This window comes from Novosphingobium sp. KA1, assembly GCF_017309955.1.
Taxonomy (GTDB): domain Bacteria; phylum Pseudomonadota; class Alphaproteobacteria; order Sphingomonadales; family Sphingomonadaceae; genus Novosphingobium.
This window is the reverse complement of sequence record NZ_CP021249.1, coordinates 57,672-168,784: the sequence shown is the minus strand read 5'-3', so window position 1 is coordinate 168,784 and position 111,113 is coordinate 57,672. Positions and strand designations below refer to the sequence as shown.

The 111,113-nt window shown below is 63.8% G+C and carries 109 protein-coding genes and 9 pseudogenes (1 of these 118 only partly in view); 53 read left to right on the top strand and 65 right to left on the bottom strand.

Features of this window, described 5'->3' with window-relative positions:
• Positions 1–115 precede the first annotated feature (115 nt).
• The 3 genes from CA833_RS26375 to CA833_RS27115 all read left to right on the top strand — a co-directional run bounded on the left by CA833_RS26375 (position 116) and on the right by CA833_RS27115 (position 1,172).
• Positions 116–652: a DUF736 domain-containing protein gene (locus CA833_RS26375; protein WP_011608069.1), complete on the top strand. Its 537-nt coding sequence runs from the start codon at positions 116–118 to the stop codon at positions 650–652.
• Between the two features lie 163 nt (positions 653–815).
• A complete protein-coding gene (locus CA833_RS27120; protein WP_011608068.1) occupies positions 816–977 on the top strand; it encodes a hypothetical protein in 162 nt (53 codons plus the stop codon).
• A gap of 9 nt (positions 978–986) precedes the next feature.
• A complete protein-coding gene (locus tag CA833_RS27115) occupies positions 987–1,172 on the top strand; it encodes a hypothetical protein (protein ID WP_238828874.1) in 186 nt (61 codons plus the stop codon).
• Between the two features lie 11 nt (positions 1,173–1,183).
• Here CA833_RS27115 and CA833_RS26365 read toward each other — a convergent pair whose 3' ends face one another.
• The gene (locus CA833_RS26365; RefSeq protein WP_092960000.1) at positions 1,184–1,375 is read right to left on the bottom strand and encodes a DUF6771 family protein; all 192 of its coding nucleotides are present in this window, start codon (positions 1,373–1,375) and stop codon (positions 1,184–1,186) included.
• Positions 1,376–1,472: 97 nt separating this feature from the next.
• Between CA833_RS26365 and CA833_RS26360 the strand changes: the two genes are divergently transcribed.
• The 6 genes from CA833_RS26360 (at position 1,473) to CA833_RS26335 (ending at position 4,577) form a co-directional block, all read left to right on the top strand.
• A complete protein-coding gene (locus CA833_RS26360; protein ID WP_092960002.1) occupies positions 1,473–2,093 on the top strand; it encodes an SOS response-associated peptidase in 621 nt (206 codons plus the stop codon).
• Between the two features lie 53 nt (positions 2,094–2,146).
• The gene (locus tag CA833_RS26355) at positions 2,147–2,611 is read left to right on the top strand and encodes a hypothetical protein (protein ID WP_011608066.1); all 465 of its coding nucleotides are present in this window, start codon (positions 2,147–2,149) and stop codon (positions 2,609–2,611) included.
• A complete protein-coding gene (locus CA833_RS26350; RefSeq protein ID WP_011608065.1) occupies positions 2,598–2,939 on the top strand; it encodes a hypothetical protein in 342 nt (113 codons plus the stop codon). Before CA833_RS26355 ends, CA833_RS26350 begins: the two co-directional genes overlap by 14 nt.
• Positions 2,936–3,427, top strand: a complete 492-nt coding sequence (locus CA833_RS26345) for a hypothetical protein (protein ID WP_092960004.1) — start codon at positions 2,936–2,938, stop codon at positions 3,425–3,427. Before CA833_RS26350 ends, CA833_RS26345 begins: the two co-directional genes overlap by 4 nt.
• 46 nt (positions 3,428–3,473) lie before the next feature.
• The gene (locus CA833_RS26340) at positions 3,474–3,986 is read left to right on the top strand and encodes a hypothetical protein (RefSeq protein WP_011608064.1); all 513 of its coding nucleotides are present in this window, start codon (positions 3,474–3,476) and stop codon (positions 3,984–3,986) included.
• An 87-nt stretch (positions 3,987–4,073) separates the two neighbouring features.
• On the top strand, positions 4,074–4,577 hold the full coding sequence (locus CA833_RS26335) for a hypothetical protein (protein WP_011608063.1): 504 nt from the start codon (positions 4,074–4,076) through the stop codon (positions 4,575–4,577).
• 6 nt (positions 4,578–4,583) lie between these two features.
• On the opposite strand, the gene CA833_RS26330 is transcribed toward CA833_RS26335, so the two are convergent.
• Positions 4,584–5,657 (bottom strand): DUF1173 family protein, encoded by a 1,074-nt coding sequence (locus CA833_RS26330; protein WP_011608062.1) that lies wholly within the window; start codon positions 5,655–5,657, stop codon positions 4,584–4,586.
• Between the two features lie 376 nt (positions 5,658–6,033).
• Between CA833_RS26330 and CA833_RS26325 the strand changes: the two genes are divergently transcribed.
• Positions 6,034–6,723 carry a pentapeptide repeat-containing protein gene (locus CA833_RS26325; RefSeq protein ID WP_011608060.1) on the top strand — a complete coding sequence of 230 codons (690 nt, stop codon included), beginning with the start codon at positions 6,034–6,036 and terminating at the stop codon, positions 6,721–6,723.
• A gap of 18 nt (positions 6,724–6,741) precedes the next feature.
• Here the strand turns inward: CA833_RS26325 and CA833_RS26320 are convergent, their stop codons facing one another.
• On the bottom strand, positions 6,742–6,930 hold the full coding sequence (locus tag CA833_RS26320; RefSeq protein WP_011608059.1) for a hypothetical protein: 189 nt from the start codon (positions 6,928–6,930) through the stop codon (positions 6,742–6,744).
• Positions 6,931–7,241: 311 nt separating this feature from the next.
• Here CA833_RS26320 and CA833_RS26315 point away from each other — a divergent pair, with 311 nt between their 5' ends.
• The 7 genes from CA833_RS26315 (at position 7,242) to CA833_RS26285 (ending at position 11,939) form a co-directional block, all read left to right on the top strand.
• A complete protein-coding gene (locus CA833_RS26315) occupies positions 7,242–7,586 on the top strand; it encodes a thermonuclease family protein (RefSeq protein WP_011608058.1) in 345 nt (114 codons plus the stop codon).
• Between the two features lie 481 nt (positions 7,587–8,067).
• Positions 8,068–8,403, top strand: coding sequence for a single-stranded DNA-binding protein (locus CA833_RS26310; protein ID WP_006949404.1), 336 nt, complete (start codon positions 8,068–8,070; stop codon positions 8,401–8,403).
• Positions 8,404–8,904: 501 nt separating this feature from the next.
• Complete coding sequence (locus CA833_RS26305; RefSeq protein ID WP_011608057.1) at positions 8,905–9,462, top strand: hypothetical protein; 558 nt, start codon at positions 8,905–8,907, stop codon at positions 9,460–9,462.
• A gap of 117 nt (positions 9,463–9,579) precedes the next feature.
• The gene (locus tag CA833_RS26300) at positions 9,580–10,095 is read left to right on the top strand and encodes a MucR family transcriptional regulator (protein WP_011608056.1); all 516 of its coding nucleotides are present in this window, start codon (positions 9,580–9,582) and stop codon (positions 10,093–10,095) included.
• 332 nt (positions 10,096–10,427) lie between these two features.
• Entirely contained in the window at positions 10,428–11,018 is a 591-nt protein-coding gene (locus tag CA833_RS26295) for a hypothetical protein (protein ID WP_011608055.1), read from the top strand.
• Positions 10,996–11,220 carry a nucleotidyl transferase AbiEii/AbiGii toxin family protein gene (locus CA833_RS27225; RefSeq protein WP_147161196.1) on the top strand — a complete coding sequence of 75 codons (225 nt, stop codon included), beginning with the start codon at positions 10,996–10,998 and terminating at the stop codon, positions 11,218–11,220. The genes CA833_RS26295 and CA833_RS27225 overlap by 23 nt, the downstream gene beginning before the upstream one ends.
• Positions 11,217–11,939 carry a nucleotidyl transferase AbiEii/AbiGii toxin family protein gene (locus CA833_RS26285; RefSeq protein WP_147161197.1) on the top strand — a complete coding sequence of 241 codons (723 nt, stop codon included), beginning with the start codon at positions 11,217–11,219 and terminating at the stop codon, positions 11,937–11,939. The genes CA833_RS27225 and CA833_RS26285 overlap by 4 nt, the downstream gene beginning before the upstream one ends.
• Before the next feature lie 55 nt (positions 11,940–11,994).
• Here CA833_RS26285 and CA833_RS26280 read toward each other — a convergent pair.
• From CA833_RS26280 to CA833_RS26265, 4 genes and pseudogenes are all read right to left on the bottom strand, one after another.
• Positions 11,995–12,177: pseudogene (locus tag CA833_RS26280) on the bottom strand (hypothetical protein); the annotation flags it as partial.
• A 31-nt stretch (positions 12,178–12,208) separates the two neighbouring features.
• Positions 12,209–12,847 (bottom strand): annotated as a pseudogene (locus tag CA833_RS26275) (nucleotidyl transferase AbiEii/AbiGii toxin family protein); the annotation flags it as partial.
• Positions 12,848–12,968: 121 nt separating this feature from the next.
• A complete protein-coding gene (locus tag CA833_RS26270; protein ID WP_147161199.1) occupies positions 12,969–13,577 on the bottom strand; it encodes a DUF6088 family protein in 609 nt (202 codons plus the stop codon).
• Positions 13,578–13,617: 40 nt separating this feature from the next.
• Positions 13,618–13,944 carry a hypothetical protein gene (locus tag CA833_RS26265; protein WP_207081337.1) on the bottom strand — a complete coding sequence of 109 codons (327 nt, stop codon included), beginning with the start codon at positions 13,942–13,944 and terminating at the stop codon, positions 13,618–13,620.
• Between the two features lie 373 nt (positions 13,945–14,317).
• Here CA833_RS26265 and CA833_RS26260 point away from each other — a divergent pair, with 373 nt between their 5' ends.
• Both CA833_RS26260 and CA833_RS26255 read left to right on the top strand, forming a co-directional pair.
• Positions 14,318–15,373 carry a DUF2493 domain-containing protein gene (locus tag CA833_RS26260; RefSeq protein ID WP_011608047.1) on the top strand — a complete coding sequence of 352 codons (1,056 nt, stop codon included), beginning with the start codon at positions 14,318–14,320 and terminating at the stop codon, positions 15,371–15,373.
• A gap of 468 nt (positions 15,374–15,841) precedes the next feature.
• Complete coding sequence (locus CA833_RS26255) at positions 15,842–16,153, top strand: hypothetical protein (RefSeq protein WP_011608045.1); 312 nt, start codon at positions 15,842–15,844, stop codon at positions 16,151–16,153.
• A gap of 161 nt (positions 16,154–16,314) precedes the next feature.
• On the opposite strand, the gene CA833_RS26250 is transcribed toward CA833_RS26255, so the two are convergent.
• On the bottom strand, positions 16,315–16,593 hold the full coding sequence (locus CA833_RS26250; protein ID WP_011608044.1) for a hypothetical protein: 279 nt from the start codon (positions 16,591–16,593) through the stop codon (positions 16,315–16,317).
• A gap of 423 nt (positions 16,594–17,016) precedes the next feature.
• Here CA833_RS26250 and CA833_RS26245 point away from each other — a divergent pair, with 423 nt between their 5' ends.
• The 7 genes from CA833_RS26245 (at position 17,017) to CA833_RS26215 (ending at position 24,510) form a co-directional block, all read left to right on the top strand.
• Positions 17,017–17,307 (top strand): hypothetical protein, encoded by a 291-nt coding sequence (locus tag CA833_RS26245; protein WP_011608043.1) that lies wholly within the window; start codon positions 17,017–17,019, stop codon positions 17,305–17,307.
• Positions 17,294–19,636, top strand: a complete 2,343-nt coding sequence (locus CA833_RS26240; protein WP_011608042.1) for a type IV secretion system DNA-binding domain-containing protein — start codon at positions 17,294–17,296, stop codon at positions 19,634–19,636. Before CA833_RS26245 ends, CA833_RS26240 begins: the two co-directional genes overlap by 14 nt.
• Before the next feature lie 3 nt (positions 19,637–19,639).
• Positions 19,640–22,684: a MobF family relaxase gene (gene mobF / locus CA833_RS26235; RefSeq protein WP_011608041.1), complete on the top strand. Its 3,045-nt coding sequence runs from the start codon at positions 19,640–19,642 to the stop codon at positions 22,682–22,684.
• Complete coding sequence (locus CA833_RS26230) at positions 22,681–22,929, top strand: hypothetical protein (RefSeq protein ID WP_147161204.1); 249 nt, start codon at positions 22,681–22,683, stop codon at positions 22,927–22,929. The genes mobF and CA833_RS26230 overlap by 4 nt, the downstream gene beginning before the upstream one ends.
• Positions 22,919–23,122, top strand: coding sequence for a hypothetical protein (locus CA833_RS26225; RefSeq protein ID WP_011608040.1), 204 nt, complete (start codon positions 22,919–22,921; stop codon positions 23,120–23,122). Before CA833_RS26230 ends, CA833_RS26225 begins: the two co-directional genes overlap by 11 nt.
• 134 nt (positions 23,123–23,256) lie before the next feature.
• The gene (locus CA833_RS27355; RefSeq protein ID WP_370584626.1) at positions 23,257–24,228 is read left to right on the top strand and encodes a sigma factor-like helix-turn-helix DNA-binding protein; all 972 of its coding nucleotides are present in this window, start codon (positions 23,257–23,259) and stop codon (positions 24,226–24,228) included.
• Positions 24,229–24,288: 60 nt separating this feature from the next.
• A complete protein-coding gene (locus CA833_RS26215) occupies positions 24,289–24,510 on the top strand; it encodes a DUF5818 domain-containing protein (RefSeq protein WP_011608038.1) in 222 nt (73 codons plus the stop codon).
• Between the two features lie 10 nt (positions 24,511–24,520).
• Here CA833_RS26215 and CA833_RS26210 read toward each other — a convergent pair whose 3' ends face one another.
• From CA833_RS26210 to CA833_RS26105, 22 genes are all read right to left on the bottom strand, one after another.
• Positions 24,521–25,003: a type II toxin-antitoxin system YhaV family toxin gene (locus CA833_RS26210; protein ID WP_011608037.1), complete on the bottom strand. Its 483-nt coding sequence runs from the start codon at positions 25,001–25,003 to the stop codon at positions 24,521–24,523.
• The gene (locus CA833_RS26205; protein ID WP_147161205.1) at positions 25,000–25,323 is read right to left on the bottom strand and encodes a type II toxin-antitoxin system PrlF family antitoxin; all 324 of its coding nucleotides are present in this window, start codon (positions 25,321–25,323) and stop codon (positions 25,000–25,002) included. Before CA833_RS26205 ends, CA833_RS26210 begins: the two co-directional genes overlap by 4 nt.
• Positions 25,324–25,804: 481 nt before the next feature.
• Complete coding sequence (locus CA833_RS26200) at positions 25,805–28,846, bottom strand: conjugal transfer protein TraG N-terminal domain-containing protein (protein ID WP_011608034.1); 3,042 nt, start codon at positions 28,844–28,846, stop codon at positions 25,805–25,807.
• Between the two features lie 16 nt (positions 28,847–28,862).
• Positions 28,863–30,314 carry a conjugal transfer protein TraH gene (locus CA833_RS26195; RefSeq protein WP_011608033.1) on the bottom strand — a complete coding sequence of 484 codons (1,452 nt, stop codon included), beginning with the start codon at positions 30,312–30,314 and terminating at the stop codon, positions 28,863–28,865.
• Positions 30,314–31,132, bottom strand: coding sequence for a conjugal transfer protein TraF (gene traF, locus CA833_RS26190; protein WP_011608032.1), 819 nt, complete (start codon positions 31,130–31,132; stop codon positions 30,314–30,316). Before traF ends, CA833_RS26195 begins: the two co-directional genes overlap by 1 nt.
• A 2-nt stretch (positions 31,133–31,134) precedes the next feature.
• Positions 31,135–31,524, bottom strand: coding sequence for a hypothetical protein (locus CA833_RS26185; RefSeq protein ID WP_176705057.1), 390 nt, complete (start codon positions 31,522–31,524; stop codon positions 31,135–31,137).
• A gap of 10 nt (positions 31,525–31,534) precedes the next feature.
• Positions 31,535–33,661 (bottom strand): conjugal transfer protein TraN, encoded by a 2,127-nt coding sequence (locus CA833_RS26180; RefSeq protein ID WP_011608030.1) that lies wholly within the window; start codon positions 33,659–33,661, stop codon positions 31,535–31,537.
• Between the two features lie 22 nt (positions 33,662–33,683).
• A complete protein-coding gene (gene trbC / locus CA833_RS26175) occupies positions 33,684–34,454 on the bottom strand; it encodes a type-F conjugative transfer system pilin assembly protein TrbC (protein WP_011608029.1) in 771 nt (256 codons plus the stop codon).
• A 14-nt stretch (positions 34,455–34,468) separates the two neighbouring features.
• Complete coding sequence (traU, locus tag CA833_RS26170) at positions 34,469–35,488, bottom strand: conjugal transfer pilus assembly protein TraU (RefSeq protein ID WP_011608028.1); 1,020 nt, start codon at positions 35,486–35,488, stop codon at positions 34,469–34,471.
• On the bottom strand, positions 35,485–35,751 hold the full coding sequence (locus CA833_RS26165) for a hypothetical protein (RefSeq protein ID WP_176705056.1): 267 nt from the start codon (positions 35,749–35,751) through the stop codon (positions 35,485–35,487). Before CA833_RS26165 ends, traU begins: the two co-directional genes overlap by 4 nt.
• Positions 35,748–36,419 (bottom strand): type-F conjugative transfer system protein TraW, encoded by a 672-nt coding sequence (traW, locus tag CA833_RS26160; RefSeq protein ID WP_011608027.1) that lies wholly within the window; start codon positions 36,417–36,419, stop codon positions 35,748–35,750. The genes CA833_RS26165 and traW overlap by 4 nt, the downstream gene beginning before the upstream one ends.
• Positions 36,416–36,958 carry a S26 family signal peptidase gene (locus tag CA833_RS26155; RefSeq protein ID WP_176705055.1) on the bottom strand — a complete coding sequence of 181 codons (543 nt, stop codon included), beginning with the start codon at positions 36,956–36,958 and terminating at the stop codon, positions 36,416–36,418. The genes traW and CA833_RS26155 overlap by 4 nt, the downstream gene beginning before the upstream one ends.
• A complete protein-coding gene (locus CA833_RS26150; protein WP_011608025.1) occupies positions 36,942–37,511 on the bottom strand; it encodes a type-F conjugative transfer system protein TrbI in 570 nt (189 codons plus the stop codon). Before CA833_RS26150 ends, CA833_RS26155 begins: the two co-directional genes overlap by 17 nt.
• The gene (locus tag CA833_RS26145) at positions 37,498–37,848 is read right to left on the bottom strand and encodes a hypothetical protein (protein ID WP_011608024.1); all 351 of its coding nucleotides are present in this window, start codon (positions 37,846–37,848) and stop codon (positions 37,498–37,500) included. The genes CA833_RS26150 and CA833_RS26145 overlap by 14 nt, the downstream gene beginning before the upstream one ends.
• A complete protein-coding gene (traC, locus tag CA833_RS26140; RefSeq protein ID WP_011608023.1) occupies positions 37,845–40,451 on the bottom strand; it encodes a type IV secretion system protein TraC in 2,607 nt (868 codons plus the stop codon). Before traC ends, CA833_RS26145 begins: the two co-directional genes overlap by 4 nt.
• 4 nt (positions 40,452–40,455) lie before the next feature.
• A complete protein-coding gene (locus CA833_RS26135) occupies positions 40,456–41,679 on the bottom strand; it encodes a hypothetical protein (protein WP_011608022.1) in 1,224 nt (407 codons plus the stop codon).
• Positions 41,676–42,578 (bottom strand): DsbC family protein, encoded by a 903-nt coding sequence (locus CA833_RS26130; RefSeq protein WP_011608021.1) that lies wholly within the window; start codon positions 42,576–42,578, stop codon positions 41,676–41,678. Before CA833_RS26130 ends, CA833_RS26135 begins: the two co-directional genes overlap by 4 nt.
• Positions 42,579–42,590: 12 nt before the next feature.
• Positions 42,591–43,964, bottom strand: coding sequence for a TraB/VirB10 family protein (locus CA833_RS26125; protein ID WP_011608020.1), 1,374 nt, complete (start codon positions 43,962–43,964; stop codon positions 42,591–42,593).
• The gene (locus tag CA833_RS26120; protein WP_011608019.1) at positions 43,964–44,788 is read right to left on the bottom strand and encodes a type-F conjugative transfer system secretin TraK; all 825 of its coding nucleotides are present in this window, start codon (positions 44,786–44,788) and stop codon (positions 43,964–43,966) included. Before CA833_RS26120 ends, CA833_RS26125 begins: the two co-directional genes overlap by 1 nt.
• On the bottom strand, positions 44,785–45,390 hold the full coding sequence (locus CA833_RS26115; protein ID WP_011608018.1) for a type IV conjugative transfer system protein TraE: 606 nt from the start codon (positions 45,388–45,390) through the stop codon (positions 44,785–44,787). The genes CA833_RS26120 and CA833_RS26115 overlap by 4 nt, the downstream gene beginning before the upstream one ends.
• Before the next feature lies 1 nt (position 45,391).
• Positions 45,392–45,676, bottom strand: a complete 285-nt coding sequence (gene traL / locus CA833_RS26110; protein WP_011608017.1) for a type IV conjugative transfer system protein TraL — start codon at positions 45,674–45,676, stop codon at positions 45,392–45,394.
• Positions 45,677–45,738: 62 nt separating this feature from the next.
• Entirely contained in the window at positions 45,739–46,053 is a 315-nt protein-coding gene (locus CA833_RS26105; RefSeq protein WP_011608016.1) for a hypothetical protein, read from the bottom strand.
• A 413-nt stretch (positions 46,054–46,466) separates the two neighbouring features.
• Here CA833_RS26105 and CA833_RS26100 point away from each other — a divergent pair, with 413 nt between their 5' ends.
• The 3 genes from CA833_RS26100 to CA833_RS26090 all read left to right on the top strand — a co-directional run bounded on the left by CA833_RS26100 (position 46,467) and on the right by CA833_RS26090 (position 47,673).
• Positions 46,467–46,757: a hypothetical protein gene (locus CA833_RS26100; protein ID WP_242526636.1), complete on the top strand. Its 291-nt coding sequence runs from the start codon at positions 46,467–46,469 to the stop codon at positions 46,755–46,757.
• Positions 46,758–46,846: 89 nt separating this feature from the next.
• On the top strand, positions 46,847–47,368 hold the full coding sequence (locus tag CA833_RS26095) for a hypothetical protein (RefSeq protein WP_011608014.1): 522 nt from the start codon (positions 46,847–46,849) through the stop codon (positions 47,366–47,368).
• 29 nt (positions 47,369–47,397) lie between these two features.
• Complete coding sequence (locus tag CA833_RS26090) at positions 47,398–47,673, top strand: hypothetical protein (protein ID WP_011608013.1); 276 nt, start codon at positions 47,398–47,400, stop codon at positions 47,671–47,673.
• On the opposite strand, the gene CA833_RS26085 is transcribed toward CA833_RS26090, so the two are convergent.
• The 13 genes from CA833_RS26085 to CA833_RS26025 all read right to left on the bottom strand — a co-directional run bounded on the left by CA833_RS26085 (position 47,640) and on the right by CA833_RS26025 (position 60,951).
• Complete coding sequence (locus CA833_RS26085) at positions 47,640–48,332, bottom strand: lytic transglycosylase domain-containing protein (protein ID WP_238828896.1); 693 nt, start codon at positions 48,330–48,332, stop codon at positions 47,640–47,642. The genes CA833_RS26090 and CA833_RS26085 overlap by 34 nt on opposite strands.
• 270 nt (positions 48,333–48,602) lie before the next feature.
• Entirely contained in the window at positions 48,603–49,868 is a 1,266-nt protein-coding gene (locus CA833_RS26080; protein WP_370584629.1) for an NAD(P)/FAD-dependent oxidoreductase, read from the bottom strand.
• Positions 49,869–50,000: 132 nt separating this feature from the next.
• Entirely contained in the window at positions 50,001–51,368 is a 1,368-nt protein-coding gene (locus tag CA833_RS26075; RefSeq protein ID WP_011608010.1) for a pyruvate dehydrogenase complex E1 component subunit beta, read from the bottom strand.
• Complete coding sequence (gene pdhA / locus CA833_RS26070) at positions 51,368–52,390, bottom strand: pyruvate dehydrogenase (acetyl-transferring) E1 component subunit alpha (RefSeq protein ID WP_238828902.1); 1,023 nt, start codon at positions 52,388–52,390, stop codon at positions 51,368–51,370. Before pdhA ends, CA833_RS26075 begins: the two co-directional genes overlap by 1 nt.
• 66 nt (positions 52,391–52,456) lie before the next feature.
• Positions 52,457–53,869, bottom strand: a complete 1,413-nt coding sequence (gene lpdA / locus CA833_RS26065; protein ID WP_011608008.1) for a dihydrolipoyl dehydrogenase — start codon at positions 53,867–53,869, stop codon at positions 52,457–52,459.
• A gap of 1 nt (position 53,870) precedes the next feature.
• On the bottom strand, positions 53,871–55,127 hold the full coding sequence (locus CA833_RS26060; RefSeq protein WP_011608007.1) for a pyruvate dehydrogenase complex dihydrolipoamide acetyltransferase: 1,257 nt from the start codon (positions 55,125–55,127) through the stop codon (positions 53,871–53,873).
• Between the two features lie 61 nt (positions 55,128–55,188).
• A complete protein-coding gene (locus CA833_RS26055; protein WP_221442108.1) occupies positions 55,189–56,205 on the bottom strand; it encodes an aldo/keto reductase in 1,017 nt (338 codons plus the stop codon).
• Positions 56,196–57,266 carry a Gfo/Idh/MocA family oxidoreductase gene (locus tag CA833_RS26050; protein WP_255535898.1) on the bottom strand — a complete coding sequence of 357 codons (1,071 nt, stop codon included), beginning with the start codon at positions 57,264–57,266 and terminating at the stop codon, positions 56,196–56,198. The genes CA833_RS26055 and CA833_RS26050 overlap by 10 nt, the downstream gene beginning before the upstream one ends.
• The gene (locus tag CA833_RS26045) at positions 57,175–57,882 is read right to left on the bottom strand and encodes an alpha/beta fold hydrolase (RefSeq protein ID WP_011608004.1); all 708 of its coding nucleotides are present in this window, start codon (positions 57,880–57,882) and stop codon (positions 57,175–57,177) included. The genes CA833_RS26050 and CA833_RS26045 overlap by 92 nt, the downstream gene beginning before the upstream one ends.
• Positions 57,883–57,892: 10 nt before the next feature.
• Positions 57,893–58,738, bottom strand: coding sequence for a class III extradiol dioxygenase subunit beta (locus CA833_RS26040; protein WP_011608003.1), 846 nt, complete (start codon positions 58,736–58,738; stop codon positions 57,893–57,895).
• Between the two features lies 1 nt (position 58,739).
• Complete coding sequence (gene ligA / locus CA833_RS26035) at positions 58,740–59,138, bottom strand: protocatechuate 4,5-dioxygenase subunit alpha (RefSeq protein WP_011608002.1); 399 nt, start codon at positions 59,136–59,138, stop codon at positions 58,740–58,742.
• A complete protein-coding gene (locus CA833_RS26030; protein WP_011608001.1) occupies positions 59,135–60,157 on the bottom strand; it encodes an amidohydrolase family protein in 1,023 nt (340 codons plus the stop codon). The genes ligA and CA833_RS26030 overlap by 4 nt, the downstream gene beginning before the upstream one ends.
• Entirely contained in the window at positions 60,154–60,951 is a 798-nt protein-coding gene (locus tag CA833_RS26025) for an NAD(P)-dependent oxidoreductase (protein ID WP_011608000.1), read from the bottom strand. Before CA833_RS26025 ends, CA833_RS26030 begins: the two co-directional genes overlap by 4 nt.
• 199 nt (positions 60,952–61,150) lie before the next feature.
• On the opposite strand from CA833_RS26025, the gene CA833_RS26020 reads away from it, so the two are divergent.
• A complete protein-coding gene (locus CA833_RS26020) occupies positions 61,151–61,540 on the top strand; it encodes a protocatechuate 4,5-dioxygenase subunit alpha (protein ID WP_011607999.1) in 390 nt (129 codons plus the stop codon).
• Positions 61,533–62,372 (top strand): class III extradiol dioxygenase family protein, encoded by an 840-nt coding sequence (locus CA833_RS26015; protein WP_011607998.1) that lies wholly within the window; start codon positions 61,533–61,535, stop codon positions 62,370–62,372. Before CA833_RS26020 ends, CA833_RS26015 begins: the two co-directional genes overlap by 8 nt.
• Positions 62,373–62,374: 2 nt before the next feature.
• On the opposite strand, the gene CA833_RS26010 is transcribed toward CA833_RS26015, so the two are convergent.
• Positions 62,375–63,529: a LysR family transcriptional regulator gene (locus CA833_RS26010; RefSeq protein WP_011607997.1), complete on the bottom strand. Its 1,155-nt coding sequence runs from the start codon at positions 63,527–63,529 to the stop codon at positions 62,375–62,377.
• 99 nt (positions 63,530–63,628) lie between these two features.
• On the opposite strand from CA833_RS26010, the gene ligK reads away from it, so the two are divergent.
• The 5 genes and pseudogenes from ligK to CA833_RS25985 all read left to right on the top strand — a co-directional run.
• Entirely contained in the window at positions 63,629–64,303 is a 675-nt protein-coding gene (gene ligK / locus CA833_RS26005; RefSeq protein ID WP_092959650.1) for a 4-carboxy-4-hydroxy-2-oxoadipate aldolase/oxaloacetate decarboxylase, read from the top strand.
• Between the two features lie 72 nt (positions 64,304–64,375).
• Complete coding sequence (locus CA833_RS26000; RefSeq protein WP_175485390.1) at positions 64,376–65,410, top strand: 4-oxalomesaconate tautomerase; 1,035 nt, start codon at positions 64,376–64,378, stop codon at positions 65,408–65,410.
• Complete coding sequence (locus tag CA833_RS25995; protein ID WP_011607994.1) at positions 65,407–66,285, top strand: amidohydrolase family protein; 879 nt, start codon at positions 65,407–65,409, stop codon at positions 66,283–66,285. Before CA833_RS26000 ends, CA833_RS25995 begins: the two co-directional genes overlap by 4 nt.
• Before the next feature lie 152 nt (positions 66,286–66,437).
• Positions 66,438–67,055 carry an FMN-dependent NADH-azoreductase gene (locus CA833_RS25990; protein WP_011607993.1) on the top strand — a complete coding sequence of 206 codons (618 nt, stop codon included), beginning with the start codon at positions 66,438–66,440 and terminating at the stop codon, positions 67,053–67,055.
• 645 nt (positions 67,056–67,700) lie between these two features.
• A pseudogene (locus CA833_RS25985) lies at positions 67,701–68,752 on the top strand (IS3 family transposase); the annotation flags it as partial.
• A 23-nt stretch (positions 68,753–68,775) separates the two neighbouring features.
• Here CA833_RS25985 and CA833_RS25980 read toward each other — a convergent pair.
• Positions 68,776–70,848, bottom strand: a complete 2,073-nt coding sequence (locus tag CA833_RS25980; RefSeq protein ID WP_011607957.1) for a recombinase family protein — start codon at positions 70,846–70,848, stop codon at positions 68,776–68,778.
• On the bottom strand, positions 70,838–71,032 hold the full coding sequence (locus CA833_RS25975; RefSeq protein ID WP_176705047.1) for a hypothetical protein: 195 nt from the start codon (positions 71,030–71,032) through the stop codon (positions 70,838–70,840). Before CA833_RS25975 ends, CA833_RS25980 begins: the two co-directional genes overlap by 11 nt.
• 318 nt (positions 71,033–71,350) lie before the next feature.
• Between CA833_RS25975 and CA833_RS25970 the strand changes: the two are divergent.
• The 5 genes and pseudogenes from CA833_RS25970 to CA833_RS25950 all read left to right on the top strand — a co-directional run.
• Positions 71,351–71,515: pseudogene (locus CA833_RS25970) on the top strand (hypothetical protein); the annotation flags it as partial.
• A 35-nt stretch (positions 71,516–71,550) separates the two neighbouring features.
• Positions 71,551–71,679 (top strand): annotated as a pseudogene (locus CA833_RS25965) (cupin domain-containing protein); the annotation flags it as partial.
• 4 nt (positions 71,680–71,683) lie between these two features.
• Positions 71,684–72,523, top strand: coding sequence for an alpha/beta fold hydrolase (locus CA833_RS25960; RefSeq protein ID WP_011607989.1), 840 nt, complete (start codon positions 71,684–71,686; stop codon positions 72,521–72,523).
• A gap of 1 nt (position 72,524) precedes the next feature.
• Complete coding sequence (locus CA833_RS25955; RefSeq protein WP_176705070.1) at positions 72,525–73,322, top strand: SDR family oxidoreductase; 798 nt, start codon at positions 72,525–72,527, stop codon at positions 73,320–73,322.
• 40 nt (positions 73,323–73,362) lie between these two features.
• Positions 73,363–74,136: an SDR family oxidoreductase gene (locus CA833_RS25950; RefSeq protein WP_011607987.1), complete on the top strand. Its 774-nt coding sequence runs from the start codon at positions 73,363–73,365 to the stop codon at positions 74,134–74,136.
• A 61-nt stretch (positions 74,137–74,197) separates the two neighbouring features.
• Here CA833_RS25950 and dmpG read toward each other — a convergent pair whose 3' ends face one another.
• From dmpG to CA833_RS25935, 3 genes are read right to left on the bottom strand one after another with little or no spacing between them, the layout of a single operon-like run.
• A complete protein-coding gene (gene dmpG, locus CA833_RS25945) occupies positions 74,198–75,226 on the bottom strand; it encodes a 4-hydroxy-2-oxovalerate aldolase (RefSeq protein WP_011607986.1) in 1,029 nt (342 codons plus the stop codon).
• A complete protein-coding gene (locus tag CA833_RS25940; RefSeq protein ID WP_142639744.1) occupies positions 75,226–76,161 on the bottom strand; it encodes an acetaldehyde dehydrogenase (acetylating) in 936 nt (311 codons plus the stop codon). The genes dmpG and CA833_RS25940 overlap by 1 nt, the downstream gene beginning before the upstream one ends.
• On the bottom strand, positions 76,161–76,955 hold the full coding sequence (locus tag CA833_RS25935) for a 2-keto-4-pentenoate hydratase (protein WP_011607984.1): 795 nt from the start codon (positions 76,953–76,955) through the stop codon (positions 76,161–76,163). Before CA833_RS25935 ends, CA833_RS25940 begins: the two co-directional genes overlap by 1 nt.
• Positions 76,956–77,035: 80 nt before the next feature.
• On the opposite strand from CA833_RS25935, the gene CA833_RS25930 reads away from it, so the two are divergent.
• Positions 77,036–77,812, top strand: coding sequence for an IclR family transcriptional regulator (locus tag CA833_RS25930; RefSeq protein ID WP_011607983.1), 777 nt, complete (start codon positions 77,036–77,038; stop codon positions 77,810–77,812).
• A gap of 175 nt (positions 77,813–77,987) precedes the next feature.
• Here the strand turns inward: CA833_RS25930 and CA833_RS25925 are convergent, their stop codons facing one another.
• From CA833_RS25925 to CA833_RS25895, 6 genes and pseudogenes are all read right to left on the bottom strand, one after another.
• Entirely contained in the window at positions 77,988–79,211 is a 1,224-nt protein-coding gene (locus CA833_RS25925) for an NAD(P)/FAD-dependent oxidoreductase (protein WP_011607982.1), read from the bottom strand.
• Positions 79,212–79,287: 76 nt separating this feature from the next.
• Positions 79,288–79,605, bottom strand: a complete 318-nt coding sequence (locus tag CA833_RS25920) for a 2Fe-2S iron-sulfur cluster-binding protein (protein ID WP_011607981.1) — start codon at positions 79,603–79,605, stop codon at positions 79,288–79,290.
• Between the two features lie 503 nt (positions 79,606–80,108).
• Positions 80,109–80,654: pseudogene (locus CA833_RS25910) on the bottom strand (helix-turn-helix domain-containing protein); the annotation flags it as partial.
• A gap of 36 nt (positions 80,655–80,690) precedes the next feature.
• Positions 80,691–81,817, bottom strand: a protein-coding gene (locus tag CA833_RS25905) for an IS3 family transposase (protein WP_202981374.1) whose coding sequence is annotated in 2 segments (ribosomal slippage) — positions 80,691–81,586 and positions 81,586–81,817 — 1,128 coding nt in all. Because the reading frame shifts where the segments join, the coding sequence is not laid out codon by codon here.
• A gap of 63 nt (positions 81,818–81,880) precedes the next feature.
• Positions 81,881–82,207: pseudogene (locus tag CA833_RS25900) on the bottom strand (recombinase family protein); the annotation flags it as partial.
• Positions 82,208–82,349: 142 nt separating this feature from the next.
• Positions 82,350–85,260, bottom strand: a pseudogene (locus CA833_RS25895) (Tn3 family transposase).
• Between the two features lie 88 nt (positions 85,261–85,348).
• Between CA833_RS25895 and CA833_RS25890 the strand changes: the two are divergent.
• From CA833_RS25890 to CA833_RS25880, 3 genes are all read left to right on the top strand, one after another.
• Positions 85,349–86,074, top strand: a complete 726-nt coding sequence (locus CA833_RS25890) for an alpha/beta fold hydrolase (RefSeq protein ID WP_011607979.1) — start codon at positions 85,349–85,351, stop codon at positions 86,072–86,074.
• A 589-nt stretch (positions 86,075–86,663) separates the two neighbouring features.
• Entirely contained in the window at positions 86,664–86,858 is a 195-nt protein-coding gene (locus CA833_RS25885; RefSeq protein WP_176705047.1) for a hypothetical protein, read from the top strand.
• Positions 86,848–88,920: a recombinase family protein gene (locus CA833_RS25880; protein WP_011607957.1), complete on the top strand. Its 2,073-nt coding sequence runs from the start codon at positions 86,848–86,850 to the stop codon at positions 88,918–88,920. Before CA833_RS25885 ends, CA833_RS25880 begins: the two co-directional genes overlap by 11 nt.
• 23 nt (positions 88,921–88,943) lie before the next feature.
• On the opposite strand, the pseudogene CA833_RS25875 reads toward CA833_RS25880, so the two are convergent.
• Positions 88,944–89,983, bottom strand: a pseudogene (locus CA833_RS25875) (IS3 family transposase); the annotation flags it as partial.
• Positions 89,984–90,152: 169 nt separating this feature from the next.
• On the opposite strand from CA833_RS25875, the gene CA833_RS25870 reads away from it, so the two are divergent.
• Entirely contained in the window at positions 90,153–91,205 is a 1,053-nt protein-coding gene (locus CA833_RS25870; RefSeq protein WP_011607975.1) for an AraC family transcriptional regulator, read from the top strand.
• Between the two features lie 673 nt (positions 91,206–91,878).
• Here the strand turns inward: CA833_RS25870 and CA833_RS25865 are convergent.
• Together CA833_RS25865 and CA833_RS25860 are read right to left on the bottom strand one after the other, a co-directional pair.
• Entirely contained in the window at positions 91,879–92,151 is a 273-nt protein-coding gene (locus tag CA833_RS25865) for a hypothetical protein (protein WP_142639801.1), read from the bottom strand.
• Positions 92,152–92,865: 714 nt separating this feature from the next.
• Positions 92,866–93,453 (bottom strand): TetR/AcrR family transcriptional regulator, encoded by a 588-nt coding sequence (locus CA833_RS25860; RefSeq protein ID WP_207081341.1) that lies wholly within the window; start codon positions 93,451–93,453, stop codon positions 92,866–92,868.
• A 91-nt stretch (positions 93,454–93,544) separates the two neighbouring features.
• On the opposite strand from CA833_RS25860, the gene CA833_RS25855 reads away from it, so the two are divergent.
• From CA833_RS25855 to CA833_RS25830, 6 genes are all read left to right on the top strand, one after another.
• The gene (locus CA833_RS25855) at positions 93,545–94,258 is read left to right on the top strand and encodes a TetR/AcrR family transcriptional regulator (protein ID WP_142639803.1); all 714 of its coding nucleotides are present in this window, start codon (positions 93,545–93,547) and stop codon (positions 94,256–94,258) included.
• Between the two features lie 178 nt (positions 94,259–94,436).
• A complete protein-coding gene (locus CA833_RS25850) occupies positions 94,437–95,810 on the top strand; it encodes an efflux transporter outer membrane subunit (RefSeq protein ID WP_238828894.1) in 1,374 nt (457 codons plus the stop codon).
• 13 nt (positions 95,811–95,823) lie between these two features.
• Positions 95,824–96,990 carry an HlyD family efflux transporter periplasmic adaptor subunit gene (locus CA833_RS25845; protein ID WP_011607971.1) on the top strand — a complete coding sequence of 389 codons (1,167 nt, stop codon included), beginning with the start codon at positions 95,824–95,826 and terminating at the stop codon, positions 96,988–96,990.
• A gap of 19 nt (positions 96,991–97,009) precedes the next feature.
• Positions 97,010–98,554 carry a DHA2 family efflux MFS transporter permease subunit gene (locus CA833_RS25840; RefSeq protein ID WP_011607970.1) on the top strand — a complete coding sequence of 515 codons (1,545 nt, stop codon included), beginning with the start codon at positions 97,010–97,012 and terminating at the stop codon, positions 98,552–98,554.
• An 866-nt stretch (positions 98,555–99,420) separates the two neighbouring features.
• Positions 99,421–100,680: a phospholipase A gene (locus CA833_RS25835; protein WP_238828892.1), complete on the top strand. Its 1,260-nt coding sequence runs from the start codon at positions 99,421–99,423 to the stop codon at positions 100,678–100,680.
• A 31-nt stretch (positions 100,681–100,711) separates the two neighbouring features.
• On the top strand, positions 100,712–101,149 hold the full coding sequence (locus CA833_RS25830; RefSeq protein WP_176705049.1) for a DUF2147 domain-containing protein: 438 nt from the start codon (positions 100,712–100,714) through the stop codon (positions 101,147–101,149).
• A gap of 182 nt (positions 101,150–101,331) precedes the next feature.
• Here CA833_RS25830 and CA833_RS25825 read toward each other — a convergent pair whose 3' ends face one another.
• From CA833_RS25825 to CA833_RS25815, 3 genes are read right to left on the bottom strand one after another with little or no spacing between them, the layout of a single operon-like run.
• On the bottom strand, positions 101,332–102,414 hold the full coding sequence (locus CA833_RS25825) for a zinc-dependent alcohol dehydrogenase family protein (protein ID WP_238828900.1): 1,083 nt from the start codon (positions 102,412–102,414) through the stop codon (positions 101,332–101,334).
• 37 nt (positions 102,415–102,451) lie between these two features.
• Entirely contained in the window at positions 102,452–102,982 is a 531-nt protein-coding gene (locus tag CA833_RS25820) for a GNAT family N-acetyltransferase (RefSeq protein WP_007686150.1), read from the bottom strand.
• A complete protein-coding gene (locus CA833_RS25815; RefSeq protein WP_008832583.1) occupies positions 102,979–103,599 on the bottom strand; it encodes a recombinase family protein in 621 nt (206 codons plus the stop codon). Before CA833_RS25815 ends, CA833_RS25820 begins: the two co-directional genes overlap by 4 nt.
• A gap of 125 nt (positions 103,600–103,724) precedes the next feature.
• On the opposite strand from CA833_RS25815, the gene CA833_RS25810 reads away from it, so the two are divergent.
• Entirely contained in the window at positions 103,725–106,616 is a 2,892-nt protein-coding gene (locus CA833_RS25810; RefSeq protein ID WP_176705048.1) for a Tn3 family transposase, read from the top strand.
• Between the two features lie 196 nt (positions 106,617–106,812).
• On the opposite strand, the gene CA833_RS25805 is transcribed toward CA833_RS25810, so the two are convergent.
• The 4 genes in view from CA833_RS25805 to CA833_RS25790 are tightly spaced (each overlapping or abutting the next) and all read right to left on the bottom strand, a layout consistent with a single transcriptional unit that may run on beyond the window.
• Positions 106,813–107,562: an HAD-IIB family hydrolase gene (locus tag CA833_RS25805; RefSeq protein ID WP_011607963.1), complete on the bottom strand. Its 750-nt coding sequence runs from the start codon at positions 107,560–107,562 to the stop codon at positions 106,813–106,815.
• Positions 107,559–110,060, bottom strand: a complete 2,502-nt coding sequence (locus tag CA833_RS25800; protein ID WP_004212886.1) for a heavy metal translocating P-type ATPase — start codon at positions 110,058–110,060, stop codon at positions 107,559–107,561. The genes CA833_RS25805 and CA833_RS25800 overlap by 4 nt, the downstream gene beginning before the upstream one ends.
• Complete coding sequence (locus CA833_RS25795) at positions 110,057–110,665, bottom strand: cation transporter (RefSeq protein ID WP_004212885.1); 609 nt, start codon at positions 110,663–110,665, stop codon at positions 110,057–110,059. The genes CA833_RS25800 and CA833_RS25795 overlap by 4 nt, the downstream gene beginning before the upstream one ends.
• Positions 110,662–111,113 carry the 3' portion of a ZIP family metal transporter gene (locus CA833_RS25790; RefSeq protein WP_004212882.1) on the bottom strand. The gene runs 235 nt beyond the window's last position, so 452 of the gene's 687 nt are visible here — the last part of the coding sequence; its start codon lies off the right edge, out of view; the stop codon is at positions 110,662–110,664. The genes CA833_RS25795 and CA833_RS25790 overlap by 4 nt, the downstream gene beginning before the upstream one ends.

The following is a 111,113-nucleotide window of genomic DNA, read 5'->3' as shown; positions in this document are numbered from 1 at the left end:
CACCTCTGCGGGCAGCGCCCGCAGCTTCGGCCTGACGGCCGGGAGGGAAGGGGGGTGGGAAGAGAGTGATCGAACAAGGGGTTCGGTCGCAATCGATCCATCCAGGAGAACGTCCATGAACATCGGTGAAATCCGCAAGAACGCCAACGGCCAGCTGATCGGCTCTGTCGAAACGCTCACCATCACCCGCACCATCGGCCTCAGGCCAGTGACCTCCAGCAACCCCCGCGCACCCCGCTACGAGATCGTTGCGCTCAACGACCAGCGCCGCTGGGTGATCGTCGGTGCGCTCTTCGAACTCTCCTCGAACTCGACCGGCGAGAGCTTCTACCAGGGCAAGATCGACGATCCGTCGATGGCGCAGCCGCTCTATATCGCCGCTTTCCCGCGCGAGGACGGCACCATGGCGATCGCCTGGCAGCGTCCGCGCCGCCGCAATACGCAGCTCGGTTCGGCAGAATACGGCGAGAGCGACATGTTCCCGGCCGACGATGCCGGTGGCAGCGACCGCGGCGGCGAACAGGCTGGCGATGGCCGAAACGACGACGGTCTGGGTGACAGCACCGCGACCCCGCCCGCCAAGCGCGTCCGGGCCAATGCCAAGGACGGCGCCGAACACGATGGCGCGCTGCCGCCGCTCGTCGACGCCTGATCGGCAAGTCCAACTCCAACCGGCGGGGACTCCAAGCGGGTCCCCGTTCCCGTGCAAAGGCCGCGGATAAGCCCGCCGCGCGGCCTGAGGCGGAACGCCGGCACTGCCCCCCCCGCCCGGCGTTCCGCCTCTTCATTTGCCTGGAGTTACCCGGAGATCCACAATGCTGACCGATAGCGAACGCTTCGCTTTCACCACCCGGCGCCACCACGCCTTTGCGAGCACCGGCAACGCCTACGACGCGGTCCAGTGCGATGAGGCCATCCACACCGGCGATACGATGGTCGTCCTCACCGAGGAGGTTATCGGCATCGCCATGACCTGACCGTTCGCGGTGACACTGGCGCATGGGAATCTCCATGCCCTCTCTGCGCCACGCGAGGGCGACACGCTCGCGGATCTCGCCCGCTCACTCCACGTCAGCGCGGCCGACTTCGAACACGCTGCCGAGATCGCCCGGCGTTTCGGATTTCCGCTCGACCCGCAGATCGAGGCGCTGCTCCCTCGCCCGGCGGGCTGAGTTGGCGGGCTTCAGAGCGGCAGGATCGACTGTTCCGATGACGGCGCACTCGCCGGCGCGTCGACCGCATCGGCAATCACGCGCCCGAGTTCGAGCGCGGCATCCTCGCGTATGCAGGAGCTTGGGGCTGTGATGCCGACCCGCGCCCAGCCCGGAGCGTCCAGGATCGCATGAGCGACAGCAGACGTATCGATTCGTTCCATGCTGGTAAGAGCACATAGGAAGAACATATTTGCAAGACAGCGGGCGCCGCTGTTTGTCCTGATTGACAGGGCAGGGCGGTCCGCCGAGCATCAAGGCATGTGCAACTTGTACCGCATGACCAAGGCCCCTGCAGAAATCGCCCGACTGTTCGGCGCGAGCAGCGGCGCAGGCGCGAACTTCGCCGCCGAGGTCTACCCGGGCTATCCCGGCCTCGTCGTCGCCGAAGGCGAGACGCGGGTGATGACCTGGGGTTTTCCGCTTGTCCTGAAGGGCAAGAACGGTCAGCCACTCAAGCCCAAGCCCGTCAACAACGCGCGCGAGGACAAGCTCGGCACCTCGTTCTGGCGGCCGAGCTTCGAGCGCCGCCGCTGCCTGATCCCGGTGACCGCCTGGGCCGAGGCCGAGGGCATCAAGGGCCAGATGACCCGGACCTGGTATTCGCTGGCGGGCGAGGAGGTCGTTGCCGTCGCCGGCCTGTGGCGAGCGACCGAGGAGTGGGGCGCGGCCTATTCGATGATAATGGTGGATGGCTGCCCGCAGATGGCCGACGTACACGACCGCATGCCCGTCGTCCTCGCCCGAGAAAAGTGGGAGCAATGGCTCGCAGGCACACCCGCCGAAGCCTTCGCGCTGTGCCAGACCTGTTCCAATGAACTCGCCGTCGATCGCAGAGCCGAGCGCTGGGGTGCCGGGAGGTCCGCGGCGACGTCAGGCTGAGGGGAGGGGGGCTTCGCCGGTCGGATCAGACCCAAGCGAAAGGACCCAAGCCCATGGGCGACCGAGCCCCCGTCCACATCACCATCGGCGGCGCACTGCCGCGAGAACATCTCGAAGCCTTCGCGTCGCACGCCGCCGACTATGACCTGCGCACGGAGTGGGACGGCGAACCCTTCGATCCGGCAGTGCTGCCCGAGGCTGAGCCGCTCGAGCTCTACGGCACCGAGCTCAACGGCGGGCAGATCCCCGAGATCGACGCTTTCTGCGCCGAGCACGGCCTGCCGTTCCGCCGCTGGTCGGGTGGCTGTCTCGGCGCCTATCTCCCCGAAATCATCCTGTTCGATGGGCAAGGTCCGATGCGCGACTACACGGCGAGCGAAGACGAATACGTCCTCTTCCCTCCTTCATGGATCAACAACTTCACCCGGCTGCGCGATCTCAAGCGCGAAATTGCCCGCGCCGAACAGACCATCCCGGCCTTCGTGATCGCTGGAGGGTCGAGCGATGACCGCAATTGACGCCGCCCTGCTGGCCTCCTCACGCGAAGTCGTGCTCGCCCGCTTCCCGCTCTCGCGGGTGAGCGAGGCCTTCTTCGACGACATGCTTGGCGTCCTGCCGCCGGCGCACATCGCCGGCGTGCCGGGCTTCTTCGTCTCCGAGGCGGTGTGCGAGGACATCCACGCCCAGTTCGTTGCTGCAGGCGGCCGCTTTTACGGCGGCTACGTCGGGGTGAGGGACCGTGCGGGCCTCATCACCCATGCGCGCATCGCCGAGTTCGAAGCCGCCCATCCGGACGCGGTGGAACTCGCCTGGTATCCCGACAGCCTCGAGGGGGCCGCGTCATGAGCCGGCACTGGATTCTCGAACTCGGCGCCGGTCCCGCCGACGAGCCCTGCGCGCAGCTTGGGCAATGCGCCGACTTTGCCGCGGCCAACACCCTCGAACTGCTCGCCTACAAGGCCGCGATCATTGCCCTCAACGGCGAGCCGCCCCTGCCGCTCGGCTTTGCCATGGTCGCCAATACCCATGATTTCGGGACATACCGGACGCTCTGGCTGGTCTCGGCGGAATCGCCCTTGCCCGACGACGCGCAGGCCTGGCTCGAAAACCTTGTCGAACCGGCCACCTGGATCGCGGCGGGATTTCCGCAGCCGGTGACCTACGAGGGATCGCGTGCGGTGATGCGGCCGTTTCGCGAGGTGGTCGCCGCTGCGCTCCAGATCACCCGGGCGAACGCCGACGGCAGCTTCTTCCCGGCGCAGAACGCGGTGCTCCACCGCAACCTGCTCGCCGCCTACGGGCCTGCCACTCTGGCCGCCGCCGACACGGGGTAAGGGGAGGGGGCTTGGGGCTGGGCGTTCCGTAAAGGAGTCCAAGCCCATGCCTCGCTTCTATGCCGGGATCGGTGCGCGCGCGACGCCGCCCGCAATCCTCAGCCTGATGACCCACGCCGCCTTCGCGCTCACCAAGCGCGGCTATGTCCTGCGCTCGGGCCACGCGATCGGCGCCGACAGCGCCTTCGAACGCGGGGCAGGCCCCTCTGCGCAGATCTTCCTGCCGGCGGTGGGCTGGCGCGGGTCGGCAAGTGCGCTTCATCCCGGGACGCTCGGGGCCGAGCTCTGGGGGAGGGCGCGCTTGATCGCTGCCGCGCACCATCCGGCCTTTGCCGGGCTCTCGGCTTTCGTCCAGGCGCTCCACACCCGCAACGTGTTCCAGGTGCTGGGAGTGAGCCTCGATAGCCCCGCGGAATTCGTGCTGTGCTGGACCGCCGACGGTGAGGCCTCGGGCGGCACCGGCCAGGCGCTGCGCATCGCCGCCAGCCACGGCGTCCCCGTCTTTAACCTCCAGAGGCCGCGCGAACGCTCGCACGTCGAGCGCCACCTCGTGCTCTGACCCGTTCAATTCCACGCCTGTCCGCCGTTCTGTCCCTTGCCTTGGCAACGGGACGCGTCGGCGCGCGGCAACACGAAAGTCCCAGCCATGTCCTCGATCACGCTCACGCTCGAACTTGCCTGCACCCGCGAGGAGGCCGCGCGCTTTGCCGCGGTCGAACTGTTCCTCGCCGAGGTGGCTGAGAACGCCGAGGCCGCGCCGCCCGCCGAGCTCGAGGCGGTTTTCGGGGCTCGGCCAGGCGAGACGATCCTCGGCCTTGCCGGGCACCCGCAACCCCTCGGGATCACCTGCCGGTATGACCAGGACCGGGGCGTGATGACACTCGCTGCGTCGGGCGGCAAGCCCAACCTCGCCGCGCTGCCCGTGCTGCTGCTGTGGCTCTATCCCGACAAGCTGCCCATCGCCTACTCGGTCCACGTGACCGAGCGGCCCGAGTTGCCGGTCTGGACGATCGTTGGCCTCAATCGCATCGAGATCACCCAGCACGAGGGCGAAGTCGCGGCGCGCCTCCAAGCCCTGCGCGCGGCCTGCGACACGTCCCGGCGTCTCGATCTGCTGCCGTTGAGGCCGCTGCCGCGCGAGAGCGACTGACCCTGTTCAGGCAGCCTGCTGCGCGTCCCAGTTTCGCCGCGGCGCGCGGCTGACGCGGGCCGGGAGCGGCTCGCCTTCCTTCCACAGCAGGTGCGCGACGCCTTGCCCGGCGAGCAGCGCTTCCAGCGGCTCTGCCACCTCGTCGTCGCGGTCGTGGATGTGGATGGCGCTTGCTTCCTCGCCGGTGTCCTTGAGCACCAGGCTGGCGATCGGCGTGTCGAGGTCGAGATTGACGCGCAGGCCCTTCATGAACCGCCGTTTCTCCGCGACTGCTTTGCCGACGAGATAGCGTTCATCGCTGGTCTCATAGGGCAGCCATTCCGCCGTCACCGGCATCAGCGCGACCTCGATGAGATCGAACGTGCCCTCGCGCCGCCGCGCGAACGAACCGCCGAGAATCAGGTGCCCGCTCTTGCCGTTCGGGCCATCCTGCGCCTGCCATAATGCGAGCTCGCCCGCGAACCGCTTGTGGAAGCGCCGCGCCATGTCCTGGTCCATCACGAACGGCATGTCGCCGACATGGCGCAGGACGATCCTTTCGGCGCCGTGCGCGGCCACGATCTCCTTGATCTCGCCCACGACCACCATCATTTCGTCGCGTGAGGCATAGACCCGGGCGAGGGCCGCGCGGCGGCGGGCCCGGATTTCCTCCTTCTCCTCTTGCCTAAAGCTCTCGGGTACGAACAGCACGTGGGACAGGGCTTCCTGCTTGGCCCGGCAGCTGGCTGCCGCCTCGAGCAGCGCGCGGCGCACCACGAACCAGGTTCGTTTGCCCGCCATCTTCGGATGCCAATGCGTCAGCTCGGCCCGGTCCCAGAGGACGTGCAGCAGCCCGCGCATCGAGAGCTTCTGACCCGACGATTTTACCGTCGGCTTGTCGTTGGTGAGCGCCGCGGGCGCGAGCCGGGCCGCCCCGCGCGAGAGGGGGAAGCCGAGCTTCAGGCTGGTCTCGCCGCTCGTCTCATCGTCCAGAACGGCGCTCCCGCGCACCTGGCCCATGCCGGTGAGGTAATCGGGCGCCTCGTAGTGATCGCAGGCGGTCGCATGGCGCGCGCCCGAGCCCGGCCAGCGCGCGAGCACGTAGCCGGTCTGCCGGTGCGAGATGTAGAGGGGGAGCCCTTACGGCATTCGCAATGGACCGGGACTTTGCGCTCGTAGGCTTCGCGCAAGACGGGCTGAAGTTCATCGCCTTCGGCCACGCTGCGGCCGAGCACACGGTATCGCTGGATCATTGGGGTCTGCTCCAATTTCTCGCGATCGACGCTGCCCGTTCGACCTCTCGCGCATCTCCTTCAGGTTTTCGCGGCCCCGGGTGGGCGCGCTGGGGTCAGTCTATGATAGCCGTGAGATCGCGGCAAGCTCGCCGGGGACGCGCCTCGCACCGGCGGCTGCGCAACCGTGGAGGCCGTCCGCGGCTTGCTGGTGCGGGCGCATGACTGGCGCTACCGGTCCCTGGATGGACGACCTTTTCGCCTCGCAGCCCATTACCGGCGCCGTGCTGACTCGCAGCGACATCAAGCGCCTGATCGGCGCGGCGCCGCGCACGCTCATCGACTGCGACCTCCAGGAAGCGGACCTTTCCTGCCTCGATCTCACCCGCTGGCGCTTCGAACGCTGCAACCTGCGGCGCAGCGACCTGTCGGGGGCAAAGCTCGAAGGCACGGTCTGGCAGTCCTGCCGGGGACCGTTCGCCAACTTCGCCGGTGCTAACCTCAGCGAAGCCGAGTTCATCGGCGGCGACTGGAACAATTGCGTGATGCGCCGCGCGGGCCTGACCGCGACGCGTTTCGTGGGATCGAAGCTCACTGGCGCCGACTTCACCGAAGCACGCGCCATGCACATCCATTTCGAGGAAGTGCTGCTGGTCTCTGCCAAGCTGCCCGGGTTCTCGTTCCGCAAGGAGACCCTGCGCCGGGTCGATATGTCGGGTGCAGACCTGCGCAAGGGCGATTTCCGCATGACGGTGTTCGAGGCCTGCTCGCTGCGCGAGGCGCTGGTCGCCGGGTCGCGCTTCGAAGGCTCGGACCTGCGCGGCGCCGATCTTGGCGGGCTTCGCCTGGTCGATGGTGGGCTGTTTCGCGGAGCGACGATCTCGCGCGAGCAGGCCGGGCAATTGCTGGGCGAACTCGGGCTCAACGTCCGTTAGGGGCGGGGACCGCCCGCCTCAGCGTGCGCCGCCCTCTTCCAGTTCCAGGTGTTCGCTTATGCCCTCGGCCAGGCCGAGGCACAGAGCCGCTTCCTCGCGGGTGAGGGTGATCTCTTCCGCACCGTACACGGCAAGCTTCGTGCGCAGGACCTGCGTCATCGCGCGCGCGACTTGCAGGGCGCTGGGCATCTGCTGTGGATCAGCCATGGGCCGGGATCCTTCCCTTCGGGTGGCTCTGCCTGCGGCAGCGGGGCCGGACAGGTTGAGCTGGGGGGCGAGCATACCGATTTTGGCGGGATTTGGCGAGGTGGTAAAGGGGAGGGGCACCCCGGCGCCCGCGCCCCGCGCGGGCTGGGGGCAACCCGCTCTACTCGCTAAGGCGCACGTCGGCGCTGTCGCACCGCCGCCCACCCAAGCTCGCCGGCATGGATGCCGGCCCTGCGGGTGACGATCGGGGCCAGTGGGGGAGTCGGCAAGGCTGGTTGGCGCGGGCGGGCGAGGGCGCTAGGCTCCGGTCCATGCCGATTATTCTTGCCGCCGCCGCCCTTTGCCTCGCACCTTCTGTCCACGACGGCGACACGATCCGCTGCGGCCGCGAGCGGGTCCGCATCGCCAATATCGATGCACCCGAGCTTCCCGACAGCCCCAAGTGTCAGGACCGAAGGCGCTCTTACGCCTGGTGCGACTTTGCAGCGGGTGAAGCCTCGCGGGTCGAACTCGCGCGGCTGCTGTCGCGCGGACGGGTCATGATCACGCGGCTCGGCACCGACCCTTATGGGCGGACGCTCGCCACGGTCACGGTGAACGGCGTGGACGCCGGCGACTATCTGGTCGCGCAAGGCCTCGCGAGGCCCTGGCGCTGATGGTCCCTATCGAAGGTGGCGAGCTTTGCTCGCCTGCGGACGCCTCCTTTTGCGACAGACCGGGGGGCCTAGCCGTAGCCGAAACGCTGAACGGGGAGGGCCGGAGGGCGGCCCTTCTGTGACCCGACGCGTCTTTGACCGGCATGGAGTCGGTGGCGAGGAAGGCAATGCCCGCTGCCGCGGGCGCTGGCGGGTGGGAGCAGGTTCCGGCGAAATGGCCGAGGCTGACGGGTCTTGCCTTTGCGGGCATCCGCTGGGCCTGACCTGACGAAACCGCCCTTCGTTTGCCGATGAACCCTGCAGGGCCAGTCCCTGGCCGCAACCCAGAAGCAGCGGACCGTGAAGCCCTTTGGGCTTGCCGCACCACTCCTCGCTTTTGGGTTCCCCTCACATGCGTTCGGTGCGGGCCCGGGCCTTTGGCCCTGCCTGTGGTGTTCATCGGCGGGCGGTTCCGCCGAGTTCAAGCCACGGAGAATACCCCATGAAGAACCTCGTCATCCTGATCGGCCGCATCGCTGCTGCTCCCGAAACCCGCCACGCCGGCGAGACCGCGATCACCTCTTTCACCCTCGTCACCGACCGCCCCAAGCTGGTCGACGGCAAGACGGTCAAGAACGAGGCCGGCTACACCGAAACCCTCGCCGAATTCCACCGGGTCACTGCCTTCAACGGCCTCGGCACCTCGGTCGCCAAGCACAAGAAGAAGGGCGACCTGGTCGAGGTGCAGGGCCGCCTCCACTACTCGAAGTGGACCGACCGCGAGGGCGTCGAACGCTACGCGGTCGAGATCGTCGCCGAGGAAGTCCTCTTCCTCTGACGTCGGGCCCGGGAGGCGGCCTTGCCGCCTCCCATTGGGCCGAGGCCAGCCCCCCATCACTCATGTAGACGCTGCGACGGGCGAAACACCGGTTGCGAAAAAGGCAACGCGCGGCGTCTATTTCGCACTTGCAGCATGGAGCGTGCAAACCCATATGGAGGGTGCCTTTCAGGCATCCTCTCCCAAAACTTTCCAAGGGGCTGGCTCACGCTGGCCCCATTTTTTTGCCCGCCGGGTCTGGGCTTGCGCCCCTCCAGGCATGGCATCTGTGACACTTTGCCCTCGGGCGGAGTGTCATGTTGCATGGCGCGCGTGACAAGCGCTGAGGGCGGCCCGTCGATGTTGCCAGCCTGGGTCCTAGATTGGCCGAGAGACAAGGTTTGACGCGACTAGCCGTGCAAGTCCGGCGGCGCCGCTGGGCGAAGTGTCACGGGCGACAAACGACAGCGCAAGGCACAAAGGGGATTCACAGGATTCACCTTTTGTGCTCAATACTGTTCGATGGAACGAGCCCAAGAAATCACTGGCGTCGGTGGGATCTACGCGGTCCTGGTCGAAGCCTCGAACCGCCCGCGCTACGCGTTTCTCGTCCTCCAGCTGGTTGCAGAAATTGCCGACGGGCGAGGGCAGGCCGGGCCGTTCGTGGCGCAAGGCGGCGTGCCTGTACTCCTGCGCGAATGGCTCTGTTCCCAGCTCTTGCCGATGAGCGAACAGCCCGCCCGCCGCGCTGCGCTGCGCGCGCGCGTGGCCGCTTCACTGAAGGACGGGCTCACCGGTGACGCCATGCGCGATGCGGCGCGGATCGACGCGGCGGTCGAGGAGCAGGTCCAGGCTGTCGGTCGCGCCAATGTCAGCCGCGCGATCTCCGATCTGGTCCGCGCCGGCCTGATGACCCGGCACTATGCGGGCTACGCCACCAACCACAAGAACCGCGGCGGCGGACGCCATGCGGTCTATGTGGTCAAGCCGGGCGTGCTAGCGCTGCTGCGCAAGCCCGCGCAGCAGCGGCGGCAGGGCCAGGGTGTTACCAACCCACAGGGCGAACTCTTCGCGGCCTGAATCCTTCGTCGAGCGGCAAGCGACGCCTCGCGCGCGCTGCGTCGACGCTCCTCTGGCGTGGTGGCGAACTATCGCCTAGGAACCCCCGATCCGTGGATTGAAAAGGGTCTCGCCCGCATGGAAAACGAAGCACTGCTGGATCATGCCGCCGATATCGTTTCTGCCCATGTCAGCAACAATGCGGTGGCAGCCGCGGACCTGCCGGGCCTGATCCAGGCGGTCTACGCTTCGCTTGCCGCGCTTGGACGGGCGCCGGAACCGGCTGTGGAAGAGCTGAAGCCTGCCGTCTCGGTGCGTTCGTCGGTCAAGCCCGACGCCGTCACCTGTCTCGAATGCGGCGAGAAGATGAAGATGCTCAAGCGCCACCTCGGCACCGAGCACGGCATGACCCCGGCCGAGTACCGCACGCGCTGGAGCTTGCCCGCCGACTATCCAATGGTCGCGCCCGACTATGCCGCCAAGCGCAAGGATCTTGCTGTCAGGATCGGCCTCGGCCGCAAGCCTGGCCAGAGCCCGAAGTCTGAGACCAACGCAGCGCCCGAAGCTGCACCCAAGGCGCAGCCCAAGGCCGCTGCGACCCCGGCAAAACGCAAGAAGCTCGGCGTTGCCTTCGGCTCGGCAGACGCCAGCTGAACCGCTAATTTCCGCCAAGTACTTGATTTCATTTAACATAATTAATCTTATCAATCTGGAACAAGTAGGGAACAACGACCGAGCGGGCCCCACCGGTTTATCCCACATTTTCGCCTCTTGCCGGGTTGTGGGATAAACCCAACCATGCGCGCTGCCTCGCCGGGCGACAAGATTTTACCCTGCATTTTGGCAGTTTGGCCTTTTTGCAGGGTAACGTTCCTGGTCCCGCGCGCATTTGGCACGAGCCCGCGAAAGCGACCTCTACGGATTGCTTGAAATCTTTACCACTTGGGCCTATCTGGGTGCCGTAAACGTCGTATGTTGGTTGAACGATGTCGAGCCTTGCGAACCAGATTCTGGACTCCATCCCGGAGAATGCGACCGTCGATCGCGGCGCGCTCGTGCTGGCGGCTGACTACGATTCGGTCGGACGCGCGCTGAAACAGCTCGTCCAGACCGGCAAGCTGGTGCGCGTCGGTCGCGGCCGTTACCGCAAATCTGGTGGTCCGGCGACCTGTTCAGCTTCGTCGATTGCAGACCTCATTGCCCAGCGGGTCCGGCGGTCCCGGCGCAACGTGTTCTTGCGTGCCGATTTCGACGAATTCGGCAGCTACGACGGTGTCGGACGCGCGCTGCGCCAGCAGGTCCAGGCCGGCCGCCTGGTCCAGATCGGTTATGGCCTCTATGCCAAGGCCGAGCCATCGCCGCTGACCGGCAAGCCCGCGCCCGTTGTCGGCATTCGCGCGTTGGCGAGCGAAGCGGTCAAGCGGCTCGGGAAGTCGGTCGAGCCCACGCGCTTTGATAAGGCCTATAACAGCGGCCGCTCGACCCAGGTTCCGACTGGCCGCACCTTGATGGTCAATGCCCGGATTCGCCGCCGCATCGGCTACAATGGCAATTATGTCGTTCTCCAACCCGCCTGACAGCAGGACGCTGGGCCGGGTTGCGGGCACCCTCGCCGTCGACGAAGCCTTCGTCGAAAAGGACTGGTATGTTGTGCAGGCGATTCGGGCGCTGCTGACGCTCGACGACGCCGACTTCACGCCTGTGTTTTCCGGAGGAACTTCGCTGCTCAAAGGCCACGGCCTGATCAAGCGCTTTTCCGAAGACATCGACTTCAGCTGAGCCTGTCGGCAGAATTCCTCGCCCTGTCGCACCATCAGCAGCGCCGGCGCCTTGGCGACTATCGCGACCGGCTGACGGCGCTGTGGTCCGAGCTGGGCTTCACGGATCTGGAAGTCCAGGCCCGCAGCGGCAATTCCTTCCTGCAGTTCGAAATGAGCTACCCGACCAAGCTCGGCGGACATGCGGCGCTGCGCCCGCACATCCTTGCCGAACTGTCTGCCAAGCCACCCGCCTTGCAGCCGGTCTCTCGATCGATTGCCTCGTTCGTCGCGCAGTTCCGTGCCGCGGAACCCGAGGTGCCTGCCATCCTCTGTGTTGATCCGGTCGAGACCGCCGCGGACAAGCTGAGCGCCTTTGCCTGGCGCTCGATCGCGCGTGATCGCAGCCACCCCGACGACGATCCGACTATCGTGCGCCATCTCCACGATCTTTCAGCGCTTGAGGCTGCCGCCACCGCCAGCGCCGAATTTCCGGCGCTGCTGCTAGAAGCCCTGCGCGCAGACACGATGCGCGGCCAGGGCGCGGTGCAAGACCTGCCGCCCCAAGAACGGCTCAAGACAATGATCGATCGCGTGAAGCGCGATCCAGAATATGCGGCCGAGTACCGGCAATTTGTCGAAAGCATGGCTTTCGCTGGGGCCGGCGACATCCCCGATTTCGAGAAGGCATTCGCGGCGCTCGAAAGGCTCTGCGCCATGCTTGCGCCCGAGACGGCCTAGCACATTCCCCTGAGTAGCATGCTGGCGAGCGGCACTTCGCCTGAACAAGCTGCAATCAGCTGTCCTCGCCGGCATTTGCCTTATCGAGCAGGTCCATGAAGGTCCGCGCCGCTTCGCGGTCGCCAGGGTCCTTGAACGCAACGTCAAGGTCCGGCGCGGAACCCAGCATGTAGAGCAGCGACCACATGGCGAACCTGCGTCCCTTGTCGGTCTCGAGCCCGAACTCGACCCGCATGCGCCCGTTCCGTAATGCCGGCAGCATCGAGCATGAACACATCATAGAAGTGCCGCGACAGACCTGGCCGCAATTTGCCGCTGTGGTGCAGCGCATGCAGGATCGTCGCCTTTTCCCAGTAGGTCCTTTCGAGTGCAAGCGTTGGCACGGCGGTCACCGCATCGGGCACTTCGGCCGGAAAGTCCTCAGCGACATAGGGCAGGATGTCCCGTAGCTCGAATGGCTCGGGATCGCCCCTTGCCCCAAATTCGAGCTTGATCCGCGGCTGCACGTAGCCGGTACGCCCGCCATAAGCGTTGCCATAGTCGAGGCCGTAGCCCGAGGATGCCGGGTAGTTGAACAGGACGGTCTGCCGATCCTTGTCTTCGGGATCCGCCTCGATGCTCCAACCATCACGCGTGTCCAGGGCTTCCGCGATCGCTTGCGCGAGTGCCGGCAGGAGGATCGTCCCAACGCATTCTTGCGCGGCAGCTCCGAGCGCCGTGGCGCGCCGTTCGCGTTCCTTGCCGCTGATGTCGCTCGCCGTCGGCGAAGCGACTTCGCCGAGCAACGGCGCTGCGCGATTGATGGTGAGATCGATGTCCTCTGAAAATCGCTTGATGATCCCGAATGCCTTCGAGAGCGAGGTCCCGCCCTTGAAGGTCAGGACCTTGGCCAACTCGGGCACGCCCATCAGTCGGCGCAGGGTCCAGCACACCCAGAAGTCCTTCTCGACGATGAGCGGCGTGAGATCGCGGCGTGCGGCTGCTTCGGCAAAGAACGCCCGCCGATCTTCGGCAGGCCGCCTTGCAAATTCATCCATGGTGCGCCGCCCCGATCTTCAGCACGACATCGCCCATCCAACCCGGCATCTGCGCGCGGCCCTTGATCAGCGCCTGCACGTCCTTGTCGTCGAGCCGCGCGGCGAGCTGCGAAATCGCATCGGCATCGACCTTGTCTCGCCCGAGCCCGGCCAGGAACTGGACCACGCCGTTGGCAGCCTCAGAGGCATTGCCCAGCACTGGTGCGCGGCTGTGCTTGAGCGTGACGCTTCGGCCAGCGGCCTGGCGCACGCGGGTTCGTCCTGTCGTCGCATAGCTCGCCCTGGCAGGGACTTGTGTCGACAGGCCAAGCTTGTTGGCCGCTGCTGCTGCCGAGGGCGCGAGCCGGTCGCCGCTTTGCGCCGATACGGCCTGCGCGATCATCTCGGCATCTGGTGTCAGCGCGCCCAGCTTGTCGTGCAACTGCGGATAGTCGTAGAGGCCGCGCCCGATCCGGCGTATCTCTCCATTCTGCGCCAGGCGCGACAGTGCCATGTCGACCGAGCCGCGTGTGCCGAAGTCGATGAAATGCTTGGGGGTGAATACCCACCCCCGCCCCTTCGCGCGAACGCGCTTCATGATCTTGTCGGCCATGGCGGACATGATTCGTATGCTCCTTTCGTTAGAAACTAGCACACATATTTCAAACAAACCATACCACCGCGAGAGGCCCTTCGATGGCCATCATGATCATGGTCAGCGCATGCCTGTTGGTCATCACCACCATCACCATCACCGGCGACGGCGTTCGGTGATGACGACAATCAGCAGGGTGCCAGACATCGCAGGTCCGAAAATAAGGAGCGGCCCCGTCAAGATTGCCGCACTCGGTCCCGCGCGCCTTGCTGGCGCGCTCCTGCGGGTGCGGGATTTCCTGCATTGGGCCGCCGGCACTCTTGCCTTCGCCTCCGTCGCCGTCCCGCGCCCGTGCGATGCACCGGGCCACGGTGCGACTGACTTGCTCCGGCAAGGGGTCCGTCATTTGCAAGTGGGCCGCAACCGAGGCTGCGGCTAGGCAAGGGCTGAGTTTTGCGGTTAACCCCGAACGCCCCGATGGGGTTCGGGGGCAAAACCGTAATCTCTCTCTCATCTCGGTGGCTGAGCGAAATCAGCATCGCCATAGCATGACGCCTGGGAGATTGGCGGCCGTCAAGGATCGCGGGTGCCCCCCGATTTTGGCCTGCTGCGGCTATCGCCTTGCGAGCAAAAATCGGCTCCCCCCACGCCCGCTATTGGCGGCGGCAGCGCGTGCGCGCCGCCGTCCCTGACTGCCTGACTCCGGCGTCCTTCCGATGGGCATCTTTCATCAGCGTGATGAGAGAAAATTCCTCTTGGAGGTTATCATGACGGACCGTTTCTCGAACTTCGCCGACCTTGCCGAACACTATGCGCGCGAAATCGCCACGCCCGACTACGCCCGGGCGTTCATGGAGCAGACCGAACTGGCCAAGCTCTCGATCGAGCATGAGCCGAGCGCTGCGGAAATGCCCGACCCCGAGGTGGCCCAGGCGGCGATCGAGATGATGCTGGCAACGGTCTTCGACCTGTTCCGCGACACCCGAATGGAGGACTTCGCTAGCGAAGTTGCCTGGGGCGTGGCCAACAGCTTCCATGTCGTCGCCAAACGCCTCGATGACCGCGAGGACGCGATGGCGAACCGGCTTCAGGAGAAGCTGCGCGAGTACGATCCGAGCGAGGTCTATGCGACCGATCTTGAGGACCTCACCATGCAGGCCCGCAGCCTTGCCGAATGCCGCGATGCGATGGAATGCATGCGCGACCACGCAGCAAAGATCTACCTCGTGGAAACCGGCCGTCCATTCTCGCCGGTCCGGGGCTCGCGGGTGTCGTCCAAGACCAATGCCTCGATGATCGAAGCACGCGACTATCTCGCGGCACAGAAGGCGCAGCGGCGCGAACAATATGCCCCATCGGGTCCGGTCGTGGTGTTCTCGGGTGGACAGCAGTTCACTGACATTGCGCTGGTTGAGGATTACCTCGATGCGATCCATGCCCGGGTCCCGTCAATGGCGCTGGCAACGACCGCCCAGAACAAGGGTGCGGACGTGATCGCGGCGGCCTGGGCGTCGCGCCACAATGTGCCGGTGATCCTGTGCAAGCCCGACGCTTCTCGGGGAGCATCCGCCCCCTATCAGCGCAATGCGCGCATGCTCGCGTTCAAGCCTGTCGAGGCGGTGGTGTGCAGCGGCGGCGGCATCCAGGCGAACCTGGCCGACCGGCTGCGTGAAGCCCGCGTGCCGCTCCACATCGTGCGCGACGCTTCGGTTCAGAACGAGGCTCCGGCGGCGCGGACCAAAGCCGCAGCGCAAGCCGAGCGGCCTGCGATGAAGCGCACGGCATGTGGCACCGTCAATAGCGATGAACTCCCGCCGTTCTGAGCAGGGCCTGCTCCGATTGCATCAAGCATGAAGGGTGTCCGGCCTCACCGCCGGATGCCCTTCCTTTTTGTCGATCGGGACGCACACTGCCATGGTCCGGCTCGCTTGCTTCTTGCCCTCGCCAGTAATCGCCTGACGGCCTGCTGGCGCCTAAGCATCGCTACTGGCGATGTGGCGACTAGGAACGCTCCGAGGGCCTCGCATCGGCCGGGCGGCAAGGCTTGTGCCTGGGACCACCGGGGGGCTGCCCAACAGGGTTAAACACTCTCGCAGAATTCCAAGCATGATGGCCGCCATTGGCCCGCGTCAAGAAGGGCGGTTCCCCCAATTTTTACGCCTGAAGAAGGCGAAAAAATCGGCTCCCCCACCCCCGCTCGCGCGGCGGGCCGCGGGCGGCCCGTTCCTGACCCGGTCCAAGCTCGGCCATCCCTTGAGGTGCCTCTTCAATTCCTTTGACAGGAGGCTCCCATGAACGCTCTTACCAAGTCCCTCGACATCCCGGCTTTCGACCCCATCAGCTATGACGCAGCAGTGCGCGCCGCGACTATCCGGGCCCAGCACAGCTTCTTCGACCAGCACGTCATTGAGGACGAGTTCGGCTGCTTTCTCGCCATCGACGAAGGCGACTACAACGCCCTGCCCCAGGACCTGATCGACCGGATCGTCCATTCCGTCCCGGGCGTGATGGCCGACGACTTCGACGAAGCGAACATCGCCCGCGCCGCAAGCTTCATGAGCGTGGTGATGGATCCCGAATGGGACGCGGATTGCCCATTCTGAAATGATCATCGACCGCAGCGCCGGAGGGCACCGACAAGGGGCTCTCCGGCCCCCTTTTTTGCGTGTCCAGATAAAGCGCAGCCGAGGCCCCCTCGCCTGCCTGCGGACGCAGGCAGCAACTTTGGGAACCCCGGCTGCGCTGGCCTCTCTCGAGGCCGGTTTCAGCTTGCCCGCAGGCGCTTTTCTGCTTCGTCGAGGCCGAGCTTTCCGAGCGCGGCGAAGAAGGCTTCGACCCGCTCGAAAGGTGCCTTGCCGAGTGCTGACTTCCTCAGCAGTTCGGCCATGGCAACCTGCTCGCTTTCCCGCAGCTTCGCTTCGCGCGCTTCCAGCGCACTGCGCTCCTTTGCGATCGCCTGTCGTTCCGCTTCAAGACTTCCTTTCCTGGCCATGATGATACCTCGTGGGTTGGCGCTGAAACCTCCCGTGCGCGAGGATTCCAAGCTGCGCCGTCAGTGGCAAGCCCTTTGCCATCGGCCCTGCAAATAAATCGTGTTGCTCGTCCTGTAATCAGCGACGTTCATTGGCTCCCGGACAAGCGGTCAAGGCTCGACTCTATGCGCATCAAAGACCAGCAACCACCCACCAGACACAAGGCATCGGATTGAGGGGAAGAAATGCAGACCGTACACGGCATGGCCGTCAGGCGATTTGGCGGAATCGTGCGCGTATACAGCAATCGTCTCTGTGTATCACAAAGTGTGCAAATTGCTGAACACAAATGCAGACAACGCAAATGCGCCATTTAGGGCGTAATACATTAGAATACGGTAGGTGCCGGCCTTCCCTTCCCTTGCCAAGCCATCGACGATGGCCTAAAACCTTCTGGCGCAATCCCCACCGGGCCCTTTTCGAAGGGTTTGGTGATGACAGAAACAGTCCTGATTTCGGTCCGGCTTCCCGGATCGGTTGCCGAGGCGGCCAATGCCGCTGCGACCTCGCGCAACATCTCCCGCTCGAAGCTCCTGCGAATCGCCATCGAGCGTTTCCTCGATGACCTTTCCGGTTCGTCCGAACAGGACCGTCGGCGGCAATTCTCGGCCGAGTATACCTTCCTCGCGCTCGACCTCATGGTCCAGCGCGAATATCCCGAGGTGCACGATGAACTCCTGACCGAAGCCGAGCGGCGCATGGAGGTCTTCCATGGCGGGGCCTGACACCTGGTCGGACCGCGCTCGGCCGGGCAAGTTGCAGCACCATTCGGCGCGCGGAACCATGCCGCGCAATGCCGGTGATTTCACCCGCGGCTCGCAGCTCATCACTCATGAATTCCTGATGTGGTTTGCCTCTGCCCGGCTCCCCTTCCTGGTCTGGTTCTTCACGTTCCTGTTCGTGCTCTCGGTGGTCCTCGCACTGCGGCTTCACGAACACGAAATCGAGATGATCCTGATGCGGATCTATGCCGCAGGCTGGGCCTTCATGGAGTTCTCGCCGAGCAAGGTGATCAACCTCACCGTGCCATCGGGCGAAGCGATCCCGGCGCCGATTTCGATGGTGGCCTCGCACCCCGATGTGGTGATCGCCTGGAACAAGCTCATGCGCGCCATTTGGGGTTCGCTGTTCATCTCGTTGTTCGTCGCCGTCCCGCTCGCGGTCTGGTTCGTTGACTTCTCGAAGCGGCGCGGAAAGTCGATCCTCGAGGAGCGACACCAACGCGGCGCGATGCTGGTCGATGGGGCAGAGCTCGCCAGTGTCATCAATGCCCACAATCGCGCGCAGCTGGACCAGGAAATCGCCGAAAAACTGCCCGGCAAGAGCTTCGATCAGATAATGGCAATGAGCTTCGAAGACCGCAAGGCGGCGGGTATCCATCATGTCTATTCGATGGCCGGTATCCCCTTCCCTTGGCGCACCGAACAGTCGCACACGATGATGATCGGCTCGACCGGTACCGGCAAGACAACCCAGATGCGCGCACTTATCGCGCAGATGCGGGTGCGACGCGACCGGGCTGTCGTTTTCGACCTCACTGGCGCCTACGTCGAGGCCTTCTACAACCCGGAAACCGACATCATCCTCAACCCGATGGACGAGCGCTGTCCGTCGTGGTCGGTGTTCGCAGAGGCGAAGAACCACGCCGATTTTACCGGCATCGCCGCCGCGCTGCTGCCCGCGGATGGCGGAGGCGCGGAACCCTTCTGGATGCTCGCTGCGCGCACGCTGTTCGTCGAGTCCTGCATCAAGCTCATCAAGGAAGGTCAGGCGACCAACCAGGCGCTCGCAAGCCGCCTGATGATGGCCGACCTCAAGGCGGTCCACAAAATGCTCGAGAATACCGTCGCCGACCCGCTGACCGCGCCCGAGGCGGCCAAGATGGCGGAATCGATCCGGGCCGTGTTCAACACCAACGCGCAGGCCCTTCGCTTTCTCCCTGAAGGCAAAGCGCCGTTTTCGATCTGCGACTGGGTCCGCGTCGAGGACAAGCCGGGTTCGATCCTGTTCATCACCTCCTCGCACAACGAGCTGGTGCTCAACCGGGCGCTGCTGTCGCTGTGGATGAACCTTGCTGTTCATACCCTGATGCGCCTGCCGCGCACGCGGGATCTGCGCACCTGGTTCTTCTTCGACGAGGTGCATGCGCTCCACCGCCTGCCGGCAATCGAGGACGGATTGCAGACCGCACGAGGTTTCGGCGGCGCCTTCGTGCTCGGCATCCATTCGTTCGCCAAGCTCTCGGAGACTTACGGCAAGGAAGGCGCGCAGAACCTTGCTGCGCTGGCGCGCACCAAGCTCATTCTGGCCGCGGCCGACCGTGACACCGCCGAGCATTGCTCGGACTACATTGGCCACCGCGAAGTGCGAATGATGGATGAAGCCTACAGCTACGGCTATTCCAACATCCGCGACGCCGCGACGATCACTCCGCGCTCCGAAGTCCAGCCTCTGGTGCTCCCCGACGACATCATGAAGCTGCCCTCGCTGCGCGGCTTCGTGGTGTTCCCTGAAGGCTTCGACGCCGCTCGGATCAAGCTCGCCTGGAAGGACTATCCCAAGGTCGCCGATGGCTATGTCCTGCGCGAGAATGTCGAGCCGATCGAGTTCTCGAATGCCGCTGGCGGCGAGGCTGACGATGCGGAAGACAAGGGTGGCCGGGAGACCAGGGATGAGCTCCAACCTGCAAATCTGATCGAGCCCGATGAGAAACAGGCAAAGCCTGCCGCGGCGGTGCCGGGGCAAGATGAGGCAGAGCCTCTACCGCCGCAGGTCGGCGCCGAGAGCGGCGCGCCCGCGGTCCGTATCGCAGCGACAATGTCGTTTCGAGCGGGCGGCGCCTCGCCTGTCGCCGATACCCATTCCCGCCACGCGCCCAGCGAGGCGAAAGCAATCACACAGTCAGCTGCCAAAGCGGCCGGACAGCGCGCGAACCAGAACGCGCGCGAGCTGGGTGAAGCCCTTGAACCGGAAACCCGGATCGAGCGATCCGCGGGCGGGCCTAAAGGCACTGATGAGCCCGAGATCGCGCCTGACGAGGGCATGGAGATCTAGGCCATGCATTCCATCGCAGCGGTTCGTTCGTCCGGTGGTGCTGCCGACTATTTCGCGAACGACAACTACTACACGGCACAAGAGAGCGCGCAAGCGGGGGTCTGGGCTGGCGAGGGTGCGCGCGCACTCGGGCTCGAGGGAACGGTCGGGCGCGATGCGTTTGAAGCCATTCTCAACGGCCATCTGCCCGACGGGGACAAGGTGGGGCAGGTCGAGGGGCGCAGGCTGGGTCTCGATCTCACCTTTTCCATGCCCAAGTCCGCCTCGATCCTGGCTCTGGTCTCAGGCGACCGGCGGATCCTGGATGCCCACATGGCGGCCGTGCGCTCGACCATGTCGCAGCTCGTCGAGAAGCAGCTTGCGGAAGGCCGCAATTACGAGCGCAGTCGCAGCGGCGAGCCTGAGAAGACCGGCAACCTCGTCTATGCCCTGTTTGCCCACGACACGAGCCGCGCGCTCGATCCCCAGGGGCATATTCACGCCGTCGTCGCCAATCTGACCCGCGACCTCAAGGGCAACTGGAAGGCGCTGTGGAACGGCGAGATCTGGAAGAACAACACGACGATCGGCCAGTTCTACCACGCCGCCTTCCGCGCCCAGCTCCAGAAGCTCGGCTATGAGACCGAGGCATCCGGCAAACATGGCGCATTCGAGATCAAGGGCGTGCCCACGGCTGTGATCAAGGCGTTTTCGACCCGGGCTAACGAGATCGAGGCGAAGATCGCCGAGACCGGCGCGACCCGCCTCGCCACCAAGAAGCAGATCACCCTCTACACCCGTGACCCCAAGCTCGCCGTCGAGGATCGGGCCGCGCTGGCCGAAGGCTGGAAGACCCGCGCTGCCGAACTGGGATTTGACGGCAAACCCCTCATCGCCGAGGCCATGGCGCGGGCCGCCCATCAGGTCCGCCCGACCTTGCGCGAAACGGCGAGCCAGGCCTTTGCTGAAGTCGCCGAACGGATCAGCGCTGCCATGCGGCCGCCCAGTGCGCTCGCGGTCAGCGGCCCCGCCGCACTCTTCCTTTCCGCCGAGACGATCAAGGCCCAGCATGCCACTGCCTCGGCCATCCGGCACCTTTCGGAGCGCGAGGCCGCATTCAGCCCGCAGGCGATCCTGAGCGCCGCGCTCGGCTTCCAGATCAAGGGTCTCGAAGGGGGCGCTGTCGCCCTGCGGATCGGCGAACTGGTCCGTGAGGGGCATCTGATCCCGGGCAAGTCCGACCGGCTCGATGGCCACTACGATCTCGTGACCACGCCCGCGGCGCTCGGGCGAGAGCAGCAGATACTGGACCGGATCGATGCCGGAGCCGGCAAGGGCCGGGTGTTCATGGCGCCAGAGGTCGCCATGGTACGGCTCCAGGCGGCGGCACGCGAACTCGGGATCGAGCGCGCCGGCAGCGATGGCTGGCAGCTCAATGCCGGGCAGCTCGCCGCGGGCGTGGCCGTGCTGTCGGGCAAGGACCGCTTCCTCAACATCCAGGGCGTGGCGGGCGCGGGCAAGTCGACGCTGCTGGGCGCGCTTGACAAGGTGCTGTCCGCCGAAGGGGTCAAGCTCGTTGGCCTCGCCTTCCAGAACAAGATGGTTGCCGACCTGCGCGGCGGAGGCTCAGGCATGATGACTGCCGAGCAGATGCGCGAGGCCGGGATCGAAGCCTGGACCATTGCCAGCTTCGTCAACCGCTATGCCGGGCCCGCCGCGCAAGGCCAGGGCGAACGGTTCGAGACCGCGCGCACCGCGCTCCAGAACACGGTCATCATCACCGACGAAAGTTCGATGGTCTCCTCGCGCGACATGGCGAGCCTGACCATGATCGCCGAGCGTCTCGACCTCGCCAAGGCACCGTTCATCGGCGACCGCCAGCAGCTCTCGGCGATCGAGCAGGGCAAGATGTTCGCGGTGTCGCAGGCCGCGGGGCAGGCGACAGTCAGGATGGACGAGAACATCCGCCAGAAGGGCTCGCCGCTGCTGCTCGCGGTGGCCGGTCTGTCGAACGAAGGCCATGCCGGCCTGGCGCTCGATCTCCTGGCGGCCCACGGCCGGGTGATCGAGGACAAGGCCGATCATATTGCCGCCGCTGCCGACCTCTGGTTGTCGCTTGCCCCGGAGGAGCGCGCGCGCACGGCGATATTCACGGCCGGCCGCGACGACCGCACCCGGATCAACGGCCTCGTCCAGCAGGGCCTGCTCAAGGAGGGCAGTCTTGCCGGCCCCGGCGTCCCCTTCTCGACCCTGCAGAGCGCCAATGCCACCCGCGAGGAGATGCGCTTTGCCTCGACCTACCGGCCCGGCCAGGTGCTCGAGGCGCGGATGGACGTGCGCGAACTGGGGCTGAGGCGCGGCGAATACGACGTGGTGGCGATCGGCCGCGACGGCAAAGTGACGCTGGAGCGCGATGGCAAGCGCAAGGTCATCGATCCGGACCGGATCGACCCGCAGCACCGTTTCGACCGAATCGGGCTCTACGACCGCAAGGACATTACCCTCCATGGCGGCGAGACGGTGTTCTGGCGCGAAAAGGATGGGCCCCGCGATATCGCGAAGTCGACCTATGCGAAGGTCGTCTCGGCAACTGGGCAAGCCGTGACGCTTGAGCTTGCCGACAAGCGGCAGATCACCCTGCCCTCCAGCGATCCCATGCTGCGGCGGCTTGACCTGGGCTATGCGCTCAATGCGCACATGGCGCAGGGCATGACCCAGGCCCAGGCGATCGAGGTGATCTCTTCACGGCAGCGCAACCTCGCCACCCAGCGCACCCAGAACGTTCTCAATACCCGCGCGACCGACGACATGCGGGTCGTGACCAACGACCTCGAGGCGCTCAAGTTCCAGCTCGACCGGACGCCGGGCAACAAGACCTCGGCGCTCGAGACGGTCGGCAGGCTCGAGGTTGACGCGCGGCCCGCGAACCCGATCGAGCCTCGCCAGCTCCCCGAACTCAGGATGAGCCCGGAACTGAAGGCGAAGCTCGATGCTGCCCTTGGCCCGGTCGCAGCCCCGGCGGTGCGCCAGCTCCCCGTCCCGGAAAAATCGCTGGGGCTCGACCTGTGAGGCCCCTGCCCTTGCTTTCGCGCGAGCGGCGCACACGCCTGTTCGACGGCTGCCAGGCGGCGCTGGTCTGGCTGGCGGTGCTCGCCAGTGTTGTCGCCGACGAGCAAGTCGAGACACTGGCGCTTGCTGCCATGGCAGCCGTGGCGCTCGCCGCGGCCTTCGTTGCGCTTTGCCCTGCGACCCCAGCCCCAAGCCTGCGAGATGCATCACCCACAACCAGGGAGGACGAGAGCCATGTCCTATGACCATCAGGAAATCGGCGACTTTGCCAATGAACGCGACGCTCAGGACTGGGCCGAGCGCAATGGCATCGATGTTCGCGACCTGCATCTGCGCGCGGTGCGCGAGCGCGGCGTGACCCTGAGCGTGCGCCGGTCGGCGCTCGGGGATTCTGCAACCAGCGACCTCTCCTACGGCCGCCGGACCGGCTTTTTCTGATACCGACAGCGAAACCGGCCAGAACCCAATCGCTTCCACCGGGTGCGCAGCGCACATCCGGACGGAAGGCGCGGTCCGGGACGCCTCCCACCGGGCCGCGCCAGTCTTGCAGCCGGACATTGCTGGCAAACGCGGTGGAGGACGATGACCTGCTGTGCCTTCGCAGCGGAGCAGCGCCGCGCGACATGCTTGATGCGCCAGAGCGGGTGGACATGGCCGAAGCCATGCAGGCAACCAGCGAGCCGCGATCAATCGACCTGATCGGCGATATCGGTGTCCTGACCGCGGCCTTGTCCTGCCTCTCTGCGCGCGAGGAGCGTGTCATCCGGTTGCGCTTCGGACTTGGAGGTCACGGTGAATGGACCTTGCAGCAAATTGGCGACGAGTTTGGAGTAAATCCCCAGCGCATCCGCCAGATTGAGATGAAGGCATTGCGCCGACTGCGTCATCAGTTCCGCAAGCGTTATGGACCGTTGCCAATGGATCCCAAGCCCACATCGCTGCCGGCGGCCGCCCAGGCAACCGGGGCCCAGAGCGTCAAGGCTTCGCCTGCAAGGGCTCCAGGACCAGGTCCAGTGGTGCGGCGCGCCAAGACTGTGCCCACTGCCACCGTGGCAAGACCAGTACCAGTCCGGCATGGCGCTGACCCTGGCCGCGAAAATGGCATATCGGGGGGGATCCTGACATTGCTGATCGGCATGTTCCTGCTCGCGGTGACCTTTGACCAGACGGTTGGCTTCCATCTGGGACGCCATCTCGGCCCAGGTCCTGCCCTGTTGGTCTGCGGCCTGAACTTTATCTGCGGCGCGGCGGTTTTTTGTCAGGGGTGGACTGCAATTCGGGAGGGTGACGCCATCGTTGGCGGCCGCGCGGCGGCAGTGCGCACCTTAATGCTTGGCGCTTGCCTGGGCCTTGCCGTCTATGGTTTTCGCTCGCCCGAGCTTTACCAGTTTCTGCTCGATATGTCTGCGACGACACCGCCCCGATTTCGTGGGGAGATGCCCCTGAAGATATCGGTATTCATGGGGCTGTTCATCATTATCGGCGCCTTGCACTTGCCGAACCGGCTGCTGTCATGGCGGAAAAGACAGCCATTGCCGGCATGACTTGCATCCTGATCTCGCCACAAACGCCCCTGCCCGCTATCAGGATGCCAAGGTGATTCCATGATCCAGCCCGCCCGCCTCTCTGCAAGCACATTCGTCGGCACCATCGAACCTGGTGCGCGCGGGCTGATCCTGCGCGACGATGACGGGATGTGCTGGCGGCTCGGCTTTGTCGATGAAGCCGTCGCGGTCGGCTTGAGCGGGCGCGTTCGTGTGCGCGGCCGTATCGTCGAGGTCGACCGGATCGAGGCCGAGTACGTTGACGTCAGGGATAGCGCCTGAGCCGTCCTGATCATTTCTCCGCAAGCGACTGGCTCGCCTTCAGCAGGGCATTCCAATCCTCGGGCGGGTTGCCCTTGTCGAGCATGGTCTTGAACACGGCATAGGCATCGGTCTTCGCGCCATAGGTGCGAAGCGTGTCGCTGTCGTTGACCCAGGCCAGGATGATGATCTTCGCTGCGGTCGAATAGCGGAAGAACAGGCGGAAGCGGCCATTGCCGAACTTTGCCCGAAACCAGTGCTTGCGCGCCGGACCCAGCGTCCCGCCCTGGCGGAATTCGGGGCGAGCGGGATCGACGGGGATCACCTCGAACATCAGTTTGCGGAGCGCTGCCAGAAGTTTGGCGTTGGCAGTCGACGCGTATCCACCCGGATCCTTCTCGCGGGCGCGTTCAACCGCGAGCGTCAACTTCTCAAGCTGTTCGAGAAAAAGCGGATGAGCGTAAAGCGTCCATCCGTTGACCGTCAGCCCTTCAGGAACGGGCTTCCTCTTCAAAGGGCGACGTCGCCATCGATCGCGTCATCGAGATCGACCGGAACATCGGCCGTGAGCGCCGTGATGCGCGCTGCCAATTCCGGGCCAAGCGCCTTCACGGCCTCGGGATGACGCTTCAGATCGGCTGCCAGGAAACTCAGGAAGCTGTCGATTGCCGGATCTTCGTCGTCGTCGGCACGGCAGACGGTAACCCCCCCATCGCTCACGCGAAAGGCAATGCGGCCGCCGTAGTCGACGCCAAGCGCCTGGCGCACAGCTTTGGGGATCGTCGTTTGCCCCTTGGCGGTGATGGTGCTGATTTCTTCGAGTGAGATCGCCATGATGCTCTCCATGTCGGGGATTGAGGTAAGGAATAATTCTTACCTTGTCAAGGTTCCTACTTGGCATCGACCGGACTCTCTGGATATGTTCACCGCACATGTTGCGGAGAATAGCCGCTCTATTCTCCGCATTTCCGCCGATGGGGGCCGAGGTGATCGGCGCTTCGCGCTGGGGAGTGTGGAGGTTCGGCATGGGTGCGGGGGGCATTCCCTTTTCCTGGCAGATCATTGAAAATCGGGCGAGAACCGGATATGATCCTGCCAGCGCAAGGAGCCCCGCCATGGACCACAATCGTTACGGACTCGATGGCCAACCCGTGTTTCCCCGCCCAGGTCACTTCGATCACGTAACCGGCCAACCGCTCCCGACTTTTCGGGGAGGGGGTCGTTCGGGGAACTACCCATTGGCTCTTCCCTTGGCGGTGATCATGGCCGCGCTGGGAGCTTTCCTCGCTTATATGTCGAATTTGTTCGGCTGAAGCTATCCACGCCGCCTGGCAACGTGCAGGTGATCGCGAGCAGGGTTATCTGGAAACCTTTCGAAGTCGACGGCATAATTCGGGCCCAGGCGCTCGCGTACGCGCTCCGCCCACTGTTCTCCCTGTTGGTCCGAGATGTTGTTGCCGCGGAAGTCGAGCGCGCGATTGTCGTAGTGCGCCGAGCCGGAGGCATGCTGGTTGCTGTCATTCCCCGAAGTTACCACCGGGCGCGGCAACCCGAGCGCCCTTGCCTCGTCCGCCACCACGCCCATCGCAGGGACGAGGTCGCCGTCCATTCGGCCGAGCCGCGCGCCGGCCTTGACGCCCATGCCGAGTTCCCTGGCCAGCCTGGCACCATCGACCGGGCCTTCGGGAGCGGCAAGCAGTGGTCCTCCCTCGAGGGAAGAGGCCACGAGGGGCGGCGTGCGATCGGCAGGCGAAAGCGATGCGGCTTGCGGCATGCCGAGATCGGCATGGCTGCCGAGCTTGCCCTGCCCGGCGATCGCCGCGACGTCGCCCAGTTCGTCAATCCGGCGGTTCCTGAGGTCGCTCATCAGGTCGTCCATGATGTAGCTGATCGCCTGATCGCGCCGTGCCATGTCGCGGTAATCGAGCCGCGGGTTGGCAATGTCTGGCAGGTGCCACTCGGGATGCTCGCGCTGCAGTGCCTCGTATCGATCCTGGATCAGGTTCGACATGTCGCTCGAGACCTGAAACCCGTGGCTTTCCGCATAGCTTGCTTCGTTCATCATCCGGCTGCCGATCTCGCGGTAGCGCGCGGCTGCGGCGCGGCGCTCCTCGGCTTCGGAGACCCGCCAGTCGGAGCCCTCGCTGCTGGTCCGGCTCTGGCTGGCATCGGTGTAGTCGGAGCTTTGGCTGAACGTGCCTGAAGACTGGACGTCGCCGCTGTTGCCGCTGACGACGACGCGGCTGCTGACATCCTCGGACTTGTCGGTGCCGCGGGTGACTTGGTTCGTTGCTGACCGCTCGGTGTTTACGCTCGCGCTGTCGCCGGTCTCCTTGCGACCGGATATGGCCGCGGAGGCGGAAGCGGAGACGCCGCTTCCGATGGCGCCCTCGAGCGGGGTCCCGATTGTCCCGGTGCCCGTCAGAGAGGCGCTCGTACCAAAGGTCCTTGTCGAGAAATTCCCGCTCGAACGGCTATTGCCCTGCCGCAGGATCAGATCGTCGTTGGTTACCTCCCGCGTCGACTTGCCGGCCGAGCCTTCGACCACGACATTGCCGCCGACATTGTGGGTGTCGGACGCGCGCGATCCGCGTTCACTGCGGCTTCCGGTCACCTGGCTGCTGGCGCTGACCGCGCTTCCAAAGGTTCCGCGTGTGCTGCTCCAACTCGCCGAGGTGCCGTTCTCGATCCGGTCGGCCTCATTGAGGTACCACTGGCCCTGATTTCGCAAATCGCTGGCATAGCCGCGCGTCATCGAGGCCTTGAACGGCAACTGCGAGATCGCCCCGCTGGTGTCGATCACCCGCGCGCCGCTGCCATAGGCATGGGTCATCGCGCCATCGTCGCTTCTGAGGCCCATGTGGCTTGCGCCCACAGCCAGATTGGGGGCCTGGTTCCACTGCGCCATCTGGCGGTTGTTGGCGTTGAAGTTTCCATGGCTGACATCGCCGAATGTGTAGTTGCCGGTGGTCCGCTCGAGCGCGGCAGCATCGGCCGCCCCTTGCGGCGCGCTGAGCATCGAGCCCATGTTCGAGGCGACCGACATGGTGCCGCGCATGACCATCAGCGCAAGTACCGGCACCGACATCATCAGGAACCCGGCCATCGTCGCGATGTCCTGGTTGACCGCGTCGATCCCCGCCCAGTTGGCAAGCGCAATCCCGCCCGGCGCCGCCGCATTGGTCTGAGCGGTCAGCCGGTCCATGATGAACATGTGGATGAGGACGTAGATCGGTCCCCAGGCGGCGAGGTAGAAGAACCCGGCGAAGTATCCCTTGAGCGTCGCGATGCCGCTTTTGGGGAACAGCAGCAGCGGAAAGACGATCGGGAAGAGCGCGTAGAACACGACCGTCAGCACGACGTTCAGCACTGGAATCCAGATCAACCCCTGCTCGGCCGTGGTGGTCATGGCGTTGCGGGTCTGGGCATCGGCGCGCTGGAGGGCAAAGGAATCGCTGTCGGCATTGCCGAAGTCGAGCTGGGCGGCCTCGAAGGCATCGACCACGCTCTTCTGCTTGAGGAACTGGTTGCGCGGCATGGCGGCGCCGGTGAGCAGCTGCGAAATCACCGGCACGTCGGTGGCAAGCTTGGCCCCGGCGGCGGCCTGGCTGAGCTTGGGGTACATGGTGTGGGCAAAGGGCAGCGCATAGGCATTGATCTCGGCTTCCCACTGCCCGTCGATCAGCGTCCAGGCCTCGGCACAGGTCTTGCCCTCGATGTCTACCGAGCCGGCGCCGGTATCGGTCAGGTACTTCATGCCGCGGTTGGTCGCGGCATTGGCCCCAAGGTCGGCCCAGAGATCGGTAGATTCGCTGAGCAGCTTCAGACTCTTTGTGCCCAAGAGGATGTCGTAATAGGCGCATTGCTTGAGGTAACCGTCGAGGTTCGCCTTGAAGACGGGATTGCGGATCTCGAAGCCGCGCACCTTGTCCCACATCCGCGCGCCGTAGACGAAGCCGCCATTCGAGTAATTGAGAGCGGCGGGCATGACGAAGACCGTCTCGGCCGTGCGGGTAAAATAGTCGCTCACCTGGCTGGTGAATGAGGCCATGACGCCGAGCCCGATCGGCACATTGGCCACCGTGGCGGGGGCAAGCCCCGGATTGACGCGGTCGGTGACCTTGACGGTGACCGTCGGCACCATGAGCACGAGGTAGATCAGCGTAGACTGAATGAACCAGCGAAACCAGGCGCGCCAGTCGAGGTCCATGGCGGTGACGAGGAGCGCGTAGATCAACCCCATCACCATCACGACGCGGATCACCGACTTGAACCCGCCCGAACCGGTCCAGGCAGCGATGGCGTTGAAGGTATTGACGAGGTACTCGCCGCCGCCGACTGTGAAGACCTCGAGCATCGTGCGGTTACCGCCCCTACTGGACTTGGCTGCTCAGAGTGCGCGAGAAGCGCAGCGCCGCCGACATCTGCGGGGAAAGCTGGCTGCGCAGCGTCTTTTCGAGCATCTGCGTGCGCTGGATCAGCGCGAAGGTCTGGTCGAAGCGTGCCGAGGTGCGCGCCGCGAGGCCGAGGAAGTTGCGCCGGGTCTCGTAAAGTCCCTCGCGCCATTCGCGCAAACTATCGGCGTCCGCCCCGTTGAAGTCCGAGCGCGCGTTCACCGCCATGTCGATGAAGCGCATGGTCATGGTGGTGACGAGGTCGACTGCGACGATTTCGGAAAGGTCGTTGATCTCCTGGACGGAGATGCCGAACTCGGCCGCCGCGCTCACGGTGATGATTTTGTAGACGGGAACGCTTGCCATGCCGAGCAGCTGGACTTCGGCCGGGGTGAGTGAAGCGCCGGGATCGCGGACCTTGAGGGCCATGCTTTCGATCAGCGCGCGGACCTTGGCCTTCAAAGCCACATTGGGTCCGATCACCAGCGAGGTCTCGGTGGGAGCCATGCACTTGGCCGTGTCCGATCCGCAGGACCAGACCTTGTGCGGCGCGGCCGAAGTGCCGTCGAGCATGGCGCTGATCAGCGCGGAGTCCGCCGGGCCGATGAACTGGACCCGCGGTTTGCCGCCACTGCCGTTGGGATCGTAGATCACGGTCCCGACCAGCGTCATCAGGAACTCGCGGAACTGGGTGTCGAAACCGCCGTACTTCTTGCCGAGCGCTTCCCAGGTGTAATTGTTGGGCATCCCGGCCTGTTCCTTCATGTCGGGATCGGAATTCGCGCCCTTCAGGGCCTCGCGCTGCCCGCCATTGTTGCACTGCTGGCGGGCCCGCGCCCAGTCGGCGACCGCGCCCTGGCTGTTGGCGATCGCCTCGCAGATGACCGACGATGCGGTGTCCGAGGTCGGCCAGAGCCCGCCGACCAGCGCCTGCGCGGTCTCGCAGCTCGAAATGTTCATCTGGTTCATCTGCTGCACCTTCTGGGCAAGCTCATCCATGACCTTGCCGATCTCGGGCGAGATCGTGTCGATCGCGAGCTTGAAGGCGAAGCCGAGCGCATTGTTGGCCGTGGCTTTGAGCATCGCGACCAACTCGGCGGTGTTGATGAACGAGAACGAGCCGGCAAACAGGTCGATGCCGCCGCAGCCGGCGCGTGCGTGCGGCAGCTGGATGTTGAAGGGCTGGATGTTCTTCTGCGGAAAGCGCGACCACATGGCGCCGCCCGAATAATAGCCCGCCGACTGGCCCTGATAGGCCGAAGGGCCGGTGACATTGGCCTGCGCGCCCATGTCGGACATGAAGTTCTGCATCTCGCCTTCGACGCCCGCGAGCGCAGGCGTGGGGGCAGCGAGCACGACCGAGGCTGCGAGCACGGCGGTCAGAGCCTTGCGCGAGGCGCCGGCGAGGCGATGGGTGAGCGCGCCGCGCATCAGAAGTCGCTCCCGGGCTGCACCTGGGTCAGCTGGAACACCCGGTCCATAATCTCGTCCTGGCTGAGGATCCCGTAACCGATCGGCATCGGTTGCTTCGTCACGGAGTCGAACAGGACCAGCGCGGGCACTTGGCGATCGGTGCCGAGCCCGAGCCGTTCGTACTGCCCGGCATCGACGACATAGTTCGGGAAGGTCGCGGTCGGGCCGCCGTCCATTGACACCGCGAGGACGGCAAGCCCGTACCTGTCGCTCACGGCTTTGAGGATCGGGGCGAAGATATCGCAGGCGCCGCAGCTCGAGGCGTAGAAGTAGAACACCCCGTAGCGCCCGGGAAGTTTCGCCATGGCAAGGTCGCGATCGGTCTTGCGCTGGTCGATCCAGGCACGCTTGCCGAGCGTCGAGACCGGGCGCTGCAGCGTGTAGTCGAGCCCCGGATCCTGCCACAGAGCGCGCTGCCAGACATCGGCGAACAGCGAGGAGCGGTCGAGCTGCTCGCGCTGGAAGCGGACATAGGCGGTGACGTTCTCTGCGCTGGGATCGAGGATGGCGCGCGCCTTCAGCTCTTCGAGATTGGCAGAGATCGCCGCAAGCTGGCTGCGCGCAGAGGCCGCGGGGCTTGCCGCCGCGCGCGGCGCTTCTTTGGGCCGCTCGCAGTAGAACCAAGTCCCGAGCCTGCGCTCCTTGCAGTAGAGCGCGTCTTCCTGCTGCTCGACTTCAACGCCATCGCCGTGCGGGTCTGCCGCAAGCGCCAAAGTGGTGGGTGCTGCCAGAAGTGTGGCCAGCACCGTGAGTGAGGTTCGGGGACGCAGGATCATGATCAGGACCTTTCAAACTCTGCGGCGCAGCTTTGGGCAGCAGCGACATCGAGGTGAATGACGCCGCTTCCCAACATGCGCGTGTAGGCAATGTGGCAGCTGCGAATGATCCGGGTACCATCGCTGCTGATCGTGTAAGTTCCCTCATCCAGGCGGGCCCAGCCCAGTCCGGCCGCCGCGTGCAGCGCGCGGTCGAGCCCATCGGGCGGCAGCGGCGTATCAAGCCAGGTCGATACTTCCCGAGCGACCTCGGCGCAGGTCGAAGGGCCGTGGCGGCACAGAGCCATGACGACGAAGAACTCGGACAAGGCCATATGAGTCCAAAGCAGGTGGCCGCCGACTTCAAACGCCAACACGTCACCGGGAGGCCGCTTCCGGAATTTTCTGGTCATGACAATTCCCTCACGGCTTGTGCGCCGCAAAATAGTCGGCGATCTTCTGCTGGATCTGGACGAGAGCCGCGGCCTCGTCGGGGAGCTTCGCGGCTTCCATGAAGTCCGCGTAGACCTCGGAAAAATCCATCACAGACAGGTCAAGCTGCTGGAACTCGAAGATCGAAAACCCCTCGCAGGTCTCGGTCTTGGGCTTACCCCAGGGCTTGCCGATCTGCGGGCGGCCCTGCTCTTGCAGGATGCGGCTGATCTTGGACTGGAAGCAGCAGTAGACGTCCTTCTTGGTGACGCAGATGCCAAGGAAGCTCGACGAGCAGTAGGTCCCGACCTTGTGGCACAGGCCCGCATCGTCCTTCTCGTCGAGGAGCTTCTCGGCCGAGGAGCAGAGCCATGGGGTGAGGAGCGGCACGCCCTTGCCCGAGCAGCAGTTCGAAAGCCCAAAGACCTTGTGCGAGCAGCTTTCGCGCGTCCCCCTGAACAGCGTGAGCGCGGCCTCGTCGAACTCGGCATTGGCCTGTCCGAGTGCGTTGAGCGCGACCACGGCATCCTTGAATTCGTCGGAGGCTTCGCGTTCCACCGCCTCGCAGTCGCCGTTCACGCAGTAGACGTCGCCGCCGCAGATGTACTGCGCGGGCTCCTCGCTGGTGCCCGGGATCGGACAGGAATAGACCCGCTCGCTGACCGCGCAGGAGCCATCGGCCGAGGGCGGATCGTCAAGGCAGACCTCGCGCGCAAGCGAGCATCCTGCCTGGGCCTCGAGCGCGCCGCAGTCGTTGCCGCCGCCGACCACGCTTTGGCACAGGTACGTCCGCGTGCGTTCCCAGCACGGGCGGGTGACCGCCACCCCGCCGATGACCCTGGTTTCACCCGGCGCAGTGCAGGTCTCCGAGGACAGGCTGCAACTGGCCGGATCGATGCTGCAGGCGCCGTCGGTCCACGCTTGCGTGAACCATTTCGAAACCGCGCTCTCCGGGGTCATTCCGGCGACATTCGACGAGCAGAGATAGACCTCCTCGGGCGCGGCGGGCTCGATGCAGGTCAGGTATCCGCCGCCGCCGAAAGGATCGCCGACGAATTCCCAGGTCTTGCATAGCGCTCGCTCGGCAAGCCCGGCCGCCGCCGCGCTTGTGCGGGTGCAGGTGGGGTCCGAGGCAATCGATCCGCACTGCTGCAGGCCGGTCACATATTGCAGCGGCATGCCGGTGACGGGATCGAAGGTCAGGGCATCGCTGATGCCTTGGGCATTGCAGCGATAGGCGTTGCTCACGACCGCGAAAGCATCGGCTGGCGGCGGCTTGGGCAGCGTGGCGATCAAATAGGCGTTGGGATCGCTGACAGCGGCGTCGCAGTCGTAATAGTCGACGGTGAGCCCGTATTCCGGAACCGGGAAGCTCGAGGTCATGCGGCATTGGGCATTACCGGCAAGCGAAGTGCAGCCGGCAAAGCTGGGACTGGTGACGCAAATGTACTGGTAGAGAGTATCATTCCATTCCGCGACCGCGAGGCTGCTGGTGCAGGTCCGTGGCTGTTCGACCACCTGCGAGCCGACATGGCAGGTCCATTCCGCGGTGTTGGGCGCGCCCGAGCCGGGCGGGAGCGGCACGCAGTCGCCGGTCGATCCATCGGCGCTCATGCCTTCCAGATAGGCATCGGGATTGGCTTCGATCGCAGTGGCGCGGGCAAGATCGCTGCGTGTCACGTCGACCGTCGGCCGCGTTGTCGAATTGGCCGTTCGGTAAGCCTCGCTGTTCCAGCCCGCCACCGCGCCGTCGGTCTGCAGCGCTTCCGGATTGGTGTAATACTGGGTCTGGCCGGGATAGCTCTCCTGATAGCCCGGGACCTGGCCTGCGGCGCCGGCCTCCTGGGTCAGCCCCTGGTAGGCACCCCGCAGCACGGCGCCGGTGCTCCTCGCCTCGGCCTTGGCTTCCTCAGCGCTCATGGTGCTTGGCGCGGAAGGTGGCGGGGGTGCGGGTGCAGGCAGGACGGGATCGACGTCGAGCGGCAGGACCGGCAGCTCTTCGACGAGGTCATCGGGCGGCGGGATGTAGACCTGCGCCTGGGCCGGGAGGGCAGCGAGCACGAGAAGCAGGCAGGGGAGAGCAAGACGCGCGAACCGGCCCGCCCTGCCCCTTGCCATCCGTGATCCTGCTCCCGTCATGTCAGCTGCCCTTGCGCAGCTCGGCGAGCGCCACCCGGGCGACGCCCGCACCGGGTCCGCGGCTTGTCGCAAAGCGCTCGAGCGCATATTCGACCGTGACATTGCCGGTCATGCGGTCGTGGTCGGGGACCATGCTGGTGCAGTCGAAACCGTCGCAGAGCTCGTAGGCGCGTCCCGTCACCACGAAGGTCGGCGCGGCGGTGACGGCAAAGGCGCGAAACAGCCGCGGGTCGATCGCGATATGGGCTTCCTGCCTCTCGTCGGTGACGACGCGCTTGAGCCCCTCGGCAAAGGCCTTCGTGCTGTTTTGCGGGAAGCCGCGAAAGACGACCACGCCCCCGGCCTGGGTGGTGTCGCGGATCAGGCGGGAAAGCGAAGCCTGCGGCATCGAGAGGCTGGCGAAGACCGTGAACAGCGGCCCCTCGCCCATCGGCGCCTGACTGTTGGCGGCCGCACCGGCCAGGATCTCGTCGAAGTCGACCGGGCCTTTCGGACCCTGCGGCAGGCTCGCGGGATCGAGCGAGGTCGCCGCCGCGAGCCCGGCGTCGCGCAGGTCTTCGGCCTCGGCCTGGTGCGCCTCGCCGCGATGAGCCACGGCATCGACCAGGGCCTGCGCTTCCCTCACCTGCTCGCTCCCCCGCGCCTTGATCGCCGCCAGATCGAGTTCCTCGACCGTCTGCGCTGCACTCTGGGCGAGCGCGGCCGAAACGGCTGCCAGCGCTACAAGGCTGGCGGCAGCACGCGCGCGGGGGCGGGTAAGATGGCGGCGCATGGCGGCTAACCTCCTCACAACATGCAGCAATTGCGTTTCCTCCAGACGAGGTAGCCAAAGTCCTCGCCCTTGACGGGAAACGACTTGCCGGTGTGGGGAATGATCGTCGTCGCGCCGATCGGCGCGCAGGCGTAGCGCCCCTTCACGGTGGAGACGGGATTGGTCATCTGCAGCCGGTATTGCTGCTTCCTCATCACCGGCATCAGGTACTTGTGGCACAGCGCCTTGGAGCCCATCGTCCCCCAGGCGAGCGCCTGGCGGTGGACCTTGTAGAGCATGCGTTCGGCGACAAGCCGCGAGGCCTGGACCGGGCTGACATGCGCCGAGACATGGCCATTGAGGGGATACATCGAGCCGTTGCAGCCCGCGCACCAGAACATCTGGTCGATCGGCAGTTTCGCGGTCGATGCGACGCAGTCCGCCGCACAGGCGGCCGTGGCGAGCGGGTTGGCGAAAAGCGCGACCTCGGGATTGAGGATCGAGGTCAGCGCCGAATCCTGCCAGAGCGGGTCGAGCTCGGTTACATAGGCGACATCGAAGGTCGTCTGCTCGAAGCAGAGGAAGTCGGTGAGGATCTCCATCCAGTAGAGCAGCGGGTAGATGTAGTAGTGGGCCTGCCACTGCGACGAGTTCTGGGTCTTGCCACCGACCTGGCTGCGCCCCTGGACATGGCCGTTACCGATATCGAAGCCGGGGTTGAGCCCGAGCCCGCCGAGGTTGGGGAAACACCAGGCCTTGTTGGTGACATCGACGAGCCGCACCGGCTCCCAGAAGCCCACCGAGATACCGATGCGCGGGATCGGCGAGCCGCAGGCGCACAAGGGAAATGTCGGGTTCTTCGGATCGGGGCGCGAGCCCTTCCAGATCGAAAGCCCGCCGATCGACAGCGGAAACAGGCACGACCAGCACACGTCGGTAATCGGATTGACGAACTTGCCGTGGCAAGTGGCGTTCGCCCTTGCCGGTGCGGCGCCGAGCATGGCGAGCGCGAGCACGGCGAGAGTGCCAAGCACCAGGCGGCGCAGCCGCTTCATGGCTTCCCTCCCCGGTTATGGTTCTCGTCGGCGCGGGCCTTGGCGCGAAAATAGACGACTCCGACGATCGGCGCCGTCACCAGGAGCAGCAGTGTCGGGAGCGCGCCGATGGGTCCGAACAGGCTGACGCTGGCCGTGTTGAGATGAGCTGCAATGGCGAGGCCCATGCACAGCAGGACCAAGGCCCGGCGCAGCCTCTTGAGGCGCGGCGTCTCGGGCGCGGCCATCGGGGTGAGCAGGAATGCGAGCAGCGGATGCCTCATGACGCGCGGCCTTTGGGGGCAAGCGGCACTTCGCTGACCTTGAGCGCCTTGACGCCGTTCGAAACTGCGGCGCCGGTAACCACGGCGGGGGTATGGCGGATGCCGAATTTTGCGGTCAGCTGCCCGCCCTGGTCGAACCAGAATCGGCGCTGGTAGGGCTTCATCGCATCGAAAGGCGAGCCGGCGACGAAGATGACCTTGGCGCGTGCCGCACTGTAGGTCCTCACCGCCCAGTCGATCTGGGCGGCATCGGTGCCGTCGACAAAGACCAGGTCCTGGCCAAGCGCCACATGATCGAGCGGGTTCACCCGGGTGCCGCGCGGTGCGATCAAATTGCCCTTGGCGTCGACAATGTCGTCCTCGAGCACCATAGAAGGGTCGTAGAACCATTCGCGCCGCGCCGTCGCGGGCGTGAGACCATCGACTGGCTTGGGGCGGCGCACGCTGGCGACGGCCTGCTCACGCATCTGGTTCTGCAGCCGCTCGATCCCGCCATTGGCTTCGAGGGTCCGAAGCCGCGTCTCGATCGTCGCCAGCAGGTCGGTCTCGATGATCGGGAAAGTCTCGCCCATCTGTCCGTGGTCTGCGGCGCGGACCGCCGAGACTACAGGCCATCCGGCAAGCGCGGCAAGGCCGAGCGCGAGGACAAGGCGGGTCCGCCGCCTCACAGCAGCGCATCCCCGGTGCCGACGATCCGCTCGGCGCAGACGAAGCCGATTGCGGCATAGCGGCTGTCGAACCCGTCGGGATGCGCCGTTCCGAGATAGTAGCAGCGCGCGGGGATCGGCCCCGTCGGACCTGGAATGAGCTGCTCGCCGCGTTTGGTCAGGGGTTTGAGCGTGGCGACCGTCTCGCCGTTGACCTTAACCCTGTTGCCCTCGCGCGTCACTACATCGCCCGGCACGCCCAGCGCGCGCTTGGCGAAGGGTGCGGGGTTTTTGCCGAAATGCGCGGTGATGAGGGCGCTCTTCGGCGGGTTGAACACGACAAGATCGCCGCGCTGGGGCAGCCGTCCCTTGTCGATGAAGAAAGCCCAGTTGGGGAGCGACTCGGTGGTGTTGATGAGCACCGCGTGCTCGTCGCGCCATTGGGAAAGCGCCGAGCTGGCGGCAAGACCGGCGCCGAGCACGCCGATCGCGAGCCAGCGCGCGCGCTGGCCGAGCTTCGCGGGCGCGGCAGGAGCGGAAGGCTCAATTGCCGGGGACATGGAGCGGGTTTCCGGTGGGAACATTGGCGGCGGTCGGGGGCGTCGCCATCGCCGCGCGCATCGCGCCCATGACATCGCCGGCATTGGCCGCGGCCGGCTGCGGCATCTTGACCCGTGCATAGACCTCGCGGCGCAGCTCGGCGGTGATGTCGGGGACTTCGCCTGCGAGCACCGCCTCGCCGACCAGCACGATCTGTCCGGCCTGCCCGCGTGCTGCAAGGTTGCGCTGGATCTCGGCCATGAAGGCCCTGGTCTCCGACGTGACCTGCTCGGGCGGGGTTGCCGAACGCGCCTGCGCCTGGACATATTCGCCGACCAGCCCGGCGAGCTGGACCTTGGCCATCGGCGGCAGGTCGCCGGCAGCGAGCACGTTCTTGGTCACCCAAGCGCCCCAGAGCCCCGCGGCGACGAGGCCGCCGACGAGCGCGACCGGCATCCAGCCCAATTTGCGCGTGTTCGCCGGGCGCGGGGCGACTGGCGGGTTCTCGTCTGGCCGCTCGCCCGCTTCCTCGAACAGCGGCCCATCGCCGCTCGGCGCCTTAGACCTGGCCATCGGCAGTCTCCTTGCTGTGGGGGAAGAGATCGCGAAGCGCGTGGCGGCGCAGCACGCCGGCCACGAGCAAAAGCACTCCGCTGGCGATCCAGAATTGCGCTTCGAATGCCGCTCGGCGCTCAAGATCCGCCGCGACATAGCGCGCCGCGAAATTGCCGAGGTGGAGGACGGCGCCGGCAAAGGTGAATTCGCCCAGCATCACGAAGAACAGCACCCAGAGCGCGGCGACGATGGCCACTGAGGTCGCAAGCCAGCCTGCAAGCCGCAGCGCGGCATAGCACGCGTCCGCCGAGCGCGAGGCTGGGGCCGGACTGGCCGAAGGGACCGCAGCGCTCATTCGGCTGCCTCCCCGAATTCATCGGCATCGAAGTCGGGCGCGCCGGGCTCGGGCGGGACGAAGTCGGGGAAAGCAACGCGCTCGATCGCATCGGGAAGCGCCAGCCCTTCCCGCACCCGCTCCTCGATCTCGGAGAAGACCCTGGGGCTCGAGGAATAGAGCGTTGCCGAATAGGGATCGAGGACGAGGCGGCCGACGCAGAGCGTCTCCGGGCCCTTGATCAGGACGTCGGAATATTCGGTGCCATTGCGCTTCAGCGAGCGCAGCAGCGTCTCGGTGTAGCGATCCATCTCGAAGCGCTGGTGCTTGGCGAGATCGTTGATCGTCTCCTCCTTCTGCTGGAGCACGACCGACCAGTCCGAGTTCTCGAGCGCGGCCAGGGACCCTTCGGACTTGTAGAAGTCATTCAGGGACTGCGTCGCGGTGATGAGCGAGCCGCCATACTTGCGGCAGGTGCGCGCATAGGTCTCGATTGCCTGGCCCATCTGCCCGCCGCCCAAGAGCTGCCAGGCCTCGTCGATCATGGTGAGCTTGGGCACCGAGCGGTCGAGATCGCGCATGACCCTGAGGGTCAGGAACATGAGCGCGGTCAGCGCAACCGAGCGCAGTTCGGGCTTCGAGGAGAGATCGGATAGCTCGAACACGGTGAGCCCTGCCGAAAGATCGATCGAGCAGGCGCCCGCGAAGAAGCGGCCATAGGTGCCGCCGGTGAGGAACGGCGCCATGGCGTCGGCGAGATCGCCGGCGAAGGGCGATGGCGCCGAGCGCAGCGCGGCCGCGACATCGTCGATCGTGCCGGCGCGCTGCTTCTCGCGCCAGACCGCGCTTACCGCTGAATCGATGAGCCCGCGTTCGGTGTCGGAGAGGCGGTCCTGCTGGCGCGCCATCTGGCCGATGATCGCTTTGAGCATCGCGAGGCATTCGACCTCATAGTCCTCGCCGTCCTCGTCGCTGGTCAATGCGGCGGCATCGATCATGTCGAAGGGATTGAGCGAGAAGCCAGAGGAGAGCTTGAACTCGACGAAAGCCCCGCCGAAGGCTTTCGCCATGTGCTCGAACGAGCGGCCATCATCGATGACGATGACCTTGGCGCCAGCCCCCGACATCGCGGCGCAAACGTCCTGAAGGAAGACCGATTTGCCCGAGCCCGACTTGCCGAAGACCGCGACATTGTGGTTGCCCGCCTGGTTCTGGAATGGCGACCAGAAGAAGGGCTGGCCGCGCCGGCCGATCAGCAGCACGTGCGGGATCGGCCCGCCCATGTGTTCGCCCTGCAAGGGCGCGATCGAGGCAGCGGTGGTCGTCAGCATGGTCTTGAAGCGCTTCATGCGCCTGAGATCCGCCGTCAGGCCGTTCGGCAGCGACAGCGGCATGGCGGCGAGGAGCCCCATGACCTGCAAGTAGCGCTCGTCGATGAGGTCCCAGCCTGCCGCCTTGTAGACCGATTTGACGAGCCGCTCGTTGATGTCGCCCTTGCCCAAGGGCGAGAGCGCGCCGACCCCGTAATAGACCTGGGCGAGCTTGCGGCCCTGGCGGATCTGGCCCTGGACGTACTGCCACTCGTCGCGCTGCTCGGAGAGCTGGGGGAGGAAGCGGGCCGAGCGGCTGTCGGCAAGGCTGGTGGTGCGCATGACCTTGAGGCCGGTGCGCGAGGCGACGGCTTCGTCGTCCTGGAAGACGAGGCCCATGACGGTCATGACGTTGCAGCCGAAGCGCAGCTTGTCGTTGACCATGTCGCCGATGATCTTCTGGATGTCCCACGGCGCCCATTGCTTGGGCAGGTGCCGCACCGCGAAGAAGCGCCAGTCGAAGGCGTCGGGGACGACCTCGCCGATCACCGGCGCGCCGTCGACATTTTCTCCGGTGGGACGGAAGCGCTCGGTCCTCAGCACGATTCGGTCGGGCGTGACCTGGGTCTCGAGATCGCGCCTGATGCACTGGACGTTGATCGGGTCGAGCTCGGAATAGTGTTCGGGCCGGTCGGCATTGTCGACAGAGGGGCAGAGAAAATCGTCGAGGAAGGCGATGAGCTCGACCGGCCCCATTTCGCGCGCCGGGATCGAAAGCGCCTGGCAGGTGCCCTTGAGGCTCTCGCGCACGCTCGACAGCACGTCGGCACCGATGGACCCGCTGAGCCTGGCGCCGACCGAGAGGATGAGGCGGGTGCTGCGCACGAAGAACGGTGCGTCGCGCGAGATCGACATCCAGGCTCCGCGCCTCAGCCAGCGCGCGCGGTGCGCGGCGGCGCGGCCATAGACGCCCTTGGCGACAACGCGCGGCATGACCCAATCGGCGATGCGGGTTCCGACCGACGGGCTCTGCCAGTGGATCAACTGGATCTCACAGCCAGAGGGCACCGCATCCGACAGGAATTGTGTGAGGATTTCGCCGCTGCGCTCGTCCGCTCCCATCATCGGGGCGAGTTCGAGGATGAACCCCATGGACTCGGTGTTGATGAACAGACCCGACTTCGCGTCGTAGCTGCGGTAGGGCAGCCAGTTTGCCAGCATCGGCGCGCCCAGCAGCGGCCGGTCGGCCTCGGGCCGCGCGCTCTCGCCGAAGAGGAGATCGAGGAAGCTGTCCCAGAAGCCGCGCCGCGCCATGGTTCTACTCCTCGACCTTGCCGGAGAAGGACGCGGGAGGATTGGCGGCCGTGGGTGTCGGGAAAGGAGCTTGTGCCGCGCCCTGTGTCGCGCCCTGTGCCGCAGCAGGTTCCGCGTCTCCCGGTTTGGCGGCGGTGCCGCCTTGGACGGGTGATGGCGCGGATGGTTGGCCAGCCTTGGTGGCGCCCCCAAGCCGTGCTTCGACCTCGGCCCTGATCGCATCGACCGGCGAGCCTGCCGACCTCGCAGCGCCCTTGGCCCGTGCTTCGGCCACCACCCTGGGATCGGGCAGGGCTCCCGATGGCACGGCACCTGGGCCGGGCAGTCCGGCTTGCTCGTCAGGCTTGTGGCTAACGGCAGACTGTGGATCGCCGGGCGGATTGGCCTGCTGCGCAGCGAGGGGCGCAGCGGCATCAGCGTCAGCTTGGGCCTGCGCCGCACCCTGCTCGCCCGAGCTGGCGCCGGACAGCTGCATCCAGCCACCCGCATCGGCGACGGTGTGCACTACCCGCGGCTCGTGAAAATTGCCGGAGCCATCGACATAGGAGGGGAACACCACCTTGAGCACGCGGCGCTCGCGGTGGGCGACACCTGGCCCGGCTGCGGCGATCCTGCCGCTGCCGGTCGGCATCAACCGGGCGCTCTGACCTGAGGTCCGTGACTGGGGCCGGAAATAGGGCCCTGAGGCCGGCACCATCGGGCGCGCATTCTGGATGACGGCAAGCGCCTGGTCGTCGATCACGGTCGAAGGCGCGCAGGTGCCGCCGGGCGCGCTGCAGGCAAAGTTGCCCTTGATGTTGCCGCCCCAGAGGCTCGTGCAGGCCGCCATCTGCGTCGCGGCCAGCCCGAGCGCGGCCACCTTCGCCGCGCGTGCAAGGCCCGGCCGCGCTGCATATCCGTGCGACTGCCGCGCAAGAAGCATCTCGATCTGCCCCGCGAGATTCCAGAGCGCCAGCCCGGCCTCGAGCGTCACGCTGTCCTGCGACAGCGCGATATGCCCCGCCGAGCGCTGCCAGGCACGCTGGCGCAGCAGCATGAGTTCGCGGGGGGTGAGCGCCCTGCCCCTGCCTTTGCCACTGTCGCTTGCGAAGGCTGCGACAAGATTGTGCCAGAGGGCGATTGCCTCCGATTGACCAAGATTCAGGGCCGGAAGCCGCACCTGTCCCCGCGAGCGGCGCTGCACCGCGCGCTGGAACACTGACTGTTGCCGGGTCGTGAGAAGCGTCATGAGCGCACGGCCTTGAGCCAGGTCTCGAGGACGGCGCGCGGGCGGTAGCCTTCGATCACCGCGCCGTCCGAGCGCACGATCACCGGGGTTCCGGCAATCCCGGCCTCGCGGGCGAAGCGCTCGTTGGCATCGAGCGCCGAGGTGTCGCAGGGCTTGCTGTCGGCGATGGCTGCACCGGCATAGGCCGCCTTGACCGCGCGGGAGCGGTTGCGCGCGCAGAACACCTGGTTGGCAAGGTCGCGGCTGCCGAGCACCGAGATCGGCCGCTCGATCACCCGCACGTTCATCGCCTCGAGCTCGGCCGAGAGCGCCCGGCAATAGCCGCAGCGAAAATCGCTGAACACCGTAACGGTCTTGCCGGCGGGGTTGCCCCAGACGATGCCGCCAGCCTCGGGCAGTTCGGCGAGCGACATCGTCCGGGGGGACCCCTGCGCGCCTGTCTCACGCGCAGCGGAAGTATTGAGCCCGCGGGCCGAAGCCTGCGTGGTTTCGGCTTCGCGGCGGCTGCCTGCCGCCCCGCCGACGAGGAGGTCAGGGTTGACCTCGAGCAGGCGCACGGCGGTCAGGTCCTGGCGGGTCTGCATGTCGTAGACCCGCCCGATCATCAGGTAGCGCGCGGTCCGGTCGACGTAGAACAGCTGCGCGCCGGCGGTCACTTCGCAGACCCCATCGACCACCTGGCAATTGACGCGGGTGACTGCCGTGCGCGGCAGGCGCTCCTTGAGCAGGCTCGCCACCGCCACATCGGCTTGCGAAGGGCGGCGCTCGCCGCCCTCGGCATTCGCCCAGACCAGCGAGGCGCCGCTGCCGAGCGCCATGGCCGCGAGCGGCCAGGCCAGACGCTTGACTGCGCGCTTTGTGGGCTTGAGCCGTTTCAGGTCAGCAAAGTGGAACGTCATCGCCTTCACTCCTCATCCGTTGATGAACACGCCCTCGAGGAAGACGATCTCGACATCGATCCCGGTCGGCATCTCGATCACGGGCTGGTACTGCTCGGCCCGCTCGATCAGGTATTTGGAGACCATGTCGACCGAGGTCGCGACGCCTTCGCCCAGTCCGCCTTCGAGGATTTCGCCGGTGCCGAGCTTCTGGCGCTGGCCGTTCACGTTGACGTTGGCACCCTGGAGGACCGAGCTGGTGTTGGCCGAGAACCCGCGCCCGAACCCGCCGGCGAGCCCGGCTAGGAAAGCCTGGCCGACGAGTGCGCCTTCGCGGCTGACCACCCGGCCCCTCACCCCGGTCTTGCCGCCAAAGGCGATGAAGCCCTTGACGTCCGAGACCGCGTAGCGGCCGCCCGGCTGCGGGCAGGTCATGCGCTGGAGCTTCACATAGACCTTCTCCGAGGAGAGGTCGGCGCGCGCCGCGCCGTTGACGAGGCAGCCGGCGATGTTGGTCGTGAGCAGCCGCCCCTTGTCGTAGACCGAGCGCGCCGGCCCCGTGATGCGCAGCACGACGGGGAGCGGATCGGTCTGGCTCTGGACCCCGGCATTGGCATCGACGCCGACGATCACCTTGGCGACTGCAATTGAATTGGGCGGCAGGTAATTGGCGCTGTCGGTATAGACCGTGTTGCCCCTCGGCACCGGGGTTCCAGTGCCGCTCGTCGCGCCTTCACCGAAAGAGACGAGACTGACCTCGCCGCCGCGCGCGATAGGAAGCCCGGCGGCAGAAGCTGCAGCCTGCCCCGCAGGCGTGTTTGGCATTCCCGCGAGGCGTGGGGCGCCCGCCACCTGGTAGCTTGGCGGACTGGTTCGCCCGTAAAGTGCATTGGGCCCGGAATTGATACCCGCACTGGAACCCACCGGCGACTGGCGCGCGGCGGCGAGCGCGGCGCGCAGCTGCTCGTTCTCGCTCTGGTAGGCGGAGAGCACGCGCTCGGTCTCGGGCGGCATGCCGGCGCCCGACTGCTGGGCGAGCTGGGCTTCGAGTTGGTCGGCACGTTCGGCGCGCGCCGCGAGCGCGCGCATGTTGGTGTCCATCGCCGAGATCTGCGCTTCGGACTGGGCGCGCCATTCCTTCTCGGCCATGTTCTTGTTGACCATCTCGTCGACCGAGACGCCCTCGACTTCCTCCTCGAGCGCCTTGCCGCTTTTGCCCGGCTTGTCGTCGAAGATGTAGAACGAGCCGGCGACAAGCGCGGCCGCGCCCGCGCCGCCGAGCAGCAGCATCTGCTTGCGCTTCACCGCCTCGTTGGTCGCCATGGCATCGCCGAGCGGCGAGCCGTCCGCGCCCTCGCCGGCATCGAGCGACTTGGGCTTCTTCTGGAAAAGCGTGCGCAGGTCCATCACCGGCCCCCTGTCTGCGTGTTGGCACTGGACTGGATGAGGTAGACGGCGGCTTCCTGGCCGGCGGCGAGTTCGCTTGTCGGCGCCATGAAGGCGAGCGCGCCGCGTGCGGCGAGCATGTTCTCATCAAGACTTTGCGCCTGCCGCCCGGTGTTGCGCACGCGCAGGACCAGCCCCTTCATCTCCGCGCCGCGATACTCGCCGACCTGCTGGACCTGGAGGCGTCCGACCATGACCGGTTCGAGAACCGTCGAGCGCATGTCGAAGCCGTCGATCGCTTCGCCGCGGTACATCGCCTGGGCAAGCCGCACTGCGGCATCCTCGGGCGAGCTCTGCACCTCCCAGTCGCGGGCGCGATCGCTGGTAATCGCGGCATTGGCGATGAACACCTGCTCGGCCTCGGTGCCGCGTACCTGGCAGACGAACTTGTAGACGAAGCCCTTGCGCGTGGTGCCGAAGAACGAGAGCGAGGTCCGCGGGAAGCCGTCGGGCACCGAGATATAGATGTCGCCGCGTACTGGCTCGTTGACGATCTTGAAATCTTCGGCCGGGTTGCCGGTGGTGATTTTCGAGACCGAGGCGAACTGGTCGCCCGCAAGGCTGATCCGGGTGAGGTCCTTGGCCGAGGCGACGCAGGGAACCGTGCCGTTGTCGGCCGCCATCACGTTCTGGTCGGCAAGCGCAGGCGTTGCGAGGCCGAGCGCTCCCAGGGCGATCAGCGCGGCGCCGATGGGTCTGCCAAGGGTGGCGAAAGGCTGTCCGGCGAGCATGGCGCCCGCGCCAATCGCGCAGGCCGGCAGGCTCAGGGCGAGAGCTATCGTCATGCGTCTTCCCTCCCGGCGGTGTTCTGGCGATCCGCGTCCTTGCCATTCGCGCCTTTGTCAGTGACCTGGCCAAACCCGGCGAGCTTCAGGCTCACGCCCGAGTAGGACCACACGAAGCGGAAGGTCCGCGCCTCGTCGGTCACTTCCTTCGAGCCGACGACGGTATGGAGGATGCCGTTTACCTCGCTGGTCAGGCCTTCCGGGTCGACGGTGAGTTTTTCGATGGTGAAGTATTGCGAGACGTTCGAGCCGTTCTGCTCGCTAAACACCTTCATCAGCTCGGCCTTCATCCGGCCGTGGGTCCTGGGATCGGTGATCTCGAGGATCGAATCCATCCAGTACTGGAGGTTCGATGGCGAGCGGTTGAGCGTGAGCAGCGCCGCATCGCGGGTGACGAACTCGAGGTAATCCTTGTCGATGTGCGAAGAGGAGAGCGTCAGCGGCCTTGCCAGCACCGGCTGCAGCACCACTTCGCGCTCGCGGTTTGCCGCAGTGAGCGTCAGCAGCACCGAGACCCCGAACAGCGCGGCGCAGCCGATCGCGAGCAGGTTGCGCTGCTTCAAGAGACGCTGCGCCTGGGCATGCGAAATCGAGAGATCCATGTCAGCCCGCCATCACGCGAAGGTGGGAGGGCGGCGTTGCCTTGAGGCCCATGAACGAGCCCGGCAGATACCAGTAGGCCGTGTGGATGATCCACGAGACCGCGCGTCCCGCCTTCAACTTGCGCAATCCCCACCAGGCCAGCACGCTTGTTAAGAGCCCAATCAGAATATGTTGAGACAGGACGCCCCAGGCGAAGGGCACGATCATCGCGATGAACTCATCGAGAGTCCAAAAGCCGATCAGTTCGGGATCATCGAGATGCGCCGGGACCGTGTATCGCTGCATGACAGACACCACCCTCCAAGGATCCGGTCAGGCGCTGAGGCCTGCGCCGGACGAACGAATGGTCAGATGGTCGCGGTGACCGCGGCGGTGACGATGGGAACGCCGGTGCCGGCGCCCACCCCGACCCCGACGGGGATCGCGACCTGGGCCAGGCTGAAGCGGCCCGAGGCGAGCCCGACGATGCCGCCCGCCAGGCTGAGCACCGTGATGATCTTGCCGCCCGAGCCTTCGAGAAAGCCGGTGAACGCGGTGAGCGCCGTGTTGAACGTGGTGTCGGCGCCGGCCATCGCCACCTCGCTGCCGAAGGCCAGACCCAGCGCCGCCACCGCCGCGCCCTGGGCGATACCTGCGCCCTTCCCCTTGAACCAATTTTTCATCGCAATGCTTCCTTCTTTGAAACCGCCCACGTCATCCCCGGGCAGGTTCAAAGAACAGGGGCGAGCATCTGGTCGCAATTAAGGAAGGGTTTCTTCCGATGCGCGAATCGTCATCATTCCTCTAGATGGATTCGGGACGGCTATTGGTTTTCCATTTGGGAAATCGAGAGGTTCCATTTCGGAATACCGAAGTTCCACTTGCGTGCAGCTGTCACCTGGGCAGGCAACCGCCATTGCCTGGATCGAAACTAGCCCGCGCGAATCGGCCAGTCACCTCGCGATTCGGAAAATTAACGATTCTGGGTCATGATCGCGCAGATCATGGAACACCCGGCGCAAACTCGATGGCTAGCGGAACACGCAATATCCGGATGCTCATAAGCCAGAATTGCTTCGCACTTCTGGCCGACGCCATGTGTGACTTTTCCAAGAAAACCGCTAAATTCCAGAGCTTGCGTGCAACTGTCCAGCACGCCTGCTCGCGCGCCAGTTCGATGGAGATCGCGCGCGAAGACCTGGACGGATTCCTCGCTCAGCATCCAATCGACGGGCAAATCAAGGTTTGGCTTGAAGTGGGTCCCGAGTGGCTTGACGATTATAACGCCGTGCGCCGAAGAATCGCGCAGATCAGCGGCAAGCCAGTGAAGGACAAGGCTGTCATTCCCTTTATTGTGCACCTGACAAAGCCCGGACACTTGATCTGAAAACGCTATGGGAATTGCCTTAATCGGCAATGCAAACACTTGACACTCTATGGTATCCCATAGAGCGATTGTCCCGAAAGGGGCGAGCCATGCCGCACAGCACTGTCACACCCGAGACCGTTTTCTGCCCGAAGCCAGCATCCTTGGGCGACTCGGTATTCTGCTTTGGACAGGCTGCGCCGCGCCTCTCCGAGCAGGAGCAATACAAGCGTCTGATCGATGCCGAAGCGGGCAAGCAGGGCTTGCCTCTTGCTCATCTGGCCGATCGCCTCGAGATCGCTCGCCCGCGTCTTCACAAGGTGATCCGCAAGAAGGTGGCGCTCAAAGATGACCTGCGCGACCGCCTGTTCGAGGCTCTCGATATCGATTGCGTGCGCGCCAAGTTTTGCGTGACCTTTTTGCACGATCACACCGCCTATGACGACCCCGAGGTCTTCCTCATCTGCGAGGCGATGAAAGGGTTCTACTGCGAAATCCTGACGCGCCGGCGCGGCGAAATCCAGGTGACCCTGCGCCCACCCATCATCCATGAAGCGCTGGGCCGGGCCTATGACATGCTCCTCTCCCACCAAGAGCGGGTGATGGAGCACGACCGGACGTTGCAGGCGTGATGTGAGGAGGGCTCGCGCAGCAGAGTGTCATGCGCCCTGAAGCGCTCGCGGCCTGGACCCAGCTCTATGCCGCCGTTGGCCTGCTCGCCGGAATCTGCGCGACCTGTGCGCTCCTGCGCACAATTATCGAGCTTCAATCAGGCGCGATCGGCCTGCCGACCGACACATGGAAGCAGAAAGCGATCTGGTTCCCGCGCCTCTGGCTGCGGTTCCAGCTGAATTACCTCAGCGGGTTTCCGTGCATCATGGGGATAGCCTTGCTCTACGCACACTACATTGGGTTCGATGCGTTCAACCCGTCGTAGCGAATGAGTTCGACGTCGCGGTAGCCCGAGGCGCGGACGGCGATCATCGCGAGTTCGCCTCGGTCGGGTTCGCGCATGTTGGCCTGATCCAGCTCGATCAGGCGGCCCCAGTTGGTGAGGATCGTGCGCACGTAGTGCTGGGTTTCTGGGATCGCGGGGATGCGGCCATAGCGCAGCGCACGGCGTTCCGGGCCAGCATTGTAAGCTGCAAGGGCCAGGTCGATACGCCCGAAACGGTCGAGTTGCTCACGAAGATAGCGAGCACCCGCCACCATGTTCGCAACTGGCTCCCACGGATTCGACAACCCCAGCTGACGTGCAGTACCCGGCATGATCTGCATCATACCCATCGCTCCGGCACGGCTCAAGGCAAGGAAGTCATAACTTGACTCCTGAGCTATGACGGCGTCGAGCAAGCGGGTGGGCAGGCCGTGATTACATGCTATGCGCGCTACCGTATCGAAGTACGCTGCGCGGCGCGCTTCGGCCTCGGGCGAGAGCCACCATGCACGAGTATATCCATCATGCATGCATGGTTCCAAATTGAATGCTGGCGATCTTGAAGCTGTTAGTGGAAGCAAAGAAATATCCTGAAGAATAGGTATGCGGCCCTTGGGCACCACCTCAAGACTCTGAAACTCGATTTCGCTCGCGACCATGGTCGCACCTGTGCTTGTCGCTCGCCCAAAGCGCGTCAACTCAGCCTCACGCGCTTGTGCTGACGTAATAGTCGCTAGAGCTACCAACGCGAGTACTCTAAAAAAATCCAGCATTACTATTCGCCTCCTCGAGGCGGGCTGGCAGTCGGGAAAGCGCGCAATCAATCAATCAAAGATATCGGGCGGCGTCAACTCACGTTGCCGCGAGCGCGACCGGTTCGTTCATGCCGTCTCACGTTACCTGCTGCGGAAGAAACCCACCGGGCAACATCAAACAGCGGCTCCGCCGTTCCGCAAGTGTGTGTCGCCTTGGATGGGTAAAAGCTCCTTGAGCGCTACGCTCACGTCGCCCAGGCGTTGCTGGTTTGGCGAAACACCTGCTTCCACCAGCTTCCTGCCCTGAACATAGTCCTTGACCATATTGACGCAGTCGAGCGCGATCACTTTCCCGCCCTTAAGATAAACTACCGAAAACGCCCGCGCGTCGGGGGATCCCCGCACCACGGTCTGGTCATAGCCGACCGAGAGTCCGGCGGTTTGCAGGCGCAGATCGTACTGGTTGGACCAGAACCACGGGAAGGCATGATAGGGCTTCTCGTCGCCGCAGATGGCCTTGGCAACGCAGGTTGCCTGATCGTTGGCATTCTGCACCGATTCGATGCGCATCACTTTTCCGTCGGCAAAATCACAGGCGAAGGCGGCACAATCACCGATGGCATAGATATCGGGGAGCGAGGTACGGCAGTACTCGTCGACGTCCACGCCATTGCCGCCTGCTGCTCCGGCTGCGATCAGCGGTGCGACGGCAGGCACGATGCCGATGCCGACGATTACTGCATCGGCGGGAAGCACCGAGCCGTCACCCAGCCTGACTCCGGTAACGCGCCCTTCACCCTCAAGCGCTTCAACGGTTGCGCCGGTCCGCAGGTCAACACCGTGGTCGCGGTGTTCTTTTTCGTAGAAGGCCGACAGCTCCGGCCCGGCAACGCGCGCAAGCACACGGGGGAGAGCCTCGAGCAAAGTGACCTTGCACCCCATTTTGGTGAGCACGGCTGCTGCCTCAAGCCCGATGTAGCCGCCGCCGATCACGCAGATGTTTTTCACTCCTCCGTCGATCTCGCCCATCAGCGTGTCGCAGTCTTCGCGGGTGCGCACGCCGTGGACACCGGAAAGGCTCCCGCCGGGAACGGGCAGCTTGCGCGGATCGCCGCCGGTCGCCCAGACGAGCTTGCCATAGCCGAAGCTGGAGCCGTCCGAGAGGGTAAGCTGCTTCGACGCCGGATCGATCGCCGTCACTTCGATGCCGAGCATCAGGCGAACGCCTTTCTCCTCCCAGAACTGCGGCGGGCGGATGTAGAGCCGGTCGAAGGTCTTCTCGCGGGCGAAGTATTCCTTGGAGAGCGGTGGGCGTTCGTAGGGCGGTTCGCACTCGCGACCGACAATCGTCACAGTGCCTTCGAACCCGGCCTGCCGCAGCGCGATGGCGCACTGCGCCCCACCATGCCCGGCTCCGACAATAACGATATCAGCCACCATCAGGAGTCTCCATTATTTAGGATCTGTCTAAATAACAATTTTATCAGATTAGTTATCTATCAGGTATACTTAATAGCCCCTGAGCAAGACCATCTAATTTCCTGTCTCTGCCAGGAAATATTGAAAACATCTTCAAAAAATTTCATTTTGAGCTAAACGGTGACAGACCCGCTTCACTGCCACGACGATCCGTGCCGCGTCGATCACCGCCGCCTTCTCAAGGTTCGCTGCATAGGGCAGTGGCACGTCCTCGTTGCAAACTCGCAACACTGGCGCGTCGAGGTGATCGAAGCCGTCCTCCATGCAGATGGCCGTGATTTCCGAAGCGATCGAACATTGCGGCCAGCCTTCCTCGGCCACAACCAGTCGGTTAGTCTTGGCGAGCGAAGCCAGGATGGTCTCCTTGTCGAGCGGACGCAGCGTGCGCAGGTCGATCACCTCGGCCTCGATCCCCTCGGCGGCCAGCGCATCCGCCGCCGCGAGCGCGAGCCCGACGCCGATCGAGTAGGACACGATGGTAACGTCGCTGCCTTCGCGCATGATCCGCGCCTTGCCGATCGGCAGGACGTGGTCGTCCAGCTCGGGCAGTTCGAAGCTGCGGCCATAGACCAGCTCATTCTCGAGGAAGACCACCGGGTCGTCGCTGCGGATCGCGGCCTTGAGCAGGCCCTTGGAGTCAGACGCGTCGTAGGGCGCGATCACCACCAGCCCGGGGACATTGGCATACCACGGACCGTAGTTCTGGCTGTGCTGCGCGCCGACCCGGCTCGCCGCGCCGTTGGGGCCGCGGAACACCACCGGGCAGCGCATCTGCCCGCCCGACATGTAGTTGGTCTTGGCGGCCGAATTGATGATGTGGTCGATCGCCTGCATGGCGAAGTTGAAGGTCATGAACTCGACCACGGGCCTCAGCCCGCCCATCGCCGCGCCCGCGCCGATCCCGGCAAAGCCGTATTCGGTGATCGGGGTATCGATCACCCGCTTCGGCCCGAATTCCTCAAGCAGGCCCTGGGTGACCTTGTAGGCCCCCTGATAGTCGGCGACTTCCTCGCCCATCACGAACACGCGGCCGTCGCGGCGCATTTCCTCGGCCATGGCATCGCGCAAGGCTTCGCGCACGGTCGACATCTTCATGTTGGTGCTAGCGGGCACTGCCGGATCGGCGGCGCGCGGTGCAGCCACCGGGCGCTCGATCGCGATTGCGGGCGGTGCAGCCTGGACTTCGGTCAGCACCGGAGCCGAACTCGGTGTGACTTCCCCGTCCTCGCCGATTACCGCGATCACGGTTCCGACCTTGACCCCTTCGGTGCCCTCGGCAACCAGGATCTTGCCTACGATCCCTTCATCGACGGCTTCGAATTCCATCGTCGCCTTGTCGGTCTCGATCTCGGCAAGGATGTCGCCCGATTTGACCTCGTCGCCTTCCTTGACCAGCCACTTGGCCAGCGTCCCCTCTTCCATGGTCGGGGACAGCGCGGGCATTCTGAGTTCGATGCCCATCAGTAGGTCTCCACCAGTACGTCGGTGTAGAGTTCGGGTAGCTCCGGTTCCGGCGAATTTTCTGCAAAGTCAGCAGCTTCGGCCACTTTGCTGCGAATCTGCTTGTCGATATCCTTCATCCGTTCCTCGGACACCCCGCGCTTGACCAGCTCGGCCTTGGCGGCCTCGATCGGGTCGTGGTTCTCGCGCATGTCCTGCACTTCTTCGCGGCTGCGGTATTTGGCGGGGTCCGACATCGAATGGCCGCGATAGCGATAGGTGTGCAGTTCCATCAGCACCGGCCCGGCACCGCTGCGGACATGCGCCAGCGCCACTTCGGCGGCGGCGCGAACCTCGAGCACGTCCATGCCGTTGACGTTCATCCCGGGGATGCGGAACGCGGTGCCGCGGCGGTAGAAATCGGTTTCGGCCGAACCGCGCTTGACCGCCGTGCCCATCGCGTAGCCGTTGTTCTCGACCACGAACACGATCGGCAGGCTCCACAGCGCCGCCATGTTGAAGGCTTCGTAGACCTGGCCCTGGTTCGCCGCGCCATCGCCGAAATAGGCCATGCAGACGCCGCCGTCCTCGTTGTACTTGTGCGAGAAGGCGAGACCTGCCCCAAGCGGCACCTGCGCGCCGACGATGCCATGGCCGCCATAGAATTTGTGGTCGACGCTGAACATGTGCATCGACCCGCCCTTGCCGCGCGAGATGCCCGCGGCGCGGCCGGTGAGCTCGGCCATGATAACCTTGGGGTCGATTCCATAGGCCAGCATGTGGCCGTGATCGCGGTAGCCGGTGATGACGCTGTCCTTGCCCGGCGTCAGCGCCGATTGCAGCCCCACCGCGACGGCTTCCTGGCCGATGTAGAGGTGGCAGAACCCGCCGATCAGACCCAGGCCATAGAGCTGCCCGGCGCGCTCCTCGAAGCGGCGGATCAGCAGCATCTGTTCGTAGAATTTCAGCAGTTCTTCATCTGAGGCCTTGTGCCGCAGGTTCGCCGCGTGTGTTTCCTGTAGGCTACGTAAAGCGGATTTGATTTCACTTTGAGGCCTTTGCCGTCCGTCTCTATTTGATCGTCTGTTTTGCACAGGATCTCCAATTCCTTAAATGTGTAGCGCCCGCTCAAAGGCGGCCAGCACGCTTTCATGCATCATCTCGCTCAGCGTCGGATGCGGAAAGACCGTGGCCATCAGTTCGGCCTCGGTGGTCTCGAGCGTCTTGCCCACGACATAGCCCTGAATCAGCTCGGTTACTTCGGTACCGACCATGTGCGCACCCAGCAATTCGCCGGTCTTGGCGTCGAACACCGTCTTGATGAAGCCTTCGGGCTCGCCCAGTGCGATCGCCTTGCCGTTGCCGATGAACGGGAAAGTGCCTGCTTTCACGGTGTAACCGGCCTCTTTGGCCTTGGCCTCGGTCAGCCCGACGCTGGCGACCTGCGGGCGGCAATAGGTGCAGCCCGGGATGTTGCGCTTGTCCATCGCGTGGGGGTGGACAACCTTGTTGCCGAGTGCATGGGCGATCGCCTCGGCGGCAATCACGCCCTCGTGGCTGGCCTTGTGGGCGAGCCAGGGTCCGGGGGTAACATCGCCGATCGCCCAGATGCCGGGCACGTTGGTGCGGCCCAGGCCGTCGATCTGGATGAAGCCTCTTTCCGATTTGATACCGAGTGCTTCAATGCCGATATTCTCAGTATTTGGCATGATCCCGACCGCTACGATCACGTGGCTGAACTCGCTCTCGCTGACCTTGCCGTCCTTGTCCTTGATCCTGGCCTTGACCCCATTGGGGCCGGAGGCGAGGCTTTCCACCCCCGCCCCGGTCAGGATCGTCATGCCCTGCTTCTTGAGTGCCTTTTCAAGGAAGGCCGAGACATCGGCATCCTCGACCGGGACGATCCGGTCCATCATCTCAACGACCGTAACTTCGCTTCCCATATCGTTGTAGAAGCTGGCGAATTCGATCCCGATCGCGCCCGATCCGATGACCAGCAGCTTGCCTGGCATCTCGCTGGGGGTCATGGCATGGCGATAGGTCCAGATCCGCTTGCCGTCGGCCGGGGCGAAAGGCAGATCGCGAGCGCGCGCGCCGGTGGCAATGATGATGTGCTTGGCGGAGAGGGTTTCGGTGCCCTTGTCGCCCCTCACCTCCAGCTTGCCGCCTCCCTTGAGAACCCCCTCTCCCATGTGCACGGCGATCTTGTTCTTCTTCATCAGGTGGGTGACGCCTTGGTTGAGCTGCTTCGCCACTCCACGGCTGCGCTTGACCACCGCGTCCAGATCGGCGCGGATGTTGTCCGCCGCCAGCCCATATGCGGCGGCATGGCGCATGTTGTGCAGCACTTCGGCCGAACGCAGCAGCGCCTTGGTTGGGATGCACCCCCAATTAAGGCAGATCCCGCCCAGGTTCTCGCGCTCGACAATCGCGGTCTTGAGTCCCAACTGCGCCGCGCGGATCGCCGCAACATAGCCGCCAGGGCCGGAACCGAGGACGATGAGATCATACTGCTCAGCCATCTTACGCCACCAGCCCCAGCGGGTTCTCAACCAGATCCTTGAAAGCCTGCATCAGCTGCGCTCCATCGGCGCCGTCGATCGCGCGGTGGTCGAAGCTGCCGGTGGCGCTCATCACCGTCGCAATGGCGAGTGCGCCATCGACCACGTATGGGCGCTGTTCGCCCGCGCCGATCGCCATGATCATGCCCTGCGGCGGGTTGATCACCGCCTCGAACTGCTTGATCCCGAACATGCCCAGGTTTGAAAGGCTTGCCGTTCCGCCCTGGTATTCGTGCGGCTGCAGCTTACCCTCGCGCGCCTTGTCGGCGAGCGCCTTCATCTCGGTCGAGATCTGCGCCACCCCCTTGGTCGCGGCATCGACTACGATCGGCGTGATCAGCCCCGAAGGCGCGGCCACGGCCACCGAGATATCAGCGCGGGTGAACTTGCGCAATTCGTCGGCGGCGAAGCTGACATTGCACTTGGGTACGCGGATCAGTGCCTTGGCCAAGGCCTTGATCAAAAGATCGTTGACCGAGAGTTTGACGCCATCGGGCTCAAGCGCTTTGTTAAGCTCGCCGCGCAGCCTGAGCAGTCCGTCGAGCCGGGCATCGACCGTCAGGTAGATGTGCGGGATGGTCTGCTTGGCCTCCGTCAGACGGCGGGCGATGGTCTTGCGCACATTGTTGAGTTTTTCAGCTTCGTAAGGAATGCTGAAATCAGGTACGGCGTCGACCGCGGCTTGCGGCGCGGGAGCCCGTTGCGTTTCAGAGGGCGTGCTGTCTTGCGCCCCCTCGACGTCAGACTTGACGATTCTGCCACTTGGTCCGCTGCCTCTGATCTCACCAAGATCAACGCCGCGCTGTGCGGCAATTCGTTTGGCCAGCGGAGAAGCGACCACCCGACCACTCTTGGACACGGGGGCTGCAGTCGGCTGAGGTGTTGAAACGGAAACCGTGGACGGCTCAGCTGACTTCGCGGGTTCCGCCGTAGCCTTGACCTCAGCTTTCGGCATGGTGACGGCGCTATCCTCTTCGTCCTCGCAGGTGAGCGTGGCGATCACCGTGCCGACCTTCACCCCTTCCGTTCCCGCGGGCACGGCAATGTCGGCGATAACCCCTTCATCGACCGCTTCGAATTCCATCGTGGCCTTGTCGGTCTCGATCTCGGCCATGATATCGCCTGAAGAAACCGTATCGCCTACCTTGATCAGCCATTTGGCGAGAGTGCCTTCTTCCATCGTGGGCGACAGTGCAGGCATCTTTATCTCAATCGGCATGAAATAATTCCAATAGGTGCGTATAGTGGTCTAATTAGGCCTAAGTGCCAGAAAGACAAAATCAATGCGGGTTCGAATTATTAATAAATTCTTCTGTATCTATCGTTCTTTGCATCGGTTCAGGATAACGATCACCAGAAACTGTGTTTTGATTGATCAGCGCATCACAGCTATCAAGCAGATATTTACCTGGTTGCCATGTAGAGCTGGAGAAGTTTTCCTCCAGGTGGTCGTGCCGGGTGGTGCCGGGGATTGCGTGGACGAAGGGTGCGCGCGACAGCACCCAGGCAAGCGCCAGTTGAGCCGGGGTCACGCCCGCGCCTGCTGCCAGCGCATTGAAGGAATCGACCAGCGCGAGGTTCTTCTGCCAGTTTTCCGGCCGGAAACGTGGGTGAGAGTAGCGAATGTCATCCTGCCGCAAGGTGTCCGGATCGCGCAGGCCGTTGGCGAGCGCCCCGCGTGCCACCGGCGAGAAGGCGACCAAGGCGATGGCAAGCTCGCGGCAGGCATCGAGCACGGCGATCTCGACGTTGCGCGTCCACAGCGAGTATTCGGTTTGCACCGCGGCCATGGGGTGCGCGGCGTGCGCTTCGCGAATGTGCTCGGCGGACCATTCCGACACGCCGTAGGCGCCGATCTTCCCGGCCTCGATTGCGCGTACCAGCGCTCCGACCGAATCGGCAATCGGCACCTCGGGGTCGAAACGGTGAAGATAAAACAGGTCGATGTGGTCGGTCCGCAGCCGCGCCAAGCTCTGGTCGAGCGAACGCAGAATGGAATCCGGGTGGCAATCGGTACCGCGCTTCGGCCCGTCGAACAGGATGCCGGTCTTCGAGGCGAGGAAGAATTCCTTGCGCCGGTGCGCCAGCGTCTCGCCGATCAGCGTCTCGTTGCGGCCGGCGCCATAGATGTTGGCCGTGTCGAAGTGATCGTAGCCCAGGTCGAGCGCGGCTTGCAGCACGCGCCCGGCCTCGTCCGGCTGGGGCGGGGTGCCGTAGCCATGGCTCAGCCCCATGCAGCCGAGGCCGATCGGGTTGACCAGCCGTCCGGCAATCGCCCGCGCGGTGCTCACGACCAGCCGTCCTGCGCTTCGAGGCTGACGGCCAGCTCGCCGATCACGCGGTAGCAATCGAGCACCTGCGCAATGCTCGAATTGGGCTCGCGCCCTTCGCGGATCGCAGCCACGAATTCGCGGTCCTGCAGTTCGATGCCGTTCATCGACACGTCCACCTTCGAAACGTCGACCGGCTCTTCCTTGCCGTTCACCAGATCGTCGTAGCGGGCGATGTAGGTGGCGCTGTCACCGATGTAGCGGAAGAAGGTGCCCAGCGGCCCGTCGTTGTTGAACGACAGCGATAGCGTGCAGATCGCGCCGCTCTCGCTCTTCAGCTGGATCGACATGTCCATGGCGATGCCCAGTTCCGGGTGCTTTGGCCCCTGGATGGCATTGGCCTTGACGATGCGGCCCGCCTGATAGGCGAACAGGTCGATCGTGTGGGCGGCGTGGTGCCAGAGCAAGTGATCGGTCCAGCTGCGCGGCTCGCCCTTGGCGTTCATGTTCTTGCGACGGAAGAAATAGGTCTGCACGTCCATCTGCTGGACGGTAAACTCGCCTGCGGTGATGCGATTGTGCACGTACTGATGCGAGGGATTGAAGCGGCGGGTGTGGCCGACCATACAGGTCAGCCCGGTTTCCTTCGCCTTGGCCAACACGGCCTCGGCATCGGCCCAGCTATCGCACAGCGGGATTTCCACCTGCACGTGCTTGCCCGCGTTCATGCAGGCGATGGCCTGCGCCGCATGCATCTGGGTGGGGGTGCACAGGATCACCGCGTCGATGTCGTCGCGGGCGAGGGCGTCGTCCAACTCGGTCGAAGAATGCTTCGCGCCGTATTTCTCGGCGACGGCAGCAGCCTGTTCGCCGGTACGGCTGATGATGGATACGATCTGCACCCCGTCGATATTCTTCAGGCCGTCAAGGTGCTTTTCACCGAATGCGCCGGCGCCGACGAGTGCGATTCTCATTGTTGGTTTCCTTTCAAACCGTTCACGATGTGGTGTTGAGCAAGGCGTTCGCGAGTTGTGCCGGCGCGGACAAAAAGGGTGAATGACCGGTTTCCAGACTCTGGATCGAGACACATGTGTTTGCCGCCGCCATCTTGCGCTGCGCTTCAATAGGGATTGCCCGATCTCGGATACATTCAACATAGTGACGCGGCACGGAACCAAAGCGCTCGGGTGTCGTCTCCACAGGAGTTCCTAACGGCGCCAAAGCCTGTGGGCGGAGTTTGGCGACGGCGGACTTGCAGATATCCAGATGGACATCCGCAAAAAGCGTGTCACTCGCCGATTGCGGAGGAATAATAGCGGTCAGGCCATCCGCCGAGTATTCCAGCGATAGAGGCGCGCCTTGATCTGCCAGCTGCTTGAGGCTCTGCCCGTTGTCCGGCAAGAATGCCGCGACATACACGAGCGCGGCCACGCGTTCCGGGATCAGTTCGGCAACCTGGGTGATGACAAGGCCGCCCATGCTGTGCCCCACAAGAACCACGGGTTCGCCCTGAGAGCAGACGGTATGCACCACTGCATCACAATAAGCAGCGAGGCTCACGTCCCCGGGCGGTGTCGGATCGTCTCCCGATCCCGGCAGGTCGATCGCCACGACCTTGTGCTTCCCCGCTTCCAGCAGCGGGATCAGTTCATCCCAGCACCAACGTCCGTGCCAGGCGCCATGGATCAGGATAAAGGTGCTCATGTTTTTGCGGTCACTCGGACAAGGGTTCCAGCACGATGTGGCCGATCGCCGTGTTGCTGCAGGGAATGTGATAGTGGCGGTGCAAACGCTTCACCTTCTTGCCTAACGCGCCGCGCATGATCAGCCACATCACCATCTCGATCCCCTCGCTGCCGGTTTCGCGCAGGTATTCGATGTGCGGGATGTGGCGAACATCGTCATTGTCGGCTTCCAGCATGTCGAGGAACCTATTGTCCCACTCGCGGTTGAGCAGCCCGGCGCGCGGGCCTTGCAGCTGATGGCTCATGCCGCCGGTGCCCCAGATCTGCACGTTGAGGTCTTCGGGGAAGCTCTCCGCCGCGCGGGCGATTGCCTCGCCCAGAGCCCAGCAGCGGTTGCCCGAGGGGACCGGATAGGTGACGACGTTGACAGCCAGCGGCACCACCTTGCACGGCCACTTTTCGGGCTGGCCGAACATCATGGACAGGGGCACGGTCAGGCCGTGATCGACATCCATCTCGTTGATGATGGTCATGTCGAACTCGTCGAGGATCAGGCACTGAGCGATGTGCCAGGCAAAGTCCGCATGGCCTTCCACGTCTGGCACCGGCCGCGGACCCCAGCCTTCGTCAGCGGGCTTATAGCGCTCGCCGCAACCGATCGCGAAGGTCGGAATGATGTTGGCGTCGAAGGCGGATGCGTGGTCATTGTAAACGAGGATCACCACGTCGGGCTTCTCCTCTTCTTCCCACTTCTTCGTCCAGTCATAGCCCGCGAAGATCGGTCCGAAGTACTCGTCGCGGGTCTTGCCCTGGTCGACGGCGACGCCGAGCAGCGGCACGTGGCTCGATCCCACTCCAGCGGTGATACGCGCCATTTCAATAGCCTCCCTTTATGCTGCGATTGCCATCGGGCGAACGGCCGCCATCCAGCATCATCTGCCGGTATTCCGGGAAGGTCATGTCGGTCATGGTCGAGCAGGCTTCGGCAAAGGGGATGCCGTCGGTCGAGAAAATCTTCGAGAGGAAATAGATGTTCCCGCCAAGCTCAAGCATGCGATTATAGTCGCGCGCCAGCACGGCCAGCTTCTGGTCCTCGGTCAGCGGCCATTCGTCCAGATAAGCACGTTCGCCGGCCTTCCAGCGCTCGCGATTCTCGGCCTTCATCAGGCTCATCGCGAATTGGTTGAGGTGATAGCCCTTGCGTGCCCGCGCCGCCGTGTACACGCGCGTGCCGGGGATATCCTCGAATTCCTCGAGATATTCATGAATGTTCACAGTCCGCGTTCCTTGAGCTGCGCGTCAAGGCGCGGGAACACCCGGCGAGCGTTGCCCTCGAAGATGGCGTGGCGTTCGGCCTCGGAGATGTCGAGCGCATCGACATAGCGCTTGGTATCGTCGAAATAGAAGCCGGTGGTCGGGTCGATCCCGCGCACGGCGCCGACCATTTCGCTTCCGAACAGGATGTTCTTGTTGTCGATCACATCGGCCAGCAGGTTGATGCCGGGCTGGTGGTAGACGCAGGTATCAAAGAACACATTGTTCATCAGGTGGCCCGACAGGTCCGGCTTCTTGAGCATGTCGGCGAGGCCGCGATAGCGCCCCCAGTGATAGGGCACCGCGCCGCCGCCGTGCGGTATGATGAAGCGCAGATTCGGGAAGCGGCCAAACAGGTCGCCTTCGAGCAGCTGCATGAAGGCGATAGTGTCAGCCGCGATGTAATAGGCGCCGGTCGCATGCATCGCCGGGTTGCATGAGCCCGAGACGTGGATCATTGCCGGCACGTCGAGCTCGCACATCGCTTCGTAGAACGGGAACCAGTACTCATCGGTGAGCGGTGGATGCCTGAAGTGGCCGCCGCCGGGATCCGGGTTAAGATTGCAGCCGATGAAGCCCATGTCGACGCAGCGTTCGAGCTCGGCGATCGAACTCGACATGTCGGCCTCGGGGCTTTGCGGCAGCATGCAGACCGGGGCGAACACTTCGGGATAGAGCCCCGCGACCCGGCCGATCAGGTCGTTGCAGACCTGCGCCCACTTCACCGCGACCGACTGGTCGCCGACATGGGGGGCCATCGCGCTGGCGCGCGGACTGAAAATCGTCATGTCCGCGCCGCGCTCCTTTATCAGGCGAAGCTGGTTGGACTCGATCGTCTCGCGGATTTCGTCGTCGGAGATGGCCGGATATTCGGGGGCCGGCTGGCCCGCCTTGAACGCCGCCTTCTGCATCTCGCGCCAGTCATCGTGCGCCTTGGGCAACACGGTGTAGTGGCCGTGGCAATCAATGATCATGGTCATGCCTCGCTTCCCTTTTCCGCAGCCTGTCGCTGCCGATAGATTGTGCCTCGCGTCATTACCGGGGCGACGCCGAGCGAAAGCAGTGTCTTCGCGCTTTCTTCCATCTCCGCCGCGCGACGGACGCCGTGCGTGTGCATCCGTTCCAGGTTGTAGGCGGCTTTTTGCGCCCAGGGGATCGCCTTCTCGCTGGCATCGAGCGAGGCGAGCACTTCGTCGGCCACCCCGGCGGCCTCGGCTGCCGCGATCATCTCGGCCGTCAGTGCCTCGATTCCCTTGACCATGACCGAGCGGATCATCTTGATCGAGCTGGCTTGGCCGACCTCGTCGCCGACGACGCGCACGTTGGTGAAGCCCAGCGCACGCAGGCCTTTCTCGGCATCGAATGCGGCGGGCCCAGCGAGCAGCAGCGGCACGGCAAGCTGCGCGGGGTTGACTGGGGCGAGGATCGCCATGTCGACATAGCGCCCTCCGGCCGCTTCGACCGCTCTCGCGGCGGCTGCTTTGGTCTCGGGCGCGACGGAGTTGCCGTCGCACCACATAGCCCCGGCGGAAAGCACGGTAGCATAGCCCTGCGCGGCGGAAAGCGCGGCATCGGCAGTGACAAGCGAGAGCACCAGTGGTGCGCCCTTCAGCGCATCGGCGGCGCTGGCTGCAGCGTCGATGCCGTCCCTTGCCATGGCATCGCAGCGGGCTGGAAGGAGGTCCCAGCCGCTAGCGCGCCCGCCCCACCCGCCTGCGCGTGCAAAGATCGATCCGGCCTCGCCGTAGCCAATAAGGGCGATTGCATGTGCCATGGCTCGGGGATGCACCGCGGCCGCGGACCGGGCAAATCGAAACTGCATTTTCGCGATAAGCTTGTGCTAATTGACCTTCGAACTGAGTCTCGCGCGTCCGTGTGGACGGTCATCCTTGATCGAGATCAAGACTGTCCACCAGTAAGCATTCGTAGGATGGTCAGACGCAGGCACATGCCTGCATGAATGGAGGACGCCGATGACGACGGAGGCCCAATTAATTCCCGGCACGACGCTGTTCGACGGCGGTGCGGCCCGCAAGGGGTATGCGCTAAACGCCATGTGCTTCTCGTTCAACGAGAAGGTCAATCGCGACGCCTTTCTCGCCGATGAGGCCAGCTATATGGACCGCTATGGTCTTACGCCCGAACAGCGCGAGTCGGTGGTCGGTCGCGATATCCTCGGCATGATCGCGGCCGGCGGGAACATCTATTACCTTGCCAAGCTGGCGGGAATCTTCGGACTGAACGTTCAGGATGTCGGCTCGATGCAGACCGGCGTCAGCGTCGAAAAATTCAAGGAAATGTTGCTCGCACAGGGCCGCGGCGAATCGTACGATTCGGCTCATAAGGATATGATCAATGGCTGAAATCGTGGGCGCCTATTTCACCAGCCATGTCCCTGGGATCGGCGGAGCAATCCATCGCGGTGACCAGCAGACCCCCTATTGGAAACCCTTCTTCGACGGCTTTCCGAGGGTTCAGGAATGGCTTTGCGAAGTAAAGCCTGATGTCGCGGTGGTCTTTTCAAACGATCACGGGCTCAACTTCTTCCTGGACAAGATGCCGACCTTCGCGGTCGGAGCGGCCGCTTCGTATGCGAATGCCGATGAAGGCTGGGGCCTGCCGCTCTACAAGAGCTTCAAAGGTCATCCCGAACTGAGCTGGCACATCATCGAGCAAATGGTGGGCGACGAGTTCGATCCCGTCACCTGCCAGGAAATGCTGGTCGACCATGCCATCTCGATCCCGTTCGAACTGGCCTATCCAGGTGCCGGGGAGTGGCCGGTGAAGCTGGTTCCAATCGGCATCAACACAGTGCAGCATCCCCTGCCCTCGGCCAAGCGGTGCCTTGCGCTGGGGCGCTCGGTGCACAAGGCGCTGGCATCGTGGCAGGGCGACGAGCGGATCGTGGTGATCGGCACCGGCGGCCTCTCGCACCAGCTCGACGGCGCGCGCGCCGGGTTCATGAACAAGGAATACGACCTGTTCTGCCTCGACAATATCGCCCGGGATCCCGACGCGCTGACCCAACATTCCATCGCCGACATCGTCCGGCTGGCCGGCACCCAGGGCGTGGAAATTCTCAACTGGATCGCGGCGCGCGGTGCGCTCGGGCCCCAGGGCCACGAAATTCATCGCAACTACCATGCGCCAATCTCGAACACGGCCGCGGCGACTTTGCTCCTCGAGCCGGGCTGATACTAGGTCACCGAAACGGCCTCCAGATCGGCAAGGAATTCCGACTGCACCCGCGTCGGGTTCCAGGAATTGCGAGTGGTCACGCCGATAATGCGATCGAGATCCTCGGGCAGGTCCGCGATCCTGGCCAGCCAGCCGGCCTCGAGTTCAACCAAAACCTGGTCGGGCGACAGCAAGGTAAGGAAATCGCTATCCATCAGCAGTTGGCGGATAGTCATCACTGATCCGGATTCCACGGGCACCGGTGGCAGTGCAAGCCCTTCGCGCACAAACATCTGCTCCCAAAGGTGCCTGAGCGGCGTACCGACGCTAGAGATCACCCAGGGGTAAGTAGCCAATTCTGCTGCCGATGGGCTCAAGCCTGAAAGCGGGTGCTTGGCCCGTCCAATCGCTACGATCCGATCGCGGAACAGGACCTTTTGATGTAGATCAGGCTCGGCCAGCGGTTCCCGTACTGCGCCAATCATCAGGTCGATAGATCCATTTCGCAGCGGATCGACCAGTTCGGACCGCGAGCCCTCGACGATAGAGATGTGTACATGCGGGTTACGCCGCAGGAATTTTGTCACTGCCGCAGGCATGACACGTGCGCGTGACAATGGCATGGCGCCGATTGCGATACGGCGCGTTTCATGCCCCTTCAACGCATCGATCTCAGACAGACCGGCTTCGAGTTCGACCCGTGCAAGCCGGAAGGATCGGGCCATCACTTCGCCAGCTCCGGTCAGGATGACGATCTTGCCACGCCGTTCTGCCAGCGACTTGCGCGAGGACAGCGCCAGATCGCTGACTGCCCGGTGGAGCGACGGAAGCGATAGGCCGGTAAGCATGCTCGCCCCAGTGTAGCTGCCAGTGTCAGCCAGCGCTATCAAAGCCCGCATCCGGCTCATCGTCACATGCGGGCTCGCGATGTGATCGAGCGCTGCCTTGGCGCGTGGCACGAAAATATCGGCCGCCGCCGTTGATATCATGCCGTCATGACGCCGTTCAAACAGCGGCAGCGCGATCATGGACTCGATACGTGACAACGCCTGGGTTATCGCCGGTTGGGTGAGATTGACGGCCTGGGCAGCCGCATTCATGGTTCCTAGTTCCGCGATTTTCGTGATCGCACGCAGATGGCGCAGGTTGAGATCCCAGATTTCCATGCGCAGCATCTTAGCGAAATCTAATCGCCGCGCCAGATATTCGACTTTCGCTCACGAATCTATGAGATCAAATAAATCGCTGGCCATCGTATCGTGAGGAGTGGAAATGTGAGCGGAATCGTCGTCCAGAACATCGAGCGGGCCGGGCCTGCGGTCATCGACGGCCTTGCCAAGTGCGGCGTCGCCACGGTCCACGAGGCGCAAGGGCGCACCGGCCTGCTCGCCAGTTACATGCGTCCAATCTACGCGGGCGCGCGGATCGCGGGCAGCGCGGTGACGATCAGCGCGCCTCCGGGCGACAACTGGATGGTTCACGTCGCCATCGAACAATTGAACGAAGGCGACGTCCTGCTGCTCGCCCCGACTTCGCCTTGCGAGGACGGCTATTTCGGCGACCTGCTCGCCACTTCGGCGCAGGCGCGCGGCTGCCGGGGGTTGATCATCGATGCCGGCGTGCGCGACGTGCGCGATCTCACCGAGATGAATTTCCCGGTCTGGTCGAAGGCGGTCTATGCGCAGGGCACTGTCAAGAACACGCTGGGCTCGGTCAACGTGCCGGTGGTCTGCGCCAATGCGCTGGTCAACCCGGGCGACGTGATCGTCGCCGACGACGACGGCGTCTGCGTCGTCCCGCGCGAGAAGGCCGCCGAAGTCCTCGCCGCGGCGCAAGCACGCGAAGCCAACGAGGGCGAAAAGCGCGCCAAGCTGGCCGCCGGCGAGCTCGGCCTCGACATGTACAAGATGCGCGAGCGGCTCGAGAAGGAAGGGCTCAAGTACCTATGAATGGCTCCTTCAGCAAAAGCGGGAACCGGTTTTGTGCCCAGAAGAGACCGCAACATGGATAGCGCTCCCTGCATGTGGATGCGCGGCGGTACGTCGAAGGGCGGCTATTTCCTCAGGGCTGACCTGCCAGCCGATACGGCCGCGCGCGATGCCTTCTTGCTGGCAGTTATGGGCAGTCCCGACCCGCGCCAGATCGACGGCATGGGCGGCGCTGATCCTCTGACCAGCAAGGTCGCGGTTGTGTCGAAGTCCGAAAGGCCGGGGATTGACGTCGATTACCTGTTCCTACAGGTCTTCGTCGATCAAGCTATAGTCACTGACGCGCAGAACTGCGGCAATATCCTCGCAGGCGTCGGCCCCTTCGCGATCGAACGCGGACTGGTAGCGGCGAGCGGCGATGAAACCCGCGTGGCGATCTTCATGGAGAACACCGGTCAGGTCGCCGTCGCCACGGTGCGGACGCCCGGCGGGTCGGTGACCTACGCCGGCGATGCCGCGATCGACGGGGTGCCTGGCACCCACGCGCCAATCCCAACCGAGTTCCGCGATACCGCCGGTTCCTCTTGCGGTGCGCTGCTGCCCAGCGGCAACGCGGTGGATGTCGTCAACGGCTTGCCCGTCACGCTGATCGACAACGGCATGCCCTGTGTAGTCATGAAGGCTGCCGATGTCGGCATCACCGGCTACGAGGATCGCGACAGCCTCGATGCCAACGCCGAGCTCAAGGCGAAGATCGAAGCCATCCGGCTGGCTGTGGGCGAGCTGATGAACCTCGGCGATGTAACGGAAAAGTCCGTCCCCAAGATGATGCTCGTCGCCCCGCCTCGCGACGGCGGCGCCGTCTGCGTGCGCAGCTTCATCCCGCACCGGGCGCATGCCACCATCGGCGTGCTCGGCGCGGTGAGCGTGGCAACCGCCTGCCTGATCCCCGGCTCGCCTGCGGCAGAGGTAGCTGTGGTGCCGGAAGGCGCGCGAAAGACGCTGTCGATCGAGCATCCGACCGGCGAGATGTCCTGCGTGCTGGAAGTCGACGATGCCGGTAACGTGGTCAGCGCGGCGCTGCTACGCACTGCACGCAAGCTGATGGATGGAGTGGTTTTCGTATGAGCAACGGACGCATCGTCAGCTGGCACACCAGCCCGTCCAAGCCAATCTATGTGCCACCCGATGGCGCAATCGACGCGCATTGCCATGTGTTCGGTCCGATGGCCCGGTTTCCCTTCAGCTCCAAGGCCAAGTATCTTCCTGAAGACGCCGGGCCTGACATGCTGTTCGCCCTGCGCGATCACCTGGGTTTCGATCGCAACGTCATCGTCCAGGCCAGCTGCCACGGGACCGACAACGCCGCCACGCTCGATGCCATCGCCAAGTCGAACGGCAAGGCCCGCGGCGTGGCCGTGGTTGATCCCGCGATCGATGACGCGGAATTGCAGATGCTGCACGACGGCGGGATTCGGGGAATCCGCTTCAACTTCCTCAAGCGACTGGTCGACGATGCGCCCAAGGACAGGTTCCTGGAGGTCGCCCGCCGCCTGCCGCAGGGCTGGCACGTGGTGATCTATTTCGAGGCCGACATTCTGGAGGAACTGCGCCCGTTCATGGACGCGATCCCCGTGCCGCTGGTGATCGACCACATGGGCCGCCCCGACGTGACGCAGGGGTCTGACGGGCCAGACATGAAGGCTTTCCGGCGCCTGCTCGACAGCCGCGATGACATCTGGTTCAAGGCCACATGCCCGGACCGGCTGGACCCCAACGGCGACCCCTGGGACATGTTCGCGGAGTCAGTCGCGCCGCTAGTGGCTGACTATCCCACCCGCTGCCTGTGGGGCACTGACTGGCCGCATCCCAACATGCAGGACGCCGTGCCCGACGACGGGCACCTGGTTGACATGATCCCGCGCATCGCACCCACCCAGGAATTGCAGCGCCTCCTGCTCGTCACCAACCCCAAAGCACTCTATTGGTCTGAAGAAAGATGAAATGACCGATTTCGATGTAGCAATCATTAATTCCGGTCCAATGACCCGTTTCGTTCTTGTTACGATGAAGACATCGATCGGATGTCTCGCCAAGTATTAAATCTGGTCGCGGCACGGCGTCAGATCTTGCCAAATTCAAAAGGAAACTCGCAGTGAAGATTCTTCATCTCGACAGCAGCATTCTGGGCGAACTTTCCATCAGCCGTTCGATCTCGGCGCAGGTGGTCGAAAAGCTGAAGGCCACGCATGGCGACGCGCAGGTCACCTATCGCGACCTGGTGGCCGATCCCTTGCCGCACATCACTGGCGAATTGGCGGCTGCGATGAGAGGTCTTATTCCCGAGCCTCGCCCCGAAGTGCAGGAGCAACTGGTGCTTGCTGACACGCTGGTCGACGAATTTCTGAGCGCGGATATCGCCGTAATCGGGGCAGCGCTCTATAATCTGACTGTTTCCACCCACCTGAAAGCCTGGATGGACCGTGTCCTGCGCGCCGGCAAGACCTTCAGGTATAACGAGAGTGGCGAACCTGTCGGGCTGGCTGGAGATGCACGGGTCATTCTGTGCATTTCGCGTGGCGGTGTTTACGCGCCGGGAACGCCGGGCGCGGCGATCGAACATTGCGAAAGCTATTTGCGTGATGTCCTGAATTTCATGGGCGTGAAACGGCTCGACGTGATTGCCGCAGACGGCTCGGCGATCGGTCCGGAATTCGCAGAGCGAGCCAAGGTGCATGTGGCGAAGGCCATTTCCTTGCTGGATCTGGCATAAAAGGCCCATGGTTGCTGCTCAGGAACCCCCTTTGCACCGCTGGAGAACGGTGATCAGGTGGGTTGCGCAAGACTGGTTGCGATGGCCCAGGCTCGACACGTTTCTCACCCTGATCGTCGCGCGACAACACGTTCGCGGCGATCTACCTTGCAGCCCCGCACCCAATGACAGAAGTTGTCCAGTTAAGAATGGGGTTAAACTTTGCAATTGATTGCCGTTCTTAACCACGAATAACGCGAAATACCACGTTCCACACCCGCGCGGGTCCGTGGCTAAGATTTCTACAGGCGAGGAAAAACTACCAATGATTCAAGCCCAAGAGGTGTCCGTGACGGACAATAGTGTTCGTGCGACGGCGGGGGCGCGTGCTGCGAACGATTGCAAAATCTCCCAAAATCTCATGACGTCAAAGCTTGATCAAGACCACAGGTCGCCCTCGCTGCTTGGTGCCCGGCCCTTTACACTGGCGAGCGCAGTTCGTTTCGTGTCCGTAATAATGTCTGGGGTCGCGATGGCCGCACTAAGCACCGCCGCCCATGCCGAGGAAACTAAGACCCCCCCTCAGACGGCCTGGGAAGCCTGAGATGGTGCCGGTTTTTCGGACAGGGTGTTAAGCTACTCCCGACCTGAAGGAATGGTACGGGAATGAAGACGACGAGAAAGCGCTACAGCGCGGATTTCAAGGCGAAGGTGGCGCTGGAGGCGATCCGGGGTGACCTGACGCTGGCGGAGCTGGCAGCCAAGCATGGCGTGCACCACACGATGATCGCGGCGTGGAAGCGGCAGGCCATCGATGGGATGGCAGGCACGTTCTCTGGGGGGGGCGATGCGGCCAAGGCTGTCAGCGAGAGCGAGGTGGAGAAGCTGCACGCCAAGATCGGGCAACTGGTGGTGGAGCGGGATTTTTTAGCGAAAGCCTTCGGTCGATGAGCGTGGACCGGAGGCGGGCGATGGTTGAAGCTGCTCACCACCGCCTGTCGATCTCGGCGCAATGCCGTCTGCTGCGGATCAGCCGCTCGTCCTATTACTACGCGCCGGTGCCGGAAACGGACGAGACGCTGGCACTGATGACGGTGATCGACGAGACCTTCATGGAGTGCCCGTGGTACGGCAGCCGGCAGATGGCGCGGCACCTGCGGCGCGCTGGTTATGAGGTCGGTCGCCGCCGGGCTCGGCGGCTGATGGCAAAGATGGGCCTGACGCCGATCTACCAGCGGCCGCGCACGAGCGATCCGCATCCGCAGCACCGGGTCTATCCGTACCTGCTGCGCAAACTGGCGATCGAGCGGCCAAACCACGTGTGGTGCGCCGACGTGACCTATCTGCCCATGCGTCGCGGGTTCCTTTACCTGGTGGCGATCATGGACTGGGCAACGCGCAAGGTGCTGGCCTGGCGACTGTCGAACACGATGGATGCCGGCTTCTGCGTCGCGGCGCTGGAGGAGGCACTGGCCCGCTACGGCAGGCCGGAAATCTTCAACACCGACCAGGGTAGCCAGTTTACCAGCTTCGCGTTCACCAGCGTGCTGCGCGACGCTGAAATCCGCATCAGCATGGATGGTCGGGGGCGATGGATGGACAACGTCTTCATCGAGCGCCTCTGGCGATCTTTGAAGTATGAGTGCGTCTACCTCCACGCCTTCGAGACCGGATCGGAGCTGAAGGCTGGTCTTGGCCGATGGATCACCTATTACAATCCTGCTTCATAACACCCATCTGTCTATGTGGTTGAAGAAAATAGGGTTTGTTGATCGGGATGCGATCCCGTGGGGTATTTTGGATTTTGCCGCGCTCGTTTTGCAAGGTGATGGGCGGCTGATCCGTCGAGTTCGGTGCGACAGAATATCCATGGGCCTTCCGGCAGAGGGTGGATGCCTTTGATCTCGCCGGCTTCGGCGGCGATCCGGAGAGTTTTGGATGCCACGCCGATGTGGCGGGCAGCCTGGCTCAGGTTGAGCCACGGCGCGGGACCGTCAGCGACCGTGCGGAAGACGGGAATCCGGTGATGTGATCGAAGCGCGGTGACCCGCTCGCGAGTCCAGCGGTTGCCGTGCCCCGTCACCAGCCCGTTGCGGTTTAGGATGCCGGCGATCAGATCGTCATTGGCGATGAGAACCAGTTCGCGCACGGCGGCAATGATGTCGGCGGAGGTGCTGTTGCGCTGTCCTTTGCGGCGCCTCGGCAGCCGCAAATCGGTGTGAACACCGCCGACCCAGTGGATCAGCAGCACGATCTCGGATGCGTCGTGATCAATGTCGGCGACCACCTCCTGGATGAGAGTGCGCACGATGCGCTTCTTCAGCCGCGCATCGGACTGCGGGGCGTTCCACACTGCTTCGAGATCGCTGGCAAGACCATCAATATCCTTGAGCGACGGTAAGGCCGGATGTGCTGTCGAGGCATCGTGCGCGACAATCCTGGCTTCCACCTCGCCGGCACGCGTGAGGGCGCGGTTCCATCGCGTTTCCAGTTCGGCTGCCACCAATCGGTTCTGCGGATCGGCGGCATCATATTGCCGGAAAGCCCGGTCGGCTGCGTAGCGTGCCGCCTCGAGATCACGCATCAACACATCACGGACTTGATCGCGGCGATCGGCCGCTTGTGCTTCGGCCTCAACCGAGGCGGCGATCGCTCCGGGTTCAAGAACCTGCAATAGAGCCCGCTCGATCGCATCGTCGACCCGCAATCCGCCGAACGCGATGCAGCGCGGCTCGCCGTTATCGAGCAGGCCCCGCCAACAGGAATAACGTGGGATATCATGCTTGGCGCCGGTGTAGCGCACCGTCAGCTTGCGTCCGCAGCGTCGGCAACGGATGAGCCCAGCAAGCAATGCGTCGCCGTGCTTGGGCGCTCCATGATGCTGACTGGTGGGAACATTATCGCTCACCATCTTCCGGATATCCTCCGAGCGCTCCCAGCTGACGTAGCCTTCGTGCGAGCCGGGGATGAGTGCCAGCCACTCATCCCGCGCCTTACGACGGCTCCTCGACCGCATGGCGGTGCCATCATATCCGGTCGCGGCACGGCTCTTACCATAGGCATAAGCTCCACCGTAGATCGGGTTCTCGATCATTCGGTGAATGGTAGCATAGCTCGGCCTGCGCCATACGACATCACCGTTGTTGCGCTTTGCGGGCAAATCCAGCCCATGTTCGATGAACCAGAGCAGCGCCTGCCGCGCACTGCCGAGTTCGGCCACCTTGTCGAACACAAGGGCAATGGCTTCCTGGACGCGTCGGTCAGGATCCTTCTCGATCCGGTCGCCGGCCTTCACGAAGCCCACGGGGGCGGCAACGACCAGTTCGCCGCGCCGGGCCTTCTCGTAACGGGCCGAGAGCGAACGCTGGCGCAGGAGATCCAACTCATACTCGTTGAGGCTGCCCTTCAGGCCGAGTAGCAACCGGTCATTACCCTGGCGCGGGGCATACACGGTCTCCTGGTCGATCAGCACCGTATCGACCACGCGGCACATCTCGATGAGCTGCTGCCAGTCGCGGCTATTACGGGCGAAGCGGGAGACTTCCCGCGCCGCGACGGCGCCGACCTTGCCCAGGCAAACCTCTGCGACCATGCGGTCGAAACCGGCGCGCGTCACACCGCCCGCCGCGGATCGACCAAGATCGTCGTCGATTGTCTCGATGTGCGACCAGCCCATTGCTGTGAGGCGGCCGCGCATGGCGTATTGCAGGGTGCTGCTCTCACGGTTGTGGAGGACCTGATGGACCGAGGACTGCCGCACATACAGGATTGCCTTGCGCTCGAGATGCTGCGGCCCGATCTTCTCAGAGATCATCTTGCACCTCCCGCAGCTCCGCAACGGGATCGTCGAAGTGCTCGAGCAACAGGCGCACCATCAACGACGTCAACGTCTGGCGTGTCTGCGCTGGCAGGGTGTCCCACCGTGGTGTCTTGGATATCTCGAAATCGCGTGGGCAGGAGAACAGGTCGAGTTGCAACGTCTTGGACTTGCGCGGCATTGAGACCTCCCGAATGTGAGTCGTGAGGGCCCGATGCTGCGCTCGAATCCGACAATGCTGAAACCGGCGCTGCGGCTCGCAATAACTTGACCAAGGCGCTCAGCGCGCCGACATCGACTTGGGGGGACGCACCCATCCGTGCCAGGGCGCACGCAGCAGGGTCGAACATCCACGCCGGAATCTCGAGCCACCGGTCCGAAGTCGCTCCCGTCTTGCTACAGCGCAGATTAACCGAACCGGCTCGTTCGACCTGCTCATGGATGTGGACATGCCAGCCAGCCCAGGGATGCCAGCGATAGAGAACTTCTCGAACTTCGGTCCCGTGGGCGTTGCGTCGCCGTGTTGTACAACACTGTCCGACCGCACAGCAGCCTCGGCTATCGACCACCCGCCCCGGAAGCGGCGACACCGCCATTGCCGGCCTCCGGTTCCGCTTCGCTCCACCTCCGACCGGCAATGGCGGCGGAGACGACAATGCACTAACTATCAACCCGGACCACCCGGTGGGGGCTGCTCACTATCGGGGGCTGGTCAACGAGGGAATTGAGGAGGCGCTCATGATCGTCTGTCTTGGCACAAACGTTCCCGAGACGCCGACCTATCCGCCGGATCATCCTCTTTCGAAGATCAAGCGCGCAAAGAACTGATCGGGTGGAGAGAAGCCGATACGTCGAACCCGACCCGGAGATCATCGAGGTCGGCAAACGGAAGGTCACTATCAGACAGGCTGGTGCCGGTCCCGGCTTGCCGCTTGTTCTGCTGCATGGGATCGGTTCGAACTCAAGCGCGTGGGCTGGGCAGTTCGCGGAGCTTGCGAGCGAGCGTCGCGTGGTCGCGTGGAACGCGCCCGGCTATGTCGGTAGCACGCCGCTTCCCATGGCTGCGCCGACCGCGGCTGACTATGGCGCCGCGTTACACGGGCTTCTCGACGTGCTGGCAATCGAACGGGCCTTGCTCGTGGGGCAGTCGCTGGGCGCGATCATGGCGACGGCGGCAGCCCTGCAGGGGCCGGACCGCTTTGCAGGCCTGGTCCTGGCCAGCCCGGCGAGCGGCTACGCGGTTCGGCCCGATGACGTGCTTCCGCCGCGGGTCGCCGAGCGCATCGCCGAAGTCGAGCGCTTCGGTCCGCTGGGACTCGCCGATCGGCGCGCGCATCGTCTCGTGACAGAGAACGCCGCTCCGGAGGCCCGCGCACTTATCCATCGCGTGATGTCCGAGGTAACGATCGAGGGTTATACGCAGGCCTCGCGCATGCTCGCCCATGCGGATCTTGGCGAAATGGTGTCGCGTCTCGCAGTGCCGACGCTGGTTCTGTGGGGGGAATCCGATGTGATCACGCCTCCGGCGGGATGCGCGGCTATCGCCGCAGCTGCGCCGCGCGCCGCATCTCGCGCTTTCCCCGATCTGGGGCATGGCTTTGCGACCGAAGCGCCCGCGCTCTTCAATCAAGCGCTCACCACCTTTCTGGCTCAGATCGAACGACAGGGGTAAACTGATGGATCTGCGACTTAGAGACAAGGTAGTACTGGTGACCGGGGGATCTTCAGGGATAGGCTTGGAGACGGTTCGTCAGTTCCTGCGCGAAGGGGCGAGGGTGGTGTCGTGCGCGCGGGGGCAGGAAGGGCTCGATCGTTCGGCTTCGGCGTTGGCGTCCGAAGGGGCTGGGCCTGATCGCTTCATCACACAGGTGGCAGACGTTCTCGATCAATCGGCGATCGACCGTCTCGCAGAAACGGTCAAGACACGGTTCGGTCGCCTCGACATACTGATCGCCAATGCTGGCCAGGCGCGCATCTCGACCTTCGCATCGACGCTCGACGCGGATTGGGAAGCCGAGCTGAACCTGAAATTCTTCAGCGTCATTCGCCCGATCCGCGCATTCGCGCCCATGCTGAAGGAAAGCAGCGAAGGGGCGATCGTCGTCGTGAACTCGCTGCTGGCGCGCCAGCCCGAGCCGCATATGGTCTGCACCTCCGCGGCGCGCGCCGGCGTCCAGAATCTCGTCAAGTCGCTGAGCGTTGAGCTGGCTCCCGCCGTCCGCGTCAATTCGATCCTGCTGGGAACGGTCAACAGCGGGCAATGGGAAAGACGGTTCAGTGAGCGAGCGCGGCCGGGGCAAACGATGGACGACTGGCTTGCCGAGCTTGCGGCCGAGAAACAGATTCCCCTCGGGCGCTTCGGTCGTCCCGAAGAGCCCGCGGCGGCGCTGGTCTTTCTTGCCTCGCCGGTGTCCGGCTTCACGACGGGAGCCGCGCTGGAAGTGGCAGGCGGCGTGTCCCGCTTCGCCTGACGCCGGCTTGAGGATAGTATGAACATATCAGGGGACAGCTATGACAATCAAAGGGGCGATTGACCTCGTTGGCCGGACAATCCTCGTCAGCGGTGGTGCTCGCGGCCTCGGTGCCGCCTTCGCCGAAGCTTGCGGGAAAGCAGGCGCGCGCGTGCTGATCGCCGATATCCGCGCCGACCTTGGCGCCGAAACGGCGACCCGCCTGCGCGCTGACGGCATCGACATTGACCATTATGAAGTCGATCTCGCCGACCCGTCGTCGATCGTGCGTCTCGCAGGGAGGATCGCCGAAGATGTCGGCGTGCTCGACGGCCTCCTGAACAACGCCGCGCTGGCGACCGGCATCGGCGGCAAGGGCTTTGACGAAATCGACATCGAGACGTGGGATCGGGTGATGGCGATCAACGTCCGGGGCACCTGGCTCATGACCAGGGCCTTCGCTCCCATGCTCAAGGCCTCCGCCCACGGCGGCCGGGTCGTCAACCTGGCCTCGGACACGGCGCTGTGGGGCGCGCCGAACTTGCTCCACTATGTTAGCAGCAAAGGCGCGGTGATCAGCATGACGCGGTCGCTCGCAAGGGAATTGGGCGCGGCGGGCGTTTCGGTCAACGCCATTGCGCCTGGTCTCGTCCGCGTCGAAGCGACCGACTATGTCCCTGAACAGCGAAAGCAACTCTATGTGCAGGGTGCCGCGATCCAGCGGCCGCAAGTCCCGGAGGATACGGTCGGCACGGCCGTCTTCCTGCTGAGCGATGCTGCGGCTTTCGTCTCGGGGCAGGTGATACCCGTCAACGGCGGCTTCGTCTCCGCCTGACCCCGTCCACCAAGGCGCCCGCCGATCGGGGCGACGGATCGTTTCCGCCGCCCCGATGCCTTCAATTGCGGCTTGCCGCCATGTCGAGCGCGACGTCCACGATCATATCCTCCTGGCCGCCGACCATGCGCCGGCGCCCCAGTTCCACCAGGATCTCACGCGTATCGACGCCATAGTCGCGGCTCGCCTTCTCTGCATGGCGAAGGAAGCTCGAATAGACGCCGGCGAAACCGAGGCTCAATGTCTCGCGATCGACGCGCACCGGGCGATCCTGAAGGGGACGCACCAGCTCCTCGGCCGCATCCATCAGCTTGTAGAGATCGCAGCCATGGTGCCAGCCTTTCCGCTCGGCCGCGGCGATGAACACCTCGAGCGGCGCGTTGCCGGCGCCGGCACCCATCCCGGCAAGACTCGCGTCGATCCGGATCGCGCCATGCTGCGCGCCGACGATCGAATTGGCGACGCCGAGCGACAGATTGTGATGGGCATGGATGCCGCGCTCGGTCTCGGGGTCGAGCACGCGATCATAGGCCAGCAGCCGCTCCCGGTAGCCGTCCATGTCGAGCGCGCCGCCCGAGTCCGTCACATAGACACAGGTCGCGCCATAGCTTTCCATCAGCTTCGCCTGTTGGGCCAATTGGTCGGGTTCGATCATATGGCTCATCATCAGGAAGCCGACCGTATCCATTCCGAGATCGCGCGCGGCCTGGATGTGTTGTTTGGAGATGTCTGCTTCGGTGCAGTGGGTCGCGATCCGAACCGAGCGCACGCCCAGGGCGTAAGCGTGCTTCAGTTCCTCGATCGTCCCGATGCCTGGCAGCAACAAAGTGGTGAGCTTCGCATGCTTGACGACGTCGGCAACCGCCTCGATCCATTCCCAGTCGGTGTGCGCCCCAAAACCATAGTTGAAGGACGAGCCGTTGAGGCCATCACCATGCGCGACTTCGATCGCGTCGACTTTTGCTTCGTCGAGCGCTTTCGCGATCTGCCGGACATGCTCGATGCCATATTGATGGCGGATCGCGTGCATTCCGTCGCGCAGTGTCACGTCCTGGATGTAGAGTTTCGTGGTCGTGGGATCGAACGTCATTATGCCGCCTCCAGCATGCGTCGCGACGCGATTTTCTCGGCGGTCTTCAGGCCCGCCGAAGTCATGATGTCGAGATTGCCGGCATAGGCCGGCAGATAGTGTGCGGCGCCCTCGACTTCGAGAAACACACTCGTCTTGATCCCCTCGAAAGTGCCAAGGCCAGGAATCCGGACGGGTTCGTTCGAGCCGAAGCGCTCGAATTGCACTTTCTGCTTCAGGCGATAGCCCGGGACATAGGCATTGACCTTGTCGACCATCGCGGCGATCGCAGCCTCGATCGTGGCTTCGTCCGCGCCGCTCGAGAGCGTGAAGACGGTGTCGCGCATGATCATCGGCGGTTCGGCCGGATTGAGGATGATGATCGCCTTGCCCTTCGCCGCGCCGCCGACCTGTTCGATGCCCTTGGACGTGGTCTCGGTGAATTCGTCGATGTTCGCGCGGGTGCCAGGGCCCGCGGACCTGGACGAGATCGAGGCCACGATCTCGGCATAATGCACGGTGGCAACCGAAGAAACCGCAGCCACGATCGGGATCGTCGCCTGGCCGCCGCACGTCACCATGTTGACGTTCGGGGCGTCGAGATGGGCATCGCCGTTCACGACCGGGATCACATAGGGGCCGATCGCCGCCGGTGTGAGATCGATCATCACCTTGCCGGCCGAGGTGACGACCTCGTTGTGCCGGGCATGCGCGCCCGCCGACGTCGCATCGAAGACAAGGCCGATATCCGGCCAGCACGGGAGGCGGACGAGGCCCTCTATCCCATCGGACGTGATCGCGACCCCAAGGCGCTCCGCGCGCTTCAGTCCTTCGGATTCAGGATCGATGCCGACGAAAGCGGCCATCTCGAGGATGTCCGACGTGCGCATGATCTTGATCATGAGATCGGTGCCGATATTGCCCGATCCGATAATTGCGACTTTGACCTTCGCCATCACGCGTCCCCGTCATAATGAAATTGAACCTCGCCCAGCCCGCCGATGATCGCGCGAACATGTTGCCCCGGTGCGAGCGCCACCATGGGCCCAAGCGCGCCGGTCAGGATGATATCGCCGGCCCGCAATGGCTCGCCGCGTTCGGCAAGCGTCCGGGCGAGCCAGGCGGCCGCCTTGAGGGGGTGGCCGAGGCACGCCGCGCCGGCACCGATCGAGACGGGCTGGCCATTGACCTCAAGCACCATTCCGCACGTGTAGAGATCGAGGCCCGGCAGCGCCTTGCGCTCGCTGCCCAGCACGAACCGCGCCGACGACCCATTGTCCGCGACAGTATCGGCGAACGTGATCTTCCAATCGGCAATACGGCTGTCGACGATCTCTATCGCCGCAACGGCATAATCCGTTGCCGCCGCGATCTCATCCTCGCTCGGTGCGTTCCCGGTGAGATCTCGGCCCAGGACGAGCGCGACCTCCGCTTCCGCCTTGGGTTGGAGAAGGCCGGCACCGACGCGGCCGCCATCGGCAACACGCATGTCCTCGAAGAGAACGCCAAAATCCGGTTGATCGACGCCGAGCTGCGCCTGCACGGCCTTGGCGGTGAGTCCGATCTTGCGTCCGACGATGCGGCGACCCTCGGCTTCCCAGGCACGCGTGTTCCGTTCCTGGATAGCATAAGCGTCATCGATGCCCACGGGATCGAGCAGATCACGCAGCGGGGCAACAGCGGGACCGGTATAAGCATTTTTGAGCCGGTCGGCCGCGATTCGAATATGGTCTTTCGTTGGAATGTCCATGCAACGTCCTCTCTTCGAGAAGCGAGATATCATCACCGCAGCCTTGCAGCCACGGCACTTAACCCTCTATATCTCACCTAGTGAGAAGAAGAGAAACTCCCCGTGGCTCGCTGGAGCGATCGCTGATGATCCTTTCCCGGATTGTCAGCGACCAGGCGGAGCACAATGTCACCGCGCTGGCCGGCGAGCTCGGGTTGCCCGTTCCCACCGTCCACCGCATCGTTGCGGGCCTCGCCCATAGCGGCTTTCTAAGCAGGGTCGCGCGAGGGCGCTATGGCGTCGGGTTTGCACTAAGGGCGCTGGCGACGGAGGCCTGTTCGACCTCATCCCTTGCCGTGCTCGTTCGCCCTGAACTGGACGATCTGGCGCGCCGAACACGGCGGATCGCGCATTTCGGCATCTTCGAAGGCGACATGGTCACTTACCTGGTGAAGGCGGGTTCGAACGGGGACAGGCTGTTCACACGCGAAGGAATGCAACTCGAAGCCTATTGCTCAGGTATAGGAAAGATTCTTCTTGCCGATCTCGATGCGGCCGATCTTGATCGCTACCTTTCCGCAGGTCCATTTATCGCGCTGACCGATACCACACAGACCGACCCAGGCGTCTTGCGCGACGAACTCGAACGCGTTCGCCAGGATGGCTTCGCAATGGACGACCGTAGTGTCGCGCCCGATCTCACCTGCTTTGCCGTTCCGGTCCGCTGGCCGGACGGCAGGGCGCGGGGCGCCATTTCCGTGTCGACCCTCGCGCCGGACACGATTCCGCATGTCGACGGCCTTATTGCGCGTATGCGAAAGAGTGCGCTCGCCATCGAGCATCGCGTGTTCGGTCAGGCTGGACCGAGGCGACCGTAAGAGGCAGTTCCTGTTCGAGGAGGTCGACGAAGCGGCGCACCCTGGGCGGGAACGCACGTCGTGGCGCCGCCAGCGCCCAGATCGGCTCGTCGCTGCCCTGCAGGTCTTCAGGACTGAGACCAGGCGACACGCGAAGTTGGGCAGAGGGACCCGAATACCAGGATAGCCGGACTGATTACACAAATGCTTTCAGTGGCAGCGCTGGGTCAGATAGCGCCTCAGGACTTGCTGCGACACGAGTTGCGACCAGCGCCTTGCCCTGGACATAGTCTTTGACGGCATTCACGCAATCGAGCGCGATAACCCGGCCCTGGTTGAGATAAACGATGGAAAAACTGCGGTCCACCGGGTTGCCACGCGTTATTGCCGCGTCATGTCCGGCCGACAGTCCTACCGTCTGAAGGCGCAGATCATATTGGTTGGACCAGAACCACGGCACCGAGACGTAAGGTTCTGGATCGCCGGTCAGTGTTCGGGCAACGGTCGTCGCGAGATCGTTGGCGTTTTGGACCGATTCAAGCCGGATAGGAAGATTGTCGGCAAAGGCATTGATATGCAGCGCGCAGTCGCCGATCGCGAAAATGTCAGGCAACGAGGTCCGGCCATGCTCGTCCACTTGGACCCCATTCATGCCAAGCGCTCCCGCAGCCAACAAGGGTTCGACCGCCGGAACGATACCGATGCCCACAATCACCATGTCCGCGGCAACCAGCGTTCCATCGGCGAGGCGAACGCCAACGGCCCGGCCGTCGCGTCCCTCGATGCAATCGACAGCTGCACCTAATCGCACGTCGACCCCGTGCGCCCGATGCTCCGCTTCGAAGAAGCGGGACAAGGCTTCCCCGGCGACACGCGCGAGGACACGGTCCTGCGCCTCCAATACGGTCACATGCTTCCCCATTTCGGCAAGGACCGCTGCCGCTTCCAGGCCGATATAGCCGCCACCGATCACTGCTACTCGAGCCGTTTCAGGAAGCTCCACGATCATCTGGTCTACATCGGCGCGGGTGCGCACCTGATGGACTCCAGCGAGATCATGGCCGGTGCATGTCAAGCGGCGGGGGCGTCCACCCGCTGCCCAGATCAGTCGGCCGTAACCAAAACTCTCTCCATCGTCGGTCGAGACGGTATGTGCGGCAGGATTGACCGCGGCGACGCGTCTGCCGGTCAACATCCTCACACCGCGTTCCTCCCAAAAGGTGGCCGGGCGGATGAGTATGCGCTCGAACGCTTTCTTCCCCGAGAGATAGTCCTTACTGAGAGGCGGCCGCTCATAGGGCAGATCAGGCTCCTCGCCGATCACCGCGATCGATCCCTCGAAGTGACGCTGGCGTAACGCTATCGCCGCCTGGGCGCCACCGTGGCCGGCGCCCACGATGACAACATCATATGTGATCATGATCCATTATTCCCTGGGCCGGCTTCGAGCGGGCACGCGATCGATGGAAGGGTGGCTCGTTCGCTGTCAAGACTGTTCAATCTTCCGGAGCAATCGTTATTCTGAGCCCGTCCAGATCGTCGCCGAAGGGCAACTGGCAGGAGAGCCGTGATCGGTCGATGCGATGGTCCGAACTGTCCAGAAGATCGTTCTCGTCCTCTTCCATAGGTGGAAGGCGGTCGATGAAATCGGCATCGACATAGACATGGCAAGTCGCGCATGAGCAGCAACCGCCGCACAAGGCGAGCAATTCGTCGACCCCCCCGTCGCGAAGTGCTTCCATGACGGAGAGGCCGGACTGGGCTTCAATGCGGCTTTCGGAGCCGTCGCGTTGGGTAACTAAAATACTTGGCATGGGAATCCTTAGCCCAGCGGGCGCATTTGATGCATCGACTTAGATGATCGGCCATAATTTCTATAATAATCCCGCGGTGGCTGAGGCCGCCGAGATCGACGTTCTGATATATAAATCATCTTTCCCGATCCAGCAGCTTTATGCCTCGGCGTCCAATCTCAACCTTGGGACACAATGCGACTATCGATCCACCCTCAGAACTTCTGGTTCAAAGTGATTGCCCAGTTGCGTGGCATCCCGTAGGCAACCTCGGTATTGGCGCTAATCGTGGTGAGATCGAAGCCCACCGATTCATACCGCTTGTTGAAGACGTTGTTCACTAGGAAATTGATTGAGAGTCCGGAGGTATTCCGCCATCCAATCCGCCCGTTAACCAAGACGTAGTCGCCAATGCGATTGGACGAGAAGTTCCGAATGTTGTGGTAGAAGTGTCCCGTATAGGCCCAGTCGGCCCGAAGCTGCGATTTTGGCCATGTTGAAGAACAAAGATTGAACATGGCGATCTACCAGGCTCGCTCTTGTCCTCCAATCTCGTAAACATCGGTCTCGATCGAGCACCTGTAGCTCTCTGCGATGTTGAACATCTCTGTCTGGAGAGATGCGATCTCATCATCGAGGCTGACGCCATCGGCACCCTGATCATAGGCGACGGTCAGCGTGTAATCGCAGTTCCCGGTCTTTTGCATCTGGTAATCCCGCTCCAGCATCGCCTCAATGCGCTCGCGAGCGGGCTTTCTGCCACGACCATGCTTGTTGAAGTTCTCGATGGTCAGATGCAGGGCGATGGTGACAGAAGGCGGCTTTTCCGGCAGCCCGATCCTTGAAGGAATGACGTCAAGCGCCCGATAGACGGTCATTCTTGAGATCTTGAGGTCGCGCGCGACGCTGGCCTTGCTCGCGCCGGCGGTGATCCGGCGTCGGATTTCATCGTCATCGATGTTTTTCTTCCGGCCTTTGTAGACGCCTTCGGCGCGCGCCGCCTCGATCCCGGCGCGCTGCCGGTCCTTGATGAACGTCAGTTCCATGTCCGCGACCATGCCCAGAATGGTGGACTTGTAACGGTTTTGCGCCGGTCCCCTATCTCATTATGCCACCTTGGCCTCAAAGGCGAGTGGGCTGATCCCGCCCAGATATGAATGGCGCCGCCGTGAGTTGTAGAAGCCATTGATGTACTGAAAGATGGCGGCCTCTGCTTGCCGCCGGGTTGGCCAGCTCTGCCGCCAGATCATTTCCGCCTTCAGGGATTTGAAGAATGTCTCGACGGCGGAGTTGTCGTAACAATTGCCTTTGCCGCTCATGGATGGACGCAGGCCGTAGGCCTGCAGCTTCTTTTGGTAGTCATAGGAGCAATATTGGCTGCCGCGATCGGAATGAAAAATGCAGCCATGCGGCGGATTGCGCAGGCGCACCGCCATATCCAATGCCCGGATGGCCAGATCCTTCTTCATCCTATCGCTGACAGCCCAGCCAACGACACGGCGGCTGTGCAGGTCGAGGATGACGGCAAGGTAGAGCCAGCCTTCCGATGTCCAGACATAGGTGATGTCGCCAGCCCATTTGCAATTTGGCGCATCGGCGGCAAAGTCGCCATCCAACCAGTTCGCTGCGACACCCAGGCGATGGTGGCTGTCCGTCGTCACCTTGTGTTTGCGTGTGCGGACCGGCTTGATCCCGTTGATCCGCATGAGGCGGCCGACCCGACGCTCACCAACATCAAGGCCCGCCTCCTTGAGTTCCATCGTCATCCTCGGACGACCGTAGCTGCCAAGGCTCAGGCTATATTGTTCCCGAATATGGGCCAGCACCCTCATGTCTGTCCGCTCCCGATGACTTACTGGACGCGAGCGCCAGGAACGATAACCGCGCTCGCTCACCTGAAGGACACGGCACATCAGCTCCACCGGCCACCGATGCCGCCAGCTGTGCACAAAGGCGAACCTCACGGCCTTTGGCTCGCGAAGAACTGAGTCGCCTTTTTTAGGATTTCCCTCTCCTCCCGAAGCACGCGGTTCTCAAGGCGAAGCCGTTCATTCTCTCGTGCCAGATCTGCCTGCGGCGCTGCCACCAGGTCCGATGGACGATAATGCGAAACCCATTTGTTCAGCGTCGACTTGCCGACACCCAAATCTGACGCGACGCGTCCGCGCGACAACCCGCTGGTCAGCGCAATGCGCACAGCCTCCTGCTTGAACTCTTCACTATGCTTCATCATCTCGTCGGTCTCCTTGAACGAGCCTTAAACTCTCAAGTGACCGGCACAAAACCGTTACAAGTCCATGGTGATCACCATCCGCCCCATGCTTCCGGCCGTCGTCACCTCCGGCTCAAGCACCCGCAATGAGGCTCCCTTCTGGTCGAGTTCATGAACCAGATTGAGAACATCGCGTGTGGAGCGACCGAGCCGATCGAGACGCAGGACGACGAGTTCGTCATCGGCGCGCAGGAACTGCATGATCGTCTCAAGCTCCGTGCGTCCAGTGCGCGATGCGCCCGAGCCTGTTTCGGAGCGGAGGATTTCACAGCCCGCTGCCTTCAACCGGGCAACCTGGATGTCGAGATCCTGGTCGATGGTGCTGACGCGGGCGTAGCCGACGCGGGTCATGGGCAAATCCGTCACATTAGGGTGGCTTTGCCCTCGTACAGTAACATTGGTGACGGAACCACCCTTTTGTGACATGTCGTATATGTCACTTCCGATCGTCACGTTCGGGTGCACCCAAATGGTGCGAGCGGAAAGGCCCCGGTCAGGCAGCAAGCCGCCCAAAATCGATCCGGCTATTCAGATCGAGGTCGAAGCGGCCATAAGGATTGACGTGGCTGTAAATCAGCGGTGTGAGGCCGCGATAATCATCCGGCGTCATCCGGCCCGTCCATTTCGGTTCCACCAGCACGCTCTGAAGCATTCGGGTGTTCACATAGACAAGCGACGCTTGCAGCAAATGTAGCGCCAGGACCGAGAGCTGCTGCTCATCGATGCGGTTAGTGGCGATCTCGCCGCCCTTGCCGAAGAAAACGAACCCATTGGCACTGTTCCAGTTTTCAACGACATTCAGGCCTTCATGAATTTCGCGGCGGAAGGACTCCTCGCGCAGATACCGGCACAGGAAGATCGTCTTGACCGCGCGGCCCAGCTCACTCAACGCCTTGTAGGTCGGGTGCATCACCTCGGAGCGGCTAAACCGGCGCAGGATCGCCTCCGGGTCGGCGGTTTTTGTCTGCATCGCGGCTGCATATTTGACCATCTCGTCATATTGCTGCTCGATCTCATCCCAGTTGATCGGACTGGAGAGGATCGGCTGCAAGTGGGGAAGCCGCGTTCGCATGCCGACATCGGGAAGAGCCAGCTTCTGGCGAGCGATCGCTTTCAGGCGGGGTGCAAGCTCAAATCCGAGAAGCCGGCAAAATGCAAAGCCAACCGCGCTTTGGCCATGACTATCAACATATTGTCGCTGGATTTCCATGTCGGTGCAATGGCGCAGCACGCCCTCGATCATGGAGGCGACCTCGGAGGAAGAGCAGCGCTTGAGCTGGGAATAGACGCATGTCGCGCGTCGTTCGACATGCCAGTAGATCATGACGCCCCGTCCACCATAAACGCGCATGCCATTCCGTCATCAGGTTGCGATCCCAGGCTCCGAACTTTGTGGAATCTGACGCACAGGCCGTGCCGGCGTCCCCCCAGACTGCAGCATTGCGGATTGCCAGGGTCGCATTCGCAACCCTGGCACACGCCTCCTTGAGCGCCGCGGCATGAACGAAGCGGCGATGGACATGCAGCAGCTCTTCATAGCTGACATCGGGGGTGGCGCCGGCGATCCGCTTGAGCCCGGCATTCGTTCCCAGGCCGTAGAGGCATAGCAGGAGACGTTGATCCAGCGCGGTTTTCGGCAGTGCAACACGCGAGGCCGATGTTTCGAACGCTTCGAGAAGTCCCGTATCAAGGGCAGCCTCCTTCAGTACGTCGAGCAGCCCGGTCATCGGCCAGCGTTGGCCGATCTCGGTCTTGATCGAGGCGAGACCCCTGGGTTCGGGCAAGGGTTTGAACGGGGTGAGAGATATACGGTTCTCGCCGCGCCACAGCAGCCGAACCTTGTCGTTCCGGGGAATATTGGCATTGAGGAGCAACAGTTCCTGAGCAAGCTCTTCCCGGATGGCGCTTGAAAATGCACGCGCATCCGCCGTCAGGTTCAATCCTGTGTAATATGCTTCTCGCCGCGCATCGAAGTCCTTGGGAAGATCGTCATCGGGATTGCGGTATCGGTCCGCCCCGACAACCCAGATTTCCTTAGAACGGATGCGATCGCGCAGTTGCGCGAGGACACAAAGCTCATAACTGATCCGGTTTACGCGCCCCTCTTCATCAATGACGGAACTGCGCCATCTCGCCGGAATGACCTCGTCGACCGGCACTGCGTGCGGCGGCACGTAGCGGCATCCATCATCCACTTTGCTTCTGATCCAGTCCAGGGCCGCCAGCACCGGACGCCACACGGCGTTGTTCGACCGGAACTCCAGTGCCGAAAGCAGGCTTGGCAGCATACGGCGATAATGATTGGCCCATGACCTCCGCATCACCTTGTAGATCCGCCGATCCAAGGCGCCCTTTGCCTGGCTTTCCTTGATGATCGCCGCCAGTTTGTCCTTGCCGGCGATTGGGAAAATGACATCGCAGATGCGCCCGGATGGATCGTCGATCGAAGCGCTGGCAATCTCGACCAGGAGTCGCTCCTTGCCATAGACCCGCTCGATGTCTTTCGCGATATCGCCCACCACCTTGCGTTTCGAGCGCGATCCGATCTTATGGACCGTCTCGATCAGCAGGTCGACCATCGCATCCGTAAGCTGAGCTTCCCGCGCCATCAGATAAACGGCATAGAGCCCGAGCTGGCGCGCCGGTACATGCCGGCGCATCTCCGAGGCTTTCTCGCCGGCAACCCGGCGAACGATCTGATCGACCCATGCCTTGCCCGTGACCGATAGGAAATCTCGGGGAAGAGCAAGCCGTTGGATAAAGGCGAGTTTGGCGGTCACGCCAAGAATGTTTTCGAGCGTCGCCTGACCTGCATCCCCCTTCATCGTGTTGAAGCCGGTCGGGCCATCGGGATCGGCGAGCGAGGCTTCCAGCAAGGCGACCGCATCCGGCGCAAGCCGATCGCGGACTCGGGCCAACAGGGCCTCCAGATAGAGGTGTCGTTGCGAACGGACGAGGCGTTCCAGCTCCTTGCGCGACGGCCCATAGATACGGCGGTCGCGGCACCACAGGAAAACATGCTCGAGCATGGCATTGATCGGCTGCCCGCCCGCACAAAGATCGTCGGAAATCCACCTCGACAACGCCCTGCGATCCGTCTGCGTCATACGGCGGAACCCGAGATGCCGCAAAATCTCCGCGCAATGCCGGCGGGCGGTGCGCCCGGAAAAATCATAGTGGTTCACGGATTTGGCATCGAGACCAAGTTGCTCCGCCAGATACAAGACACCGTCGGAGGGTATCGACGCATGATCCGGCACAAAGAAGCCATGCCCGGCGAAAAATCTAAGCTGAACCGCCAATCCCAGTCGTGCCGTCTCCGCTTTGCCGGTCACGAACGCGATGTCCGAAAAACTCAGGCTCCAGGAGCCGATCAGATCCCCACTCGAAACGCCAAGGCTCATAACGCCGCTCCCTTATCGGAGCGGAACGTCGTTCCTCGCATGGGCGATCGTCAACAACAACCAGCCCGTTCCCGACGTGTTCTCCAAGATGACCAAAATCGCAGCTTCGGGCCGACTGGGCCATCTTGGAGACTTGCCCAGGGCAGACGGCATAGTCATCCTGTCAGCGCACGCGAGTCGCGCCGAGACACTTACCGAATGGTTGGATCCGGCGATCATCGACGAGGTGGATCCTGGACTACGCGATCCCGATCTCGACCTTTTCTGCAAACGCCCACTCCCGTTCGACACTGACTGGATCAAATTCTATCGTGAGGCTCAACTGGCACGCAGCCGGCGGATCTCAGCCTACGCACTTGCCACTCTGAAGGCGCTTCGCAGCATGCCGGACGGGCCAACCGACCGGCTCATGCTGGTGCATGGAACCGGAGCCGATCCACGCTTCATTGACATAACGCTGGATCCCAATGGGCGCACGGCACGTCCTCTTGAGCTCGCCAGACGACTGAACCAGTCCCACTACAGCATGGGTCGGGTTACAACGATGCGCACCTGGCTAAGCCAATGGAGTGTGGATCATTCGCGAGCAGACGGTCCCGCTTGCTTGGCCAGAACAAGCGTCCCCGTGCTCTCGGTAACCTACGAGCAGGACGAGATCGTGTTCCCTTCGCATATGAAGAGGTATGCCGAGGCTGCGCGTGGACGTTGTACCGAACAGGTGCTGGATGGCGCCACGCATTTCATGATTGGCCTCGACGATCTTAAGGACAGGTTGGCGCAGCAAATCGTATCATGGGCGAAAGAAGCGCTCTAACAGGCTGCTGGAAAAGGCGGTGTTTGCAGCGAGAAGCTTTCTTTTGGCGGGGGTTTTTGAGGTGGTCCCGCCTTCATGGACAGTTTGGCGACTGAGTTAAGCTAATCCCGGTTGTCGTTCATGCCGCCTGTTTGATCATCAGATCATGGGGGGCATGCCCCCCATGATCTGATTGCCCGATCCGCCGATAGGCCTCGACCGGGGTTCTCCCGGCCAGTCCCGAGTGCGGACGCTGGGTGTTGTACAACACGGCGACGCAACGCCCACGGGACCGAAGTTCGAGAAGTTCTCTATCGCTGGCATCCCTGGGCTGGCTGGCATGTCCACATCCATGAGCAGGTCGAACGAGCCGGTTCGGTTAATCTGCGCTGTAGCAAGACGGGAGCGACTTCGGACCGGTGGCTCGAGATTCCGGCGTGGATGTTCGACCCTGCTGCGTGCGCCCTGGCACGGATGGGTGCGTCCCCCCAAGTCGATGTCGGCGCGCTGAGCGCCTTGGTCAAGTTATTGCGAGCCGCAGCGCCGGTTTCAGCATTGTCGGATTCGAGCGCAGCATCGGGCCCTCACGACTCACATTCGGGAGGTCTCAATGCCGCGCAAGTCCAAGACGTTGCAACTCGACCTGTTCTCCTGCCCACGCGATTTCGAGATATCCAAGACACCACGGTGGGACACCCTGCCAGCGCAGACACGCCAGACGTTGACGTCGTTGATGGTGCGCCTGTTGCTCGAGCACTTCGACGATCCCGTTGCGGAGCTGCGGGAGGTGCAAGATGATCTCTGAGAAGATCGGGCCGCAGCATCTCGAGCGCAAGGCAATCCTGTATGTGCGGCAGTCCTCGGTCCATCAGGTCCTCCACAACCGTGAGAGCAGCACCCTGCAATACGCCATGCGCGGCCGCCTCACAGCAATGGGCTGGTCGCACATCGAGACAATCGACGACGATCTTGGTCGATCCGCGGCGGGCGGTGTGACGCGCGCCGGTTTCGACCGCATGGTCGCAGAGGTTTGCCTGGGCAAGGTCGGCGCCGTCGCGGCGCGGGAAGTCTCCCGCTTCGCCCGTAATAGCCGCGACTGGCAGCAGCTCATCGAGATGTGCCGCGTGGTCGATACGGTGCTGATCGACCAGGAGACCGTGTATGCCCCGCGCCAGGGTAATGACCGGTTGCTACTCGGCCTGAAGGGCAGCCTCAACGAGTATGAGTTGGATCTCCTGCGCCAGCGTTCGCTCTCGGCCCGTTACGAGAAGGCCCGGCGCGGCGAACTGGTCGTTGCCGCCCCCGTGGGCTTCGTGAAGGCCGGCGACCGGATCGAGAAGGATCCTGACCGACGCGTCCAGGAAGCCATTGCCCTTGTGTTCGACAAGGTGGCCGAACTCGGCAGTGCGCGGCAGGCGCTGCTCTGGTTCATCGAACATGGGCTGGATTTGCCCGCAAAGCGCAACAACGGTGATGTCGTATGGCGCAGGCCGAGCTATGCTACCATTCACCGAATGATCGAGAACCCGATCTACGGTGGAGCTTATGCCTATGGTAAGAGCCGTGCCGCGACCGGATATGATGGCACCGCCATGCGGTCGAGGAGCCGTCGTAAGGCGCGGGATGAGTGGCTGGCACTCATCCCCGGCTCGCACGAAGGCTACGTCAGCTGGGAGCGCTCGGAGGATATCCGGAAGATGGTGAGCGATAATGTTCCCACCAGTCAGCATCATGGAGCGCCCAAGCACGGCGACGCATTGCTTGCTGGGCTCATCCGTTGCCGACGCTGCGGACGCAAGCTGACGGTGCGCTACACCGGCGCCAAGCATGATATCCCACGTTATTCCTGTTGGCGGGGCCTGCTCGATAACGGCGAGCCGCGCTGCATCGCGTTCGGCGGATTGCGGGTCGACGATGCGATCGAGCGGGCTCTATTGCAGGTTCTTGAACCCGGAGCGATCGCCGCCTCGGTTGAGGCCGAAGCACAAGCGGCCGATCGCCGCGATCAAGTCCGTGATGTGTTGATGCGTGATCTCGAGGCGGCACGCTACGCAGCCGACCGGGCTTTCCGGCAATATGATGCCGCCGATCCGCAGAACCGATTGGTGGCAGCCGAACTGGAAACGCGATGGAACCGCGCCCTCACGCGTGCCGGCGAGGTGGAAGCCAGGATTGTCGCGCACGATGCCTCGACAGCACATCCGGCCTTACCGTCGCTCAAGGATATTGATGGTCTTGCCAGCGATCTCGAAGCAGTGTGGAACGCCCCGCAGTCCGATGCGCGGCTGAAGAAGCGCATCGTGCGCACTCTCATCCAGGAGGTGGTCGCCGACATTGATCACGACGCATCCGAGATCGTGCTGCTGATCCACTGGGTCGGCGGTGTTCACACCGATTTGCGGCTGCCGAGGCGCCGCAAAGGACAGCGCAACAGCACCTCCGCCGACATCATTGCCGCCGTGCGCGAACTGGTTCTCATCGCCAATGACGATCTGATCGCCGGCATCCTAAACCGCAACGGGCTGGTGACGGGGCACGGCAACCGCTGGACTCGCGAGCGGGTCACCGCGCTTCGATCACATCACCGGATTCCCGTCTTCCGCACGGTCGCTGACGGTCCCGCGCCGTGGCTCAACCTGAGCCAGGCTGCCCGCCACATCGGCGTGGCATCCAAAACTCTCCGGATCGCCGCCGAAGCCGGCGAGATCAAAGGCATCCACCCTCTGCCGGAAGGCCCATGGATATTCTGTCGCACCGAACTCGACGGATCAGCCGCCCATCACCTTGCAAAACGAGCGCGGCAAAATCCAAAATACCCCACGGGATCGCATCCCGATCAACAAACCCTATTTTCTTCAACCACATAGACAGATGGGTGTTATGAAGCAGGATTGTAGTGACGCCGCCACGCCTCGATCAGCACCCTGGCTTCAGCGAGGGTGTAGAAGATCTCGCCGTTCAGCAGCTCATCCCGCAGCGAGCCGTTGAAGCTCTCGTTGTAGCCGTTCTCCCATGGCGAGCCCGGGGCGATGTAGAGCGTCTTCACGCCGATCTGCCTGAGCCAGGTCTGGACGGCGGCGGCGATGAACTCGCTGCCATTGTCCGACCTGATATGCGCGGGCGGACCACGCTCGATGAACAACTCGGCCAGCGCTGCCAGTACGTCTTCGTGTTTGAGCTGGCGCGCGACGACGAGTGCCAGGCACTCCCTGCTCGCCTCGTCGATAATGGTAAGGATGCGGAACTTGCGTCCGTCATGGGTGCGTTCCTCGACGAAGTCGTAAGCCCAGACATGCCCCGGATACTCCGGCCGCAACCGGATGCACGAGCCATCGTTCAGCCATAACCGGCCGCGTTTCGGCTGGCGCTGCGGCACCTTCAGCCCCTCGCGTCGCCAGATCCGTTCCACCCGTTTATGGTTCACCGACCAACCCGCCGCATGCAGCAGCGCCGTCACCCGGCGATAGCCGTAGCGCCCGTACTGCCTGGCAAGGGCGATGATATCCTCGGTGAGCGCCAACTCGTCATCTGCCCCGAACGGCACCTTGCGCTGCGTCGACCGGTGCTGGCCGAGCACGCGGCACACCCGCCGCTCGGATACATCCAGCACCTCCCGGACCTGGTCGATGCAGCGCCGACGCCGTGCGGGGCTCAGAAGTTTCCCTTGGCTGCCTCCTGCAGGATGAGCTTGTCCAGCGTCAGATCCGAGATCGCCCGGCGCAGCCGCAGGTTCTCCTTTTCCAGATCCTTCATCCGCCGAGCCTGATCGGTCTTCAGGCCACCATATTCCTTGCGCCAGCGGTAGTAGGTCTGCTCGCTGACCGCGATGCGCCGACAGGCCTCGGCGGTCGTGCCGCCCTGACCCAGCATGATCTCAACCTCACGTAGCTTCCCGATAATCTCCTCGGGCTTGTGCTTCTTCGCAGGCATTCGTCGTCCCTTCCTTGGTCCAGACTGTAATAGTCGATGGACCACTCAGAAGGGGGCAGCTCACGGGGAAGTTCGTTATCCGCGAGAGCGCTCCGATTGCGCTACACGAGGCCCGCTTACGCGGCGTTGTGGATCGGCGTGACGGCGCAGGGTCACGTGGAGATTCGAAATGGCAGATATATTTACTCGGAATCAGATCGTAGGAGACCCTTCCGAGTATCGGCCGGAGCTGCCGGTAGATGATCTCCTTCGCATGATCCGCCTGACCGGGATGATGCAGGTATTTTCCCATCTGACGGCACCGTGGGCCTGTGCATTCCCGCCCGAGGAGGATGCGATTGTTCTCCATCTGGTCACTGCCGGGAAATGCGTCGCGTATGTTACGAAGCGCGACGATCCTATTGCGTTGGTTGGGGGCGACGCCTTGCTCGTTACTCCGCCCGTAGTTCACACACTCGGCGATGGTCCCAGGTCACCTGCGGTACCGCTGGTCGATTTGGTTCCCTCACCTCTGAAGAACGCAGGGTCGGCCGACGAATACCTGTCGAACCTCTTCACGCAGGATTATCGCTTCGGTGGCGGTGGTGCGCCCGCGCTCATCTACACCCTGCGGATGTATCTCGATCGGAGATTCCCAACGGCAATCCTTCAAAGCCTGCCGAAATTGGTACGCCTCCCCGGTTTCGTCACGCGAAAAGCTCCCTTTGTTGAGCAACTGACATCCTTGATTGGTGAGCATGGCAAGCAGGGTTTTATGGGACTCGCGATAGCCACTCGATTGGCCGAGGGCGTTCTTACGGCCTGCATCAAAGATCATCTTGAAGCGACCTTTCAGATTGTCGACGTCGGTCGCGGGCTGAACGACCCTCTGCTGTCGGGCATGTTGCGTGCCATCCAGGAAGATCCCGGCAGAGACTGGACCATTTTGAATCTCGCCGAAAGAGCAAAGATGTCGCGCTCGGCGTTCATCAACCGCTTTACGCGCGTCACAGGCCAGAAGCCGAACGAATTTGTCACGTCCATGCGGATGATGCAGGCAATGGAATTGCTGGAGAAAAGCGGAACGCCCATCGCACATATCGCGACTGAGATGGGCTACAGTTCCGAGGCTTCGTTTACCCGAGCGTTTCATCGGTGGTTCAAAGTGACACCTGGTACGGTCCGGAGACGCCAGCCAGCAGGTGCCCAGGACACACCGCATCATCTTACTGAGCAACAATAAGCGTGTGGTTCCAGTAGCTAGAATGCCACGCCATATGCGCACCTCCATGTTTCGAGTGCCTAATCGATGGCGTCGCGGCTTCGCCCTGCTCGCCGCCCGACAGTCAACTCACCTTTCAGATGTGCCATGGCGCGCCCCGGAGCATGGCTGTCCGCGAGCCACGTCAGCACCATAACATCCCAGAGGCCCAACCGGGCGTGCGCAGATCTCCACCGCCAATCCTCGCGGTCACGCTCCACAACATCTAGGGTCACGTTACTACCGATGGGCGCCAAGACTTGCACTTCTGTGGTTGCCGTCCGATGCGCAAGAGGCTTTCGGTCTGAACGAGAAATGATCGAGTGCGGTCTTCTGTTTCGCCCTGCATGATAATATGATCGATGCCTCAAGACCACGCAAATCGAGCAGGAAATAAGTTGCCGCTATAGATCAAGAAAGTGAAGTGGAGATCGATTTTTTAACTTTGTCCAATTCGGGATGGTGCGCGCTGGAGGTACCTGCTGTCGTCCAGCCCCACACCGTATCGGCGGGAGATGATAGGTGCCCTCGAAACAGGTGGCATAGTCGTTCACCCGCGACTTTGTCGACGAGCACGAGATGGAGTCATTCGTGGGTAGCAACGATCGTGGGTAGGCGGAGATCGGCGTCGATTAGCCAGAACCGCGTGTGTCGGCTACATCTCGAGGTACAGGCGCAGAAAGCGCGGATCGTGGCCTTCGAAGGTCTCATAGTTAGTCAGACCCTGATCGAGAGTTCCGCCATTCCGAGGCCTGCCCCCGAATGCCGTGAGTCCGATCGAAGTGATCCAGGGCGCCCCTTTGAAATCGGTATCGGGCATGATCAGGTAGAACCGGTCCTCGACAAGGTCGCCGGTGAACAGGACGCCGAAGTCCGCAGCGAGGATGATCGGAGCGCCATGCGTATGAGCCGGAACCTCTTCCAGCATCACCTCCTCCCGCCAAGATCGATGGTTTTGCGACCGCGGTAGGTTATCCCGGTGCGCACAAACTCGCCGCCTTCAAGCGCCGCACGCTTATCGGCGCCGAAGGTCCGGAACATCTCCAGATAGTATGGTCCCTTTTCCGCCAGTCCTTCCGCCTGAAGACAGTTCAAAATGACATCGACTGCGGGAAACGCCGAGGCCCCGAAACCATGTTCAGGGTAAAAATTCTTGGTTGTCAGATAGATGTGCCGTTCACGGGCGATCTCCTTCGCCTATGAGAACAGGAGCCTGCCAATCGCAGGCCCCATACCGGTATCGACAACGAGGATCGCACGCGAGCCTTCCACAATCCCGATATTGGGCACGTAATCGATTCGCGGATCGTCGATGACAGACACGCCCTCGGCGATGGAACGGAGCGTTTCAAGTCGGATGGTCGGAGGGCAGCCCATGCGAATTGGAGAGGGGCCCGCATGAGAGGCATGACCAGCACGGACCGAAGCGACGTGATTTGATGGACAAGGATGTATCTCCTCAGCGGCAATAATGAGCTCGCCGTGCGCTGCCCCCGGAATGGTTCCGGGAAAAAGCGATAACCGCCGGGCACTGAGAGAGGCTATCAAGCCTTTGGACGACCGCCCCGACAGAAGTTTTGTCTTTCTCAGGGTTTGGGCGCGAAGCATGCAGCCGGTACGAAGCTTTTGTCGCAGTCCACCGCTACACTCCGAAAGCACGCATGAACGTGTTGATCGCAGCATCCACCGCAGCTTCATCGGCGAACCGCGCAGCGGCGCCGTACAGACGGGGTTCGACAAGGCCGGCCTCGAGCAGCGCCTTGAGATGCGCGGACAGAATCGCGGGATCCGCATCTCGAAGCGCGCCGCTCGCAACAAAGCGACTGAGATAGATGCCGATCTCCTCCCATCCCTGCTTTGCCCCGGCCTCATAAAGCGCCGGGCCAAGGCCGCTGCTGGCGCCATCGGCGATGGCGGTTCGCGTGATCGACAAGGCCCCGGGCGATGTCACGAACCTCACATAGGCAAGGCCAAAACGCCTCAACACGGCTGCGACGTCCCGATCGTCGGTTTCGAGCAGTTCGAGCATTTCGTCGCTCTGCTCTTCCATCGCGCCGATCATGGCGGCGGCGAACAACTCTTCCTTCGATTCAAAATAATTATAGAGCGTCGTTTTGGAGCCGCCGAGCCTTGTCGAGATCGCGGCCATGCTCGCCCGCTCATAGCCGACCTCACGAAATATCTGCGCGGCGGCGTCGAGAATGGCCTGACGCCGCTCGTCGGTTTTCACACGCATGTGGTCACCTTCCCAAAGGGCCGGTCGCCGTTGCTTTCGTTGACGATGGCCAGCAAAGCCTATACCTGAACCAATTAGTTCATTTATGCAACCCGCCGCCTTTGCCGTCGATCGCGCGTCCGGCTCGGGCAGGCACGATTGCGATCACGAGGAGGGAAGCCGCATGCACCCCGCCGGACCGGACCCGAATCCGCTGGACCAAGGCTCATCCGCAGTGAGCCGATCGAATGCCGGAGCGCTTCGCCGTCGACGCATCCTCTTGCTGGCGCGCCGCCAATTTCTGGAGCATGGCTATGCCGGGACCTCGATGTCGCGGATTGCGCGTGAACTTGGTGGCTCGAAGACCACCCTATGGTCCTACTTCCCGTCGAAGGCCGCGCTGTTCGCCGCGACGCTGGAGGGCGCCATCGTCACGCTGGGCGAACGTCAGCGGGATATGATCGAGCGAAGCGGAGGCGATCTGCGCAAGCTGGCCATCGGGCTGCACGCCGTCCGCACAGACCCTGAGGCCGTTGCGCTTTTCCGCCTCGCAGTCGGCGACGCCAGGCACGCTCCGACCTGTATCGAGCGCGAGTTGCAAGTCCCGGCACGTGCTGCCGTTGCCCGGCTTATGGTAAGGGCAATGGCTACCGCTCAACTTTGCCGTGCCGATCCTGAACAGGCCGCGCGCGAACTGTTGGCGCTGGTCTCTCCCTCGCCATTTTCAGCTACGCCCGCGCTGCATGCGCCGAACGCCCAGTCCGACCCGTATATCGACGCTGCCATCAACATGTTCTTTCGTGCGTATGCCATCCCCTGAACCCCATATGCCGAAGAGCCTGAACTATAGTGGACTGGCCGGTTCAGTTTATTATTGACGGCGAATATCGCTCGCTATAGGTGGACCGATCGGTTCATTTAAGCGGGCGGTTATGATTCGGCTCTCCTTCCTTCACTCATGTGGGCGCGTCGTTGCGATGCCCGCCGTCTGCTGCACCATGCTTCTCGCCGGGTGCGCCACTCTGCCCGAGAGGTTGCCCATCGCGCCGATCTCGTCGTCTGAAAGCTATGCGAGCGCGCAAAGCCTTGCGGCACCCGCGGCCGAGTGGCCTGCTGATGGCTGGTGGCACCAGTTCAGCGATCCGCAGCTCAGCCGGCTGATCGAGGAAGGCCTGTCCGGGGCAAGCGATCTGCGCATCGCGCAGGCCCGCTTCGCCCGCGCCGAGGCGCTGGTCCGGCAAAGCAGATCCAGGCTGCTGCCCTCCCTCAATGCCGACGCCCAGGGGGGCGTGACCAAGCAGAGCTATAATTACATCGTCCCCGGCGATTTCGCACCGCGTGGGTGGCCCGACTATGGCCAGGCCACGCTCAGCCTCGATTGGGAGATCGACTTTTGGGGCCGCAACCGCGCCGCGCTGGCAGCGGCCCGGTCCGAGAGCGAAGCCGCGGGTGTCGAAGCGCAGGCGGCGCGGCTGACGGTGGCGACCGCCATCGCGGCTGCCTATGCCGACCTTGCAGGCCTCCACGCCGAATTCGATGCAGCGCAAGAAGCGGTTGCGGTGCGCAGCCGCACATTGGAGCTGATGCGCGGCCGGGCGGGCCAGGGTCTCGAGAACCAGGGTGCGGTCGAGCGGGCTGCGTCGGCGCTCGCATCGGCCGAAGGAGAACGGGCGGCCCTCGACGAGGCTCTCGCGCTGTCCCGCCACCGGATCGCCGCGCTGATGGGCGCCGGCCCCGATCGCGGGCTTGCCATCGCGCGCCCCGCGCTCGACCTCGGCGGCGACTTCGGGCTGCCGGCCAACCTCCCTGCAGAGTTGATCGGGCGCCGCCCTGATATCGTCGCGGCGCGGCTGCGCAGTGAAGCGGCCGCCAGCCGCATCAGCGAGGCGCGCGCGGCCTTCTATCCCAATGTCAATCTGAGAGGCCTGGTCGGCCTCCAGGCGCTCGGCATCGGCGATGTCTTCAAATCCGGATCGGATTTCGGGACGGCCGGGCCGGCGATCAGCCTGCCGATCTTCGATGGCGGCAGGCTGCGCAGCCGGCATCGTGCTGCCGAAGCGGACTATGCGCTGGCCGTGGCGCAATATGACGGCGCCCTCACGCAGGCGCTGCGCGAAGTCGCTGACGCGGCCGCGAGCGAGCGGGCGCTCGCCGAGCGGCTCGACCGCGCACGCGCCGCGCAACGGGCGGCGTCATCCGCCTGGACGGTCGCCAACAATCGCTATCGCGGCGGCCTTGCCACCTATCTCGACGTGCTGAGCGCCGAAGACGCGCTGATCGGCGCCCGCCGCGGCGTCGCCGCGCTCCAGACCCGTGCCTTCGCCCTCGACGTCGCGCTTATCCGCGCACTCGGCGGCGGCTTCCGTTCCTGAAGGATCTTCCGCCATGACCACCATTGTCCACACCGTCGAACATGACGTCTATACCACCACCGAAGTCGTCACGCCCGAGGACGAAGCGGCGCAGAAGAGCAAGCGCAAGAAGCTGTTCCTGCTGCTGGCGCTGGGCGTCGTTGTCCTTGGCGGCGCTTATTATGCCTATGACGCGCTGATCGCCTCCCGGCATGTCGAGACCGACAACGCCTATGTCGGCGCCAATGTCGCGCAGATCACGCCGCTGGTCGGCGGCCCCGTCCGCGAAGTGCGCGTCGACGACACGCAGATGGTGAAGCGCGGCGATATCCTCGTGAAGATCGACGACACCGATGCCCGGATCGCGCTCGCCCGGGCCGAGGCCGAACTGGCGCTGACCGAGCGCCGCGTGCGCGGTCTTCACGCGACCGGAACCGGCCTCGATGCCCAGATCGCCGCGAGGGCCTCCGACCAGGCGCGCGCCGACGCGCAGCTGACCTCTGCGCGCGCCGATCTCGATCGCGCCCGCATAGACCTCCAGCGCCGTGAGGCCCTCGCGCAGTCCGGCTCGGTCTCGGGGGAGGAACTGACGATTGCGCGCAACGCGCTTGCGACCGCGACCGCCAATCTGCGCGCGGCCGAGGCGCTGCGTGCGCAAGCGGCCTCCAATCGCACCGCTGCCATCGGCAGCCGCGACGCCAACCGGGTGCTGATCGCAGACACCGCGATCGGCGATAACCCGGAGGTGCTCGCCGCTCGCGCCGCGCGCGACCAGGCGCGGATCGATCTCGAACGCACCGTGCTGCGGGCGCCGGTCGATGGCGTCGTCTCACGCCGCCAGGTGCAGATCGGCCAGCGTGTGCAGCCTGGCGCGATGTTGATGGTGATCGTGCCGATCGACGCCACCTTCGTCGACGCGAACTTCAAGGAAGTGCAGCTTGCCAAGGTCAAGCCGGGCCAGCCCGTGAAATTGCATTCCGATCTCTACGGCAAGGACGTCGTCTATACGGGACGCGTGGTGGGCTTTTCGGGGGGGACCGGCGCGGCCTTCGCCGTCGTTCCCGCGCAGAACGCGACCGGCAACTGGATCAAGGTGGTCCAGCGGCTGCCGGTGCGCATCGCCCTCGATCCCAAGGAGCTCAACAAGCACCCGCTGCGCGTCGGTCTCTCGATGACCGCCGACATCGACATCTCGAACTAATCCGACGGGGACCGGGTCCATGGCCATCGCCTTATCCTCGCCGGCGGCGCCTGCCGCTCCGCTCACCGGCACCCGGCTGCTGCTGGCGGCGCTGGCCGTGGGGCTCGGAAACTTCCTGGTGGTGCTGGACACCACCATCGCCAATGTCTCGGTCCCGACCATCGCCGGCGCGCTCGGCGTGTCCTCGAGCCAGGGCACCTGGGTCATTACGTCCTACGCGGTGGCCGAAGCCATTACCGTGCCGCTCACCGGCTGGCTCGCCAAGCGGTTCGGGACCCAGCGGGTCTTCATCACCTGCTATCTGTCGTTCGCCGTGATCTCGCTGCTGTGCGGGCTCGCCACCTCGATGGGGATGCTGATCGGCGGCCGCGTGCTGCTCGGCCTCGTCGGTGGCCCGATCATGCCGCTCTCGCAGATGCTGCTGCTGCGTATGTTCCCGCCGGAAAAGGCCACGCTGGCTACGACGATCTGGGCGATGACGACGCTCGTCGGCCCGGTTGCGGGACCCATTCTAGGCGGGATCATTTGCGACAGCATCGGCTGGGAATGGATCTTCTTCATCAAGGTGCCGATCGCCGCCGGCGGGGGGCTCGCGGTCCTGTATTTCCTGCGTGGCCAGGCCGATCCGACCGCACGCGCCTTTATCGACAAGGTCGGGCTGGCGCTGCTTATCGTCTGGGTCGCGGCGCTGCAGATCATGCTCGACGAGGGCCGCAACCACGACTGGTTCGCCTCCGCAGAAATCCGTGTCCTCGCGGCTGTCGCCGCGGTCGGATTTGTCGCCTTCCTGATCTGGGAGCTCACCGAGAAGCATCCGATCGTCAATCTGCGGATATTCCGGCATCGCGGGTTCGTCGCGTCATCGATCACTTACACCGTGGCGTTCGGCGCCTATTTCGCGACGCTCGTCATCCTGCCGCTCTGGTTACAGCAGAATATGGGCTATACCGCCACATGGGCGGGGTACGCCACCGGCGTGGTCGGCATCTTCGCCATCCTCTCCGCGCCGATGGTCGGCAAGGCGGTCGAGACCTATGATCCGCGCCTGATCGTGTCCCTGGGCGTGCTTGGGCTCGGCCTGACCACCGCGTGGCGCGTCTTCTTCAACCAGGACGTGACCTTCCTCCAGATGGCGTGGCCGACGCTCATCACGGGGCCGTTCATCGTGATGTTCTTCGTTCCGGTGACCGGCCTTGCGATGGCCAGCGTATCACCTGACGAACAGGCTGACGCTGCCGGCATATCCAACTTCATGCGCACGCTGGGCGGTGCCTTTGCGACTTCGCTGGTGCAGACGCAATGGGCCAACGCGGCGCGTGAAAACCAGACTGAACTGGCTGGCGCGATGCCGCAGGGGCAGGCGGTGATCGACGGCATGGTGTCCAGCGGCGCAACGCCGCAAGCCGCGACCGCGTCGCTCACGCATCTCGTCGAATCCCAAAGCGTGATGCTCGCCACCCTCGATGTCTTCGCGCAGGTAGCCTTTGTCTTCGTCATCGCGGCCCTGCTCATCTGGTTCGTGCCGAAACCCAAGGGGCCGATCGACACGAGCGGAGCGCATTGACCATGGCCGGCGCGACGCCCCTGCGTTCGAGCCTGCACCAAAATCTCTCCGATTGCGCGGCAGCCTCTCGACCTCGCCCGCGCCCCGTCATGGCAGCCATAAGCCCGTGGGGGACCGATATGGCCCTGCGCCGCTTGCGGCTGCCTGCCTGCCAGCCCAACGCCCCCGATCCCGGCGATCCCTCCCTTACCCCCCTCGCCGGGCCGGGCTGGCAGGCCCTTCTTTCTTGAGACAGGATAGGGATTTCGCTGTTCTCGATCTGGCCGGGTCATCAGCGTCTCTGGCCGGCAGCGGCACTCGGCGCTGTGGCGAAGCCTTGGGCCTATGGCCCGGGGATAGTCCGGGCGGAAGTTTTCCGATCGACCTGACCCCGCTTGAAGAAAGCGCGGCCCTCCTTGGCATCATGGACGGAGTGAACGGACGGAGAATCCGTCCATCCGAACCGACTGGCCGCTTCTCGGCGCTGGTGCGCTTTGTCTTCGAACCCGATACCTTGCCTCCGCTCGCCAACCCCAGGCTCGAGGCGATACGAAGCCTCGCAATGCACAGCGTCGCCCGGACAAGCGGCAAGAACGCTCCCCCAGACACCCATATCCTTGATGTCGAGCTTGTCCGCGCTGTCCGCTGCTTCCTTGACCTCAGAACCGTCGATGCTGACCGTCTGAAAACATTCGGGTCTCAAGGAAGGTGAGCCGGCTGCGTCTGTCAACCGGCGAGGGTTTTACGCCGGTTCAAGGGCTCTTTTTCGGTAGGGTCATGCGGTTCAGGCAGATTAACGCATTATGACTCATTGTCTTGATAGGACGGTTGCGAACGGCGACCTCGAACAGCCAAGAGGCGGACCGGCGTTGAAGCTGACGAGAACATTGCGCCGGAGCGCCAGCGGGCAGCGCTCCATGCGGCCAGGGCGTAACGCTGCCTATATTTTCAGCACGCTTCTCGCTGTGCTGGCGCTCTGTCCTGCACGGGCCGAGGCCGCGCCCGATATTCTCATCAGCGATGTGGGACAAATCGATGCCGATGGCAGATTGTGTGTCGAACTGCGCATATTGAACGGCGACGAGCAGGCGCAGATCGTGACGTTGCCCGACAGGATCGAGGCCCGCATCGAAACGCACGGCGAATCCCGTTCTGTCTGGCTCGAGCGCGCGCCCGGGACAGGCGCAAGCCTTTCTGTTCCGGCTGCTGGTTTTGCGCCTGCGAGCTACCGGGCGAGGCTTGCGCCAAGCGCCGACTTCGATCACGCGATCCTCTCGATTCCGGCCTGGAGCGGCCGCGGCGTTGCGATCGCGCTTCGTCCCTCTTCCGAAACGACCGGGCCTGTCGCGATGGAAACCGCGGCTATGGCCGAGGCGCCGCAGATGCCGCAGGCCGCGCCGTCTCCCGCCGACCGTAGTGTCGGCAACAGCTTCCTCTCCAATCTCTCGGCCTATGAACCAATCTATGCGGTCTATGGTCCCGGCACCGATAGCGAAGCACGGATCCAGATCAGCTTCAAATATCAGCTCTTCGGATCCCGGCAGGCTGACGGCCTGCCGCACAGCTGGCGCGATGGGCTGCACTTCGCCTACACGCAGCGCATGTTCTGGGACGTCAGCGCGAAATCGTCGCCCTTCCGGAATATCGATTTTCAGCCGGAGCTCTTCTACCTCACCCCTTCGGCCACGCTGGCGAGCGGCGTAGCGCTGAGCGCACAGGCCGGCCTGCGTCACGAATCCAACGGTCGCGACGGCCCGGATTCGCGCAGTTTCAACACATTCTATATCGCACCCATGGCGGCCTTTCCGCTCGGCGGGAATTATCGCCTGACGGTGGCGCCCCGCCTGTCGCTCTTCATCGGGGACAAGTCGGACAACCCCGACATTGCCCGCTATCGGGGCAATGGCGCCTTGTTCGTGGAACTGGGTGATCCCGCCGGCCTTCGGCTGTCGGCCAATGGGCGCCTCAATCTCGATAGCGGCAAGGGGGCGGTCGCGGCGGACCTGTCCTATCCGCTGCCACGCCTCCTCGGGGGAGGACCGGACTTCTATCTGTTCGCCCAGAGCTTTGCGGGCTATGGCGAGAATCTGCTCGATTATGATCGCAAGGTAAGGCGTGTCCGGGTCGGAGTCGCACTGGTTCGATAGCAAAGCGCCGTCTCCGCCACAGGAGAAGCACATGACGAAGGTTCCAGGCCAACAGTTCCGGTTGAGGATCGCTCTCGGCATCGCCGCCGCGCTTTTCATTGCGACCATGCCAGCCAGCCTCTCGGCAACCGGCACTTCGTTCGGAACCTGGTCCAATCCGCAAGGCTCCGTGCATGTGCGGGTGGAACCGTGCGGCAGCGAGATGTGCGGGGTTGTTATCTGGGCCAATGACAAGGCGAAGGCGGATGCGCGCCGTGGCGGCACCGATCCGCTGATCGGCTCCGCTCTGTTCCGCGGGTTCGTTCAGGAACGGCCCGGTGTGTGGCGCGGCCGTGTGTTCGTGCCCGATATCGGCAAGACCTTTTCCGGCACAATCAGCGTGATCGACGACGACCATGTGCGCGGCGCGGGATGTCTCGTTGGCCGGATCGGCTGCCGCTCACAGATATGGACCCGGCGGAAGCGGTAGCCGACGGGCGCTGCCGGTCGGCTGTTCTCGATCTTTGCCTCAGCAGTGGGTTACGGCAGCAGCGGAAGCGGTTTCCAATAGATTTCGATATTGAAAGGCTGGACGCAGGTTCGCAATTCGGCGACTGCCCTGGTCTCCGCCGATGAAGGTCCTCCATCAGCGGAGTGCCCGGACGCCAAGGCTCAGAAGTCGATGACGACCTTCATCGCCTTTTCGGCAGCCGAGTTCTTGAACACATCATAAGCCTTCGGCAGTTCGGAGAAGGCGAAGTGGTGCGTCACCAGCTTTTCCATCGGGAACTTGCCCGCACAGCAGGTCTTGAGCAGCATCGCGGTGGTGTTGGCGTTGACCAGGCCCGTCGTGATGGTGAGGTTCCTGATCCACAGCTTGTCGAGCGCGAACGTGACCGGATGACCGTGGACGCCGACATTGGCGAGATGGCCGCCCTCTTTCACCACTTGCTGGCAAATGTTCCAAGTCGCCTCGGCGCCGACCGCTTCGATCGCGCAGTCCACGCCCCGCCCTTCGGTGAGTTCGAGGATCTTGCTCGCGGCATCCTCCGCGCCCGAGTTGATCGTGTCGGTTGCACCCAGATCGCGCGCCAGCGCGAGGCGATTATCGTCGAGATCGACCAGGATGATCCGCGACGGCGAATAAAGCTGCGCGGTCAGCAGGCAGCCCATGCCCACCGGCCCGGAGCCGATGATGGCCACCGTGTCGCCGGGCTTGATGTCACCATTCTGCACGCCGATCTCATGCGCCGTCGGCAGGGCGTCCGAGAGCATCACGGCGACATCCTCGTCGAGTTCGGGCGGAAGCAGGTAGAGCGAATTGTCGGCGAAGGGGACGCGGACATATTCCGCCTGCGTCCCGTCGATCATATAGCCGAAGATCCAGCCGCCGCCGTTGCGGCAATGGGCATAGAGTTGCTTCTGGCAATTCTCGCAGGTGCCGCAGCGGCTGACGCAGGAAAGGATGACCTTGTCGCCCTTGCTGAAGTTCTTCACTGCCGAGCCGACATCCTCGATCACCCCGATGCCTTCATGGCCCAGGATGCGGCCGTTGAACGCGCCGCTTCGCTCGATCTGCGTCTGCTCGATCTCGGGGTTCTTGCCCTTCCAGATGCCGAGGTCGGTCCCGCAGATGGTCGTTTTCACCATGCGGACGAGGACGTCGGTGGTTTCGATGAGCGCGGGCTTGTCACGCTCCTCGAAGCGGATATCGTTGGCGCCGTAATAGGGGGCGTTTGCGGGAGGGGGCGGAATCCTACGCCAAGCTCGCCCAGATAGCCGGCGCGAGATCTTACTTGTTGCTGCCTTCTACGGTCGCGCCAGAAAGGCGACGGCTCAGTTCTATCCGGCGATGGCTACGCATTTTGAAGGTGTCTGGCCCAACGCGCCGATACTCAATGAAGCCGAGAGAACGCCAAAATCGCTCTGCCGCTTCATTCGCTTCCAGCACGGCCAACCGAATCTCTGTGGCACCTCTCGCAGCGGCCCAGCTTTCGACCGTCGAGTAAATTGAGCGTCCGACGCCACGACCACGCTGTGCGGCATCTACGATCATGAAGCCGAGATACCATGTGCCATCACGCGGATAATCGCGGAGGATGGCCGCGATTGCATATAGGCCGCCAGGCCCCTTCCATCCCAGGACAGCTTGATTGTGGGCGCTCTTTTCGGGCGGCACATCGGAGAAAAGCTCGCGAGCATCGTCCAGCGTGGGCGCGGCCCCGTCCTGCAACAGGAAATAGTCGCTGCAACGGTTGTACAGGTCTGCAACGTCTGCGGCGTCCGCTTGGGTAAGTTTGATCGGGGCTCCCGTCATCATCATCGCGTTTTGGCAGCAAGCACGCGCTGACCGTAATCCCGGAGTTCCCCGTTGGGACCGACATAGCGGTAGAGAGTGACGCGCTCGATCCCGAGTTCCTTGCAGAGGTCGGAAACGGACGTGTCGCGTTGGGCCATAGCAGCCTGAGCGAGCCGCACCTGGGCCTTGGAGAGGGCGAACTTGCGGCCACCCTTGCGTCCCCGCGCGCGGGCAGCGGCCAGGCCAGCCATGGTGCGCTCGCGGATCATATCCCGCTCAAACTCCGCCAGTGTGGCAAAAATGCCGAACACCATCCGGCCCGATGGCGTCGTGGTGTCGATCTGCGCGCCCTTGCCGGTGAGCACCCGCAGACCGATACCGCGATCCGACAGATTCTGCACCGTGCTGACCAGGTGGGTGAGCGTTCGGCCGAGCCGGTCGAGCTTCCAAACGATGAGGACATCGCCGTCGCGCAACGATTTCAGGCAGGCGGCAAGACCGGGGCGATCATCACGGCTACCGGATGCACGATCATCATAGATATTGCCTGGCTCGACACCGGCAGCGCGAAGGGCATCGTGCTGCAGGTCGAGCGACTGCGAGCCGTCGGCTTTGGACACGCGGGCGTAGCCGATCAGCATGGATCACAAACGAAGGTTTGAGGCGGTGACGAACATGAGCACATAAGATTGGGCTATTGTGTATCTTAACCAGCATCTCAATCAAGCTATCTCAAACCGTAGCTCGGAAAGAATAAGGAGCATGTATGCCGCGTCGCGTGACCCTGACCGATCGACAGCGCGAGGCGCTGCTTCACTTGCCGGTCGATCAAGGTGAGCTGCTGCGGCACTATACCCTCAGCGATGAGGATCTCGGGCATATCCGCCAGCGCCGGCGCGCCCACAATCGTTTTGGCTTCGCGCTGCAACTGTGCGTCCTGCGCTACCCGGGCCGGGTGCTCGCTCCTGGCGAGTTGATCCCGGCGCAGGTATCGGATTTCATCGCGGCCCAGCTCGGCCTGACCAGCGACGATCTACTCCTCTATGCCGCGCGCGAGGAGACCCGGCACGAGCATCTGGCGGACCTTCGCCGAATCTACGGCTATCGCTCCTTTTCGGGGCGGGGCGCACGGGATTTGCGCGAATGGATCGCTCGGGAAGCCGAGGCGGCGACATCGAATGAGGATCTTGCCCGTCGCTTCGTTGCGGAGTGTCGCCGCACCCGCACGATCCTTCCCGGCTCCTCGACGATCGAGCGCCTTTGCGCCGATGCGCTGGTTGAGGCCGAGCGCCGGATCGAGGATCTTATCGCCCATCGCATCACGCCAACCCTGAGCGAGAATTTGGCTCACCTGTTGGAGGATACGGTGGATGGTCGCGTCACGCGCTTCGTATGGCTGCGACAGTTCGAGGTTGGCGCAAATTCAGCAGCCGCTAACCGGCTGATGGATCGACTGGAATATCTTCAAAGGTTCGATCTTCCGGCGGATTTGCTGGACGGCGTGCCGGCGCATCGTGTGACCCGGCTTCGCCGGCAGGGCGAGCGCTATTACGCCGACGGCATGCGTGATCTGCCCGAAGACAGGCGGCTTGCGATCCTCGCTGTCTGCACCCTGGAATGGCGGTCATCGCTGGCCGATGTCATCGTGGAGACCCACGATCGCATCGTAGGCCGTCTCTATCGGGCCTCCGAACGCCTTTGCAACACCAGGATCGCCGACGAAAAGGCGGCCGTTCGGGACACGCTGAAGTCCTTTGCCGAAATCGGTGGTGCTTTGCTTGGAGCGCAGGACGATGGCACGGCCCTGGACGGGATAATCGCCACCGGGCCTGGCTGGGAACGGTTCAGAACCCTTGTCGCCACGGCCTCCGCGCTGACCAACGTGCTCGCGGCCGACCCGCTCAGCCGTGTGCTGGACGGCTATCACCGTTTCCGCCTCTACGCGCCCAGGATGCTGCGCCTGCTCGACATGCAGGCGGCGCCGATCGCCACGCCTCTTCTGGCGGCCGTTGCGATGCTGCGTAACGGGATCAAGGTCGATCCGCCGGTGGATTTTCTACGTCCCAACTCGAAATGGCATCGTCATCTTTGCGCTGAGCCCAGCGGCGACCACCGGCTTTGGGAAATCGCGGTGCTGTTCCACATCCGCGACGCCTTCCGGTCCGGTGACATATGGTTGGCGGGATCGCGCCGCTATGGCGACCTCAAGCAGCTTCTGGTCCCGCCACAGGCGATAGAGCAGACCGCGCGGCTCGCCGTGCCGCTGCGACCCGGCGAATGGCTGGCCGAGCGCAGGGCTCGACTGGATACACGGCTGAAGGAGTTTGGCCGCGCGGCGCGAACCGGCACGATCCCAGGCGGCATCATCGAGAACGGCAAGCTGCACATCGACAAGCTGAGGGCCGACACGCCCGAAGGGGCCGAGGATCTCGTGCTCGATCTCTATCAACAGCTCCCGCCCGCGAGGATCACCGATCTGTTGCTGGAAGTCGATGAGCGAACCGGATTTTCCGAGGCGTTCACGCATCTGCGCACCGGCGCGCCCTGCAGCGACCGGATCGGCCTGATGAACGTGTTGCTGGCGGAAGGCGTCAATCTCGGTTTGCGCAAGATGGCGGCGGCGACCAACACGCACAGCTTCTGGGAATTGCTGCGGATCGCGCGCTGGCATGTCGAAGGCAGCGCCTATGATCGGGCGCTCGCCATGATCGTGGAGGCCCACGCCGCCCTGCCCATGGCCGCCTTCTGGGGACAAGGGCAATCGGCATCCAGCGACGGGCAGTTCTTCCTTGCTACCGAGCAGGGCGAGGCGATGAATCTGATCAACGCGAAATATGGCACCGTCCCGGGCCTCAAGGGATACAGCCATGTGTCCGATCAATATGCGCCGTTCGCAACCCAGGTGATCCCGGCAACGGTCAGCGAGGCTCCCTATATCCTGGACGGGCTGCTCATGAATGACGCGGGCCGCCGCGTTCGCCAGCATTTTGCCGACACGGGCGGCTTCACCGATCATGTGTTCGCCGCCTGCGCCTTGCTCGGCTACAGGTTCGCCCCCCGTATCCGCGATCTCCCTCAGAAAAGACTCTATGCCTTCACGCCCAACGCGACGCCGGCCAATGTGCGAGCGCTGGTCGGAGGTAAGATCAATGAACCGCTCATCGAGCGCAACTGGCCCGACATCCTGCGCATCATGGCGACGATCGCAGCGGGGATCGTCGCCCCCAGCCAGATTCTTCGCAAGCTCGCCTCTTACCCGCGCCAGAATGAGCTGGCCCTCGCATTGCGAGAGGTGGGCCGCATCGAGCGAACCCTGTTCATGATCGACTGGATTCTTGATGCCGGCCTCCAGCGCCAGGCTCAGATCGGCCTCAACAAGGGTGAGGCCCACCACGCCCTAAAGCGCGCCATCAGCTTCCACCGCCGAGGTGAAATCCGGGATCGATCCGGCGAAGGCCAGCACTATCGCATCGCCGGAATGAACCTGCTCGCCGCCATCATCATATTCTGGAACACCATGAAGCTCGGCGAGGTCGTCAATACCCGGGCCGCCAGCGGTACCCATATCGCGCCTGATCTACTCGCCCACGTCTCGCCGTTGGGATGGGAACACATCAATCTAACCGGGGAATATCGCTGGCCCAAATCCTTAGCGTAGGATTCCGCCCCCTCCCGCAAACGCCCCCTACGATTGAGAAGCGCGGCGGAATCTCTTAGATTGATCGCTGGAGGCTTTGTTCGCGGAGACGCGCACATTGCCTTCTTTTCGTTTTAGGAAGCGCTGCCCTAAGCGACAGAAGCCAGAGCTTTGACAATGCGGCATTCCGCGATGGAGCCGACCATGTATCTTGATCCTATCGGTGCAGACACGCGATGATGGCGGTCACGACGGCGGTGGTTTCCGCGACGTCGCGCACCCTCACTGTGTCGAGGCCGATTTCAGCAGCGGGATAGTCATTCCCACCGGGGAATATCGCATCCCCAATGAACAGCATCCCGTCGAGCGGGACACCGCTCTCGGCACTCAGGCGCTTCAGGCCATAGCCCTTGTCGATCCCTGCTCTGGTCACGTCGATCGATGTCGTGCCACCGAGATTGATCGAGAGCTCCGGCAGCTTCGCGCGCAACGTGGCCTGCAACGCGGTCCTCTTCTTTCGGTCAGGATCCCACGCTTCCTTTTCCTTCAGCGGCGCTGCCTGCCCCAGGCCCGAAAAGGTGATCTGGCTGCCCGGGTCCTCGATCCGTTCGCCCCAGATACGTTCGTCGGCGAGACCGGCATCGGTCAGCGCCTGATCGAAGGCCGTGCGGATCTTCGCCTTCTCCGCGTCGTCGAACAGTTCGGCATAGACCGCGCGCCAAGCGCCATTGATGAACCGATAGAGTTTCGTGCCTGTGGTCGGCATCAACCAGAGACGGTCGAGCGCGACGCCGGCAGGAAGGCGCGAGGCGATCTGCTTTTCGAACTGCGGCCAGTCCCCGCCCGAGATCACCGCCACATCCGTGATGGCGAGCAATCGGGCGAGGATTGCGGCCATATCCTCCGATAACGGCCGCTTGCTCTCGGCAAGCGTGCCGTCGAGGTCGAAGGCGATCAGCCACTTCATGCCGCCTTCCCTGCCGGATCGCGGTAGGCGAGCAGCCTGAGCGCATTGATGACGACGAGCAGCGTCGATCCCTCATGAACCGCCACCGCTGGCCCAATGCCGAGGCCGAGGATGGTAGCAGGCACCAGGAAGGCGACGACACCCAGGCTGACGAAGACGTTCTGCCGGATGATTCCACGGGTATGGCGGCTAAGACCGACTGCGAATGGCAGGTGCGCCAGATCGTCGGCCATCAGCGCCACGTCGGCTGTCTCCAGCGCAACGTCCGACCCCGCCGCGCCCATCGCGATGCCGACCGTGGCGCTTGCCATCGCCGGCGCATCGTTCACGCCGTCGCCCACCATCGCGACCTTGTCTTCGCCGGCGAGCTTCTTGATCGCGGCAACCTTGTCTTCGGGCATGAGGTCGCCCCACGCTTCGTCGATCCCGACTTCGTCGGCGATCGCTTCGGCGACTTTCTGGTGATCGCCGGAGATCATTATCATCCGCGACACGCCCATCTCGTGCAGCCGACGCAACGCGGTCTTGGCAGCTTCGCGAGGCGTGTCCATCAGGCCGATCGCGCCCAGGTCGCGGTCCCCCTTGCGGACCACCATTGTCGTGCGGCCGTTCTCGCGCAGCTTCGCGATTGCGTCCTGCGCGCCCTGCCCCAGCGCCGGAATGCCCTCACTTCCGAACATCTCGGCCTTGCCGATCCACACCGTCTCGCCATCCACGCTCGCGGTGACGCCCCGACCGGTCAGGCTCTTGAGGTCGCCGGCAGTCGGCACGGCACGATCGTTCAGACGTTCGCGGCCGTCCTTGACGATCGCTTGGGCCAGGGGATGGTCGCTCAACGCTTCGACGGCGACAGCCAGCGCCAGCAACTCGCCTTCATCGGCGCCATCGACGGGCACGACATCAGTGATGCGCGGACGACCTTCGGTCAGCGTGCCCGTCTTGTCGAAAGCGATCGCTTTGAGCGACCCGAGGTTTTCGAGCGGTGCACCGCCCTTCACGAGCACGCCGCCCCGCGCTGCACGGGCAACGCCCGACAGGACCGCGCTCGGCGTTGCGATCGCGAGCGCGCACGGGCTTGCCGCCACCAGCACCGCCATCGCGCGATAGAAGCTGTCGCGGAACGGCTCGTCGACGACCACCCATGCGAACAGCAGGAGCACTGACAGGACCAGGACGGCGGGCACGAAGATCCGTTCGAACCGGTCGGTGAAGCGCTGCGTCGGCGACTTCTGCGTCTCCGCTTCGCTCACCATCTTCACGACCTTGGCAAGCGCGCTTTCATTGGAACGGCGTGTCACCTCGATCTCGATCGCGCCGCCGCCGTTGATCGTACCAGCAAAAACCCGGCTTTCCGCGTCGACTGCATCGGGCTTGGCGCGTGCCGCTGCGGCATCTGCGACCGGCACCTTGTCGACCGGGATGCTTTCACCCGTGACCGGGGCCTGGTTGATCGCGCTGGTGCCCTTGATGACGAAGCCGTCGGCAGGCAGGCGCTCGTTCGGGCGGACGATGGCAATGTCCCCGACGACCATCTGCTCGACCGGGATTTCGCTGGTCTGCCCGCCGCGTCGCACGGTCGCGGTTTCGGGCGCGAGCTTCGCCAGCGCCTCGATCGCCTTCTTGGCGCGGCCCATTGCATAATGCTCAAGCGCATGGCCGAGGCTGAACAGGAACAGCAGCAGCGCACCTTCGGCCCATGCGCCCAGCGCAGCGGCGCCGGCCGCAGCGACCAACATCAGCGTGTCGATCTCGAACTTCTTCATCCGGAGGTTGTCGATCGCCTCGCGCAGCGTGAAGAATCCGCCGAAGAAATAGGCTGCGATATAGCAGGCGGTCGGCAGCCATTCGGGCGCGCCAGCGACCAGCCTCTCGATCGCGTAGCCGATCCCCAGCAGCGCGCCACAGGCGAGCGCGAAGATCAGCTCGGTATTGGGGCCGAGAAATTCGGCGTGGCTATGGTCGTGGCCATCGCCGGGGCCGTGCTTCTCTTCGCCCGCGCCGTGGCCCCCGGGGCCGTGGTCGTGGCCGGCATGTTCATCGGCAGCGACCCGCTTGCCCACCCTCACCTTCAGCTTGCGAAGCGCAGCGCGCACCTCCTCTTCGGTGGTTTCGCGGCGATCATATTCGACCCGGACAGACCCGCTGGTGCTGGCGCTTGCCTGGACCACGCCGGGCAAGGCGCACAGCGCATCGCTGACCGTGCGCGCCCGACGTTCGTGGTTGATCCCCGTCACCTGCCAGATCGCATGGCCGTAGCGCTCGGTGATTTCGGCACCTGCGGCGCGCACCATTTCGCGCAACCGTGGCAGCGGCAGCTTGGCGGCATCGAAATGGATGCACAGCGCCGCTGGCGTGTTGCCGTCGAGACAGATCACATGCGCCCGCTCGACACCTTCGCGCTTTGACAGGGTTGATACGAGACGGTCCAGGCAGGCATCGGCCGCGTCAGGAAGGTCCGGCAACAACACTGGAATGTCGAGTTCGAGCTTGTCGTTCATGACGACCTCCTTTCGCTTTTCTTGGTTTCGGCGCGCGCGTCGCGCAGGATTTCGACACCGCCCTTGATGGCGATGATGGCGGTGGCGAAGCCGACCAGCAGGTCCGGCCAATTGGTACCCAACCACAGCACCAGCACGCCGGCGATCAGGATGCCGCCGTTGGAAATGAAGTCGTTGAAGCTGAAGGTGGTTGCGGCCCGGAGATTGACGTCCGGATCCTTGAGGCGCTGGAGCAGCCGCAGGCAGAGGTAATTCACGACGCCGGCGATCGCGGACATGACCATCATGGTAGGTCCGATGGGCTCGCTGCCCTGCACGTAGCGCCGTCCGACATCGATCAAGATGCCGCCCGCGAAGATCAGCAGCATGACGCCCGAAGCGACCGCGGCGCGTGTCTTCCATGTCTGGCCCCGGGTGAGCGCCACAAGGCTCAGCGCATACACAGCCGTATCGGACAGGTTGTCGACGCCGTTGGCGATCAGCGCGCTCGAGTCCGCGAAGAAGCCGGAAACGAAGAAGCCCGCAGCGATCGCCGCGTTCAGCAGCAGGACGATCCACAGTGTGCGGCGCTCCTGCCCGCCATTGTTGTCGTTGCCCGGGATCATCCCATCATCTCCTCAAGTGTCAGCAGGGCCAGGAAGCCGACGAAAAACATCGAGCTGATGAGCGGGGTGTCGGGTTTCTCGTGCGCCTCGACCAGCAACTCCTCCGTGACGAGGTAGAGCAGCGCCATCAGCCCGAAGCTGAGGAAGCCGGCGATCATCACCGGCGACAGCGCGGCGACCGGCACGGCAGCGAGCGCGCCGATCGGCAGCAGCAGGGCCAATGCCGAGACGATCACGATGATGCGCAAGCGCGAGCGATAGGTTTCCGCCAGCTCGTCGGTCAGCGTCAGTCCCAGAAATAACACTTCCAGAGTGAGCGCGATCGTCAGCAGGAGACCTGCCTTCTCGCCCGCCACGAAAGCGAGGCCGAGCACCAGGCCGTCGACCAGAATGTCGATGCCGATCGCGGCGAGTAGCGCCATCGGCCCCTTGAAGCGGGCCTCAAGAG

What these genes read in the sequence shown, in the direction of transcription:
- CA833_RS25795 (WP_004212885.1), bottom strand. Translation starts at nt 110,665, where the DNA reads ATGATCCCGGGCAACGACAACAATGGCGGGCAGGAGCGCCGCACACTG.
- CA833_RS25845 (WP_011607971.1), top strand. Translation starts at nt 95,824, where the DNA reads ATGACCACCATTGTCCACACCGTCGAACATGACGTCTATACCACCACC.
- CA833_RS26360 (WP_092960002.1), top strand. Translation starts at nt 1,473, where the DNA reads ATGTGCAACTTGTACCGCATGACCAAGGCCCCTGCAGAAATCGCCCGA.
- CA833_RS25890 (WP_011607979.1), top strand. Translation starts at nt 85,349, where the DNA reads ATGACCAAAATCGCAGCTTCGGGCCGACTGGGCCATCTTGGAGACTTG.
- CA833_RS25815 (WP_008832583.1), bottom strand. Translation starts at nt 103,599, where the DNA reads ATGCTGATCGGCTACGCCCGCGTGTCCAAAGCCGACGGCTCGCAGTCG.
- CA833_RS26315 (WP_011608058.1), top strand. Translation starts at nt 7,242, where the DNA reads ATGCCGATTATTCTTGCCGCCGCCGCCCTTTGCCTCGCACCTTCTGTC.
- CA833_RS26320 (WP_011608059.1), bottom strand. Translation starts at nt 6,930, where the DNA reads ATGGCTGATCCACAGCAGATGCCCAGCGCCCTGCAAGTCGCGCGCGCG.
- CA833_RS26155 (WP_176705055.1), bottom strand. Translation starts at nt 36,958, where the DNA reads ATGTCCCCGGCAATTGAGCCTTCCGCTCCTGCCGCGCCCGCGAAGCTC.
- mobF (WP_011608041.1), top strand. Translation starts at nt 19,640, where the DNA reads ATGCATTCCATCGCAGCGGTTCGTTCGTCCGGTGGTGCTGCCGACTAT.
- CA833_RS25975 (WP_176705047.1), bottom strand. Translation starts at nt 71,032, where the DNA reads ATGCCGCGCAAGTCCAAGACGTTGCAACTCGACCTGTTCTCCTGCCCA.
- CA833_RS26085 (WP_238828896.1), bottom strand. Translation starts at nt 48,332, where the DNA reads ATGGTCGCGAGCGAAATCGAGTTTCAGAGTCTTGAGGTGGTGCCCAAG.
- CA833_RS26325 (WP_011608060.1), top strand. Translation starts at nt 6,034, where the DNA reads ATGGACGACCTTTTCGCCTCGCAGCCCATTACCGGCGCCGTGCTGACT.
- CA833_RS26300 (WP_011608056.1), top strand. Translation starts at nt 9,580, where the DNA reads ATGGAAAACGAAGCACTGCTGGATCATGCCGCCGATATCGTTTCTGCC.
- CA833_RS25950 (WP_011607987.1), top strand. Translation starts at nt 73,363, where the DNA reads ATGACAATCAAAGGGGCGATTGACCTCGTTGGCCGGACAATCCTCGTC.
- CA833_RS26020 (WP_011607999.1), top strand. Translation starts at nt 61,151, where the DNA reads ATGACGACGGAGGCCCAATTAATTCCCGGCACGACGCTGTTCGACGGC.
- CA833_RS26060 (WP_011608007.1), bottom strand. Translation starts at nt 55,127, where the DNA reads ATGCCGATTGAGATAAAGATGCCTGCACTGTCGCCCACGATGGAAGAA.
- traF (WP_011608032.1), bottom strand. Translation starts at nt 31,132, where the DNA reads ATGATCCTGCGTCCCCGAACCTCACTCACGGTGCTGGCCACACTTCTG.
- CA833_RS26345 (WP_092960004.1), top strand. Translation starts at nt 2,936, where the DNA reads ATGAGCCGGCACTGGATTCTCGAACTCGGCGCCGGTCCCGCCGACGAG.
- CA833_RS26195 (WP_011608033.1), bottom strand. Translation starts at nt 30,314, where the DNA reads ATGCGCGGCGCGCTCACCCATCGCCTCGCCGGCGCCTCGCGCAAGGCT.
- CA833_RS27120 (WP_011608068.1), top strand. Translation starts at nt 816, where the DNA reads ATGCTGACCGATAGCGAACGCTTCGCTTTCACCACCCGGCGCCACCAC.
- CA833_RS26125 (WP_011608020.1), bottom strand. Translation starts at nt 43,964, where the DNA reads ATGGACCTGCGCACGCTTTTCCAGAAGAAGCCCAAGTCGCTCGATGCC.
- CA833_RS26365 (WP_092960000.1), bottom strand. Translation starts at nt 1,375, where the DNA reads ATGGAACGAATCGATACGTCTGCTGTCGCTCATGCGATCCTGGACGCT.
- lpdA (WP_011608008.1), bottom strand. Translation starts at nt 53,869, where the DNA reads ATGGCTGAGCAGTATGATCTCATCGTCCTCGGTTCCGGCCCTGGCGGC.
- traC (WP_011608023.1), bottom strand. Translation starts at nt 40,451, where the DNA reads ATGGCGCGGCGCGGCTTCTGGGACAGCTTCCTCGATCTCCTCTTCGGC.
- CA833_RS25855 (WP_142639803.1), top strand. Translation starts at nt 93,545, where the DNA reads ATGCAACCCGCCGCCTTTGCCGTCGATCGCGCGTCCGGCTCGGGCAGG.
- CA833_RS26375 (WP_011608069.1), top strand. Translation starts at nt 116, where the DNA reads ATGAACATCGGTGAAATCCGCAAGAACGCCAACGGCCAGCTGATCGGC.
- CA833_RS26255 (WP_011608045.1), top strand. Translation starts at nt 15,842, where the DNA reads ATGAACGCTCTTACCAAGTCCCTCGACATCCCGGCTTTCGACCCCATC.
- dmpG (WP_011607986.1), bottom strand. Translation starts at nt 75,226, where the DNA reads ATGACGTTCGATCCCACGACCACGAAACTCTACATCCAGGACGTGACA.
- traL (WP_011608017.1), bottom strand. Translation starts at nt 45,676, where the DNA reads ATGCAGCGATACACGGTCCCGGCGCATCTCGATGATCCCGAACTGATC.
- CA833_RS26185 (WP_176705057.1), bottom strand. Translation starts at nt 31,524, where the DNA reads ATGACCAGAAAATTCCGGAAGCGGCCTCCCGGTGACGTGTTGGCGTTT.
- CA833_RS26270 (WP_147161199.1), bottom strand. Translation starts at nt 13,577, where the DNA reads ATGTCCGCCATGGCCGACAAGATCATGAAGCGCGTTCGCGCGAAGGGG.
- CA833_RS26090 (WP_011608013.1), top strand. Translation starts at nt 47,398, where the DNA reads ATGCGCCCTGAAGCGCTCGCGGCCTGGACCCAGCTCTATGCCGCCGTT.
- CA833_RS26225 (WP_011608040.1), top strand. Translation starts at nt 22,919, where the DNA reads ATGTCCTATGACCATCAGGAAATCGGCGACTTTGCCAATGAACGCGAC.
- CA833_RS25885 (WP_176705047.1), top strand. Translation starts at nt 86,664, where the DNA reads ATGCCGCGCAAGTCCAAGACGTTGCAACTCGACCTGTTCTCCTGCCCA.
- CA833_RS26240 (WP_011608042.1), top strand. Translation starts at nt 17,294, where the DNA reads ATGGCGGGGCCTGACACCTGGTCGGACCGCGCTCGGCCGGGCAAGTTG.
- CA833_RS25880 (WP_011607957.1), top strand. Translation starts at nt 86,848, where the DNA reads ATGATCTCTGAGAAGATCGGGCCGCAGCATCTCGAGCGCAAGGCAATC.
- CA833_RS26295 (WP_011608055.1), top strand. Translation starts at nt 10,428, where the DNA reads ATGTCGAGCCTTGCGAACCAGATTCTGGACTCCATCCCGGAGAATGCG.
- CA833_RS26100 (WP_242526636.1), top strand. Translation starts at nt 46,467, where the DNA reads ATGTGTGACTTTTCCAAGAAAACCGCTAAATTCCAGAGCTTGCGTGCA.
- CA833_RS26135 (WP_011608022.1), bottom strand. Translation starts at nt 41,679, where the DNA reads ATGACGCTTCTCACGACCCGGCAACAGTCAGTGTTCCAGCGCGCGGTG.
- CA833_RS26115 (WP_011608018.1), bottom strand. Translation starts at nt 45,390, where the DNA reads ATGGATCTCTCGATTTCGCATGCCCAGGCGCAGCGTCTCTTGAAGCAG.
- CA833_RS26165 (WP_176705056.1), bottom strand. Translation starts at nt 35,751, where the DNA reads ATGAGGCATCCGCTGCTCGCATTCCTGCTCACCCCGATGGCCGCGCCC.
- CA833_RS25870 (WP_011607975.1), top strand. Translation starts at nt 90,153, where the DNA reads ATGGCAGATATATTTACTCGGAATCAGATCGTAGGAGACCCTTCCGAG.
- CA833_RS25935 (WP_011607984.1), bottom strand. Translation starts at nt 76,955, where the DNA reads ATGGACATTCCAACGAAAGACCATATTCGAATCGCGGCCGACCGGCTC.
- CA833_RS25995 (WP_011607994.1), top strand. Translation starts at nt 65,407, where the DNA reads ATGAGCAACGGACGCATCGTCAGCTGGCACACCAGCCCGTCCAAGCCA.
- CA833_RS26105 (WP_011608016.1), bottom strand. Translation starts at nt 46,053, where the DNA reads ATGAAAAATTGGTTCAAGGGGAAGGGCGCAGGTATCGCCCAGGGCGCG.
- CA833_RS26080 (WP_370584629.1), bottom strand. Translation starts at nt 49,868, where the DNA reads ATGGTGGCTGATATCGTTATTGTCGGAGCCGGGCATGGTGGGGCGCAG.
- CA833_RS26260 (WP_011608047.1), top strand. Translation starts at nt 14,318, where the DNA reads ATGACGGACCGTTTCTCGAACTTCGCCGACCTTGCCGAACACTATGCG.
- CA833_RS25820 (WP_007686150.1), bottom strand. Translation starts at nt 102,982, where the DNA reads ATGATGATGACGGGAGCCCCGATCAAACTTACCCAAGCGGACGCCGCA.
- CA833_RS25800 (WP_004212886.1), bottom strand. Translation starts at nt 110,060, where the DNA reads ATGAACGACAAGCTCGAACTCGACATTCCAGTGTTGTTGCCGGACCTT.
- CA833_RS26180 (WP_011608030.1), bottom strand. Translation starts at nt 33,661, where the DNA reads ATGGCAAGGGGCAGGGCGGGCCGGTTCGCGCGTCTTGCTCTCCCCTGC.
- CA833_RS25920 (WP_011607981.1), bottom strand. Translation starts at nt 79,605, where the DNA reads ATGCCAAGTATTTTAGTTACCCAACGCGACGGCTCCGAAAGCCGCATT.
- CA833_RS26310 (WP_006949404.1), top strand. Translation starts at nt 8,068, where the DNA reads ATGAAGAACCTCGTCATCCTGATCGGCCGCATCGCTGCTGCTCCCGAA.
- CA833_RS25830 (WP_176705049.1), top strand. Translation starts at nt 100,712, where the DNA reads ATGACGAAGGTTCCAGGCCAACAGTTCCGGTTGAGGATCGCTCTCGGC.
- CA833_RS26095 (WP_011608014.1), top strand. Translation starts at nt 46,847, where the DNA reads ATGCCGCACAGCACTGTCACACCCGAGACCGTTTTCTGCCCGAAGCCA.
- CA833_RS25865 (WP_142639801.1), bottom strand. Translation starts at nt 92,151, where the DNA reads ATGCTGGAAGAGGTTCCGGCTCATACGCATGGCGCTCCGATCATCCTC.
- CA833_RS25925 (WP_011607982.1), bottom strand. Translation starts at nt 79,211, where the DNA reads ATGATCACATATGATGTTGTCATCGTGGGCGCCGGCCACGGTGGCGCC.
- CA833_RS26025 (WP_011608000.1), bottom strand. Translation starts at nt 60,951, where the DNA reads ATGGCACATGCAATCGCCCTTATTGGCTACGGCGAGGCCGGATCGATC.
- CA833_RS26075 (WP_011608010.1), bottom strand. Translation starts at nt 51,368, where the DNA reads ATGGGCATCGAACTCAGAATGCCCGCGCTGTCCCCGACCATGGAAGAG.
- CA833_RS26340 (WP_011608064.1), top strand. Translation starts at nt 3,474, where the DNA reads ATGCCTCGCTTCTATGCCGGGATCGGTGCGCGCGCGACGCCGCCCGCA.
- CA833_RS25940 (WP_142639744.1), bottom strand. Translation starts at nt 76,161, where the DNA reads ATGGCGAAGGTCAAAGTCGCAATTATCGGATCGGGCAATATCGGCACC.
- trbC (WP_011608029.1), bottom strand. Translation starts at nt 34,454, where the DNA reads ATGCGCCGCCATCTTACCCGCCCCCGCGCGCGTGCTGCCGCCAGCCTT.
- CA833_RS26350 (WP_011608065.1), top strand. Translation starts at nt 2,598, where the DNA reads ATGACCGCAATTGACGCCGCCCTGCTGGCCTCCTCACGCGAAGTCGTG.
- CA833_RS25805 (WP_011607963.1), bottom strand. Translation starts at nt 107,562, where the DNA reads ATGAAGTGGCTGATCGCCTTCGACCTCGACGGCACGCTTGCCGAGAGC.
- CA833_RS26015 (WP_011607998.1), top strand. Translation starts at nt 61,533, where the DNA reads ATGGCTGAAATCGTGGGCGCCTATTTCACCAGCCATGTCCCTGGGATC.
- CA833_RS26215 (WP_011608038.1), top strand. Translation starts at nt 24,289, where the DNA reads ATGATCCAGCCCGCCCGCCTCTCTGCAAGCACATTCGTCGGCACCATC.
- CA833_RS26200 (WP_011608034.1), bottom strand. Translation starts at nt 28,846, where the DNA reads ATGCTCGAGGTCTTCACAGTCGGCGGCGGCGAGTACCTCGTCAATACC.
- CA833_RS26305 (WP_011608057.1), top strand. Translation starts at nt 8,905, where the DNA reads ATGGAACGAGCCCAAGAAATCACTGGCGTCGGTGGGATCTACGCGGTC.
- CA833_RS26010 (WP_011607997.1), bottom strand. Translation starts at nt 63,529, where the DNA reads ATGCTGCGCATGGAAATCTGGGATCTCAACCTGCGCCATCTGCGTGCG.
- CA833_RS26335 (WP_011608063.1), top strand. Translation starts at nt 4,074, where the DNA reads ATGTCCTCGATCACGCTCACGCTCGAACTTGCCTGCACCCGCGAGGAG.
- CA833_RS26205 (WP_147161205.1), bottom strand. Translation starts at nt 25,323, where the DNA reads ATGGCGATCTCACTCGAAGAAATCAGCACCATCACCGCCAAGGGGCAA.
- CA833_RS26355 (WP_011608066.1), top strand. Translation starts at nt 2,147, where the DNA reads ATGGGCGACCGAGCCCCCGTCCACATCACCATCGGCGGCGCACTGCCG.
- CA833_RS26120 (WP_011608019.1), bottom strand. Translation starts at nt 44,788, where the DNA reads ATGACGATAGCTCTCGCCCTGAGCCTGCCGGCCTGCGCGATTGGCGCG.
- CA833_RS26150 (WP_011608025.1), bottom strand. Translation starts at nt 37,511, where the DNA reads ATGGCCAGGTCTAAGGCGCCGAGCGGCGATGGGCCGCTGTTCGAGGAA.
- CA833_RS26000 (WP_175485390.1), top strand. Translation starts at nt 64,376, where the DNA reads ATGTGGATGCGCGGCGGTACGTCGAAGGGCGGCTATTTCCTCAGGGCT.
- CA833_RS26130 (WP_011608021.1), bottom strand. Translation starts at nt 42,578, where the DNA reads ATGACGTTCCACTTTGCTGACCTGAAACGGCTCAAGCCCACAAAGCGC.
- traU (WP_011608028.1), bottom strand. Translation starts at nt 35,488, where the DNA reads ATGAAGCGGCTGCGCCGCCTGGTGCTTGGCACTCTCGCCGTGCTCGCG.
- CA833_RS26030 (WP_011608001.1), bottom strand. Translation starts at nt 60,157, where the DNA reads ATGACCATGATCATTGATTGCCACGGCCACTACACCGTGTTGCCCAAG.
- CA833_RS26145 (WP_011608024.1), bottom strand. Translation starts at nt 37,848, where the DNA reads ATGAGCGCTGCGGTCCCTTCGGCCAGTCCGGCCCCAGCCTCGCGCTCG.
- CA833_RS26040 (WP_011608003.1), bottom strand. Translation starts at nt 58,738, where the DNA reads ATGGCGCGTATCACCGCTGGAGTGGGATCGAGCCACGTGCCGCTGCTC.
- CA833_RS25810 (WP_176705048.1), top strand. Translation starts at nt 103,725, where the DNA reads ATGCCGCGTCGCGTGACCCTGACCGATCGACAGCGCGAGGCGCTGCTT.
- CA833_RS26045 (WP_011608004.1), bottom strand. Translation starts at nt 57,882, where the DNA reads ATGAGCACCTTTATCCTGATCCATGGCGCCTGGCACGGACGTTGGTGC.
- CA833_RS25980 (WP_011607957.1), bottom strand. Translation starts at nt 70,848, where the DNA reads ATGATCTCTGAGAAGATCGGGCCGCAGCATCTCGAGCGCAAGGCAATC.
- CA833_RS25850 (WP_238828894.1), top strand. Translation starts at nt 94,437, where the DNA reads ATGCTTCTCGCCGGGTGCGCCACTCTGCCCGAGAGGTTGCCCATCGCG.
- CA833_RS25840 (WP_011607970.1), top strand. Translation starts at nt 97,010, where the DNA reads ATGGCCATCGCCTTATCCTCGCCGGCGGCGCCTGCCGCTCCGCTCACC.
- CA833_RS26245 (WP_011608043.1), top strand. Translation starts at nt 17,017, where the DNA reads ATGACAGAAACAGTCCTGATTTCGGTCCGGCTTCCCGGATCGGTTGCC.
- CA833_RS27225 (WP_147161196.1), top strand. Translation starts at nt 10,996, where the DNA reads ATGTCGTTCTCCAACCCGCCTGACAGCAGGACGCTGGGCCGGGTTGCG.